This window comes from Halomonas sp. LBP4 (genome assembly GCF_003202205.1).
GTDB classification, from domain to species: domain Bacteria; phylum Pseudomonadota; class Gammaproteobacteria; order Pseudomonadales; family Halomonadaceae; genus Halomonas; species Halomonas flagellata.
The window spans coordinates 267,739-381,112 of the sequence record NZ_PDOG01000001.1 but is presented as its reverse complement, the minus strand read 5'-3'; the positions used below and the strand labels follow the sequence as shown (position 1 = coordinate 381,112).

Genomic DNA, 113,374 nt, shown 5'->3' with positions numbered 1-113,374 from the left:
GCGCTGTTGATCTGGCGGGCCCTGGCGGTGGGGCGTCGCGCCGAGCTGGCCAGGCTGCCCTTCGCCGCCTACCTGAGCTACGGCATCGCCCTGGTGGTCGGTGCCCAGGCCTTCATCAACATCGCGGTGAGCACCGGCATGCTGCCCACCAAGGGGCTGACCCTGCCGCTGCTCAGCTACGGCGGCTCGAGTCTGCTGGTCAGCGCCGTGATGATGGCGCTGCTGTTGAGGGCCGACATCGAGACCCGCCAGGCGGTGCGCCGGGCCAGTCCGACCGCCTCGCGGCAGGGCCCGGGCCGGTCCCGCGAATCCCGTCTCGGCCAGCAAGGAGTCGCCTAGTGAGCAAGCACACGGGGCGTCGCGCCCTGATCATGGCCGGGGGCACCGGTGGTCATGTGATTCCGGCCCTGTCGCTGGCCCGCGGCTTGGCAGCCGAGGGGGTCGAGGTCGAGTGGCTGGGCAGCCCGCGGGGCATCGAGAACCGCCTGGTGCCCGAGGCCGGCATCCCCCTGCACCGCATCTCGGTGGCGGGGCTGCGCGGCAACGGCGCCGTCGGTTGGCTGCTGGCGCCACTCAACCTCACCCGGGCGGTATGGCAGGCCTGGCGCATCATCCGCGCCTATGATCCCCGGCTGGTGGTGGGCCTGGGCGGTTTCGCCAGCGGGCCCGGCGGACTTGCCGCCTGGCTGTCGGGTCGACCGCTGGTGATCCATGAACAGAACGCGGTGGCCGGCCTGACCAACAGGGCCCTGGCGCGGCTGGCCCGGCGGGTCTATGCCGCCTTTCCCCAAGCCTTTCCCGGCCGCGGCGAGGTGATCGGCAACCCGGTGCGGCCCGAGATCGCCAGGCTGGGCGAGCGGCCGAGGCGGGCCGGCGACATGGCGGGACGGCCCCTGCGCCTGCTGGTGGTGGGGGGCTCCCTGGGGGCCCGGGCCCTCAACGACACCCTGCCCGGGGCGCTGGCCGCGTTGCCCGAGGGCCGTCGCCCCGAGGTGCGCCACCAGGCCGGTCGCGACAAGGACACGGCGACCCGCGAGGCCTACCGTGGGCAGGGCGTCACGGCCGAGGTCACCGCCTTTATCGACGATATGGCCGGGGCCTACGACTGGGCCGACCTGGTGGTCTGCCGGGCCGGCGCGCTCACCGTGGCCGAGCTGGCGGCGGCGGCCAAGCCGGCGCTCTTCGTGCCCTTCCCCTATGCGGTGGACGATCACCAGACCGCCAACGCCCGGGCCCTGGTCGAGCGGGGGGCGGCCCGCCTGGTGCCCGAACAGGAGATGAGAGCGGCGTCGCTGGCCGAGGGGCTGACGACGCTGCTGGACCCCGATACTCTCGCCACCATGGCGGCGCAGGCACGCGCCTGTGCACACCTCGACGCCGTCGAGCGCCTGGTGGCCGGCTGCATGGAGACAGGTTTTGAGCGATAGCACACCCGGGCCGGTACCCGGCCCCTGCGTCCCCCCCCGCCATGGCCGGGGCCTGGGAATGCGCCGTATCCGGCACATCCATTTCGTCGGTATCGGCGGGGCCGGCATGTGCGGCATCGCCGAGGTGCTGGCCAACCAGGGCTACCAGGTCAGCGGCAGTGACCTGAAGGCGTCGCCGGTGGTAGCGCGGCTACGCCACTGCGGCATCCGCGTGGCCATCGGCCACGGCGCCGACAATGTCGCCGGCGCCGACGTGGTGGTGGTCTCCACCGCGGTGGACGAGACCAACCCCGAGATCCGCTGGGCCCACGACCACCGGGTGCCGGTGGTCAGGCGCGCCGAGATGCTTGCCGAGCTGATGCGCTTCCGCCACGGCATCGCGGTGGCCGGCACCCACGGCAAGACCACGACGACGAGCCTGACCGCCACCCTGCTCGGCGAGGGGGGGCTCGACCCCACCTTCGTCATCGGCGGTCGGCTGACCAGTGCCGGCACCAATGCGCGGCTCGGCGAGGGCGATTACCTGGTCGCCGAGGCCGACGAATCCGACGCCTCCTTCCTGCATCTGCAGCCGATGGTCTCGATCGTCACCAACATCGACGCCGATCACATGGCCACCTATGGCGGCGATTTCGAGCGGCTCAAGGGCACCTTCATCGAGTTCCTGCACAACCTGCCGTTCTATGGCCTCGCCGTGCTCTGCATCGATGACGCCAACGTGCGCGGCCTGCTCGACCGGGTGAGCCGTCAGTTCGTCACCTACGGCTTCAGTGAGGATGCCGACTACCGCATCGAGGACTTCGTGCAGCAGGCCGGCGAGGTGCGCTTCACCGCCCGCCGCCCCGACGGCCTGGCGCCGCTCGAGATCCGGCTGGCCATGCCCGGCCGCCACAACGCCCTCAATGCCATGGCGGCGATCGTGGTGGCCACCGACGCCGGGGTCGATGACGAAGCGATCCTGGCTGGCCTGGCCGGCTTCGCCGGCGTGGGGCGACGTTTCCAGGTCCATGGCCACTTCCCGGCGCCGCAAGGCGAGGGCGAGGTGATGCTGGTGGACGATTACGGCCATCATCCCCGCGAGGTGGAGATGGTGATCCGGGCTGTGCGTGCCGGTTGGCCCGAGCGGCGCCTGGTGATGGTCTACCAGCCCCATCGTTATTCGCGCACCCGCGACCTCTACGAGGACTTCGTGCGCGTGCTGGCCGAGGTCGACACCCTGCTGCTGCTGGATGTCTACAGCGCCGGCGAGGCGCCGATTCCCGGTGCCGATGGGCGCACCCTGGCCGGGTCGATCCGCCAGCGTGGCGAGATGGACCCGATCTTCGTCCAGGAGAAGGGCGAGTTGCCCGGCTTGCTGGCCAGGGTACTGCGCCCCGGCGATATCCTGATCACCCAGGGGGCAGGCGACGTGGGCGGCATCGCCCTGCGCCTGGCCGAGACAAAGCTGAATTTCGATGAGGTCGAACTATGAGCGCAGGCAGCAGCGATCCGGGACGGGTGGTGGTGCTCTATGGCGGCGACTCCGCCGAGCGCGAGGTGTCGCTCAAGAGCGGCGCCGCCGTACTGGATGCCTTGCGGCGCGCCGGGGTGGATGCCATCGGCTATGATCCCGTCGAGGGCGGGCTGGCCGGCCTGGAAGCCCTGGCACCGGATCGGGTCTTTATCGCCCTGCACGGCCGCGGCGGCGAGGACGGTACCCTGCAGGGCGCGCTCGAGCTGCTCGGCATCCCCTATACCGGCAGTGGCGTGCTGGCCTCGGCCCTGGGCATGGACAAGCAGCGCACCAAGCTGGTGTGGCAGGCGCTGGGTCTGCCCACCCCGGCGTCGGTGATGCTCGGCCCCGATGCCGACTGGGGGGCGGTGGTCGAACGCCTGGGGCTGCCACTGATCGTCAAGCCGGTGCACGAGGGCTCGACACTCGGCATCAGCATCGTCGACGGCCCCGAGTCGCTGGCAGCGGCCTACCGCGAGGCGGCCCGCTTTGATGCCCGGGTAATGGCCGAGCGCTTCGTGCAAGGCGATGAGTACACGGTGTCGCTGCTCGGCGACGAGGTGTTGCCGGCGATCCGGGTCGAGGTCCCCGGCGGCTTCTACGACTACGACGCCAAGTACCTCTCCAACGACACCCTCTATCATCTGCCCTGCGGTCTCTCCCGGGATGAGGAGGGCGAGCTGGCCGGCCTCTGTCGCGACGCCTTCGAGGCGGTCGGTGGCGAAGGCTGGGGGCGGGTGGACGTGATGCGCGATGGCGAAGGGCGCTTCTGGCTGATCGAGGTCAACACCACGCCGGGCATGACCGACCACAGCCTGGTGCCCCAGGCGGCGGCCCATGCCGGCATCGACTTCGAGGCACTGGTGCTGCGCATTCTCGCCAGTGCAGGGTGTGGCCGGGCATGACCCGCCGGGGTGGACTGGTCGGTGTGCTGCTGCTGCTGATGCTGATCGGCGCCGGTGGCCGCGCCCTGTGGCTCTGGCTCGACCGGCCCATCGAGCGCGTCTCGATCCGTGGCGAGCTCCACCATGTCAGTGCCGACTACCTGCGCAGTCGGCTCGCGCCGTTGATCCAGGGCCAGACCTGGCTCTCGGTGAGCCTCGGCGACCTGCGCGACCGTGCGCTGGAGATCGACTGGCTGGCCGAGGTCCGCCTCAGCCGCGAATGGCCCAATGCGCTGACCTTCGAGCTCGTCGAGCAGGTGCCGGTGGCGCGCTGGAACGACGACTATCTGCTCAATCCCGAGGGCGAGCCCTTCGCCTTCGGGCCGGTGTCGCCGCCCGGCGACTTGCCCGATCTGGCCGGGCCGGCGGGCAGCGGTGTCGAGGTGCTCGCCTATCATCGGCGCCTGGCATCGCGCTTCGCCGACCTGGGGCTCGAGATGACACAGCTGCGCCTCGAGCCGCGTGGCGCCTGGCGTTTCCAGCTCGACGACGGCGTCTGGGTGATGCTGGGGCGCAATGATCGCGAGGCGCGTCTGGCACGCTTGGCCGCCGCCTGGCAGCGGCAGCTCGATTCCCAGGCGTCGCATATCCGCTACATCGACCTGCGATATCCCAATGGGGTCGCCGTGGCCTGGCATGGAGAAACCGAGCCCGTCGGGGAGGACGAAGCCGCGGGGAGCTGAGCTCTTTTTTGCCGAAGACGCGCGCGCTGCAGGGGATCGAGATGTTTCTTTTGCAGCAAAATCGCCGTATCGTGAAGTTTGATTTTCGTAATGGGCTGGTGGATCAACCGTAGTTGTTCCTATAATTGCTCCAGGCTTGTTTTTCAGGATTAAACGCCCCCTTATTTGTGGGCCAGGTTCGAGGAGATTTCCCGACTCATGGCAGGTCCATCCAATGCGTCGAATATGGTAGTCGGGCTGGATATCGGAACGTCCAAGGTCGTGGCGATCGTGGGGCAGCCCAACGACGATGGCGGGATCGAGATCGCCGGTATCGGCTCACACCCCTCCCGGGGCATGAAGAAGGGTGTGGTGATCAACATCGAGTCCACGGTGCAATCGATTCAGCGCGCCGTGGAGGAGGCCGAGCTGATGGCCGGCTGCGATATCCACTCCGTCTATGTCGGGGTGGCCGGTAGCCACATCAGTTCGATGAACTCCGACGGGGTGGTGGCGATCAAGGAGCGCGAGGTGACGCCCTCCGACATCGACCGCGTCATCGATTCGGCCCGTGCCCGGGCGATTTCCGAAGGGCAGCGGGTGCTGCATGTGCTGCCCCAGGAGTTCGCCATCGACACCCAGGGCGGCATCCGCGAGCCACTCGGCATGTCCGGCGTACGCCTGGAGGCCAGGGTTCACCTGGTCACGGCGGCGCTCAATGCGGTGCAGAACATCGAGAAGTGCGTGCGGCGCTGCGGCCTCGAGGTCGACGCCATCATCCTCGAGCAGCTGGCCTCGAGCCATGCGGTGCTCACCGAGGACGAGCGTGAACTGGGCGTCTGCATGGTCGATATCGGTGGCGGTACCACGGATATCGCGGTATTTACCGAGGGGGCCATCCGCCACACGGCGGTAATTCCCATCGCCGGCGATCAGGTCACCAACGACATTGCCATGGCGCTGCGTACGCCGACCCAGTATGCCGAGGAAATCAAGGTCAAGTATGCCTGCGCCCTGACCCAACTGGCGGCCAGCGACGAGATGATCAAGGTGCCGAGCGTCGGCGACCGGCCGGCCCGGGACCTCTCCCGCCAGTCCCTGGCCGAGGTGGTCGAGCCGCGCTACGAGGAGCTCTTCACCCTGATTCGCGACGAGCTCCGGCGCAGCGGCTACGAGGACCTGGTGGCGGCCGGCGTGGTGCTTACCGGTGGCACATCGCGCATGGAGGGCGTGGTGGAGCTGGCGGAGGAGATCTTCCACATGCCGGTGCGCATTGCCTGCCCGCAGAACGTGCGGGGGCTCGCCGACGTGGTGCGCAATCCGATTTATTCGACCGGGGTCGGTTTGCTACATTACGCCTTGCGAGAGGCCCGTCAGGGGCTGAGTCGACAGGCACAAGGTGGCGTGATCCCGGTGCAGCCGAGGCGCGAAGACGCCTCCCGACGGGGATTGAGGGAAGGGATTCCGGCGCTGGACAGGCTGAAGGGCTGGTTGAAAGGAAATTTCTGACAGGGCCGCCGATGCGGTCCAGGAGACGGGGCATATGTTCGAACTGGTAGATAGCGCACCCTCAAGCAGTGCGGTCATCAAGGTGATCGGTGTCGGCGGTGGTGGCGGCAATGCCGTGAATCACATGGTCGAGAGCAACATCGAGGGCGTGGAGTTCATCTGCGCCAACACCGACGCCCAGGCCCTGAAACGGGTCGCGGCCAAGACCGTACTCCAGCTCGGCAGCGAGATCACCAAGGGGCTCGGTGCCGGGGCCAACCCCGATGTCGGTCGCCAGGCCGCCATGGAGGACCGCGAACGCATCGCCGAGCTGCTCGGTGGTGCCGACATGGTGTTCATCACCGCCGGGATGGGTGGCGGCACCGGCACCGGGGGGGCTCCGGTGGTGGCTCAGGTGGCCAAGGAGCTGGGCATCCTGACCGTTGCCGTGGTGACCCGCCCCTTCCCCTTCGAGGGCCCCAAGCGCATGCGTGCCGCCGAGGAGGGCATGAGGGAGCTCTCCGAGCATGTCGACTCCCTGATCACCATCCCCAACGAGAAGCTGCTCTCGGTGCTGGGCAAGAGCGCCAGCCTGCTGACCGCCTTCAGCGCCGCCAATGACGTGCTGCTCGGCGCCGTGCAGGGCATCGCCGAGCTGATCACCAGCCCCGGCATCATCAACGTCGACTTCGCCGACGTGCGCACGGTGATGTCCGAGATGGGCATGGCGATGATGGGGACCGGTGGCGCCACCGGCGAGAATCGTGCCCGCGAGGCCGCCGAGAAGGCGATCCGCAGCCCGCTGCTCGAGGATATCGATCTGCACGGTGCCCGCGGTATCCTGGTCAACATCACCGCCGGCCCGGACCTCTCCATCGGCGAGTTCAACGATGTCGGTGCCACCGTCCAGGAGTTCGCCTCCCAGGACGCCACCATCGTGGTCGGTACCTCCATCGACATGGAGATGACCGACGAGCTGCGGGTCACCGTGGTGGCCGCGGGGCTCGATGGCCGGCAGCAGCAGAAGCCGGCCGCCCGCGAGACCGCCAAGCGCAGCGAGGCCGGTGACTACCGCAGGATGCAACAGCAGCCCGCGGTGATGCGCCAGCAGGCCACCGCCAGGGCGGCCGAGCCCGAGGAGGCCGCCAAGCCCCGTCCGGAGAAGCGCAAGTCCCAGGAGCTCGATGATTACCTCGACATCCCGGCCTTCCTGCGCCGTCAGGCCGATTGAGGTGCGCTTTCGGCTGCATGGGCAGGGTTGGGTGATGTTTTTTTGTTGAAACACTCGTTCGGTGTTATAGTGAACGGTGTTTGATAATCAACAACTGCCTGGCCACTGCCCATGATCAGACAACGTACTCTAAAGAACGTCATCCGCGCCACCGGCGTCGGCCTGCATTCCGGCAAGAAGGTCTACCTGACCCTGCGGCCGGCACCGGTCGATACCGGCATCGTCTTCGTGCGCACCGACCTGAATCCCGAGGTGCGGATTCCGGCCCGTGCCGAGAACGTCACCGACACCACCCTGTGTACCGCCCTCTCCGCGGGAGGGGCCAGGGTCGCCACCGTCGAGCACCTGATGTCGGCACTCGCCGGCCTGGGCATCGACAACGCCTACGTCGATGTCAGCGCCCCCGAGGTGCCGATCATGGACGGGAGTGCCGGTCCCTTCGTGTTCCTGATCCAGTCGGCGGGCATCGCCGAGCAGGGGGCGGCCAAGAAGTTCATCCGCATCAAGCGCGAGATCGTGGTGCGCGAGGATGACAAGGAGGCGATCTTCCTGCCCCATCAGGGGTTCAAGGTCTCCTTCTCCATCGACTTCGACCACCCGGTCTTCGAGGACCAGAAGCAGACCGCCATGGTCGACTTCTCCACCACCTCCTTCGTCAAGGAGGTTTCCCGGGCGCGCACCTTCGGCTTCATGCGCGACCTCGAGCACCTGCGTTCCAACAACCTGGCGCTGGGTGGCAGCCTCGACAACGCCATCGTGGTCGATGACTACCGTATCGTGAACGAGGGCGGGCTGCGCTACGACGACGAGTTCGTCAAGCACAAGGTGCTCGATGCCATCGGTGACCTCTACCAGCTCGGCCATAGCCTGATCGGCGAGTTCCGCGGCGTGAAGTCGGGCCACGCCCTCAACAACCAGCTCTGCCGGGCGCTGATGGCGCAACCCGAGGCGTATGAGCTGGTGACCTTCGAGGACGAGGCCGAGATCGCCCCGATCTCCTACGCGGCGCCGGCCATGGCCTGATCCGCGCTCCCCTCTCCGGCAGTCAGGCAAGGCAAGACGCCGCCACCCGATCGGGTGGCGGCGTCTTGCCGACCGGCCTCCCTCCTTGCGGAGCGCCTATCCCGGGAGAAACGCCCATTCGACGCCCGCGGGGCAGGAGCATCGGCCTCTGCCGGGTGGCCTTGTCATGACATATGGCGCGCCCCTTGCATGGCGTTAAGTGTCCCTCCCGCTGGCTCATCCGATGGCCGGCGGTTCGGCTTGAATAGCAAGGAGGATGACATCATGGCCAAGATTCTTCGCTTCCCCATCGAGCGGGTTCGGCGTGGTGCCGCTGCAACGCGTCAGCCGATGCTAGCGCCGCTTGTCTGGTGGCCGGTCGTCGGCCAGCTCTGGTGCTGTTGGGCGGGTGCCTTGTTGGGTTGCCTGGGCGCCGTCGGCGGGGAGCCCGGTCGCAGGGGTTCCCCGGCGCAGCGGCGTCGCGCGCGCAAGCGCAGTCCCTGAGGGCGAGCGGTCGATGCCCTTGGCAGCCTGTCCGGCGAGTCGGCGCTGCGTCAGGGCTTCTCGGCGTGGGAGGCCAGGCGTTCAAGGGCGCGCCTGAGGCGGGGATCCTCCACGTCGGCGGCACAGCTGGAGAGTTCGTCGGCGGCCCCGGCGGGAAGCTGGCGGACCTGGCGAGGCGGCACGGTCGCGGGCCGCACCGGGCGCACCTTGAACTGGAAGCCGGTCACGGCCTCGAAGCCGGGCAGCTGGTGCAGCAGCGACAGCAGGCGGCGCTGCTCGTAGCGGAGCCAGGTCAGCCAGACGGCGCGGTCGGTGATCAGGGTGAGGCGTCCCTCGCGATAGCCGCCCACATGGAGGTGCTCGCGGACCTCCTCGGGGAGGTGGTCGCGCAGATGCTGCTGGGCTCGCTCGATCAGGCGTGCCGTGCGCATCAGCGAGCCGAGCTCGCCACTGCCTTCCAGCAGCCGGGACATGGGCTGTGCTCTGGGACGCTTAACCTTTATACTCATGGGCTTGTTTCTCGGGGCCTTCCCCTGATCTCCGCATCCGGCCACGTCATGGGGCCGGCAACCGGCCAACAGCGAGAGCCTAGCACGCTCGGGAGTTCGTCGACAGCATGCCGACCGTCCAGTCCTCCACCCGCCACGCCGCCCCCCGCGGCCATCGCCCCGCGGTGGTGCGCCGCCCGGCGCGCTGGTGGCTGGCCGGCCTGCTGGTGGGCTGCCTGCTGCCGGCCGGGCTGGGGCAGGTCGAGAGCCTGCGCCACGCCGAGCGGATCGCCCAGATCTGCATCCTGGCCCCGGCCCTGATCCGTGCCAGCTCGCGGTTCCAGGCCCGCCGTCGCGCGCTCACGCGGTGGCCCGCGGGCACCGGCCGCACCCCGCCGGCGCCTCGGTGGAGCCGGCGCCGCCTGTCGCCACTCCGGCGGCGCCTCACCGCCGCCCATGATGTCCTGACACGTCGAGGCCCGCCCGCTGCGTGGGCAAGCTGATAGAACCGCTCGAACGGCCGGCCACTCCGGGGCCGGCACGATGCCACACGCAGATATTGGACCCTTCATGATCAATTCCCTGTTACGCAAGGTCGTCGGCTCGAAGAACGACCGCGAAGTCAAGCGCATGTCCCGGCAGGTCGCACGGATCACCGTGCGGGAAGCGGAACTCGAATCCCTCGACGATGCAACGCTCCAGGCCCGCACCGACGACTTCCGGGCGCGCCTGGAGGCGGGCGAGGGCCTCGACGCCTTGCTGCCCGAAGCCTTCGCCACGGTGCGCGAGGCGAGCAAGCGCGTCATGGGCATGCGCCATTTCGATGTGCAGATGATCGGCGGCATGACCCTGCACGGTGGCCGTATCGCCGAGATGAAGACCGGCGAGGGCAAGACCCTGGTGGCCACCCTGGCCGTCTATCTCAACGCCCTGCCGGGCAGGGGCGTGCACGTGGTCACGGTCAACGATTACCTGGCCCGGCGTGACGCCGAGTGGATGCGTCCGCTCTACGAGTTCCTGGGCCTGTCGGTGGGCACCATCTTCGCCGGCCAGACCGCCGAGGAGAAGCGTGCCGCCTACGCCTGCGACATCACCTACGGCACCAACAACGAGTTCGGCTTCGACTACCTGCGCGACAACATGGCCTTCTCGCTGGAGGACAAGGTGCAGCGGGGGCTCCACTACGCCATCGTCGACGAGGTGGACTCCATCCTGATCGACGAGGCGCGTACGCCGCTGATCATCTCCGGGGCGGTGGACGAGAACACCGAGCTCTACAAGGTGGTCGACCGCCTGGCGGTGAACCTGGTCAAGGGAGAGGCCTCGGAGGATCAGGACGAGCCGGTTAGCGGCGACTTCCTGCTCGACGAGAAGCAGAAGCAGGTGGAAGTCACCGAGGAGGGGCACAACAAGATCGAGGAGCTGATGCGGGCCGAGGGACTGCTCGGCGCCGAGGACTCCCTCTATGCCGCTCAGAACCTCAACCTGCTGCAGCACATGCATTCGGCGCTGAGGGCGCGTCATCTCTACCACCGTGACGTCGACTACATCGTCAAGGACGGCCAGGTGGTGATCGTCGACGAGCACACCGGCCGCACCATGCCGGGCCGGCGCTGGTCCGAGGGCCTGCACCAGGCGGTGGAGGCCAAGGAGGAGGTGGCCGTGCAGCGCGAGAGCCAGACGCTCGCCTCCACCACCTTCCAGAACTACTTTCGCCTCTACGACAAGCTGGCGGGCATGACCGGCACCGCCGATACCGAGGCCTTCGAGTTCCGCCAGATCTACGGCCTGGACGTGGTGGTGATTCCCACCAACCGGCCGCTGGTGCGCGAGGACCTCAACGACCTGGTCTACCTCAGCGCCGAGGAGAAGTTCGAGGCGATCATCGAGGACGTCAGGGTACAGACGGAGGCCGGACGCCCGGTGCTGGTGGGTACCGCCTCGATCGAGACCTCGGAGTACCTGGCCGGCCTGATGAAGCAGGCGGGGCTTGCCTTCAACGTGCTCAACGCCAAGCAGCACCAGAGCGAGGCGGAGATCATCGCCCAGGCCGGTCGCCCCGGGGCCATCACCATCGCCACCAACATGGCCGGCCGCGGTACCGATATCGTGCTGGGCGGCAACTGGGAGGCCGAGGCGGCCAAGCTCGAGAACCCCAGCGAGGCCCAGATCGAGCAGCTCAAGGCCGAGTGGCAGGCCCGCCACGAGGCGGTGCTGGCCGCCGGTGGCCTGCACGTGGTCGGCTCCGAGCGTCACGAGTCGCGGCGCATCGACAACCAGCTGCGGGGCCGGGCCGGCCGCCAGGGCGACCCGGGCTCGACCCGCTTCTTCCTGTCGCTGGAAGACAACCTGATGCGCCTGTTCGGCTCCGACCGGGTGCAACGCATGATGAAGGCCCTGGGGCTGGAGCGCGGCGAGGCGATCGAGCACAAGATGGTCTCCAACGCCGTGGAGCGGGCCCAGAAGAAGGTCGAGAGCCGCAACTTCGATATCCGCAAGCAGTTACTCGAGTACGATGACGTGGCCAACGACCAGCGTCGGGTGATCTACGAGCAGCGCAACGAGATCCTCGCCTCCGACGACGTCTCCGACGCGGTCATGGGCATCCGCGAGGAGGTGCTGGACCTCGCCATCAGCGAGTTCGTGCCGCCCCAGAGCTTGCCCGAGCAGTGGGACCTGCCGGGGCTAGAGGCGCACCTGCGCAGCGAGTTCAATCTCGAGGCCCCGGTGGTCGAGTGGTCCGAGAAGGACGAGCGCTTCCACGAGGAGCAACTGCGCGAGCGCCTCCAGACCATGCACCGCGAGACCTACCAGGCCAAGGTCGAGGAGGCCGGTGCCGAGCTGATGCGCCGCTTCGAGAAGCAGGTCATGCTGCAGGTGCTCGATACCCGCTGGAAGGAACACCTGCAATCGATGGATCACCTGCGGCGGGGTATCCACCTGCGCGGCTATGCCCAGAAGAATCCCAAGCAGGAGTACAAGCGCGAGTCCTTCGAGCTGTTCCAGACCCTGCTGAGCAACATCAAGGCCGACGTGACCCGTATCCTCAGCCATGTGAAGGTGCGTCGTCCCGAGGAGGTCGAGGAGATGGAGCGCCAGCGTCGCGCGGCCCTGGAGCGGGAGAAGGCCACCGCCGACAGCCGTCACGATGCGCCCGAGGTCGCCCAGGGCGAGGCGGGGGCAGCCGCCGCCGTGCCGCCGGGAGCCGATGGTCGCCCGCTGCGCCGGGAAGGGCCAAAGGTCGGTCGCAACGACCCCTGTCCCTGCGGTTCCGGCAAGAAGTACAAGCAGTGCTGCGGCAAGCTGAGCTGACGGGCTGCGGGCTGCGGGCTACGGGCTGCGGGCTGCGGGCCAAGTGTTGCGGGCCTCGAGTCAGAGGACACCATGTTGCTCGAAGCTCGGAGCGGATTCCAGACAGGAGAGAAGACCATGGCAGTGGGTGAAGCACGCTTTCCGGAGATGCCGGTGATCGAGGGCCTGCGCTTGGGGACGACCATGGCGGGCATCAAGAAGCCCGGCCGTCGTGATCTGGTGGTGATCGAGATGCCCGAGGGGGCCTGGGTCGCGGGCACCTTCACCCGCAACGCTTTCTGCGCCGCGCCGGTGAGCGTGGCCAGGGAGCACCTGGCGGCCTGTGTCGCCCGTGGCGAGGGGCCGCGCTACCTGGTGATCAACACCGGCAACGCCAATGCCGGTACCGGCGAGGCCGGCCTGCGCGATGCCTGCATCGCTTGCGCCGAACTGGCGCGACTGGGCGGCGTGGCCGAGGAGCGCGTCTTGCCGTTCTCCACCGGGGTGATCGGCGAACCGCTGCCGATGGAGCGGTTGCTCGGCGGCCTGCCCGGGGCGCTCGAGGCACTCGACGCGGGGAGCGCGGCCTGGCGCGAGGCGGGCGAGGGCATCCTCACCACCGATACCCGCGCCAAGGGGGCCAGCGTGACCCTGGAGCTGGGCGACAGCCGCGTGACCATCAACGGCATCAGCAAGGGCTCGGGCATGATCCGTCCCGACATGGCCACCATGCTGGCCTTCGTGGCCACCGATGCCGCCATCGAGCAGTCACTGCTCGAGGCGTTGCTGCGCGAGACGGTGGATCGCTCCTTCAACTGCATCACGGTGGACAGTGATACCTCCACCAACGATGCCTGCATGTTGATCGCCACCGGCCGGGGGGCCAGCGTGGCCAGCGAGGAGCAGGTCGCGGTGTTCCGCAACGGCCTGCAGCGGGTGATGACCGAGCTGGCCCAGGCGGTCATCCGCGACGGCGAGGGAGCGACCAAGTTCGTCACCCTCCAGGTCGACTCGGCGGCGAGCCGGCGGGAGGCCCTGGACGTGGCCTTCACCGTGGCCCATTCGCCGCTGGTCAAGACCGCCCTCTACGCCTCGGATGCCAACTGGGGGCGGATCCTGGCCGCGGTGGGGCGTGCGCCGGTGAAGGACTTCGACGTGGCGCGGGTGACCATCGACCTGGGCGAGGTGCGGCTGGTGGAGAACGGTGGCCGTGCCGCCGGCTATACCGAGGAGGCGGGCAGCGCCGTGATGGCCCGGGAGGAGATCGCCATCCGCATCGACCTGGGGCGCGGCGCGGAGACCGCCACGGTCTGGACCTCGGACCTCTCCCACGAGTATGTGACCATCAACGCCGACTACCGCAGCTGACCGGCACGATAGTGGCCAACAGCCAGACAGAGATCCCGCGCCGTGCCCTGGCCCGCGCGGACAAGTTGGAAGAGTGAATGAACGCAATGGTGAAGAGAAGGGTGCACGTGGCGGCCGCCGCCATCATCAGTGCCGACGGCCGGGCGGTGCTGCTCGCCCGTCGGCCGTCCAACGTCGATCACGGTGGCCTGTGGGAGTTTCCGGGCGGCAAGCTGGCACCCTACGAGACCGGGCTCGAGGGGCTCAAGCGCGAACTGCATGAGGAGCTGGGGGTGGAGATCCAGCGGGCCCAGCCGCTGATTCGCATCCACCACGAATACGCCGACAAGCACATCCTGCTGGATGTGTGGCAGGTCCATGAGTTCTCCGGCGAGCCCTTCGGCCGGGAGGGGCAGGCGGTACGCTGGGTGCCCATGGCGGAGCTGGTCAACTACCCGTTTCCGGCGGCCAACCTGCCGATCCTGCGGGCGGTGATGCTGCCCACCGAGTACCTGATCACCGCCGAGGAGGAGGACGAGGCGCTCTTCCTCGAGCGTCTGGAGCGGGCGCTGGTCGAGGACGGCGTGCGGCTGGTGCAGCTGCGCGACAAGTCGCTGGACGAGCCGGCCTACCTGGCCCGCGCCGAGCAGGCGCTGGCGCTGTGTCGCCGCTTCGAGGCTCGGCTGCTGCTCAATGGCGAGCCGGGCCTGCTGGAGAAGGTCGATGCCGACGGCATCCATCTGACCAGCGAACGACTGATGTCGCTGGAGCGCCGGCCCATCGCCGAGGGCAAGTGGCTCTCCGCCTCCACCCACGACCGTGCACAGCTGGTCCAGGCCGGCCGCCTCGGCTGCGATTTCGTGACCCTCTCGCCGCTGCGCACCACGCCGTCGCATCCGGAGGTGGCGCCCATGGGCTGGCACGACTTCCAGCAGCTGGTCGAGCGCGCCGCCATGCCGGTCTTTGCGCTGGGCGGCATGACCCGCTTCGACGCCAACCATGCCCGTGCGGTGGGCGCCCAGGGCATCGCCTCGATCAGGGATTTCTGGAAATAGAGCTTCAAGCCGTAAGCTGGAAGCTTGAAGAAAAAACACCCCCGTCGGCCGAGCCGGCGGGGGTGTCTTCACAAGCATTGATGAGAAATCAGCTGATTGGGTCGACTACGTGGCGGGCAGCCAGTGCTGGGAGGCCCTATGGGGTCAGACCCCGGCGGCGTCGAATCCGCTCGCAAGGTGCACTATGACAGGCCAGGTAACTCGGCCGGGGTCTGACCCCATAGGGGCGGCCTCGGCGTCTTTATCGGCGAACGTGCCGCCACTGTCGAGCTACTACTCGTGGGGCCCGACCGCTCAGTCCCGGTAGCGCCGCGTCAGGTCGCCATAGGCATCGATCCGGCGATCGCGGAGGTACGGCCACATGCGTCGTACCTCCTCGCAACGGGTCATGTCCAGGGTCACCAGCAGCCGCTCGGCCTGCACGCCGGCGTGGGCCAGCAGTTCGCCCTGGGGGCCGCAGATGAAGCTGCCCCCCCAGAAGTCGATGCCGGGGCTCACGCCCGAGTGGTCGGGCTCGTGGCCGACCCGGTTGGCGACGACCACCGGGAGCCCGTTGGCCACGCCGTGGCTGCGCTGGATCAGCGTCCAGGCATCCTTCTGGCGGTGCTTCTCGGCGTCGTCGTCGGGGGGATGCCAGCCGATGGCGGTGGGGTAGAGCAGCAGCTCCGCGCCGGCGAGTGCCATCAGGCGGGCCCCCTCCGGGTACCACTGGTCCCAGCACACCAGCAGGCCAAGCCGGCCCACCGAGGTGTCGATGGGCGAGAAGCCCTGGCCCCGGGCCTCGTCGACGTCGCCGGGGGTGAAGTAGAACTTCTCGTAGAAGCCGGGATCGTCCGGGATGTGCATCTTGCGGTAGTGACCCACCCGGCCGAGCTTGCGGTCGTAGACCACGGCGGTGTTGTGGTAGAGCCCCGGGGCGCGGCGTTCGAACAGCGAGCCCACCAGCACGATATCGAGCTCGGCGGCCAGCGCGGCCAGCCGCTGGCCGCTGGGGCCGTCCAGCGGCTCGGCCAGGTCGAAGAGCTCGGCGTCCTCGTACTGGCAGAAGTAGTGGGTGGCGTGGAGTTCCTGCAGCATCACCAGCTCGGCGCCGGCGGTGGCCAGCTCGCGCACGCCGGCCTCGCTCTCGGCCAGGCTGCGCGCCTTGTCGGGCCAGGCGGGCTGCTGGACCAGGCCGACCTTCAGATGACGGGGCATGTTGACTCTCCTCGTAGGTCTATTCTCGAGGCTGATCCGGCGACAGGTCTCCGCGGGGGCGCTGTGAATACTTCCCTGTACGCTACCTTTTCCTTCCCTGGAAAAGGACCCCCGCTCTGACCTGCCCCCGGCGCCTCTCGCTTCAGGTAACCGCCGTATCCTCAACGGCCAGGCTGCCCCGGGGCAGCTGCATGGTCAGGCAGTGCAGGCTGCCGTGCTGGCGGATCACGCTCAGGCAGTCGATGGGCACGATGTCGCGATCGGGGAAGGCGCCGGCCAGGGCGGTCAACGCCCGGGTGTCGGCGGCGTCGCCGTAGACCGGCACCAGCACGGCACCGTTGATGATCAGGAAGTTGGCATAGGTTGCCGGCAGCCGGTGGCCGTCCACCGGGTCGAAGCAGGGGCGCGGCCAGGGCAGCGGGACCAGTCGATAGGGCTCGCCGTCGAGGCGGCGCAGGGCGCGGAGCTCGGCCTCCATGGCGGCCAGCGCCGGGTAGTGGGGGTCGCTCTCGTCGTCGCAGCGCACATAGGCGATGGTGCCGGGGTCACAGAAGCGCACCAGGGTGTCCACATGGCTGTCGGTATCGTCGCCCTCGAGGTGGCCGTTGGCCAGCCACAGCACCCGCGTGATGCCGAGGTCGGCCTGCAGTCGGGCTTCCATCGCCGCGCGGTCGAGGCCCGGGTTGCGGTTGGGGTTGAGCAGACAGGCCTCGGTGGTCAGCAGGGTGCCCTGGCCGTCGGTGTCGAGGGCTCCGCCCTCGAGCACCAGGTCGTGACTGACCACCGGACAGGCGAAGACGCCGGCCTCGGCCAGGCGCCTCGTCAGGGTGTTGTCGCGCTCGGCCGCGTATTTGCCTCCCCAGCCGGTGAAGACGTAGTCGAGCAGCAGCGGTGCCCCGTGGCGCTCCACGGCGATCGGGCCATGGTCCCGGGCCCAGGTGTCGTCGGCGGCGGCCACCAGCAGGTGCAGGCGGGAGGCATCCACGCCCAGCCGGGCGAAGCGCCGCTCGAGATGGGTCCGGGTGGCGGCGTCGGGTACGCCGACCAGCACGGCCTGGTAGCGGGCGATGGCGACCACCATGGCCTCAAGGGTGGCCTCGATGCGCTCGAGCAGCGGGGCCCAGTCGCTGTCGGGACCGGGCCATGTCAGTTGCACGGCATCCTGGGGGTGCCATTCGGGAAGCAGGCGATCGGCCATGGGGCTGAATCTCGTCGAGTGGATCATCGTGGCCGGCGAAATGTAGGGCCAGCACGGCAATGTTGCAAGCATCGGGGAATCCGCTTCGTCGACCGATGCAGTATCGTGCAAAAAACCGTACCATGACCCCCCGCTGACAAGGAACGACACCATGCTCGACCGCCTGCCTTTCCTGATCGGGTTGCGCTATGTGCGCGCCAAGCGCCGCAACCATTTCATCTCCTTCATCTCGCTGACCTCCATGCTGGGGCTGATGCTGGGCGTGGCGGTGCTGATCCTGGTGCTTTCCGTGATGAACGGCTTCGACCACGAGCTGCGCACCCGGATCCTCGGCATGGTGCCGCACACCAAGATCGAGTCGCCCGGGGGGGTCACCGAATGGCGGTCGCTGGCCGAGCGGCTGATGGAACGCGAGCGGGTGATCGGCGCCGCGCCCTATGTGGAGCAGCAGGGCATGTTCTCGGTGGGCGGTCGCAACGAGGGCGCCCTGGTCAACGGCATCGATCCCGAGTGGGAGAGCCGGGTGTCGATCGTCGACGAGCACATGAGCCGGGGCAGCCTCGAGGATCTCGAGCCCGGCGAGTGGAACATCGTGCTCGGCTCGATCCTGGCCCGGCGCCTGGGCGTGGGGGTAGGCGATCGGGTCACCCTGCTGGTGCCCGAGGCCTCGATCACCCCGGCCGGGGTCTTCCCGCGGCTCAAGCGCTTCAACGTGAGCGGCATCTTCAGCGTCGGCGCCGATCTCGATGCCGGCCTGGCCTACGCCAATATCGAGGACATGCAGACCCTGGCCCGGATGGGCGATGCGGTGGGTGGGCTGCGCCTCGAACTGAGTGATCTCTTCCTGGCCGGCAGCGAGACCCGGGCCATCATCGACGAACTCGGCGCGGGCTACCGCGGCCTCGACTGGACCTTCTCCCACGGCAACCTCTTTCAGGCGATCCAGATGGAGAAGCGCATGATCGCGCTGCTGCTCACGGTGATCATCGCCGTGGCGGCCTTCAACATCGTCTCGACCCTGGTGATGGTGGTCACCGACAAGCATGCCGACATCGCTATCCTGCGCACCATCGGCGCCACGCCGCGCTCGATCATGGGCATCTTCATCGTCCAGGGGCTGGCCATCGGCACGATCGGGATTCTCGTCGGGGTGGGACTCGGCGTGCTGCTGGCGCTGACCATTGCGGATCTCATCGGGTGGGTCGAGTCGACGCTGGGCTTCCAGTTCCTCGATGCCGGGGTCTACTTCATCAGCGACCTGCCGTCCCGACTCCACTGGGCCGACGTGCGCGACATCGTCGCCGCCGCCCTGGTCCTGACCTTCCTGTCGACCCTCTATCCCGCCTGGCGCGCGGCGCGGGTCCAGCCGGCCGAGGTGCTGCGTTATGAATGAGTCGAGCCTCCACCCGCGTACCCATCAGGATCCGCACAAGGAGACGCCGATGTCCGCTGCGCCAAGCGCTGCTGCCGCCCAGCCGATGCTGGTGTGCCACGACCTGACCCGGATCTACCGCGAGGGTCCCCAGGACCTCACCGTGCTCGACGGCCTGGAGCTGCGGGTCCACGCCGGGGAGCGAGTGGCTATCGTCGGCAGCTCCGGCTCCGGCAAGACCACGCTGCTCAACCTGCTGGGCGGGCTCGATAGCCCCAGCCGGGGCGAGGTGCATATCGCCGGCGAGTCGCTGCGCAACCTCGGCGACGCCGCCCTGGGGCGCTTTCGCAACCGGCTCATCGGCTTCGTCTACCAGTTCCACCACCTGCTGGCGGAATTCACGGCGCTGGAGAACGCCGCCCTGCCGCTGATCGTGCGGGGGCAGCGCAAGAAGGCCGCCGAGGCCCGGGCGCTGGAGATCCTCGCCAGGGTGGGCATGGCGGAGCGTGCCGACCACAAGCCGGGTGAGCTTTCCGGCGGCGAACGCCAGCGGGTCGCCATCGCCCGGGCCCTGGTCACCGACCCGAGCCTGGTGCTGATGGACGAGCCCACCGGCAACCTGGATCAGACTACGGCGGCGAGCATCCTGGCACTGATGGATGAGCTGGCGCGCACCACCGCCTGCGCCTTCGTGGTGGTGACCCATGACCCGGCACTGGCGGCCCACCAGGATCGCGTGCTCAAGCTCGATGGCGGGCGCCTCGCCGAGCAGCCCCGGGCCTGAGTCGCGTATCGCGACCCGCCAGACACACGGCGACCGGCGCCCTGGCGCCGGTCGCCGCGGTTTCGGCGGCGGGCCCGGACACCTGGCGGGTCAGGGGGCCTGTTCCTGGCGCCGGCGCTTGCGCCGGCGCCGGGCGCGCTGCTTCCAACTGCGTGAGACCTGCCAGCGCCAGATGAGGCGAATCGCCACATTGCCGAGGATCGCGATGACGAGCGCCGAGGCCACCGAGCCCACCGCCAGGGCCGGCAGGATGTCGGCCATCTGCTCGGCAACCCAGCGTGTCGACAGGCGGCTCGGCGCCTGCCGGGCCGGGGCGTCCATCAGCCAGGCGCCGAGCCGGTAGTTGCCGTAGAAGATCAGCGGCATGGTCAGCGGATTGGTGATCCACACCAGCCCCACCGCCAGCGGCAGGTTGCAGCGCACCAGCCAGGCACCGAAGGCGGCCACCATCATCTGGAAGGGGATCGGCAGCATGGCGCTGAACAGTCCCACGGAGAAGGCGTTGGCCACGCTGCGACGCGACAGCACCCAGAGGGAGGGATTACCGATCAGGTGGCCCATGAAGCGCAGCGAGCGCTGGCGCCTGAGGGTGTCGGGGTGGGGCATGTAGCGCTGCAGGAATCGGCGCGGCATGTCGTCGGACTCGCTGCTTCGGGACCCGAGCTATTATCCATACAAGCCACGAGTCTCGCCATGCCAGTCACCCAACGCTTGCCTGGCAGGGCGCTGCCGTCATCCGCTCTCCGGCGGCAGTCGATGCAGGAGCAAGGGAATGCCTTTCGGACTGGCCATCCCCCTGGCGCTCGCCGCCCTCGGTGGCGTGCTGTTGGGGCACCAGGCACCGGCGGGCCTGGCGGAGGCGCTGGGGCTGGCGCTGCTGCTGGCCATGGCCCGTCGCCGCCTGGCAGAGCTGCTGCCGGTGGTGGCGATGACCGGTGTCGCCATCGCCCTGCTGCTGGCGCGGGGCGCCGAGCTGCCGGCCGGCCTGACCCGTGAGGACCTCGCCGTGGACGCCCGGGTGCTGTCGGTGGCCCGGGAGGAGCGGTTGACGCGGCTGGTGGTCGCCGTCGACTCCTGTGCACCTCTCGCCACCAACCGGCTGCCCTGCGACGACCTGCGCCGTCTGCGACTCAGCGCCTTCGACGCCCCGGCGATACAGCCCGGCGAGCGCTGGGCCGTCACGGTACGCCTGCGACCGCCGACGGGCTTCGCCAATCCCCATACTTTCGACTACCGTGCCTGGCTGTGGCGCGAGGGTATCCAGGCCACCGGCTATGTGCGCCGCGAGCCCGCTGCGCGGCGGCTCGAGGCGGCAGGACCCGCGCCGCGTCGCCGGGCGCTGGAGTTTCTCGACGCCCGGGCGCTGGAGCCCCGGGCGTCGCGCTGGCTGGCGGCCCTGACCCTGGGGGCCAGCGAGCGACTGCAGCAGGCCGACTGGGAGCTGCTCAATGCCAGCGGCACCACTCACCTGATGGTGATCTCGGGCCTGCATGTCGGCCTGGTGGCGGCCTTCGTCCTGGGGATGGCCCGCGGTACGGCTCGCCTGGTTGCGCCGGGGAACTGGCGCCTGGCCGTCTGGCCCTGGTGGCTGGCCGGGGCCGCGGCGGTGGGCTATGCCTGGCTGGCCGGTCTCGAGCCGCCGGCCCTGCGGGCCATGGTGATGACCCTGGTGGGGCTCTGGGTGGCCAGTGGCCGCCATGCGCCCGGCCCCTGGCAGGCCTGGTGGCTGGCGCTGGGACTGGTGCTGCTGCTCGATCCCCGCTCCGCCTGGCGCCCGGGGCTGTGGCTGTCGTTCGCCGCCGTGGCGCTGCTCATCCTGATCTGGCAGGGGCGACCCAGGCCCCGGGGCGTGCGTGGCTGGCTCTGGGCGCTGGTGCGCTCCCAGCTGTTGCTGGCGCCGCTGATGGCGGCCGCCGTGTTGCTGGCCTTCGCCCGCCTGGCTCCGGCCGCACCACTGGTCAACCTGGTCGCCGTGCCGCTGGTCAGCAGCCTGCTGGTGCCCCTGGGGCTGCTCGGCTGGCTGCTGGCCTGGCTGCCGCCGCTCTCGCGCCTCTGCTGGTGGCTGTTCGGCGAACTGGCGGAGGGGCTCGCCTGGCTGCTCGACCTGGCGGTGACCTGGCTGCCGCTATGGCTGCCCGACCCGGCACTGGTGACGCCGTTGGGCCTGGCATCGGGCATGGTGGCGCTGCTCTGGGCGCTCCCCGGTCTGGCCCGGTCGCTGCGCCTGGTGGCCAGCCTGTTGCTGGCCCTGGTGCCGCTGACCCTGGCGTCGGAGTCGTCGGCGCCAGGCCAGCTGCGGGCCAGGGTGCACGATGTGGGGCAGGGCCAGCTCGTCGAGCTGAGTACCGCCAACTATCGGCTGCTCTACGATGCCGGGCCGCGCTTCGCCTCGGGCTTTGCCCCGTTGGCCTCGCTGTGGCCGCCGGGCCAGCGTTTCGATGACGTCATCGTCAGCCACGCCGATCTCGACCACGCCGGTGGCGTGCCGCTGCTGGCCGCCGAGCATGAGGTGTCTCGCTTCCTGGCCCCGGCCGGGGAGGCGGTCGGCGTGCCCGCCGTCCCCTGCCGCGCGGGCGAGGCCTGGGAGCGTGACGGGGTGCGCTTCCGTTTCCTCTGGCCGCCGGCCGAGACCGGCGAGCTCTCCAGCAACGACCGCTCCTGCGTGCTCGAGGCCACGGCCGGCGATCATCGCCTGTTGATCACCGGTGACGTGGGGCGCGAGGTGGAGCGGGCCTGGCTGCTCGAGGCCCGCAGGCCGGTGACGGTGCTGGTCGCCGGCCACCACGGCAGCCGCACCAGCTCCGGCCCCCAGCTGGTGCAGACCCTGTCGCCGCGCCACGTCATCTTCAGCGCCGGGCGTGACAACCCCTTCGGTCATCCCGATGACGCGGTGGTCCGGCGCTTTCGCCGCACCGGTAGCTGCCTGTGGAGCACCGCCCACGACGGCGCCGTGACCCTCTGGCTGGGCGAGGCCGCCTTCGGCGACGTGGTGAGCGAGCGCCCCACGGCCTGGCGGCGCAGCGGTGTCGGAGGCGACTGCCTTGCGTTAGAATCGCTCGAATGAAAAGCGTGTGATTCCAGGGCTCTTGAGGGGGACGGCATGGACATGATGGAGGCCCTGATCGCCGGGGGCTGGCTGATGCTGCCGTTGCTCGGCTGCTCCCTGCTGGCCACGGTGATCATCATCGAGCGGTTGTGGACGCTGCGGGCGAGTCGCATCGCGCCGCTGGGGCTGGGGCAGGAGGTCTGCTCGCTGGTGGCCCGGGGCCAGGTCAACCTCTACTGGCTGGAGAGTCACTCGCCGCTGGGCGGGGTCCTGGCCGCGGGGCTGCGCAACGCGCGCCTCGGTCACGAGCAGGTGCGGTCGAGGTTGCAGGAGGCCGCCACCGCGGTGATCCATGACATGGAGCGCTTCCTGAGCCCGCTCGGCACCATCGCCGCCATTACCCCGCTGATCGGCCTGCTGGGTACCGTGGTGGGCATGATCGAAGTGTTCTCGGTGATCGTCGCCGGCGATGGCGCCAGCCGCACCGCCGACCTGGCCGGTGGCATCTCCCGGGCCCTGGTCACCACGGCGGCGGGCCTCACGGTGGCGATTCCGGCGCTGATGTTTCACCGCTACTTCCAGCGCCGGGTCGAGGACATCACCGTGCGCATGGAGGAGCAGGCCGGCCAGGTGGTGGAGTTCCTCGCCCATTACCCCGGCGAACTGACCCTGGCCGAACGCCATGAGGGCGAGCGGGATGGCGAACGCCTGGAAGCCGACGGGCGCATCGCCCCGAGGGTGAAGCCGTCGTGAGGTTTCCGCGCACCCGGCGCGATCCGGTGGAGGTGAATCTCACGCCGCTGATCGACGTGGTCTTCCTGCTGCTGATCTTCTTCATGGTCTCGACGACCTTCGAGACGCGCCAGGCGCTCGAGCTGGAACTGCCCGAGAGCGTCAGCGGCGTGGCGGCCGAGGTTTCGCCGGTAACCCTGGTGGTCACGGCGGCGGGCAGCTATCGCCTCGGCGATCGGGAGCTTGCCGCCTCCGGGCTGGGCGAGGCGCTGGCCGCCGAGGCCGAGCAGGCCCGCCGCCACGGCCTGGTGCTGGAGGCCGATGGCCGGGCCAGCCACTCCGCCGTGGTCCGGGCCCTGGACCAGGCCGGTGCCCTCGGTATCCGCCAGGTGCGCATCGCCACCACCGAGGCTTCATCCACACAAGCGGAGACACCGTGATTCTCTACGGGACCCAACATTCGGGCTGGACCCTCTACAAGCAGCTGCTGGGCTACGTCAGGCCGCACTGGCGCTCCTTCCTTCTGGCGATCGTCGGCTATGTCATCTATGCCGCCTCCAGTACCGCCCTGGCGGAGATGATGAAGCGGCTGATCGACGGCATCCAGGACCCGGATGCCGCCTTCCGGCTGTTCCTGCCGTTGTTCGTGGTGGGCATGTTCGCCGCCCGGGGCCTCGGCACCTTCCTCGGCACCTATTTCATGAGCAACGTGGCGCGCAATATCGTGCATGCGCTGCGCTGCAACGTCTTCAACCACATGCTGCACCTCCCCGGGCGTTTCTTCGACACCCACTCAAGCGGCCACCTGATCTCCCGGGTCACCTACCATGTCGAGCAGGTCACCGGGGCGGCCACCAAGGCGATCACCATCCTGCTGCGCGAAGGGCTCTTCGTCCTCGGGCTGATCGGCTACCTGCTGTGGACCAACTGGATGCTGACCCTGCTGTTCCTGGCGGTGACGCCGCTGATCGGCGGGGTGGTCAGCTACGCCAGCAAGCGCTTCCGGCGCATCTCGAGCCGTATCCAGGCGTCCATGGGTGATGTCACCCATGTCGCCTCCGAAGCGCTCTCGGGTTATCGGGTGGTCCGCACCCACGGCGCCGAAGCCTTCGAGAAGGCGCGCTTCGCCGCGGCCAGCGAATACAACCGCCAGCAGAGCATGAAGGAGGCGCTGACCAAGGCGATCAGCACCCCCGTGATCCAGCTGCTGGTGGCCCTGTCGCTGGCGGTGCTGGTGTGGCTGGCCCTGGCCCCGGGCCTGATGGCCGACATGACCCCCGGCGAGTTCGTCGCCTTCGTCACCGCGGCTTCATTGATGGCCAAGCCGGTGCGCCAGCTCACCGAGATCAACAGCGAGATCCAGAAGGGCATCGCCGCCGCCAGCGAGCTGTTCGGCCTGCTCGAGGAGCCGCCCGAGCGGGACGAGGGCGAGCACGACCCCGGCCGCCTCGCGGGGCACGTGGCCTTCGAGGGCGTGCGTTTCGCCTACGGGGAGGGCCAGCCCGAGGTCCTCAAGGGGATCGATCTCGAGGTGGCGCCGGGCGAGATGGTGGCCATCGTCGGCCGCTCCGGCAGCGGCAAGTCGACGCTGGTCGGCCTGCTGCCGCGTTTCTACTGGCCGACCGCCGGGCGGGTGGTGATCGACGGCATCCCCCTCGACGACTACCGGCTGACGCCGCTGCGTCGCCAGATCGCCCTGGTCTCGCAGCAGGTGACCCTGTTCAACACCAGCATCGCCGATAACATCGCCTACGGGGTGCCCGACGCCGACCCCGCGGCCATCGAGGCCGCCGCCCGGGCCGCCCACGCCCACGAGTTCATCGAGCGCTTGCCCGAGGGCTACGCCACCGTGGTGGGCGACAACGGCGTGATGCTCTCCGGCGGTCAGCGTCAGCGCCTGGCCATCGCCCGGGCGATCTTCAAGGATGCGCCCCTGCTGATCCTCGACGAGGCCACCTCGGCGCTGGATACCGAGTCCGAGCGCCATATCCAGGCGGCGCTGGAGGAAGTGTGCCGCGGGCGCACCACCTTCGTCATCGCGCACCGTCTGTCGACCATCGAACGGGCCGACCGCATCCTGGTGATGGAACAGGGCGAGATCATCGAGCAGGGTAGCCATGCCGAGCTGCTGACCCGGGAGGGGGCCTATGCGGCCCTGCACCGGTTGCAGTTCCAGGAGGCCCTGTAGCGATGAGCCTGGGCGAACGCTGGCTCGAGGCGGCCTACCGGGGCGATGCCTGGCTCTGTGCCCTGCGCCCGCTGGAGGCGCTCTACCGCCGGGTGGTCGCTCGCCGTGCCGCGGCCTACGCCACCGGCGGCAAGCCCGTATGGCGAGCGCCGGTGCCGGTGATCGTGGTCGGCAACATCACCCTGGGCGGCACCGGCAAGTCGCCGCTGGTCGCCTGGCTGGCGCACTTCCTCGTCGAGCGCGGCTGGCGTCCCGGCATCGTCTCCCGGGGCTATGGCGGCAAGGTGGCCGGCTACCCGCTACGGGTGGGAGACACGACTCCGGTGGCCGAGAGCGGCGACGAGCCGCGCATGCTGTTCGACCAGACGGGGCTGCCGCTGGTGGTGGACCCGAACCGGCCACGGGGGGCCGGGCGGCTGCTCGAGGCGGGATGCGATATCCTGATCAGTGACGATGGCCTGCAGCACCTGGCACTGGGGCGCGACCTGGAGCTGGTAGTGGTCGACGGCCGCCGGGGGTTCGGCAATGGCCGCTGCCTGCCGGCGGGACCGCTGCGCGAGCCCCTGTCGCGCCTCCAGGGCGTCGATGGGGTGGTGATCAACGGAGACCCCGCCTTCGTGCCGCCCGAGGGCGCCCATGGCATGGCGTTGGTGCCGGCCGGCTGGCGGTCCCTGGCGGATGGCGAGCACCGCCCGGTGGTGCCCTTGCCCTTCGCCGGGCCGGTGCACGCCGTCGCCGGGATCGGTAATCCGGGCCGCTTCCTCGCCACCCTGGAAGGGCTTGGAGTCGAGGCGATGCTCCATCCCTTCGCCGATCACCATGAGTTCCGTGTCGAGGACCTGGTGTTCGACGACGGTCTCCCGGTGGTGATGACCGCCAAGGATGCGACCAAGTGTCGAGACCTGGCGCCCCCCGGCAGCTGGGTGCTGGAGGTGGAGGCGCGCCCCGATGCCGGCTTCGTGGCCTGGCTCGAGGCGCGGCTGGAGACGTTTCGATCGCCCCGGACGGTATCCCGGGGCGAAGCAGGCTATTGATCCCGGGAGTCACACGACCCGGGGCAATCCAAGTGGGAGGTGCGAGAGATGGACAAGGAACTGCTGGCCATGCTGGTCTGCCCGCTGTGCAAGGGCAAGCTCAAGTATCGCCGGGAGGCCGAGGAGCTGCATTGCCTCTTCGACGGCCTGGCCTACCCGGTGCGTGACGGTATCCCCGTGATGCTGCCCGAGGAGGCGCGGGCCCTGGACGTCGACGAGAAGCTCCATGAGTCACCCGGACGCAAGGGTGAGGCGTGATGGGAATCGGCATGAAGGAGTTCATCGCGGTGATCCCGGCGCGGCATGCCTCGTCGCGGCTGCCGGGCAAGCCGCTGGCGGAGATCAACGGCATGCCCATGGTGGCCCATGTCTGGCAGCGTGCCTGCGAGAGCGCCGCCGGCCGGGTCGTGGTGGCCACCGACGACGAGCGCATCCGCGCGGCCCTGGCACCGTTCGATGCCGAGGTGCTGCTGACGCGTGCCGACCATCCCTCGGGCACCGATCGCCTGGCCGAGGTGGCCGAGCGCCTGGGCCTGGCCGACGACGCGGTGCTGGTCAATGTCCAGGGCGACGAGCCGCTGATTCCGCCGGCGTTGATCGACCAGGTGGCCGCCCGGCTGTTCGACGATCCCGGGGCCACCATCGCCACCCTGGCCGAGCCGATCGCGGAGGTCGAGACGCTGTTCAATCCCAATGTGGTGAAGGTGGTGCGCGCGCTCTCCGGTCGTGCCCTCTACTTCTCCCGGGCGCCCATCCCCTGGGACCGCGAGGCCTTCGCCACGCGTCCCGAGCTGCTCGAGACAGATGCCTGGCTGCGCCATATCGGGATCTACGCCTACCGGGCGGGCTTTCTCGCCGACTACCGTGACTGGCCACCGTCATCGCTCGAGCGGCTCGAACAGCTCGAGCAGTTGCGTGCCCTGCACCACGGCCACGCCATCCAGGTGGCACTGGCGCGGGTGCCCCATCCTGCCGGGGTGGATACCGAGGCGGACCTGACGCGGGTTCGCGCGCTGATGAGTGCCGGTAACGAGAGCGGAGGAGAGGAGTGATGCGGGTGCTGTTCGTCTGTCTGGGCAACATCTGCCGATCGCCCACCGCCGAGGGGGTGTTCCGCCGCCTGCTCGAGGAGCGTGGACTGGCCGGCCGGGTGGAGGTGGACTCCTGCGGCATCGGCCCCTGGCATGTGGGCAAGGCGCCGGACCCGCGGGCCCGGGAGGCGGCGGCGCGGCGCGGCATCGACCTCTCGGCGCTGCGGGCTCGCCAGCTCGCCGACGAGGACTTCGCCCGCTTCGACTACCTGCTGGCCATGGATCACGACAACCTGGCGGCCATCGAAGCCCGGCGCCCCGCCGACTGCGAGGCCCAAGTCGGGCTCTTCCTGGCGTTCGCCGGGCATCACGATCGGGCGGTGCCGGACCCCTACTTCGGCGGCGAGGGTGGCTTCGAGGAGGTGCTGGACCTGATCGAGGCGGCCTCCCGCGGCCTGCTCGAGGAGCTCGAGTCCCGTCTGGAGCGTTCGCCTTGAGCCCGAGACCGTTCGTCGCGCACGACCTCGGCCGGGCCAATACCCTGGGCCTTCCCTGTGTGGCCGAGCGCTTCGCCGCTCCCCGGGACCCGGTGGAGTTGCGCGCCACCCTGGCGCTGGCCGAGCGGGAGGGCTGGCCGTTGACGCTGCTGGGCGGCGGCAGCAACCTGATCCTGCCCGAGCGGCTCCCGGGGCTGGTGGTGCAGCCGGCGATGGCCGCCTGGTGGCTGGAGGAGCAGGGGGACGAGGTCCTGGTGCATGCCGAGGCCGGCGTGGTCTGGCATGAACTGGTAATGGCCCTGGCCGAGCGAGGCCTCTGGGGTACCGAGAACCTGGCGCTGATCCCCGGTCATTGCGGTGCCGCGCCGATCCAGAACATCGGTGCCTACGGCGCGGAGCTTTGCGAGGTGCTCGAGGCCGTGCATCTCGTCCACCTCGACGACGGCCGCGAGGCGGTGTTCACGGCCGCGGACTGCGCCTTCGGCTATCGCGACAGCATCTTCAAGGGCACCCTGGATGGCCGAGTGGCGATCACCCGGCTGGTGTTGCGGTTGTCGCGTACCCCGCGTCCCCGGCTCGGCTACGGTGATCTGGCGGCACGGGTCGGCCCCGAGCCGACGCCGCTGGCGGTGGCCGAGGCGGTCTGTGCGATACGCCGCGAGAAGCTGCCCGATCCCCTGACGCTGGGCAATGCCGGCAGCTTCTTCAAGAATCCGCTGGTGGATGCCGGGACGGCCCGGCGATTACTGGCCGACCACCCTGGGCTGCCGCACTTTCCCCAGCCCGATGGTCGGGTGAAGCTGGCGGCCGGCTGGCTGATCGACCGCTGCGGGCTCAAGGGCTGGTGCCGAGGGCACTTCGGCGTCCATCGGCGCCAGGCGCTGGTGCTGGTGCACTTCGGGGGCGGCAGCGCGGCCGAACTGCTGGCCTTCGCCGATGCCGTGGCCGATCGGGTCGAGGAGCGGTTCGGGGTCGCCCTGGAACGGGAACCACGCCTGGCGGGGGAGAGCAGGGCGACCGCCTGAGCCTCGTCCCGCAGGACGCCAGAACGACGACGCCCGCGCAGATGCGCGGGCGTCGTCGTTGGGGGCGGGCACGGTTCAGCCCTGCTTGCTTTCCCTGGCCTTGGCCTCCTGCTCACGACGGCGGATCTCCCGCGGGTCGTTGTGAGCGCGACGGCGACGGCGGCTGGAGGGCTGCGATGCCTCCGCCTCGGCGGCCTTCTCGGCCGGCTTGGCTTCGGGCTTGGGCGCCTCGGCCTGCTCGGTCGGCTTGGCCTGCGGCTGCTTGGGCGCCTCGGCCTTCGCGGTCGGCCTGGCTTCGGGCTTCGGCGCCTCGGCCGGCTTGGCCTGCGGCTGCTTGGGCGCCTCGGCCCGCTCGGTCGGCTTGGCCTCGGGCTTCGGGGCCTCGGCCGGCTTGGCCTCGGCCTTCGCGGTCGGCTTGGCCTCGGGCTTCGGGGCCTCGGCCTTCTCGGTCGGCTTGGCCTCGGGCTTCGGGGCCCCGGCCTGCTCGGCCTCTGGCTGCTTGGCCTCCGGCTGCTTGGGTGCCTCGGCCTTCTCGGTCGGCTTGGCCTCCGGCTGCTTGGGTGCCTCGGCCTTCTCGGTCGGCTTGGCCTCGGGCTTCGGGGCCCCGGCCTTCTCGGTCGGCTTGGCCTGCGGCTTCGGCGTCTCGGCCTTGGCAGCTTCCGCCTTTACCTCGCCTCGAGGGGGCTGGGCGCCATCCGCGTCGGTCGCTGCCGGCGCTTCGGCGGCCTCGGCCTGCAGGCGCTTCTGCTCGGCTTCGGCCTTGGGGTTGATGGCGTGCTGGCGACTCCGGTTGCGTGGATTGTTGCGGGTGCGCTTGGGCTTGCCGTCGTCCATGGGCTCCGACGGCTTCTCGGCGCTCTTTTCGACGGGCTTCTCGGCCGGTTTTTCGGCGGGCTTGTCGCCACCCTTCTGGCGCCGGGGAGCCTCCTCGCGAGGCTTGGCGGCCTCCTGCTGCGGCCCCCGACCCTGGCGGTCGCTGTCCTGGCGGCCGCGTCCACGGCCGCCGCGTCCGCCACGGCCCTCGGTGGTCTCGGCCTTGCCCTCGACACGCTCACTCTCCTGGCGGGGGGAGCGGCGCTCGTCGCTGCGGCGTTCGTCGCTGCGCGGGCGGCGCTGTCGACCGCCGCGGCCTCCGCGATCGCTGCGCTCCTCGTCGCGCGGGGCGGGCTTGCGGGTACCCTGGCCGGCTCGCTTCTCGTCGCTGTCGCGTGCCGGCGATTTCGCGGCCTCGCCGCCAGGTGCTTCCTCGCTGCCGAGCAGCTTGGCCAGCCCCTTGACCAGGCGACCCAGCACACCGGCCTGGGGCTCGGGGGCGGCGGGAGGAGCCGCCTTGGCGGTAGGAGCCGCCTTGGGGGTAGGAGCCGGGGCGGTGGCCGGTACCTCTTCCTGCTGCAGGGAGGCGGGTGCCGGCTCGTGGTGGATCACGGTCTTGACCGCGGCCTCGGCACGCTGCACCGGCTTGCCGAAGGCGGCGTCCGGCTCCTTGCCCACCTCGGTGTCGGTGGAGAGCTCGAAGCTGGACAGGGTGGCGGTACCCTCCTCGTCCACATGGTCGTCACGCAGGCGCTGGACGTCATAGTGTGGCGTGTCCATCTCGGGGCTGGGCAGCAGCACCACGCGGACGCCCTGGCGACGCTCGATGTCGGCCAGCACGTTACGCTTCTCGTTGAGCAGGTAGGTGGCCACCGGCACCGGCAGGATGGCGCGGATCTGGGCGCTGCGCTCCTTCATCGCCTCTTCCTCGATCAGGCGCATGATCGAGAGGGCCAGGGAGCGCACGTCGCGGATGGTGCCCTGGCCGACGCAGCGCGGGCAGACCACGCCGCTGGTCTCGCCCAGCGAGGGGCGCAGGCGCTGGCGGGACATCTCCATCAGCCCGAAGCGGGAGATGCGGCCGATCTGCACCCGGGCGCGGTCGAGCTTGAGCGCGTCGCGCATGCGGTTCTCGACCTCGCGCTGGTTGCGCGCCGGACTCATGTCGATGAAGTCGATCACCACCAGGCCGCCGATGTCGCGCAGGCGCAGCTGGCGCGCGATCTCGTCGGCCGCCTCCAGGTTGGTCTGCAGGGCGGTCTCCTCGATGTCGCTGCCGCGAGTGGCCCGGGCCGAGTTGATGTCGATGGAGACCAGCGCCTCGGTGTGGTCGATGACGATGGAGCCGCCGGAGGGGAGCTTGACCTCGCGCTCGTAGGCGGTTTCGATCTGCGACTCGATCTGGAAGCGCGAGAACAGCGGCACCTCGTCGACGTAGAGCTTGATCTTCTGCTGGTAGGAGGGCATCACCTGGCGGATGAAGGCCAGGGCATCCTGATGGATCTGCTCGCTGTCGATCAGCACCTCGCCGATGTCCTGGCGCAGGTAGTCGCGCATGGCGCGGATGATGACGTTGGACTCGCGGTAGATCAGGAAGGGGGCAGGGCGCTTGCCGGCCTCGGCGGTGATCGATTCCCAAACCTGTACCAGGTAGTCCAGGTCCCACTGCAGCTCCTCGGGGGAGCGGCCGATGCCGGCGGTACGCACGATCAGGCCCATCTTGTCGGGCACCGTGAGCTGGCCCATGGCGTCCTTGAGCTGGCTGCGCTCTTCGCCCTCGATGCGCCGGGAGATGCCGCCGGCCTTGGGATTGTTGGGCATCAGTACCAGGAAGCGGCCGGCCAGGCTGATGAAGGTGGTGAGTGCCGCCCCCTTGTTGCCGCGCTCCTCCTTGTCGACCTGGACGATGACTTCCTGGCCCTCCTTGAGGACCTCCTTGATGCTGGGGCGGCCGGCAGGCTCCTTGACGAAGTACTCGCGGGAGATCTCCTTCAGCGGCAGGAAGCCATGGCGGTCGGCACCGAAGTCGACGAAGGCGGCTTCGAGGGAGGGTTCGACGCGGGTAATCTTGCCGCGATAGATGTTGGCTTTCTTCTGTTCCCGGGCACCGGACTCGATGTCCAGGTCGTAGAGGCGCTGACCATCGACCAGTGCGACGCGCAGCTCTTCGGGCTGGGTCGCATTGATGAGCATCCGTTTCATAGTGTCTCGCTAGTCTTGGCGCGCCGGATGGCGGTCGTCGACGTAGGCGAACCTCTGGGTGCTGCGTGCTTGTGCTCAGCGCATGTCGCGGATGCGCAGTAGCGCCCGGCCGTGTCGGAACGAGGCGTGTTCAACGCTTCCAGCACGGCATGACCATGTTGAGTACGGGGCGGAGGCAGGACATGTCTCGGTGGGGAATCACCCATCCGGCCCTGCGGTCACCGCCAACACCTGGCATTCATCGATTCGCCAACGCCGGCCTCCGGCACGATGTTGAACGTTTCCCGTGGCCTGCGTCCGCCCCATGACAGCGGGGCAAACGGGGATTCGGGCGTGGCGTGAGTATCGCTTTCTCGTTTCTTGCTTTCGCTGCTCGGCGGCGGGACGTCATGGTAGCGGGCGTCGTCGCGGCCTGATCTTTTCGCTCCGGCCTGCGTGTCTGTCGTGCAGGCGCACAATCGGGCCGATTGGACCCATTGAGGCGAGCCAGCAATATAACAGTAAAGGGGAGGGAGCGGCAATTGGCGCAGGACGACGCCCGGTGCGATAGAATGCGGCTTTTCCGGCAGGTTGGCAGTGGAGACTCGGCATGGCCGAAGGGCGCGACGTGCAGTGGGTGGAAGTGACCGAGGGCCAGGCGGGCCAGCGGGTCGACAATTTCCTGATGACGCGCATCAAGGGCGTGCCACGGGCGCTCATCTATCGCATCGTCCGCAAGGGCGAGGTGCGGGTGAACAAGAAACGCGTCAAGGCCGACACCCGCCTGGCGCCGGGCGACATGGTGCGCATTCCGCCGCTCAAGCTGACCCCGCGCGAGGCGGTGCGCGAGGTCAGCGACAACCTGCGCAACCTGCTCGCCGGCAGCGTCCTGGTGGAGGGGCGCGACTGGCTGGTGATCAACAAGCCGGCGGGGCTCGCCGTGCACGGCGGCAGCGGGGTGAAGATCGGCCTGATCGAGGCACTGCGCCAGGTGCGCGAGGACCTCGACTTCCTCGAGCTGGTCCACCGCCTGGATCGCGACACCTCGGGCTGCCTGTTGCTGGCCAAGTCGCGCCCGGCGCTGCTCGCCCTCAACGAGTCGCTCAAGCAGCACCGGATGGACAAGCAGTACCTCGCGCTGGTGGCCGGCCGCTGGCCGGCACGGCGTGACTTCGTCGCGGCCCGCCTGGAGCGTTTCGAACTGGGCAACGGCGAGCGCCGGGTGCGTGTCGATCCCGCCGGCAAGGTGGCCCGCACCCGCTTCGCGGTGCGCGAGGCCTTCGAGAAGGCCACTCTGGTCGAGGCCGAGCCGGTCACCGGGCGGACCCACCAGATTCGTGTGCATGCCGCCCACGCCGGCCACCCGCTGCTGGGTGACGACAAGTACGGCTCGCGCGAGGGCGAGCGGCACGCCGCCGGCCTCGGCCTGTCACGGCTGTTCCTGCATGCCGCCACCCTGACCTTCCCCGAGCCCACCAGTGGGCGTCCGGTGCAGATCAGGGCCCCCTTGCCCGACGAGCTCGAGGCGGTGCTCGCCCGGGCCCGCCGAGCGTCCTGACCGGGAGACCTCATGCGTTATCGACTGGCGATCTTCGACTGGGACGGCACCCTGATGGATTCCGCCGCCCGTATCGTCTCCTGCATGCAGGCGGCGGCCCGGGATGCCGGCTGGGGCGAGCTGAGTCCCGAGAGCGTTCGCAACATCATTGGCCTGGGGCTGCCCGAGGCGATCGCCACCCTCTGCCCCGGCATCGATGCCGGGCGCGCCGAGCTGCTGCGGAGCCGCTACGCCTTCCATTTCGTCGAGGGCGACACCACGCCCATGCGCTTCTTTCCCGGCGTGGAGGCGGGGCTGGCCCGGCTGTACGGCACCACCGGTCAGCGCCTGGCGGTGGCCACCGGCAAGAGCCGCCGGGGGCTCGACCGGGTGTTCCGCGAGAGCGGTAGCGGGCGCTGGTTCCATGCCAGTCGTACCGCCGACGAGACGCGCTCCAAGCCCCATCCGCGGATGCTCGAGGAACTCCTCGCCGAGCTCGGCGTCGATGTCGGCGAGGCGGTGATGATCGGCGATACCGAGTACGATCTGGAGATGGCCCGGACCCTGGGCATGGACCGGGTGGCGGTGACCTATGGCGTCCATTCCCCGGCGCGCTTGGCCGCCAGCCGCCCGGTGTTTACCGCCGAGGCGGCTCCCGAGCTCTTCGACTGGCTTCTCGGCTAGCGTTTCCAGCACTTCAAGGACAGGGTGATCATGAGCGACGACAAGCGAAACGACCGCTGGACCCATGGGCCCGAGCTGAATCCAGACGAGGCCCGAGAGGTGCGACAGCAGCGCGAGGCGCCGCCTGCGCCGCCGGCCGAGGATGCCGAGACGCTGCGCGAGCGCCAGCGCCTGGCCCAGTTGGAGATGATGGACCGCTGGATCGGCGGGGTGCTGGTGGAGCAGCGCCGCTCCCGGCGCTGGAAGCTGTTCTTCCGCTTCTTCTTCGCGCTGCTGATCCTGGCATCGCTGGCCGCCACCCTCTACGGGATCTTCGGGGCCCCGAGCCCCGGGGCGCCGGCGGGGCCGCACCTCGGCGTGGTCAAGGTGAAGGGGGCGATCGACAGCGAGTCACCGGCCAGTGCCGAGCGCATCATCGAGGGGCTGAACCGTGCCTGGGATGCCAAAGGTGCCGCCGTCGTGGTGCTGCACATCGACAGTCCCGGCGGTAGCCCGGTGCAGTCCCAGCGCATCTTCGATGAGGTGATGCGTCTGCGCGACGAGGGCGACAAGCCGATCGTCGCGGTGATCGAGGATATCGGGGCCAGCGGCGCCTATTACATCGCCGCGGCGGCGGACGAGGTGATCGCCGCGCCCGCCAGCCTGGTCGGCTCGATCGGCGTGATCTCCGCCAGTTTCGGCTTCGAGGAGGCCATCGAGCGGCTGGGCATCGAGCGCCGGGTCTATGCCGCCGGGGAGAACAAGGCCTTCCTCGACCCCTTCTCGTCGGTGGCGCCGGAGCAGCGTGCCTTCTGGCAGTCGGTGCTGGAGACCACCCATCGCCAGTTCATCGACGACGTGCGCCAGGGGCGCGGCGACCGCCTGGCCGATGACGAGCGGCTCTTCAGCGGCCTGATATGGAGTGGCGAGCAGGCCCTCGAACTGGGGTTGGTCGATACCATCGGCAGCCTCGACGGCCTGGCCCGGGAGCGACTGCCCGAGCCGCGGGTCCGCGACTACACGCCGCGCCTGGACCCCTTCGAGCGTATCTCGCGGCGGTTCGGCCGGGTCGCCATGGAATGGCTGGGCGAGCCCACTGGCCAGTCGCCGCTGCGCTATCAGCTGCCCTGAAGCACCGAGCGCCTGGGGCCTGGAGTCGCGGCTTTCCCGGCGACAGGCCTGCGCGGAGGCGCTGTGAACCCCTCCCTGGGCACTACCTTTCCCATCCCTGGAAAAGGACCTCCGCTTCGGCCTGTCCCCGGCGCCGCTCACTTGGTTGGCACTACCTCAGCGGATCCAGCCCCGCCTCGCGCAGCAGGGCGCAGAGGCGGATCAGCGGCAGGCCGATCAGGGTGTTGGGGTCGTCCCCCTCGAGCTTCTCGAAGAGGGCGATGCCCAGCCCCTCCATGCGGAAGCTGCCGGCGCTGTCCAGGGGGCGTTCCCGCTCCACATAGCGGGCGATCTCGCCCTCGCTCAGTGCGCGGAACACCACCTCGTAGCGCTCGTGGCAGACCCGGTGCCGGCCACGGCCGGTATCGACCAGCGCCAGGCCGGTGACAAAGCGTACCCGCTTGCCCGAGAAGCGCGTCAGGTTGGCCCGAGCCGTGGCCTCGTCGCCCGGCTTGCCGAGGATCTCGCCCTCGAAGACCGCCACCTGGTCGGAGCCGATGATCAGGTGGTCCGGCCAGTCGTCGGCCAGGCGGCTGGCCTTGGCCAGGGCCAGCCGGTGCACCAGTGCCTCGGGCGACTCGCCCGGCTGTGGGGTCTCGTCGATGTCGGGGCTGGCCCAGGCGTAGGGGATTTCCAGGCGGTCGAGCAGCTGGCGACGCCAGCGGGAACCTGAGGCGAGAACGAGGCGGGGCATGGCCGTACTCCCGGGCAGTGGAGGAATGATGGTGACCCATTGTAATGCCTGGTGACGGTAGCTTTGACAGGGGCTGGGCGAGTGCCTATCATTGCGCGCCTATGTTGACCACACGACTTCCCAGCAGGGTCGAGCCCTACAAGCTCGCCGCCCGCGCCGAGCACCTCGAGGGGCTGATGGCCCTCGATGGCTTCGCACGCCTCACCGACGAGGTCGGGGCCCAGGCCGGCGACTGCCGCGTCTGGCTCGACTTCGGCATCGACGCCCAGGGGCGGCGGGTGATCCGTGGTCGCCTCGAGGCCGAGCTGCGGTTGCCGTGCCGACGCTGCCTCTCGCCCCTGGCGCAGCGCGTCGAGAGCGAGTTCCTGCTGGGCATGGTCACAAGCGACGCCCTGGCGGCCGAGCTGCCGAGCACCCACGAGCCGGTGCTGGTGGAAAACGAACAGCTGAACCTGCTGACGGTGGTCGAGGATGAACTGATCCTCAGCCTGCCTCAGGTGGTTTACCACGACGAGGCCGACTGTGAGGTCTCTCGCGACCAGCTGACCAGCGGGGCGGATGCCGAGGCGGCACGCGAGCCCGCTGCGAGTCCGTTCGAGGTGCTCAAGCGCCTCAAGGGCAAACACTGATTCATCATCGATTGCACTCTGGAGTGACATCCCATGGCAGTTCAACAGAACCGCAAGACCCGTTCCAAGCGCGGCATGCGTCGCAGCCACGACGCCCTCAGTGCCCCGGCCCTGGCCCAGGACAAGGAAACCGGCACCACCCACCTGCGCCACCACGTGACGCCGGACGGTTTCTACCGGGGGCGCAAGGTCGTCGACGCCTGAGGCGACGACGACTCCCTCGGTGACAGCTGGCCGCTGACGTGCTGATTGCCATCGACGCGATGGGCGGTGACCTCGGTCCCCGTGCCACCGTGCAGGGGGCGGCCAGTGCTGCCATCCAGGACCCTCGCCTCGAGATCCGGCTGTTCGGCCCCCGCCGGCAGTTGCAAGACGAGATCTCTCGCCTGCCGCGGCAGCTCGCCGCGGCGGGTTCGCGTCTGGACGTCGCAGATGCCGACTCGGTCATCGGCCAGGCCCAGCGGCCATCCGATGCCCTGCGCCATGGTCGCGATACCAGCATGGCGAGGATGCTCGACTGCGTCGCCAGCGGCGAGGCCTTGGCCGGGGTCAGCGCCGGCAATACCGGGGCGCTGATGGCCCTGGCCCGGCGCGCCCTGGGCACGGTGGCGGGAATCCCGCGGCCGGCCATCAGTACCGCCATCCCCACCCGTGACGAGGGGCGTTGCTACCTGCTCGACCTGGGGGCCAATGTCGAGGCCTCCGCCGAGCGGTTGGTGGATTTCGCCCTGATGGGTGAGGTGATGTCGCGCCACGTGGATGGCGTGGTTGCCCCCCGGGTGGCACTGCTCAACGTCGGGGTCGAGGGCACCAAGGGCACCGCCAGCGTGCGCGAGGCCGACGCCCGGCTGCGGCGGATGCCGGCCATCGCCTACTGCGGTTTCGTGGAGGGCGACGGCGTCTTCAGCGGTGGCGCCGATGTGGTAGTGTGCGACGGCTTCGTCGGCAATGCGGTGCTCAAGGCCAGCGAGGGGCTGGCGCGGATGCTGGTCGAGCGGGTGCAGGTCGCCTTCGACGCCCACTGGAGCAGTCGCCTGGTGGGTGCCCTGGCGCGACCGACGCTCCGGCGCCTGAAGAACGAGCTGGACCCGGTACGCTACAACGGCGCCAGCCTGCTCGGCCTGGCCGGCATCGTGGTCAAGAGCCACGGCAGTGTCGATGCCGCCGGCTTCCACTATGCGGTGGCCAGGGCGGTGCAGGAGGTGAATCGCGACCTGCCCACTCGACTCGCGGCCGAGCTCGGCCAGCGACGGTCTGCTTTCGCGTCGATCGGCGGTGCCGGTCGAGCCGACAGTCGATCCATGACCTTCGCACCGGACGAGCCGGGCTCGGCCGGTGGCGATGAAAGCCAACAAGAGCAAAGGTGAAAGACATGACTCAACCCCTTGCCCTCGTGTTCCCCGGGCAGGGTTCCCAGCAGATCGGCATGCTGCAGGAGCTGGCGGAACGCTACAGCGTGGTGCGGACCACCTTCGAAGAAGCCGCTGACGCCCTGGGTTACGACCTCTGGCAGGTGGTTCAGGAGGGGCCGGAGGAGGCTCTCAATGCCACCGCCTGCACCCAGCCGGCGTTGCTCAGCGCCAGCGTGGCGATCTGGCGGGTCTGGCAGGAGCTGGAGGGGCCGCGCCCCGGCGCCATGGCCGGCCACAGCCTGGGCGAGTACAGCGCCATGGTCTGTGCCGGCGCCTTGCCCTTCGCCCAGGGGGTGCGCCTGGTCAAGCTGCGCGGCGAGGCGATGCAGCAGGCAGTGCCGGTGGGAGAGGGTGCCATGGCGGCGATCCTCGGCCTCGACGATGCCGTGGTGGAGCAGGCCTGTGCCGACGCCGCCCAGGGTGATGTGGTCTCGGCGGTCAACTACAATGCCCCGGGGCAGGTGGTGATCGCCGGTGCGAAGGCGGCCGTGGAGCGGGCCATCGCGGCGTGCCAGGAGGCCGGGGCCAAGCGCGCCATGCCGCTGCCGGTCTCGGTCCCGTCCCACTGTGCCCTGATGCGTCCGGCCGCCGAGCGCCTGGCCGCGGCCATGGACGAGATCGAGCTGCGCGCGCCGCGCTACACGGTGATCCAGAATGTCGATGCCCAGGCCCATGCCGATGTGGACACCCTGCGCACACGGCTGCTCGAGCAGCTCTATCGGCCGGTGCGCTGGACCGCCTGCGTCGAGGCCATGGCCGAGCGCGGCGCCCAGGTGTTCATCGAGTGCGGGCCGGGCAAGGTGCTGACCGGCCTCGGCAAGCGGATTGCACGGGGCAGCAAGGGGCTGGCGGTCAACGATCCCGACAGCCTGGACGCTGCCCTGGAGCTGGCCCGGGGCGTGGCCGGCCAGTCGCCGTCAGCCGATGGCTGACGCCACCTCAATTCAGGACGAAGGCGGAATCACCATGACAAGCGAGCGTAGAGTTGCCCTGGTCACCGGCGCGAGCCGCGGTATCGGCCGGGCCATCGCCCACGAGCTGGGCCGCCAGGGCCGCATCGTGATCGGCACCGCGACCAGCGATGCCGGTGCCGAGCGCATCGATGCCGACCTCAAGGCCCAGGGCATCGAGGGAGCCGGTCGCAAGCTGGACGTCACCGACCAGGCCAGCGTCGATGCGCTGGTCAAGGCGATCGGTGAGGAGTTCGGGGTGCCGACCATCCTGGTCAACAATGCCGGCATCACCCGTGACAATCTGCTGATGCGCATGAAGGAAGACGAGTGGGACTCGGTGATCGACACCAACCTCAAGTCGGTCTATCGCGTCAGCAAGGCATGCCTGCGTGGCATGACCCGGGCCCGCTTCGGGCGCATCGTCTGCATCAGCTCGGTGGTGGCCACCATGGGCAACCTCGGGCAGACCAACTATGCTGCGGCCAAGGCCGGCATGGAGGGCTTCACCCGGGCGCTGGCCCGCGAAGTGGCGTCACGCGCCATTACCGTCAATTCGGTGGCACCGGGCTTCATCGCCACCGACATGACCGAGGCGCTGCCCGAGGCGCAGCACGAGATGCTGCTGAAACAGATTCCGCTTTCCCGGCTGGGCCAGCCGGAGGAGATCGCCGCGGCGGTGGGCTTCCTCACCGGCGAGACGGCGGGCTATATCACCGGCGAGACCCTGCACGTGAATGGCGGCATGAACATGCGTTGACGACCGCGGGGTTCGGCGGTTGCGCCGGCCCGAGGGCGTCTATAAACTACCCCGCAGCTTTTGGCTTGCGGTTTTGAAGCGGCTGGTTATCAGAACGGCTAACGTGAACGACTGGAGTACGTCATAATGAGCACCATTGAAGAGCGCGTGAAGAAGGTTGTGGCCGAGCGCCTGAACGTCAAGGAAGAAGATATTCAGAACTCCTCTTCCTTCACCGAGGATCTGGGGGCCGATTCCCTGGATACCGTCGAGCTGGTCATGGCGCTCGAAGAGGAGTTCGACACCGAAATTCCCGACGAGGAAGCCGAGAAGATTACCACCGTCCAGGAAGCCATCGACTACGTCAACGCCCACCAGTAAGACGGTGGCGGTCGACACCGCTTGCTGACGCGCCGGAGGCACGGCCTCCCACGAAAGCCGCCCTGGTCAGGGCGGCTTTCGCGTATCCGTATTTCGCGCCTCTTTGAAGTCTTGTCACGGCGGCACAGGGCAGGGAGACTCGGGTATAATGCGTGCAATGTCGGCCCCCGGTTATCGGGGTCGTGTCACCAAGTTTGTCTGGAGGAAAGCTGATGGCTCGTAGAAGGGTTGTAGTGACCGGGCTCGGTCTGGTCACGCCGGTGGGGAATTCCGTGGCGGAGAGCTGGACCAGCATCCTGGCCGGCAAGAGCGGCATCGCCCCCATCGAGCACTTCGATGTCAACGGCTTCAATACGCGCTTCGGCGGTTCGGTGAAGGGCTTCGACATCAGCCCCTACCTCAATCCCAAGGACGCCCGCAAGATGGACCTGTTCATCCAGTACGGCGTGGCGGCTGGAGCCCAGGCGATCGCGGATTCCGGGATCGAGTGCACCGAGGAGAATGCCGGTCGCATCGGGGTGGCGATCGGCTCCGGCATCGGTGGGCTGCCGATGATCGAGCACAACCATAATGCCCTGCTCAAGAGCGGGGCGCGGCGCATCTCGCCGTTCTTCGTGCCGGGTTCGATCATCAACATGATCTCGGGCAACCTGGCGATCCAGCACGGCTTCCGCGGCCCCAATATCGCCATCACCACCGCCTGTACCACCGGTACCCACAACATCGGCTACAGCGCGCGGACCATCGCCTATGGCGATGCCGACGTGATGGTCTGCGGTGGCGCCGAGATGGCCACCACGCCGCTGGGCCTCGGTGGCTTCTCAGCGGCCCGGGCGCTCTCCACGCGCAACGATGACCCGGCCGCGGCCAGCCGCCCCTGGGATCGCGATCGTGACGGCTTCGTGCTCTCCGACGGGGCCGGTGTCATGGTGCTGGAAGCCTACGAGCACGCCAAGGCCCGTGGTGCGACCATCTATGCCGAGTTGGTCGGTTTCGGCATGAGCGACGACGCCTATCACATGACGCTGCCGCCCGAGGACGGCGGCGGTGCGGCCATGGCCATGAGCCATGCCATTCACGATGCCGGTCTCGATCCGGCGGTGGTCGACTACATCAACGCCCATGGCACCTCGACGCCGGCCGGCGACCTGGCCGAGAGTCGTGCCGTGGAGCGGGTGATGGGCGAGGCCGCCAGGTCCGTGGCGGTCAGCTCCACCAAATCGATGATCGGCCACCTGCTCGGTGCCGCCGGGGCGGTGGAGGCGGTGTTCAGCGTGCTGGCGATCCGCGACCAGGTGGCGCCGCCGACGATCAACCTGGACAACCCCCAGGAGGGCTGTAACCTCGACTATGTGCCGCACGCCGCTCGCGAGATGAAGATCGAGGTGGCGCTGTCCAACTCCTTCGGCTTCGGCGGCACCAATGGGACCCTGGTCTTTTCGAAGGTGTGATGGACGCTTCCGGGACCCCGAGCGGCTGGCCGCTGGATGACCGTGGTCCGGCCTATGGCGACGGGCTGTTCGAGACCGTGCTGCTGCGCGACGGCGAGCCTCGGCTCTGGGCCGAGCACCTGGCCCGGCTCGCGCGCGGTTGTCGGGTCCTCGGTATTCCCCTGCCGGCCCGGGGCGAGCTGGAGCGCCCGCTGGCCGATGCCGGACAGGGGCTGGCGGTGCTCAAGTTGATCCTGACCCGGGGCAGTGGCGGCCGGGGGTATCTGCCGCCGGCGGAGCCCGAGCCGCGGTTGCGCTGGCAGGTCCTCCCCTTCGCCCCGGCCGCCGGGCGCTGGGAGAAGGGCGTGCGGGTGCGTCACTGTCGCCTGAGGCTCGGCATCCAGCCGGCCCTCGCCGGCCTCAAGCATCTCAATCGCCTGGAGAACGTCCTGGCCCGGGCCGAGTGGTCGGATGCCGATACCGCGGAGGGGCTGCTCTGCGACAGCGAAGGGCAGCTGGTGGAGGCCACCTGCATGAACCTCTTCTGGCAACGCGAGGGGCGGCTGGAAACCCCGCGACTCGATCGCTGTGGCGTGGCGGGGACCCTGCGCGAGGCGTTGCTGGCCCGGCTGCCGGTCCAGGAGGTCGGGATGGGCCCCGAGGTGCTGGACGATGTCGAGGCGCTGTGGCTCGGCAATTCGGTGCAGGGGCTGTGGCCGGTGACCCGGCTCGATGACGCCCGTGGCAGGGCGCTGCGGCACTGGGCCATCACGCCCGATCACCGGGCGCTGCAGGCCGAGGCCCACGCCCTGCTGGGGTATTCCCTCCCCGCATGAGCGCAAGCCTGTGCAGCGGGAGCCTGACAGAACGAGGAAGCGCATGCTGCGTGTAGTGAAGATCCTGCTGATACTGGCCATCCTGGCCGGGGTGGCCCTGCTTGCCGGCCACCGCTACTGGGAGTCGCGCCTGGCCGCGCCGATCGCCGTGGACGAGCCGACCCTCTACGAGGTGCCGCGCGGTGCCGGCTACAACCGGGTGGTGGCCGACCTGGCCGGCCGCGGTGTCATCACCGACGACTGGGCCTTCCGGCTGCTCACCCGGCTCGAGCCCGAGTCGGTGCCGAGTCTGCGTGCCGGCGAGTACATGCTCGAGCCGGGGATGAGTGGCCGCGAGATGATCGACCTGCTCGGCAGCGACCGGGTGGTCACCTACCCGTTGACCATTCCCGAGGGCTGGACCTTCCGCCAGATGCGCGAGCGGCTCGCCGAGGCCGAGAAGCTCGAGCACCGCACCGCCGAGCTCTCCGACGCCGAGCTGATGGCCGAGCTGGGCCGCGAGGGCGACTACCCCGAGGGCTGGTTCTTCCCCGACACCTATCGCTACCACAAGGGCATGAGCGACCTGGAGATCCTGCGCCAGGCGCTGACCCGCATGGAGGAGACCCTCGAGGCGATCTGGGCCGAGCGCGACGAGGACCTGCCGCTGGACTCGCCCTACGAGGCGCTGATCATGGCCTCGCTGATCGAGCGCGAGACCGGCGCCGGCGAGGAGCGCCGCGAGATCGCCGGGGTGTTCAAGCGCCGCCTGGAGCGGGGCATGCGCCTGCAGACCGACCCCACGGTGATCTACGGCATGGGCGAGCGCTATGAGGGCAACATCACTCGCGCCGACCTGGTCGAGGCCACCGCCTACAACACCTACGTCATCGACGGCCTGCCGCCGACGCCCATCGCCCTGCCGGGGCGCGCCGCCCTGGAGGCCGCAGTACGGCCCGCCGAGGGTGACACCCTCTATTTCGTCTCCCGTGGCGACGGCACCCATCACTTCTCGCGGACCCTGCGCGAGCACAACAATGCGGTGAACCGCTACATCCGCAATCGTTGATCCATCCACCCGCCCAACCGGGAGTCGTTATGTCGAGGCGCGGACGCTTTATCACCCTGGAAGGGGGAGAAGGGGTCGGGAAGTCCACCAACCTGGCCCTGGTGGCCGACTGGCTCGAGGCGCGCGGCCTCGAGGTGGTCCGCACCCGCGAACCCGGCGGCACCTCACGTGCCGAGGCGATCCGGGCGCTGCTGCTCGACCCCGACGGCGAGGAGCCACTCGACCATGACGCCGAGCTGCTACTGGTGTTCGCCGCCCGCGCCCAGCACCTGGCACGCAAGATCCGGCCGGCGCTGGCGCGCGGGGCCTGGGTGGTCTGCGACCGCTTCACCGACGCCACCTTCGCCTACCAGGGCGGTGGCCGCGGCATCGAAGTGTCCCGCATCGCCGAGCTGGAGGCCTTCGTCCAGCGCGGCCTCGAGCCCGACCTGACCCTGCTGCTGGACATGCCCATGGAGGCCGCCCAGCAGCGCCTGGAGGGCCGGCTCGACCGGGACGGTGGCGAGCGTGACCGCTTCGAGCGCGAGCGCGCGAGTTTCTTCGAGACGGTACGCCAGGCCTACCTGGCACGGGCGGCCGCGGCCCCCGGGCGCATAGTGGTGATCGATGCCTCGGCCGATCTGCCGACGGTGCAGGCGCGCCTGCTGAGTGAGCTCGAGACCCGGGTGGCGTCATGGGGATGAGCGAGACGCTGCGGCCGTTGCCCTGGCTGGCGCCGCGCTTCCGCGCGCTGACCGACCAGGCCCGGGCCGGCCGGCTGCCCCACGCCCTGCTGCTCTCCGGCCCCCGGGGCGTCGGCAAGCAGTCGCTGGCCGAGGCGCTGATCGGTTGGGTGCTGTGCGCCGATCCCGGCGAGACCGCCTGCGGTCGCTGCCACGGCTGTCGCATGCTGGCCGCCGGCTATCACCCGGACCTGCTGCGGGTCGGCCCGGAGGAGGGCAAGCGGCAGATCCGCATCGGCCCGATCCGCGAGGTCAACGACTTCGTCGGCCAGACCGCCCAGCAGGGAGGCTACCGGGTGATCGTGATCTCGCCGGCGGAGGCGATGAACGTGGCCGCCGCCAACGCCCTGCTCAAGAGCCTGGAGGAACCGGGCGACCGTACCCTCTTCCTGCTGCTCTCCGATATCCCCTCGCGGATGCTGCCGACCATCCGCTCGCGCTGCCAGCACTGGCCCCTGGCGCCGCCGCCCGAAGCCGACTGCACGGCCTGGCTGGCCGAGCGCCTGGGCAGCGAGGAGGAGGCCCGCTTCTGGTGGCGGGTGGCCGGTGGCCTGCCGCTGGAAGCCCTGGCCCAGGCCGAACCGGACGCCCGTGCCCTGCGCCAGCAGCTCGTCGAGACCTTCGAGGCGCTGGTGCGCGGCGCTGAGCCGGTGGCCGAGGCGCTACGGCTGGAGCGACAGTCGACCGAGGCGATCCTGTGGTACGGTATCGCCTGGCTGGAGGACCTGATCCGCCTGGGGCTCTCCGGAGAGGGGCGCGAGCTGCGCAACCCCGACCTGCTGCCGCTCTATCGCCAGGCGGTCAAGAATGGCCGAGTGCAGGACTGGTTTCGCCTGCTCGACTACGCTCGCGAGCAGCGCCGCCTGCTCGCCGCAGGGGGCAACCCCAATCCCCAGCTGGTGCTGGAAGCTTGGCTGGTGCGCTGGTCTGCGCTGCTGCGTTCCTGAACACTCCATGACGGATCACTCCACGAGGTGTCGCCCATGGCCGCTCAGAAAGCCCTCTCCCTGACCATCCAGGATGTGCCGACCCTGCTCTCCGCCTACATGCCGTCGCTGGAGCGAGGGGGTATCTTCGTGCCCACCCGCGAACGCTACGAACTGGGCCAGGAGGTCTTCCTGCTGCTGATGCTGCCCGGCGAGAGCGAGCGTGTCCCGGTCACCGGCCAGGTGGTCTGGGTCTCCCCGGAGGGGGTCGCCGGCCGCCGCGTGCCCGGGATCGGCATCCACTTCAGCGCCGAGGACCAGGCGGTCCGCGCCCGCATGGAGAGCCTGCTGGCCGGGCAGCTGGACAAGGGCACGCCCACCTATACGCTCTGACGGGCTTCGGGCTTAATTCATTCATCTGGTATGTCATTCAATGTTTGTCGATTCCCACTGCCATCTCGATCGCCTCGACCCCCGCACCCATGACGGCGACCTGGCGGCGACCCTCGCCGCCGCCCGTGCGCGTGACGTGCGCCAGTTCCTGGCCATTGCCGTGACCCTGGAGGACGTGGCCCCCCTCGCCGCCCTGGCCCGCGAGCATGACGACGTGGTGATCTCCGCCGGGGTCCATCCCCTGCATCGGGTGCCCGAGGAGCCGACCGTGGAGGCGATCAAGGAGGTGGCCGAGCGCTGCGAGGCGGTGGCCATCGGCGAGACCGGGCTCGACTACCACTATCTCGACGGCTCACGTATCGAGGGCGCGGAGGCGGTGCCCTCGCGCGATGTGCAGCTCGAGCGCTTTCGGCGCCAGCTGATCGCCGCCAGCGAGCTGGAACTGCCGGTGATCGTCCACACCCGCGAGGCACGCGAGGACACCCTGGCGTTGATCCGCGAGCACACCGACCCTGGGGTGGGCGGCGTGCTGCACTGCTTCACCGAGGACCTGGACATGGCCCGGGAGGCGGTGCGCCACGGCTTCTACATCTCGCTCTCCGGCATCGTCACCTTCCGCAACGCCGCTTCGATCCGCGAGCTGGCCCGGCGCATTCCCCTGGACCGCCTGCTGATCGAGACCGACAGCCCCTACCTGGCGCCGGTGCCGCACCGCGGCAAGCCCAACGAGCCGGCCTGGGTGGTGGAGGTTGCCGAATGTATCGCCGCCGAGCGCGGTATCAGCGTCGATGAGGTGGCCATGCAGACCACCGCCAACTTCTACCAGCTGTTCCGCGCCGCGGCACCCCGGGCCTCCGCGTCGGTGCGCGACGACCTGGCTCGGGCAGGGCTGATCTAAGCTATGGAGGGAAACCGTCAGGAGAGCGCCGCCATGACCCTCGATCCGCTGCTGGCCCATATCGACCCGGAAGGCGAGATCCCGCCGGTGGCGTCCTGGCACCCCGAGCACCAGGGCGAGATGGACCTGCTGATCGCCGCCGACGGCCGCTGGATACACGAGGGCGTGGCCATCGCCCGGCCGCGGCTGGTGCGGCTGCTCTCGACGATCCTCCGGCGCGAGACCGACGGCGCCTATTACCTGGTGACCCCGGCGGAGAAACAGCGCATCCGGGTCGAGGATCGCCCCTTCCTGGTCGTCGATGCCGAGCCCGACGAGGGCGGTGGCTGGTGGCTCACCACCAATGTCGGCGATCGCCTGCTGCTGAGCGCGCAGCATCGGTTGAGCCTGAGCGAGACGCCCCGTGGCGAGGTGGTGCCCGAGGTGCCGGTGCGCTTCGGTCTCGCCGCCCGGCTGGGCCGCAATCTCTACTATCGCCTGGTGGAGCTGGCCGAGACCCGTGACCTGCCTGGCGGCGGCCAGGAGCTGGGGCTGGTGAGCGGCGGCGTCTGGCAGCCCCTCGGTCGGCTGGAGGAGAACGGGCCTCTCGACGGCGGTTCGGCATGCAGCTGACCGCCGAACAGCGGGCCGTGGTCGAGCATGACCGTGGCCACGCCCGGGTCGCCGCGGTGGCCGGTTCCGGCAAGACCACCACCATGGTGGCCCGCGTGCTCCACCTGCTCGATCGGGGGGTACCGCCGTCGCGGATCCTGGTGCTGATGTTCAACCGCTCGGCCCGCGAGGATTTCCAGGCCCGCCTGGTGGCCATGGCACCGCCCGGGCAGCCGCTGCCGGATGTGCGCACCTTTCACTCCCTCGGTCACCGGCTCACCCTCAGCCTGACCCGCTGGGGCGCGCTGGCACCGCGGGAACTGCTCACCGCCGACTGGCAGCTGGAGCGGCTGCTGCGCCAGGCTACCCTGGAGGCGCTGGCCGACGAGCCCGAGGCCCGGGAGGCGGCGCTGGACGGCGAACGCCTCGAGGCCCTGGCGCACTTCTGCTCGCTGGTGAAGGCCGAGATGGTCGGTCCCGCCGAGCTCTTCGACCGGCTCGACTTCGGCGAGCAGACCGACCACTTCCCGGCGGCCTTCGTCCACGCCGAGCGGCTTCTCGCCGACCAGGGACTGATGAGCTATGCGGACCTGCTCTACCGCCCCCTCGAGGTGCTGGAGGCCGACGCCGGCCTGTGCCGTCGGGTCCAGGGCTTCCTCGACCACGTGATCATCGACGAGTATCAGGACATCAACGTGGCCCAGCAGCGCCTGCTGGCGCTGCTCGCCGGCCGCGACGCCGCGGTGATGGCGGTGGGCGATGCCAACCAGTGCATCTACGAGTGGCGCGGCGCTCACCCCGACACCATGCTCGAGCGTTTCACCGCCACCTTCGGCGAGGCCCGTGACTATCCGCTCTCCACCACCTTCCGCCATGGCCATGCCCTGGCGCTGGCCGCCAACCATGCCATCGCGGCCAACCGCCGGCGCCCCGACCAGCTCTGCCTGGCGGCACCGGGCAACCCGCCGACCCGTCTGGCGGTCGGGCAGGGCGGACGGGCGCTGCTCGAGGAGCTCGAGGCCTGGCAGCAGGAGGGACGACGGCTGGACGAAGCCTGCCTGATGGTGCGCAGCTGGGCGCTGTCGGTGCCGCTGCAACTGGCGCTGCTCAAGGCCGGCCTGCCGTTCCGGCTCGCCCGGGAGGACCGCTTCGTCTTCCGCCTGCCGCTGGTGCAGGCGCTGGCCGGCTACTTGATGCTGGCCCGGGCGCCGGGCCTCCTGCAGGACCCGGGCCACCTGCAGCTGCTGCTGGCCCAGCCGACCCCCTTCGTGGCCCGGGAGCGCCTGTCTGCCCTGGCCGTGCGCCTGGCCGAGACCCAGCGCTGGCCGGAACGCCACGACCCCCTGCTCGAGGGACTCAAGCCGCACCAGCGGCGCACCCTCAAGCGGCGCTGGGCACTGCTCTGCGAACTGCCGAGACTGGGCAACTGGCCACCGGCCCGGCTGCTCGAGCACGTGGTCGAGAGCGTCGAGGCCGAGAAGGTACTCAAGCGAGCCGCCGCACGGCGCGACAAGGGCGAGGAGGACGTGCGGCTGCTCGACGTGCTGATCGAGCAGGCCGCAGAGCTGGGCGGCGACACCGAGGCGTTCGTCGAACTGCTGCGCCGGCCGGTGGCGAACCGCGACGATGGGGTGCTGATCACCACCGTGCACGGCGCCAAGGGGCTGGAGTGGCCGCTGGTGCTGCTCGGCGGCACCAACGAGGAGGACTTCCCCCACTACAGCCGTGACAACCCGCTCTCGCCCCGGCGCCTCGAGGAGGAGCGGCGGCTCTTCTACGTGGCCATCACCCGGGCCAGGGAGCGGTTGCTGGTCGTCCACGACGGCGGCGATCACCGTTCCAGCCGTTTCATCGCCGAGACCGCCTGGCAGGACTGCCGGCGGGTCACCGAGCGGCTTGCCGCAGGGGAGGACGTCGAGTATCCGATACCGCTGACGGTGTCGTCTCCCGAGCTGGTCGGGCGTTATCTGGCGGCACTCGGCCGGTCCCTGCCGTTGACCGCGGCCACGCCCGAGGCGGCCGGCATCGCCGAGCCACCGCCCGGTGGCGTCGAGTTCAGCGTCGGCCGACGGCTGCGGCACGCGGTCTTCGGCGAGGGCGAGATCGCCGTGGTGGAGGGCGATCCGGACAACCCGGTGATCGAGGTGCGTTTCCGGCAGGCCGGTCGGCGACGGCTGATCGCGCGCCGGGCGCCCATCGAACTGCTCGAAGGAGTCCAGGCATGACACGCGCCTTGATCACGGCCACCGAGCTGGCCGAGGCCCTCAACGGGGCCCACCCGCCGAGGATTCTCGACTGCCGCGCCCGGCTGGGCGACGCCACCGCCGGCGAGCGACTCTGGCGCGAGGGGCACCTGCCCGGCAGCCTGCACCTCGATCTCGATCGCGACCTGGCCGCACCGGCCGGAGAGGGGGGCCGGCACCCGCTGCCCACACCCGAGGCATTCACGGCGACGGTGCAGCGCCTCGGCATCGCTCCCGGACAGTCGGTGGTGGTCTACGATGACATGGGCGGCCAGCTGGCCGCGGCAAGGGCCTGGTGGATGCTTGCCTGCTGGGCCGGTCATCCCGATGTGCGCGTGCTCGACGGCGGGCTGCGCGCCTGGCAGGACCAGGGCGGTGAGCTGCCCCTGGGGCGCGAGGCGACTCCCGCGCCGAGTGGCTGGACCCCGCGCTTCCAGGAGGCGGTGCTGGTCGATGCCGACCAGGTCTTCTCCGGTCGTGCGCTGAAGGTCGATGCGCGCAGCCACGAGCGTTTCCGCGGCGAGGTCGAACCCATCGACCCGGTCGCCGGCCATATTCCCGGGGCGGTCTGTCACCCCAGCGCCGACAATCTCACCGCCGAGGGTCGCTTCAAGTCGCCCGAGGCACTGGATGCGGAACTGCCCGACGCCGAGGCGGTGATCGCCTACTGTGGCTCCGGGGTCACCGCCTGTCACAACATCCTCGCCTATGCGGTCGCCGGGCGCCCGCTGCCGAAGCTCTATGCCGGCTCCTGGAGCGAGTGGATCCGCGACCCGAGACGGCCCATCGCCTAGCACGCCTCTACCGTGTGGCCCCAGATACTGCAGTTATTCTATGGATTCAGGCTTGAAGGAGACGCCAGTGGGAAGCATGAACTTTGCGTTGATCGGTGCGGCCGGCTATATCGCCCCCCGCCATATGCAGGCTATCAAGGAGACTGGCCATTCTCTGATCTCCGCCTATGACATCAACGACTCGGTGGGCATCATCGACTCGATGGCGCCGGGCTGTGCCTTCTTCACCGAATTCGAGTGCTTTCTCGAACATGCCTGGCGGCTGCGTCGCATGGGCGAGTCACCCATCGACTACCTGGTGGTCTGCTCACCCAACCACCTGCACGGGGCGCACATCACCGCCGGCCTGCAGCTGGGCTGTGACGTGATCTGCGAGAAGCCGCTGGTGCCCACCCCGGCTCAGCTGGACGAGCTGCGGCTCGTCGAGGAGGAGACCGATCGGCGCGTCTACAGCATCATGCAGCTGCGCCACCACCCGGCGATCCATGAGCTGCGCGACAAGGTGGCCGCCGAAAACCGGGATACCCCCTACGAGGTGGAGCTGACCTATATCACGGCGCGCGGTCCCTGGTACCTGGCCAGCTGGAAAGGCGACTCGCGCAAGTCCTTCGGCGTGGTCGCCGAAATCGGTATCCACTTCTTCGACATGCTGTATCTGATCTTCGGCGAGCTCAAGCAAGAGGTCCTGCACTATCGTGACGATCACAAGGCCGCCGGCTATCTGGAGTACGAGAAGGCGCGGGTACGCTGGTTCCTCTCCATCGATGCCGAGGACCTGCCGGAGAGCGTGCGCGGGCGGCAGTCCACCTATCGCAGCATCACCTGCGACGGCGAGCTGTTCGAGTTCTCCAGCGGCTTCGACGATCTGCATACCGTCAGCTACCGCGAGATCCTCGCCGGGCGCGGCTTCGGCATCGATGCCGTGCGCCACTGCCTGGAAACCGTGCACAGCCTGCGCCTGGCACAACCCGAGCCGCCTCGGGAGGGAGAGGCGCATCCCCAGCTGAGCAGGCTCTCTCCGCGCCGCTACAGCGCCAACGTCGGGCACAACTGAGGAAAAGGCATGGACTTCATCGATCTCGCTACCCAGCAGGCACGCATCAAGCCGCGGCTCGATGCCGCCATTCAGGCCGTGCTGGCCCATGGACGCTTCGTGCTCGGCCCCGAGGTGGACGAGCTGGAGCAACGCCTGGCGGCGCGTGTCGGGGTGGCGCACTGCATCGGCTGCGCCAACGGCACCGATGCACTGCAGATCGCCCAGATGGCGCTGGGTATCGGGCCGGGCGACGAGGTCATCGTGCCCGGCTTCACCTTCGTCGCTTCGGCGGAGAGCGTGGTGCTGCTGGGTGCCCGGCCGGTCTACGTGGACATCGACCCGCACACCTACCTGCTCGATGCCAACCAGCTGGAGGCGGCCATCACGCCTCGCACCCGGGCCATCATGGCGGTATCGATGTTCGGCCAGTGCGCCGACATGACAGCGATCGGCGAGGTGGCCAAACGCCATGGCCTGGCGGTGATCGAGGATGCCGCCCAGAGCTTCGGCGCCACCCAGCACGGCCGGCGCTCCGGCGCGCTGAGCCGGGTGGCCTGCACCAGCTTCTTTCCCAGCAAGCCCTTGGGCGCCTACGGCGACGGCGGCGCGTTGTTCACCGACGACGCCGAGCTGGCCGCAGCGATCCGCCTGGTGGCCCGTCATGGCGAGGCGCGACGCTACCACCATTCGCGGCTGGGCATGAACAGCCGCCTGGACACATTGCAGGCCGCCGTGCTGCTGGCCAAGCTAGAGATCTTCGACGAGGAGGTGGTACTGCGTCAGGCGGTGGCGGAACGCTACGACCGCTGGTTGCAGCAGGCGGGCATCACCACCACGCCTCGGGTCGCGGACGGCAACACCAGCGTCTATGCCCAGTACAGCATTCGCGTGCCGCGCCGCGAGGAGGTGCAGGCGCGCCTGACCGAAGCCGGGGTGCCGTCCGCCGTTCACTACCCGCTGCCGCTCAACCGTCAGCCGGCGCTGGCGGACCCCGACTGTCACCTGCCGGTCACCGAGGCGGTATGCGAAGAGATCCTCAGCCTGCCGATGCATCCCTACCTCGAGGCCGAGCAGCAGGAGCGGGTGGTGGAGGCGCTACGCCAGGCTTTGCCTGGAGTTTGAAGAGCGGCGCTTCGCGCCTGGAAGCTTGAAGCTGGAAGAATGCCCGACCCGGCTACGCCGGGAGCCGTAAGCCAAAAAGATGCCACTGGCCCAGCCAGTGGCGACGGTTTTTCTTATAGCTTATGGCTTCGAGCTCCCGGCGAAGCCGGGTTACATATTGGGATAGTTGGGCCCGCCGCCGCCCTCCGGCGCCACCCAGGTGATGTTCTGGGCCGGGTCCTTGATGTCACAGGTCTTGCAGTGCACGCAGTTCTGGAAGTTGATCTGGAACCTCGGCTTGCCGTCATCGCCCTCCACTACCTCGTAGACCCCCGCCGGGCAGTAGCGCTGGGCCGGCTCGGCGTAGCGGGGCAGGTTGTCGCGGATCGGCAGCTCCGGGTCCTCGAGCTTCAGGTGGCAGGGTTGATCCTCCTCGTGGTTGGTGTTCGACAGGAACACCGAGGAGAGCTTGTCGAAGGAGAGCTTGCCGTCCGGCTTGGGGTAGTCGATCTTCTCGCACTCGCTGGCGGGCTTGAGCGTCGCATGGTCCGGCGTGGTGTCGTGGATGTTGGGCAGCTTGCCGCCGAGCAGCTGGTCGAGGAAGTTGTAGGCGCCGCCGCCGACGGTGCCGTACTTGTGGATCGCCGGCCCGAAGCTGGCGCTCTCCTTGAGCTCGGCATAGGCCCAGCTCTGCTCCCACTGCACGGTAAAGGCGGTCAGCTCATTGCCGCCTTCATCGCCCTGGGCGATCGCCTCGAACACCGCCTCGGCGGCCACCAGGCCCGACTTCATGGCGGTGTGCAGGCCCTTGATCTTGGCGAAGTTCAGGGTGCCGGCGTCGCAGCCGATCAGCAGGCCCCCGGGGAAGGTCATCTTCGGCAGGCAGTTGAGCCCGCCCTTGGTGATGGCCCGGGCGCCGTAGGAGACCCGCTTGCCGTCCTCCAGGTACTGCTTGAGCACCGGGTGGTGCTTCATGCGCTGGAATTCGTCGAACGGCGACAGCCAGGGATTTTGGTAGGAGAGGTCCATGATCAGGCCGACGACGACCTGCGCCTTCTCGGCGTGGTAGAGGAACCAGCCGCCGTGGGTGTGCTTGTCCAGCGGCCAGCCGGAGCCGTGCAGCACCAGGCCGGGTTCGTGCTTGTCGGCGGGAATGTCCCACAGCTCCTTGAGGCCGATGCCGTAGTGCTGCGGGTCCTTGCCCGCGTCGAGCCCGAAGCGCTCGATCAGCCGCTTGCCCAGGTGCCCGTGGCAGCCCTCGGCGAACAGGGTGTACTTGGCGCGCAGCTCCATGCCCGGCATATGGCTGTCCTTGGGCTGGCCATCGGCGCCGATGCCCATATCGCCGATCAGGATGCCCTTGACCACGCCATCCTCGATGATCGTCTCCTGGGCGGCGAAGCCAGGGAAGATCTCCACCCCGAGCCCCTCGGCCTGCTCGGCGAGCCAGCGGCAGAGGTTGCCGGCGCTGATCACGTAGCGGGTGAGATCGCCGCCGGTGTTGTGCATCGACTTCGGCACCAGGGCATTGGGCAGTTTCTGGGCCTTCTCGCCGTTCTTGAGCAGGTAGAGTTCGTCGCGAATCACCGGCGTGGTCAGGGGGGCGCCGCGCGCCTCCCAGTCGGGGAACAGCTCCTGCAGGGCGCGGGGCTCGAAGACCGCCCCGGAGAGAATATGGGCCCCCACCTCGGAGCCCTTTTCCACCACGCACACGGTCAGTTCCTGCTCGGCCTCGTTCGCCTGCTGCATCAGGCGGCACGCCGCCGACAGGCCCGAGGGGCCGGCGCCGACGATGACCACGTCGAAGTCCATGGATTCACGTTCTACTTGTTCCACCTGCACTCTCCTCCCTCACCGCCGACGCGGGGATCCTGCGAATAGCACCAACGCCGAAAGGTTTTGAAACGGTCGTTTGCTTCTCGATATTCTCCATGATAGGCATAATAAACGACTCAGGTCACCCCTACGATGGCCAATGTGCGGTCGCGCCGCCTCTGGCCCGCCATGCGGGGCAACCGCAGATAGCAGCATGGCTCGGGGCTGATCCGCCGGCAGGCCTGCGAGGAGGCGCTGTAAACCCCTCCATGGGCGTACGACGCCCTGCTTCGCTCTCGCGTCCGCTTCGCTTGCAGGACCGGTGCTGGCCATCCGTGGCCAGCCCGTTCGGAGCAGTGCTCCTCACCCCTGGCGCAGGACCTCCTCTTCGGCCTGCCCCCGGCGCCCCTCGCGACAGTCAACTGCGATAGCCCTGGGCCCGCCATGGGGGGATTGTTGCCATGGTCCCGGCTATGGCACATTGGGTGGGTTTTTTTGGTGCGGCGTCTATCAAACGCTTGCATGAAACGTATAAGGGCGTGTCAACCGGTTCTAAGGACACGCTGATGCGCCCGCTGCCGAGCCGGCATGGTCGGTATGTTCCTAACCAGACGGTTCGTTAGAGTGAACCAAGCGAGGACACCATGAAAGTACTCGTCGCGGTCAAACGCGTCATCGATTACAACGTCAAGATCCGGGTCAAGCCGGACCACTCCGACGTCGACCTCACCAACGTCAAGATGGCCATGAATCCCTTCTGCGAGATCGCCGTGGAAGAGGCGGTGCGCCTGAAGGAGCGCGGGGTGGCCACTGAAGTGGTTGCCGTCACCGTCGGGCCCAAGGCCGCCCAGGAGCAGCTGCGCACCGCCCTGGCGCTGGGTGCCGATCGCGCCGTGCACGTCCAGACCGATGAGCGTGTCGAGTCGCTGGCGGTGGCCAAGCTGCTGGCCAAGGTGGTCGAGGAGGAGCAGCCGGGCCTCACGATCCTCGGCAAGCAGGCCATCGACACCGACAACAACCAGACCGGCCAGATGCTCGCCGCGCTGACCGGCCTGCCCCAGGGCACCTTCGCCTCCGAAGTGGTCATCGAGAACGACAAGGCCCAGGTGACCCGCGAGATCGACGGCGGCCTGCAGACCGTCGAACTGACCCTGCCGGCCATCGTCACCACCGACCTGCGCCTCAACGAGCCGCGCTACGCCAAGCTGCCCGACATCATGAAGGCCAAGAAGAAGCCGCTGGCCGTCAAGACGCCGGACGAGCTGGGCGTCGAGGTGGCCTCCAGGGTCACGCTGCTCAAGGTCGAGCCGCCCCCCGAACGCCAGGGCGGCATCAAGGTGGGCTCGGTGGACGAGCTGGTCGAGAAACTCAAGAACGAAGCGAAGGTGATTTCATGAGCATCCTGGTCCTGGCCGAACATCACGACGGCGTCCTGGTCGGCGCCACCGCCCAGGTGGTCGCGGCGGCGCAGCAGATCGGTGGTGACATCGATATCCTGGTCGCCGGCGAGAATGTCGGCGCGGTGGCCGAAGCCGCCACCAGGCTCGACGGCGTCAACAAGGTCCGCGTCGCCGACCATGCCGCCTACGCCCACCAGCTCGCCGAGCCGCTGAGCGCGCTGCTTGCGGACCTTGCCGGCGACTACACTCATGTGCTGGCGGTGGCCTCCACCACCGGCAAGAACGTGCTGCCGCGCGTCGCCGCCCTCAAGGAGGTGTCGCAGCTCTCCGAGATCATCGCCGTGGAGAGCGCCGACACCTTCCAGCGGCCGATCTACGCCGGCAATGCCATCGCCACGGTCAGAAGCGACGACCCGCTCAAGGTGATCACCGTGCGCGCCACCGCCTTCGATGCCGTGGCCGAAACGGGCAGCGCCAGCGTGGAGGCGGTGGAGACGGTGGTGGAGAACACCCAGTCCACCTTCGTCAAGGAAGAACTCGCCCAGAGCGACCGCCCCGAGCTGGGTGCCGCCCGCGTGGTGATCTCCGGTGGCCGCGGCATGGGCAGCGGCGAGAACTTCAAGTTGCTCGACGGCATCGCCGACAAGCTCGGCGCGGCGATCGGCGCATCAAGAGCCGCGGTGGACGCCGGCTTCGTGCCCAACGACATGCAGGTGGGCCAGACCGGCAAGATCGTCGCCCCGGAGCTGTATATCGCCGTGGGCATCTCGGGCGCGATCCAGCACCTGGCGGGGATGAAGGACTCCAGGGTGATCGTCGCCATCAACAAGGACGAGGAGGCGCCGATCTTCCAGGTGGCCGATTACGGTCTGGTCGGCGACCTGTTCGAGGTGCTGCCGGAACTCGAGCAGAAACTGTGACGAAGATCGGGATCTTCCAGGTGGCGCTCTCGACGGTCACCGGGTTAGTGGCGGATCTCTTCGAGGCCCTGCCGGAACTGGAAAGCAAGCTGTAACGACGAGCGTGATCCCGCAGCTCGCGTCACGACGCCGGCCCACGATGGGGCCGGCGTCGTCGTGTCGGGAGGCTCCATAACCTCTGTCTATATGAGCGATAACGGGAATTATTAGCGTCCAGGGCGGGTGTCTGCCATCCTTTGTAGTTGAGGTCACGAGGCATTTGCCTCGCTCAGTTCATTCACGGAGGAGTCACTATGCCGCATACATTACCCGAGCTGCCCTATGGCTATGATGCCCTGGAGCCGCACATCGATGCTATGACCATGGAGATTCACCACACCCGGCACCACCAGACCTACATCAACAACCTCAACGGGGCCCTGGAAGGCACCGGCCTCGAGGAAGTGCCGGTGGACGAGCTGCTCGCCAGCCTCGACCGGGTGCCCGAGGAGAAGCGCCAGGCCGTCATCAACAATGGCGGTGGCCACTCCAACCACTCGATGTTCTGGCTGATGATGTCGCCCAACGGCGGTGGTGCCCCCAAGGGCAAGGTCGCGGCTGCCATCGACAGCGAACTGGGTGGCTTCGATGCCTTCAAGGAAGCCTTCACCAAGGCGGCACTGGGTCGCTTCGGCAGCGGTTGGGCCTGGCTGAGTGTGTCGCCGGACGGGAAGCTGGTGGTCGAGAATACCCTGAACCAGGACAGCCCGATCTCGCACGGCAACACGCCGGTCCTGGGGCTGGATGTCTGGGAGCACGCCTACTACCTGAAGTACCAGAACAAGCGTCCGGACTATGTCGCCGCCTTCTTCAACGTGATCGACTGGGACGAGGTCGAGCGGCGCTACCAGCAGGCCACTGGCTGATTCGCCGACATTGCATGGTTGCAAGGGTGGCGTCTCGTCGGGAGTCATCCACGGTGCGAAGGGCCCCGCTCAAGGCGGGGTTCTTCGCGTGGTGTGGGTATCTCAAAGCCTCCTCAAGCCCCACATGAAGTAGGCGCCGCCCAGCAGCGAGGCGACCAGGCCGGCGGGGATCTCCTGCGGGAAGAGCCACTGGCGACCGAGCCAGTCGGCGAGCACCATCAGCAGGGCCCCGACCGAGCAGGTGCGTGCGTGCCCGGCTGAAGCCCAGCAGTCGGCGAATGATAAGCCTTATCAATACGGGGACGTTGCCGGCTCCAACTGCGCGATGCCGATGACGTCCCAGACTCGCCCGGGTTTAGGCGTGTCGGCATCGAGATCGGCGCAGGTATCGAAACGTTCGAGAGTGCGCTGGACACAAGTGATGGCCAGGCGGCCATGGGCGTCGGTGGTTTGCCACTCGGCGATCAGCCGACAGGACGCCGCCTCGGGATCGGATGGCTCGGCCACCTCGACCTCGGCCTGGAGATGCCTCGCGGCGAGCCATTCCAGGGCGGCGACCTGGGCGCACTGCGCCAACGGGGTGAGCCGTGAGTCTCCCCGGTAGCAGGGCAGGTAGGGGCGATTCGCGGCCTCGCTCTCGAGCAGCGGTACGACATCCGCGTCGGTGATGCGGCCGTACTTGCGCAGGGCGGGGAAGACCACGGCGCTGGCCGCGAGACGGCAGCCCCCCAGGTGGGTGCTTTCCCACACCTCGAAGGGCAGGGCCTGGTCGCGGATGGCCTCGGCGATGGCCTTGTAGGTGGCGAAGCCGAACTTGGCGCAGCACTTGTCCTTCTTGCCATGGGTGCAGCACAGGATCAGGGAAGGCTCGACGGTACCCCGGTGCCAGCGCGACGGAGCCTCGCCCCGGGAGAGGGCCGCGAGGAAGTCGTCGAGTTCCTCGCGGGGCACGCGGTATTCGCGACGCTCCGGCATCAGGAAGACACGATGAAGGCTGGCGTCCTCGCCCCGGCGATGGATCAGGTTGACGCGGCGGCCCGATTCGGCGATGGCCTCGAGGCGTGCCTTCACCGGCGCGGCCATGTCGCTGGCCTGGCGCAGGCTGCGCTGCCACTTGGCACGGGGCCAACTGATCAGCAGGTTGCGTTCGGCATGGGCGGCGGTGCCGGCCAGAGGGTCGCCCAGGGCGAGGCTTTCCCGGGCGCAGAAGTGCTGGACCGCGCTCATGCCGAGACCTCCGGGTGGGTCCGGGCGGGGCCGACGGCGGCCCCGCTGACGCCCCCCATGGCTGGCACACAGATCGGCCGGCCGGTGCTCGGGGCGCGCATCACCTCGGCATCGAGATCGAAGACCCGCTTGAGGTTGGCGGCGGTGAACACCGTCTCCGGCGGCCCGCAGTGCACGATACGGCCCTCATGCATCATCACCAGGACGTCGGCGTAGGCCGCGGCCAGGTTGAGGTCGTGCAGTACCACCAGCAGGGTACGACCGCGCTCGTGGGCCAGCTTGACCAGCAGCTCCAGCAGATCGACCTGGACCTTGAGGTCGAGGAAGGTGGTGGGCTCGTCGAGCAGGATCAGGTCCGTCTCCTGGGCCAACACCATGGCGATCCAGCAACGCTGCCGCTGACCACCGGAGAGCGCGTCGACACTGCGATCGGCAAAGTCCGTGACATCGGCATAGGCCATTGCCTCGCGGATGGCACGGGCATCCCGCTCGGCATCCTGTCGCCACAGCCGCTGGTGAGGAAAGCGTCCCATGCCGACCAGTTGCCTGACCGTGAGCCCCTCCGGTGCGGAAGGCCCCTGCGGCAGGATGCCAAGGCGCTGTGCCACCTCCCGCGTATTGCTGCGGTGGATATCCTTGCCATCGAGACAGACCCGGCCGGCACTGGGTGTCAGGGTTCGCGCCAGCGTCTTCAGCAGCGTCGACTTCCCGCTGCCGTTCGGGCCGAGCAGCACCGTCAGCTTGCCCTCGGCCACCGCCAGATCGACGCCATCCAGTACGCGTCGGGACTCGTACCCGGCACGCAGGGCTTCGCCTGTCAGTCGAGGCGGCTTGGCAGGTGTCGAGGGCATGGGGTTGGCTCGTCGGTGTGGTTCCTGGATCGGAGCACCGTAAGGCAAAACATTCTCATTTTCAACGTCTAGAAGCACGTCTGCCTGGCCTTCTCGGCACAATGGGTTGTCAGGACATAGCGAACGGATCGTTCGATCATCATGGACAGCTCATATTTTAACGATTAGAATAATCATTCTCATTCGCATTGTGGTCTTGGCATCCCTCCCAAGCAAAGCACGGCGTGGGCTGCCACGCGGGCTTCAGATCGCTTCAGGTGTGATGCCACGACATGCTGGGACAGAGAGCCTCCGCCAGGAGTCGGTTGCTCTCACCCTCTCGATCGACACAACAAGCACAACCATCCAGTACAACTTCGCAAAGTGACTAGCTAGGGACGCACGGATTCACCTGCCAACAGGTGCCAGAGGCCAGCGGCGCAAGTCCATCGACGAAGACAGGAGCCTTTCGCTGACGGCACGGCAGGCCACAAGGCAGGTGGGGCTTTAAAGGACGGCATTTTTGCGGAGGCCACATGAGCTACGCACGTTTCTCTCGTTCACCTGGCGAGACAAGCCGACATGCATCCACGCATGCATTGCTGAATTGCATTATCAAGGAAGTGGCAATACCCCATGACACGATGTCCTATCGATGGCCAGCCCAGCGGGAAGGCCTGCCGGAGCATCTGCATGGCATGCCTCTGCTGATCGAATGGTCGGCATCGCTTTCGCTGTTCATGATGGTGGACCGGCGCTCGGTGATAGGGAGCCACTTCTACCTCTCCGACGTCTATATCCGGGACGCGGGGGCCACGGGCTGGCATGTCCCCGAGGTGGCGGAGTTGATCGCCGCGCTGCTGGACCACTGCCGGTGGCATGACGGCTCGCTCAACCAGGAGTTGTGCGACCAGGTCGTGCAGAGCCAGGACGTCATGGCGACGATCGTCGCGCATGCCGTCGCAAGACCCAGGCTCCATCCGTTGACGGATTATCGTCGCAGTGAGCAGGGGTTGTGGTTCGGCCATCCCAATCATCCCACGCCCAAGGCCAGGCAATGGCCGCCCCATCTGCTGCAGGACAAGCCCGCCTACGCGCCGGAATTCTGCACCACCACGGCCCTGCACCAGTTTTCCTTTCCCGCGGCCGGATTGAGTGTCCAGGCCAATCGGTTGAGTGCCCTGGACGTGCTGCCGCATGTGGCAGACCAGAGCAGGGCCGAGGATGGCGGCCGCGTGGTGCTCAGCATGCATCCGGTGCAGGCCGATCTGTTCCGGCAGGATGCCCGGGTGGCGGAGATGATCGGGGAAGGCGTCATCGGCGATCTCGGGCAGAGTGGCTGGCGGGCCGCCCCCACCGCTTCCATGCGCACCTGGTACCTCGAGGGACATCCCTGGTTCATCAAGGGATCGCTCAATGTGCGCATCACCAATTGTGTGCGCAAGAACGCCTGGTACGAGCTGGAAAGCACGCTGGTCATCGACCGCATCATGCATCGGCTCGTCCGATCGAAGGACGCGGCGCTGGAGGCGCTTTGCGTGGCCCAGGAGCCGGCAACGGTGCACTGGGCACCGACCGAGGGCGATGACGCCGTAAAGCGCTGGTTCCGCGAGCAGACTGGCGTGATCCTGCGGGAAAACTTCTGTCAGCGGTTCTCGCCCGAACGCTGCCTGCTCAGCGCGACGCTGTTTGCCCGTGATGCCCAACTGGCTCCCATGGTGCTGTCCTTCATCGAAGGTGCGACGCCTGCCGATGGAGATCACGCACTTCCGTCGGAACGCCGGGTCCGGCAGTGGTTCCAGGCCTACCTGCGCACACTGGTGGCACCGGTCATGGGGCTGTTCTTCCGCCATGGCATCGTCATGGAGCCCCATCTGCAGAATTGCGTGCTGATTCATGACGAGGGCATGCCCCGGCAGATGCTGCTGCGTGACTTCGAAGGGGTCAAGCTGACCAGCGACAAGGGCGTGGACTGGCTCGCGGGGGAGTCACTGCATCCCCGCGTCAGGGAGTCGATGACCTACCGGCGCGAGCAGGGGTGGAACCGCATTGCCTATTGCCTGCTCGTCAATCATGTCGCCGAGGCGATCCTGGCGCTGAGCTGGCAGCGCCCCGACCTAGGCGATGCGCTGTGGCAGGACACCTTGGAAGAGCTGCGTCGCGTTCGACAGACCCTGGGCATGCCAGTCCCCGAGCTGGATGCGCTGCTGGAGGGAGGCGACCTGCCCTGCAAGACCAACTTCAAGCTACGGCTCATGGCCCGGGCAGACCGGCAGGCCCAGTACGTGGCGCTGCCCAACCCCTGGCAGGTCACCCAGGCCATGGACAGGGAGGTGGCCTATGGCTGAGCATTTCAGGATCCCCGAGCACATCCTCGATGCCATCGCGGCGCATCGGCAGGCGTGCCGCGACCCCATGGCGGCGTTCTTCTATGACCTTCCGGTGCTCGCGGCGCAGGGAGGCGCCATGAAGGCGGCATTGCCGCCGGGCGTCGAGCTTTACTATGCGATCAAGGCCAACAGCGAGGCGGCCATCATCGATACGCTGGCGCCCGTGGTGGATGGGCTGGAGCTGTCGTCCGGTGGCGAGATCGCGCGTGCCTGCGCCTGTTCGACGCCGCGCCCCTGGGTGCTCTCCGGACCGGGCAAGCTAGACGCCGACATGCACGAGGCCATGACCCGAGGTGTCGAGGCCTTTCATGTCGAAAGCCTCGGGGAAGTGACCCGCCTGCAGGCGATAGCGGCCTCGCTGGATCTCGTGCAGCCCGTGCTCGTGCGTATCAACCCCTCGCTGCCCGCGGATCTCTCCAGTCGCCTGAGAATGGCCGGCACCGCCACGCCGTTCGGTATCGATGAGGCACAGCTGGCCGATGCCGTGCGGGCGGTGGATGACGCCCCGAACCTGACGCTCGTTGGCTTCCATGTGCATGCCATGTCGCACCAGACATGCGGGCAGCGACACCAGCGGCTCCTGTCGTCCTATCTGGAGCGCTGGCCCCGGTGGCGAGCGCTGGCGCGCCACCCCGAGCAGGTGATCCAGCTCAACGTGGGGGGCGGTATCGGCGTGAATTATCTCCGGCCGTACGAGCAGTTCGACTGGCCCGGCCTGTGCCAGGCCCTGGGACGGCGTCTGGCGGCCATGCACGAGCCCCCGCTGGTGCGCTTCGAGATCGGCCGTTTCCTCTCGGCCTTCTGTGGCTACTACGTGATCGAGGTGCTCGATACCAAGGTCAGCCATGGGGAAGGCTTTCTGGTCTGTCGGGGTGGCACGCACCAGTTCCGCTTGCCTGCGGCCCAGGGGCACAATCACCCGGTCATTCACCTGCCGCGCGCGCCCCAGCGGGCGCGTGAGGGCGAGTGCCGGCCCTGGACCGTGGTGGGGCAGCTCTGTACCCCCAAGGATGTGCTGAGCCGCCAGCAGCAACTGCAGGGAGTGGCGGTGGGAGACCTGCTGGTGCTGCCGTTGGCCGGTGCCTATGGCTACAACATCTCTCACGCGGACTTCCTGTGCCACCCACGTCCCGATCAGGTCTTCGTCCGCGACGGCCGCGAGGGCAGCGCCCCCGAGACGAGAAGCCATCGGCGTGCCGAGCCGGTGCGCTGACCGAGGGGCTTCGCTGGTCCATTTTCCAGGTTTTGAAGGTACATCATGTCATCACATGAACGTGTTCTGCCGCAGGCCGCGGCAATGGAGGGCGCCCCCGACGCCCTGGTGTCCGTCTCCACGCCTTTCGCCTCCTCGGGGCACTGGCGGCATCACGCCCGCATCGAGCAGCGAGTCGTCGGCCAGCTGTTGCAGACCCTGCTCTACGAGGACGTGCTGTCCTATGAGGCCATCGCCGAGCCGGCGGCCGGTGTCTCCGGTGCCACGTCGTTCTCCCTGACCCTGGGCGAGCGTCGCTATCGGGTGAGCGGCCGGCGGTGCCACAGCTTTCAGCTGATCCGCCTCGAGCATGCCACCCTCGCGGTCGAGGGGGCAGAGGGCACCCCGGAGCCGGTGAGTCTGCAGCGTTTCATCGAGGATCTCGAGGCGGCGCTGGGGGATGTCGCGATTCAGCCCGGCTTCGTCAACGAACTGACGCAGACCCTGATCAAGGACGTGCAGTCATCCGCCTGGCCGGTGCCCTTTCAAGAGACACCGCAGACGTTGGATGCCGATGCCCTGGAGCAGTATTTCACCGACGCGCACAGCTATCACCCCTGCTACAAGTCACGGCTCGGCTTCTCCTTGCGGGACAATCAGCATTATGGGCCGGAGTTCGCCCAGCCGCTTCGGGTATGGTGGCTCGCCGTGCCGGCACGCCTGGCGCATCAGGGGGCCGTCGGCGGGGTGGCGCTGGCCGACCGGGTCGCGGAGGACGCCGGTCCGCGAGTGCTGGCGAGTCTGGATGACTACCTCGCGCGGCGGCGACTGGCGCGAGACGACGTCGTGCTGATGCCGGTGCATCCCTGGCAGTGGGAAAACGCGCTGGTTCCGGTGCTCTACCCGGAGCTTGCCAGCGGCGAGATCGCCCTGCTGGGCGAGGGGGAGACGACCTATACCGCCCAGCAGTCGATTCGTACCCTGGCCCCACGGAATACGGACAAGCCGTATCTCAAGCTGGCGATGAGCATCACCAATACGTCCAGCACGCGCATCCTGGCGCGCCACACCGTGACCAACGCCCCCGTCATTACCCAGTGGCTTCAGCGACTCATCGACACGGACGCGACCGCCAGGGCGGCGGGTTTCGTGATTCTGGGCGAGGTGGCCGGCGTGGCGCTGGACGAGCGTGCCTTTCCCGACGCCCGTTACAACGACGTCTATGGCAAGGTCGGTGCCATCTGGCGGCAGAACATCGGCGAGTTCCTGCAGGACGGCGAGCGGGCCGTGCCCTTCAATGGGCTGAGCCAGTTCACGCGAGACGCCGGGGGGGAGCCCGCCACTCCCTTCATCGCGCCCTGGGTGGAACGCCATGGGGTGGAAGCCTGGACCCGACAGCTCGTGCAGGTCGCCACCTTGCCGATCATCCACCTGCTGTTCGCGGAGGGCGTGGGGATGGAGTCCCATGGCCAGAACATCGTGGTCATTCATCGTGACGGCTGGCCGCTCAGGGTGGCCTTGAAAGACTTCCATGACGGCGTGCGCTTCAGTACGTCGCATCTGGCACGGCCCGAGCTGGCCCCCGCCCTGGAGCCCGTGCCCGAGCGTCATGCCGCCCTCAACCGCAACTCCTTCATCGTCACCGATGACCTGGAAGCGGTGCGTGACTACTCCTGTGATGCCTTCTTCTTCATCGCCCTGGCGGAGATGGCCGTCTTCCTGCACCGGCATTTCGGACTGGAGGAGTCACGGTTCTGGGCCATGACGGCGGACGTGATCAAGGCCTATCAGCGTGCTCATCCGCAGCATGCCGAGCGCTACCGCTGCTTCGATGTCTTCGCTCCCCGATGGGAGGTGGAAGCCCTGACCCGTCGTCGTCTCTTCGGCGATGACGCCCCCCAGGTCAAGCTCGTCCCCAACCCGCTGGCGGCCTACGCGCCAGGCGAGGAGGCGTCATGCTGAGAGCCAATCGACTGAAGCGGGCGCTGGCCGACGGGAAGGAGGTCCACGGGGTCATGGCCTCCCTGCCCACGGCCGCCTCCATCGAGCTGATCGCGGAGGCGGGCTTCGACTTCGTGGTGATCGATACCGAACACGTGCTGATCAATCCGGAAACCGTCGAGCACATGATCCGTACCGCCGAGAGCTACCGGCTGACCCCTCTGGTACGGGTGGCGGACGCCGACCCCAAGACGCTGCTGCGTCTGCTCGACGGCGGCGCCCAGGGGATCGTGCTGCCCAACGTGGAAGACCCCGAGACCCTCGAGCGTGCCGTGGCCGCGTGCAAGTACGCGCCGGAAGGCGAGCGCAGTCTCAATGCCGGGCGTCCCGGATCCTTCGGTAAATCCTCCCTGGCGGAATACGTCGTGCAGGCGAATCGGGAGATCATGGTGGTCGCCATGATCGAGAGCCGCCAGGGGGTGGCGCGAATCGAGGCGATCTGCGCGGTGCCGGGTCTCGACATGGTGCTGGAGGGGGCGGCGGACCTGTCCCAGTCCCTGGGCGTGACCTGGCAGACCGGACACCCCGACGTCGTTCGGGCCCTGGAGGAGGTTCAGCGCACGGCGAGCGAGCATCACCTTCCCTACTGCGCCTTCCTGCGCCACCCGGAGGCCAAGGCCAGGTGGCAGGCGCGTGGCGTCGGCGCCTTCATGTTGGGCGACGAGCGAGGCATCGCCTTTCGCGCCTTGCGGAAGGCGCTCGGCGAGGCCAGGGCGCCGGGACAGCAGGAGGCCTCCCGTTCATGAGTTCACCGATGACGCATCTTCCCGTTTCTTCTCGTCAGGCGAGCGATGTCCCCTCGCTCGACCGTCCCGACACCGCTACGGAGTTCACGACCATGAAACCCCTCAACGCCCAGCGCCATGCCCAGGCGCAGATCATGCAGTCGCTGGTGGATGGCCTGCTGGTCGAGGGCCTGCTGGACGACCTCGGCGCGGCCTGGCGGGTCGCCACCGAGGCCGAAGACTGGCTCACCCGCCTGCCGGTGTTCCAGGCCCACGGCGGCCATCCCTCGCAGCGGTTCTGGCACTGGCCGCAGGATCGGCACCACAGCGTGACCATGCTGTTGCAGCCCGGCATCGTCCAGGCGTGGGAAAAGGTGCCTCGGACCCCGGTGATCCTGATGGATCACGAGAGCCGGGAGTGGGAGTCACTCGACCCCGTCACCTTCATGCGCCGTGTCTTCGGGGCCGTGACGGAAGACGACGAGCAGGTCCTGGGGCAGGGACAGCGAGTGTTTCTCAAGGCGCTCTCCGACAGCCTCTGGCAGGCGGCCAGCTCGGTGGCGCATCGGGTGGAGACACGCGACCTGCTGGGTCGCGACACGGCCGAGCACTTCGCGATCATGGAACAGTGGGCGTCGTTGCTCGACCGGCCCTATCACCCCACGGCGAAGGCCAAGCAGGGGCTCAGCGAGTCCGAGTACCGTGCCTACATGGCCGAGTTCAACGCCCCCGTCACGCTGCGCTGGGTCGCGATGGCCCGTGACCAGGTGATGACCGGCGCCGGCGTCGACGAGGAGTGCCCCGTGCCGGGGCAGTGGCTCGCCGGTGACGAAGGCCGCCAGGCGCTCGAGCAGGAGATGACGTCGCGGGGGCTGGCCCGGACCCACGTCGCCATTCCCGTGCATCCCTGGCAGCACGAGCATGCGCTTCCCCACTGGCTGCAGGCGGCCTTCGCGTCGGGCGACTGCGTCTCGCTGGAGACGGTCACGGAGCCCTGGCTCGCAACCTCCTCGCTGCGCTCGCTGGCCCCCACCACGGCGAGCCCGCATTTCCTGAAACTGCCGATGGCCATCCATTCGCTGGGCGCCTCTCGCTATCTGCCGGCGGTCAAGATGTTCAATGGCGATCTCAGCGCCCGCTTGCTGCACCAGGCCAGGGAGAAGGATGCCCGGCTTGCCGAGGGGCTCTACCTGTGCGACGAGGGCAAGTGGTGGGCCTACATGCCGGAGGGGGCGACGCTGTTCGACGAAGCCCCACGGCATCTGTCCGCCATGGTGCGCAGCTATCCCCGCGCCCTGCTGGACGACCCGAGCGTGCGCCTGGTGCCCATGGCCACGCTGGGGACGCCGCTGCCGGGAGGCGAGCACCATGTGTTCGACGACTGGCTGGCACAACGCGGCATGACGGCCAGCCCCGCCTCGGTGCAGGCGCTGTTCGGCGAGCTCTGCGATGGCTTCTTCGATATCAACCTGCGCATGTTCCGGCTCGGCATGCTGGCGGAGGTGCATGGCCAGAACGCCGTCCTGGTCCTCAAGGAGGGCCAGTGCCACGGGCTGCTGCTGCGCGACCATGACTCCCTGAGGATCAGCGTCGCGCGCCTGGAGCGGCACGGCATGCAGGACCCGTGCTATTGCATCAAGCCCGGCCACGCCAACACCCTCTATCACGACAGTCTCGAGGCCCTGCTGTTCTGGCTGCAGACCCTGGCGATACAGGTCAACCTGCGGGCGATCATCGGCACCCTGGCGGATCACTACGGGCTGTCGTCCCATGACCTCTGGCGGGAGATGGCGGCTCGCCTCGAGGCCCGGATCGACGCGATACCCTTCGACGGTCGCGATCGCGGGATGCTCAAGGAGCAGCTCTTCGAGAGAGAGCAATGGCCCTACAAGCGTCTCATCGCACCGATCATCGAACGTGCCGGCGGGCCGGGCAGCATGCCCTTCGGCACCAGCTCGACCTGTAATCCCTTCGTTCGGGTTGGCCTGCCAGCCGACGACAGGGTCGCCGAGGCACTGACCGAAGCCTGATACGCACACCGCCCGACATGTCGTCGGGCGGTTTGTTCATGCGGGCGGCGTTTTCAGCAAAACCACTCGGGGAACTCTGCCTCGAGGGCGCTTCGCTTTTCCTCCTCCTGGGCCTGCTTGGTCTGCGCGGCGTCGGCCAGGGCGTCGGCGCGATGCGGCGGGATGACGAAGAGCCCATCGTCGTCGCCCACCACCAGGTCTCCCGGGTTGATCGTGACGCCGTCGATGGCGACCGGAGTGTTGATCTCGCCTTCCAGCTCCAGCGCCCTGGTGGTCAGGGGGCTGGTCGTCCGGGCGTAGGTGGGCAGGTTCAGCCGGGACAGGGCGTCCCAGTCGGTGATGGCGCCGTTGGTGACAACGCCCGCGAGTTGCTTGCGCAGCGCGGCATAGGCTCTGAACTCGCCCCAGCAGGCTCGGCGGTGGTCGCCGGACACATCGATCACCAGCACGTCGCCCGGGCAGGCCATCTTCAGCGCCTCGCGGATGATGCTGCCGTCGACGTGGGGAATCCTGACCGTCAAGGCCGTGCCGAGAAGGCGGATGGGACGCCGGATCGGCGAGAGGGAGGTGATGGCGCCGAAGTCGGTGAAATGCCCCAGGGTGGAGGTGGCAAGGCATCGATAGCGTTGCCGTTGCTGCGCCGTGAAAGTGTCCTGACGTGGGGCAATATGGAACATGTGCCTTCCCTGCTCTTGCCATGGGGTGAGTAATGAGGGGCGAGTGGTGATGATCGGACCGATTCAGTAACTGCGGTAGCGGGTCCGATGCAGCAGATAGACGAAGAAGGGCGCGCCCACTCCCGAGACAAAGATGCCGGCGGGCAAATCCTTGGGCAGGAACGCCACTCGGCCCAGTAGATCGGCGTAGAGCACGATCAAGGCCCCAATCAAGGCGGAGGCGGGCACCAGCCTGGCAAAGCCCCGTCCCACCAGGCGGGCCGCGATATGGGGCGCGATCAAGCCCACGAAGCTGAGCCCCCCGGCAAAGGCCACGGCCGCGCCCGCCAGCGCCACGCTGCAGGCCATCAGCACCAGCCGGCTGCGCAAGACGTGTACGCCCAGCCCCTGGGCCACGTGGTCACCCAGCGCCATGGCATCCATGTGCCGTGCATAGGTCAGGCACAGGGGAACGGCCGCCAGCAGCCAGGGCAGCATGCCGAGCACGTCCTGCCACTGTGCGGCGTAGAGGCTGCCCGTCAGCCACACATAGGCGTACATGGCGGCGGCATCATCGCTGACCACGATCAGTAGGGTGGTCACGGCACCCATCGCGGCGGAGAGCCCGATGCCGACCAACACCAGGCGCGAGGGCGTAATGCCACGCTTCCAGGCCAGGAAGAACACCAGCATGGCGGAAAGCAGTGCGCCGGTCAGCGCGGAGACCGGCAACCAATGGATACTCAGGCTGGTGCTGAAAAGCGCCAGGAAGGTCACGGCGGCCATGGCGGCGCCACTGGTGATGCCAATCACGTCCGGAGAGGCCAGCGGATTGCGCACGATGCCCTGAAGGATGGCGCCGGCCACGGCCAGGGCCGCTCCCACCATCACGGCAAGCACGATGCGCGGCAAGCGCAGTTCCCAGACGATGAAGGCGATGTCGCTGTCCCGGGGAGTGGCCAGCGCGTTCAACACATGGCTGAACGGGGTGGGGAAGCTGCCGAGGCTCAGCGACAGGCCCATGCTGGCGAGCAACACCAGCACGAGTAGGGCCGTGATGCCCAGATAGCGAGACTGGTGTGCATCGACGGTGCCGTCGCCCGGCTGTTTGAGGGGAATGGATAACGTCATGGTCAGGCCTGCTTCCTGCGCGCCAGATAGATGAAGAAGGGCGTGCCGATCAGGGCGGTCATCACTCCCACCGGGACATCCTGAGGGGGCATCAGAAAGCGCGATGCCACATCGGCCAGCAGCAACAGGCTAGCTCCCAGCAGGGCACAGGCCGGCAGCAGCCAGCGGTGGTCGACGCCGAAGAGCCCCCGCGCCATGTGCGGCACGATAAGGCCGACGAAACCGATCATGCCGGCGAGCGCGACCGAACTCCCGGCGAGCAGAATCACCACCAGGCCGAGCAACAGCTTGATGGTGCCGGCGCGCATGCCGAGGCCCTTGACCATGTCATCGCCCAGCATCAGGGCATTGGCGTGCCTGACGAGCAGGGCACACAGCAGCATGGCGCCGCCGAAGAGGGGCAGCAGCGGCACCACCAGGGACAGCTCCCGCCCGGAGACGGAACCGGCCAGCCAGTACAGCACGCTCTCGAAGCTCTGCCGGTCGATGATCAGCAGGCCCTGGCTGAAGGAGACGAACATGGCCGTGACGGCCACGCCCGCCAGGACGACCCGCAGCGGCGACAGCTCCCCCTGGCGACCGCGGCTCAGCACTACCACCAGACAAGCCGCGACCAGGGCCCCCAACAGCGCCGCCCAGACGTACTCGGCCGGGGAGTGGAGGGGCAGCAGCGATACCGCGATCACCACGAAGAACATGGCCCCCGCGTTGATCCCCAGGATACCCGGCGAGGCGAGCGGGTTGCGTGTCATGGTCTGCATCAGGGCGCCGGCGATGGCCAGGCTCGCGCCGACCAGGGCGGCGATGACGGCCCGTGGCAGGCGCTCCGTTCGAATGATGATATGCGCGACCCGAGTGGGGTCGTAATGCACCAACGCCTGGGGGAAGGTGGGCAGGGCAATCTCCGTGGTGCCCAGCATGACACTCGCCACGAAGGCCGTCGCGACCAGCAGCATGCCCAGCAGCAGGCCCGCGATCCGTGAAACACGGCAACTCAGCATGCGGCTGGCCCCTCGTCTCGAGCGTGGGACACCGCGGCGGTATCGCCGGCGCAGGAAGCGGCAGACGTCGCGTGGGATGATGTCGTCCCGGCTTGTGTTTCTGGCATAGGAGCCGTGTGCCCGCGGTGAGGAGCAAGTCCGTAATGAGCGTAGAGGTCATCCAGCATGGCATTGGCGGCCAGGATGCCGCCGCCCATGATCCAGTTCACCGCATCCACTTCGAAGACGCGCTCGTTCTGCACGGCGTCCAATCGTTGCCAGAGGGGGTGCGAGGTCCAGTGCCGGTAGTTCTGCGCGATGGCGGGATCGTCCGGCTCCAGGAGCACGAAGATCACATCGGCATTCATGACCGGGATGTTCTCTTCGCTGGTCAGCTTCATGCCCCAGCCCTGGTCGTGCACGGAATCCGGCTGTTCGAATCCCAGCTCATTCAGGATGGAGCCGGCGAATCCCGTGGAGTAGATACGCACATGGTCGCTCTTGAAGCGGACCACGGCGGCCTTCTGTGGCCAGCCGTCGCCCAGCTGGTCCGCGATTCCGTGGCGAAAGTCCGCCATGCGATCGTTCCAGTCCTGCAGCAGCTCACGGGCGCGGGACTCCCGGCCCGTGGCCTCGGCCATCAGCGCCAGGGTGGCCTTGAAGTCGAAGACGGTGCCGGTGGCGACCGTCGGCGCAATCTTCTCCAGCAGCGGCCTGACCCTCTCATGACGAAATCGCGTGGCAACGATCAGGTCGGGGTCCAGCCAGGCCACCTTCTCCAGGTTGGGCTGGGTTTCCAGACCGACGTGCTCCACGCCGGCGAGCGCGTCACGCAAGTAGCGATACATGGGCTTTTCCAGCCAGGAGTCGACGACGCCGACAGGCGTGATGCCGAGCGCCACCGCGCTGTCCGTCGCGCCCTGGTAAAGGGTGACGATTCGCTGCGGAGTGGCGGGGATGACCGTGTCGCCGAACTCGCTGGGGACGATGCGCATGCCGTCGGTGTCGTTGGCGGCGAGGGGGATAGACCCCAACGGCATGAGGGACACTAGCAGCACCGTCAGCCACCGGCGCCGGGTCGGGGCGCGAGTCTTCATTTCGGCCTCCTGGCGGTTGCTGTCTTCAAAGAGGGCTCGGGGGCTTGAGGGAGCGATGACGCCTCACTTGGCGAGGCGGGACCTTGCCGTGTCACGGCGTGACCGAGCCGCCATGCCAGCGGCAGGCAGAATACGGCGATCGCCGCCAGCGCCAGGAAGGCATGGTGGAGGGCGGAGGCGCTCGCCTCGGTATAGGGGATACCCCGCTGCAGCGCGTCATTCACGGCCGTGTCGTAGTAGAGGGAGAGCGCGACGATGCCGAGCGAGGATATCAGGCGTCGAGCCATGTTGTTCATGGCCGAGGCCTGGGCGACGCTCTGTTCGGGAAGGTCCTTCATGCCCACGGTGGAGGAAGGCAGGTAGGCACAACCGAGGCCAAGGCCGCGCAGGCCCATCCAGGCACCGATCATCCAGACCGGCGTGGCCTCCGTCAGGGTGCCGAGCCCCAACAGGCTGATCATGGTGATCATCAGCCCGACACCGATACACCACTGTGGCGGGTAACGGTCGATCAGACGGCCCGCCACAGGAGAGCAGGAGGAGGCGGCAAGGGCGGTGGCCAGAAACACCAGGCCCGTGGTCAACGGGCCGAAGCCCAACGCATTCTGCATCCATAGCGGCACCAGCAGGATACAGCCGAACAGGATGATCGATTGCAGGCAGGCCAGCATGACGCTGAGGCGATACCCCTGGTGGGAAAACAGCGAAAGGTCGAGCAGGGGCGTGTTGGCGCGTCGCTCGACGCGCACGAAGAGTGCAAGCGCCAGGAGACCGGCCGTGAGCGGGAGAAGGGCCTGGAAGCCCAGGAGGTTCGTCAGCGTTTCCACCCGGCTGAGAGAGAACAGCACCGCGCCCATGCCCAGGGTGATCAGCGCAAAGCCAGGCAGATCGAACCGACGTTGATGATTGGAGGGGTCAGCCGAAAGATAGCGATAGCCACACAGCAGTCCCAGCAGCGCAAACGGTATGTTCATCAGAAACAGCGCCCGCCAGTGGCTGATTTCGAGCAACAGCCCACCGACACTCGGGCCGATGGCCGGTGCGATCATCACGGCGAAGCCCCACACCCCGCTGGCCCGGCCTCTCTGGTCGCTGGGATAGGCAGAGAAGATCAGTGACAGGGACAGGGGAATCATCAGCCCCGCCGCCACGCCCTGCAGCCCACGCGCGAGGATGATGCCGGCGAGCCCCTGGGCCATGGCGCCGAGTGCGGAGCCTGCCAGAAATCCCCACAGGCCCAGCAGATAGATGCGCTTGCGGCCAAAGCGGTCGGCCAGGTACCCGGTGAGTGGCATGATCATGCCCATGGTGATCATGAACAGGGTCACCACCCAGCTGACATCCGTGGCGCTGGCATCGAAGGTTGCCATCAATTCGGCCACGGCAAGGTTCAAGGCGCTGTTATTGAGGCTGACGGTAAAGGTACCCAGCAGCACACTGATCAGCACCTTTCCGCCATGCGCGGAAGCATTCGGCATGGACACTTACTCAGCGGGGGCACAGAAGGCGTTGGCCTGGCATAACGCCACTGCGAAACGCGTCATGGGGACAGGATGATGACATGGTGCAAAGCCAAATGCAAAACGTTATCAATTGCGGGCGGGTCAGGACGAGGGTGGCTCGCGATGCCCCATCTCTGGAACATCGGTGCCGTCTCCCGGTCAAGTGCGATGCGCCGAAAAAGCGGCGCCCGGAGGGCGCCGCCAAGCAGCAAGGCTAATCGATGTAAGGGCGCGTCAGAAGTCGAGCTGGTAGCCCAGGGTCAGGGTGCGGCCGCGGCCGGCGAAGAAGCGGTCGTCACCATCCCGGCCGACCTGTGAACGGTAGGTGATGTAGTCCTCGTCCAGCAGGTTCTCGATACCGAGGCTCGCCTTGCCCACCGGCAGCCGGTAGGCCAGGGAGGCGTCCACCAGGGTGTAGCCGTCGAAGCGCTTCAGGTTATCGTTGGTCTGCTCATCGAAGGTCCTGTCGAAGAAGTAGCTGCCCTGGAGGTGGCTCGACAGCTTGTCGTTCCAGTGGGCGCTCCAGCCCAGGGTCAGGCGCTCGGGGGCAATATTGGCGCCGGACAGCTCGGTGTCGACCTTGCCGTCGCCGTCGGTGTCGGACTCGCCCTCGCTGTAGGCGTAGGTGAAGTCCAGCCCATGAGCGTCGGTCACTTGCAGCTCGCCGGTGAGATCGACCCCGCGGATCTCCGTCTTCTCGCGGTTGCCGACGAAGACGCCGTTCTCCTCGGACAGCCGCTCGCCGAGATCGGAGTTGGACTCGTAGTAGCTCAGCTCGAAGTTCAGGCGGTTCCAGCCGAAGCGGGTGCCGAACTCGTAGTTCTCGGTGATGATGGGTTGTAGCTGCAGCAGGCTGTCGACGTCCTGGCCGGGCGTTTTGATGCCGCGCAGGGCGCGGCCCACGTCCGGCATGCCGAAGCCTTCCGAATAGTTGGCGAAGAACTGCAGCCAGTCGGTGGTCTGGTAGACGACGCCGGCGTTGAACAGGGTCTCGTCGAAGCTCGGCTTGCCGCCGTCGACCGTGACCTGGTCCTGGGTGACGTTACTGCGATCGATGGTGTTGAAGGTGTCGACATCGAGTTCGGCGTACTCGTAGCGCGCTCCGGCGTGCAGGGTCAGGCTCTCCAGCACCTTCAGGTCGCCCTGCAGGAAGGGGGCGTAGTTGCGAAACTGAGATTCGGGCACGTAAACGCGGCCGGTCTGCGCCAGCACCTGCGTGGTCTCGTCCTCGATCAGGTCGATACCGGTGGCCAGGCCCAGGCGGTCGTTGAGCAGGCCGTCCCGGCGCAGGGTGAACTTGGCGCCCAGTTTGTCGGATTCGGCCCGGGTCTGGTCGAGGCGGTCGTTGCCCTCGTCATCCACGAAGGGGAAGGCGAAGGGGTGAGTGCCGAACTGGGCGCGGAAACGCTGATGATAGAGCTGGGCGTCGAGCTCGTTGCCCAGCCAGTCGGCGTGGGCATAGGACAGGCTGAGAGTGGTGGACTCGTTGAATGGCACTTCGCCCGGCGGCGTGCCCTTGCGGGCCGTGGCGGGAATGCCCCTGTCGCGGTCGCCCTCGACGAGGACGTAGTCGGCGTGGTCTTCCAACTCGAAGCGGTTGGCAGAGAACTCGAGGTTCTGGTTGTCATCGATCCAGTAGCCCAGCTTGGCAAAGAGGTCGTAGCTGGTGGAGTCCTGGATCTCGCCCTGAATGGTCTCGACGCCGATGGGGCGATCCGCGCCGTCGAAGAAGACGCCGCGTTCCTGCCAGGTGGCCCCGGCCAGGTAGTCCCAGTCGCCGCGCTGGCCATTGACCTGGTAGTCCAACTTGTAGCCGGTGCCATCGGAATGGAAGTCATCATCGCTGGTGACGTTGACGGCGGCATGCTGGTTCACCGTGCCGCTCTCGGCGCGCTTGGTGACGTAGTTGATGATGCCGCCGGTGGCACCCAGGCCGTGCTCGGCGCTGGCGCCGTGGATCACCTCGATGCGCTCGACCATGGACAGGTCGATGGTGTAGCTGTCTCGTTGGGTGTCGCGCAGCGGGTTGGATTGCGGCACCCCGTCGATCAGGAACAAGGGCTCGCGGCCGCGGAAGGTCTCGCCGGAGTTGGTCAGCTTCTGGTGGCTGGCCGAGTAGGAGGGGATCAGGTTGCTGAGGATCTGGCCGCGGTCGCTGGTGATGGCCAGCTGCTGTTCGATCTGCTCGCGGGTGATGATGGTGACCTTCTGGGGGGTCTGGCCGGCGATGCTCTTGTTGCGGGTCGCGGTCACGACCACGGGTGATAACTCGTTGGCGGTGACTTGCTCGGTGGCCGATTGCGCGAGTGCCGTGGCGGGCAGGGCGGAGCAAAGAACGACGGGTAGCAGCCGCCTGACGTGGGGCTGTCTGGCATATGACATCTTGATGGGTGTCCCTTTGTCTGATCCGTGGTGCGTCGATGTTTTTCGATGACACTGCAATGCCTGGCGGTCATCGGGTGTTCGCTAATGATAATGTTTTGCATTTGCAGGTTCAAGATCAAATGCAAATACCAACCATTCATTGTCATGATTGACGAAGCGATTGCAGGGCTGGTCGAACTGGACCCGGTCCTCGAAGTCGATATGGAACAGCGTCGCCGAGGTGGTGAGTGCTGGGGTTGCATCGACGCGCGCGACCAGGATGACGGTGTGGATGCCCTGGCGCACGGTCAGGCGCGGCTCGGCTGATCGGGGTGGGGGTGCGTGCCCCCACCACGACCATGGTATTCTGCAAGTTCTGGCGCCTGGAGGGCCATGGTGGCCGATTCGTGGGCCGGGATGCCGGCCTCCCGACGGGAGTGTCGCTTCACCACGATTGATAATTGTTTTTATTGGTGGCATCGTTTTGCCGCTTGCCGTACCGGCCAGCCATTCGTCCAATCAACGTATTGTCGTGAACATCAAGGGAGTCCGGTCGTGGTGACGTTTCGACATCCACTCTTGCGTGGTGCCGCCCTCCTCTGGTGGCTCGTGGTCGCCCCGGTGGCGTCCGCAGAGACGCTGCTGGAGGAGGCCAGTCAGGCACAGCGTACCCAGGCCGAGCTGCAGGCGCGCATCGATGCCGCCGATGACGAGGTGCGTGAGCGGCTCGAGGAGCTGCGCCGCCTGGAGCGCGAGACGCGCCGGCTCGACGCCGAGAACGACCTGCTGGCCCCGCGCCTGGCGCGCCAGGCCGAGACCCTGAGCCGCCGTGAGACGGCCCTCGCCACCCTGACCGAGACCCGCGAGGCACTGCCGGCCCTGGAGCGGGGCCTGGTGGAGCGTCTCGCCAGCTGGGTGGAGCAGGACCTGCCGTTCCTGGCGGAGGAGCGCCGGGCGCGCGTCGCCAGCCTGGAAAGCGACCTGGCCGATCCCGAGGCGTCGGCCGGCGAGCGCCTGGAGCGCATCCTGGCCGCCTGGCGTACCGAGCTCGACTACGGCCGTGAATTCGATGCCTGGCGAGGCTATCTGACCCGAGGCGAGGTCCGGCGCAAAGTGGAATTCCTGCGCTTCGGCCGGGTGGGCTACTACTACCTGACGTCAGATGGTCGCCAAGGTGGCGTCTGGCTCGCCGAGGAGAGTCGCTGGCTCCCCCTCGACGATGACGAACGCAGCGAGGTGCGCATGGGACTGCGTATCGCCCGCGATCAGCGGGCGCCGAAGCTGCTCGAGCTACCGGTGTCGCAGCCGTTGATATCGGGCGGAACGCAGGAGGAGCGCTCATGAGCATGAGACGATTGGCCGGCGGGCTGCTGCTCGGCGTGACGCTGTGTCTGGCGCCCCTGGCCCTGGCCCAGTCCGAGGCGTTGACCACGCTGCGCGCCGAGCGTGAGGCCGCCGAGGCGCGCGATCAGGCCCGTCTGGTCGCGCTGATCGAGGACCGGGGCGCCCTGGAGGCCGCCCTGGACGAGGCACGCGAGGCACGCGATGCGGCCCGGCAGCGGCACCGCGAGCTGGAAGCCCGGCAGGCCGAGCAGGAGGCGTGGCGGGCCGAGCTCGACAGCCGCCAGCAGGAACAGGGGAGTGATCTGGAGGGCGTCCTGGCGGCGCTGGCCAGGCACAGCGGCGGGCTGCGCGATGACCTGGCCGAGAGCTGGGTGACGGTGGGCGGCGCCGAGCTACCGCCCCGCCTCGACAACGTCGAGGTGCTCGAGCGCGATCACCTCGAAGGGGTCGCCGACGCCCTGATGGCACTGACCGCCGAAACCGGCCGGGTGGTGAGCTTCGAAGCGCTGGTAGCCGACGGAAGCGGCGATATCGCCACGCGTGAGGTGGTACGTGTGGGCGATCTGGCCGCCTTCAGCGACGGCGAACTGTTGCGCCGCGGCGCCGACGAGGGCGTGCTGTCGACGATGGCGCGGACCCCGCGGGAGGTGTCGCAGGCCCTGGCCGCCTTCCAGGCCGGCGAGAGCCGTACCCTGGCGCTGGACCCGACCCGGGGGGGGCAGGTGATCGCCGCGCTGGCCCAGCGGCCCAGCCTGGTGGAGCGCTTCCACCAGGGCGGGGTCGTGGGCTATGTGGTGGTGGGCCTGGGGCTTCTGGGCCTGCTGGTGGCCCTGGCCCAGTACGGCTACCTGCTGCGGGTCAGCTGGGTGATGCGCCGTCAGCTGCGCGACCTCACCCAGCTGCGCGAGGACAACCCCCTGGGGCGGGTCCTGAGGCGCTTCCAGACCCTCGACGATCCAGTGCCGGAGGCGCTCGAGGCGCGCCTCGACGAGTCGGTGCTGGCCGAGCTGCCCAGGCTCGAGCGCGGCCAGTCGCTGGTCAAGTTGCTGGCGGCGCTGGCGCCGCTGTTGGGGCTGCTCGGCACCGTCACCGGCATGATCGTCACCTTCCAGGCGATCACCGTCTTCGGTACCGGCGATCCGCAACTGATGGCCGGCGGTATCAGTCAGGCGCTGGTCACCACCGTGCTGGGGCTGATCACCGCCGTACCGCTGCTCTTCGCCTATACCGCCCTGGTTGGGCGGAGTCGCCAGCTGGCTTGCACGTTGGAAGGGCAGGCCTGCGAGGCCCTGGCCGAACGGCTCGAGCGGCGTGCGCCCCACATCGGAACGCAGAAAGGGAGTGGCGGCCATGCTACCGCTCTGGCTTGAGCCCCTGGCGTGGTTGGTCGATGCCGGCGGCGTCATCCTGGTGGTGATCGCCCTGGTGGCGACCCTGCTGTTCAGCCTGGCCCTGGAGCGGGGGCTGTTCTTCCACATTACCTACCAGCGCGCCCGTCGGCGGCTGATCGCGCGCTGGGTGGCGCGTACCGAGCACCTCAGCTGGAGTGCCCGGACCCTGCGCGAGGTCTGGACCCGGGAGCTGATCGCCAGGCTGCGTCGCCCGCTGCCCTGGCTCAGGCTGTTGGTGGCGTGCTGTCCGCTACTGGGGCTGCTCGGTACCGTGACCGGCATGATCACGGTCTTCGACAGCCTGGCACTGAGCGATACCAGCCAGGCCCGTGCCATGGCCGACGGCGTTGCCCGGGCGACCCTGCCGACCCTGACCGGCATGGCCGTGGCGGTGATCGGCCTGCTCTTTACCAGCCGACTCGAACAGGTCATTCGGCGCGAGGAGCAGTGGCTGCACGACCTCCTGGCCGAAGCCGTGGAGGACACTCATGCGTAGACGCCGTAGTCTCGATGTCGACAATGGCGACGCCGGCGAGGTCAACCTGACCCCGATGCTGGATGTGGTCTTCATCATGCTGATCTTCTTCATAGTCACCACCAGCTTCATCAAGGAGAGCGGGATCGAGATCCAGCGGCCGGAGTCCAGCGCGGCGAGTCCCCAGCCGGACGCCCAGGTGATGGTGGCGATTACCCCCGAAGGGGCCGTCTGGGTGGGTGGTCAGCCGGTGGATGCCCATCGGGTGGGCGAGGAGGTGGCCGCCCTGGTCAGCGGCGAGGGTGGTGCGGTGATCCAGGCCGACCGCGAGGCCACCACCGGCCTGCTGATCGAGGTGATGGACCGCATCCGCCAGGCCGGCGTCGAACAGGTCGCCGTGGCCACCACCCGGAGGGCACCATGATCCGGGGGCCCGTTTCGGCCCTGGCCGGTATGCTCATGGCGCTGGTGCTGTTCTGGCTGCTGGCCCTGGTGGTTTTGCCACCCGAGGAGGAGTTCGAGGAGCTCGAGGAGCCCATAACGCTGAGAAGCGTCGAGATGCCCGAGGTGCAGGAGGAGGTCGCCGAGCCGCCACCCCAGGCCGCCCCGCCGCCGCCCGAGGTGGCGCCACCGCCGCCCCTGCCGGAACCGGCGCCGCCCATGGAGAGTCCCATCGCACTGCCCGAGCCGGAGGTGGTGGAGCCGCTGGAGGTCGAGACCACGCTGCCGGAACTGAGTGAGGCGGTGCCGGAGCCGGTGCCCACGCCTGAGCCGCGCCCCGAACCGGCACCCCCACGTGAACCATCGCCGCAGCCGTCCCCGGCCACCGAGGCCTCGTCGGCCGCCTCCGCCGAGACGAGTGCCGAGACCGTCGCCCGGACACCGGTGGAGGTGGGCCAGGTCACGCCGACCAGCCAGGTGCCGCCAGAGTATCCGAGGCCGGCCGTGCTCCGTGGTCAGGAAGGCTATGTGGAGCTGGAGTTCGTGATTCGCACCGACGGCAGCGTCGACCCCTCGAGCATTCGCGTGACCTCCGCTCATCCGAGCAATGTCTTCGACGATGCCGCCCGGAAGGCGGTGGCGCGCTGGCGATTCTCACCCGCCGAGCGGCTGCGTCGTGCCCGCCAGCGCCTGGAGTTCGAGCTGAGGTAAGCGTCATGTTGGTAAAGCGACTCGCTTCCCTGTGTGCCGCCGGATGGCTGCTGAGCGCCGCGACGGCCGGGGCCGCGCCGGCGCTGCGGGGCGACTTCATCGCCGACCTCGAGGCCCTGCAGCAGCGTCTGCAGCAGGGCGAGACCGAGGTGGTGAGTGAACGGGCCCTGTCCCAGGCCCGGCGCCTGGCCGGTGGCAATGCTGCCGACCGCTGGGCCCGGGCCCTCTATCTACAGCTGGCGGCCGGCGCCGCGGCCCGGGCAGGCCGGCCCGAGGAGGCGGCAGAGTGGCTGCGCGAGGCCCGCGAGACGCCGGGCGTCGAAGCCGAGCATCGGGATCGCTGGCAGCACCAGGAGGCCGGACTACGCCTGGTTGCCGGCCAGACCGATGCCGGTGCCGAGCTGCTGGCCGACTGGCTGGCTCGCCATTCGGGAGCACCGCGCGACCACTGGCGCCTGGTCCGGGCCCTGGCCGAACTGGAGCGCTGGGAGGCGGCCGCCGACCGGCTGACGCCTGCCTTGGACGCCACGCCCCGGCTCGAGGCCGCCCAGCAGGCGCTGGCCACGACGGTCTATCGGCGTGCGGGGCGGGGTGGCGAGGCCCTGGCGCTGATCGAGGCCGGTCTCGAGGCGTCGGACGATCCGGGGGACTGGCGTCAGGCCGCGGCCCTGGCCCAGCGGCTCGAGGGGCCCGGCCGTGCCGCGGCGATCTGGGAGGCCGGCTGGCGCCGGGGGATCCTGTCGGGGCGTGACGACCTGCGCCAGCTGGTACGCCTGCACCTGGCCGGTGGCACCCCGGCCCGGGCCGCCGAGCACCTGGAAGCAGGGCTCGCCGAGGAGCTCCTGGAAGACGACGGCGAGAACCGTCGGCTGCTTGCCCAGGCCTGGGAAGCGGCCCGGGATCGCGAGCGGGCGCTGGCCGCCTGGGAGGCGGTGGCCGAGCGCAGCGACGCCGGCGATGACTGGCTGCGCCTGGGCCAGCTCGCCCATGCCTGGGGGCAAGAGGAATTGGCCATCCGGGCGTTGCGGGCGGCCCGCACCCGGGGCCGGGAGGAGGTCGACGCCTGGCTCGAGGCCCTGGTGGCTGACGCCGCCGCGCGGGAGCCCGCTAGAGACTGAACTCGGTCCACACAGGAGCGTGATCCGAGGGCTTCTCCATGCCGCGCAGGTCGTAATCGATGCCGGCGTCGACCACCCGGTCGGCGAGCGGGGCGGTGACCAGGATATGGTCGATGCGCAGCCCGCGCCTGGGGTCGCGTTCGAAGCCGCGGGAGCGGTAGTCGAACCAGCTGAAGCGGTCGTCGACCTCGGGATAGCGGACCCGGTAGCTGTCGACCAGCCCCCAGGCCTTGATGCCCTCGAGCCACTCGCGCTCCACCGGCTGGAAGCTGGTCTTGCCCTCGCGCAGCCAGCGCTTGCGGTTGGCCTCGCCGATGCCGATGTCGATGTCCTCGGGCGAGATGTTGAAGTCGCCCATCACTGCCAGGCGCTCGTCGGGGCGGTGTCCACCCTCCAGCAGCCGCCGGAGCTGGGCATAGAACTCGCGCTTGTGAGGAAACTTGGTGGGGTGGTCGACGTTCTCGCCCTGGGGGAAGTAGCCGTTCCATACCGTCAGGGGTTCGCCGCCGACCGGGCGCAGGCGTGCGCCGATCATGCGCCGCTGGGCCTCGTCGCCGTCGTCGGGGAAGCCGAAGTGCACCGCTTCCGGCTCGCCGCACTGGGTCGTGTCGACCATCAGCGCCACGCCGTAGTGTCCCTTCTGGCCGTGGAAGTCGACCCGGTACCCCATCGCCTCCACCGCCTCGCGGGGAAACTCGCTGTCCTGGACCTTGGTCTCCTGCAGGCCGATCACCGCCGGCCGGTGGGCCGCGATCAGTGCCTCGAGCTGGTGCAGGCGCGCGCGGATGCCGTTGATGTTGAACGAGACCAGGCGCATCAGTCGTTGCTCTCCTCACCGCTGGTGCCGCCGTGCTTCTCGTCGGGATGGATGGCGATGGGCTCGGCGGCCTCCTGGCGGGCGAGCTTGCGGGCCGCCTGCAGCTTGCGCTGCTGGCGCTTCTTCTGGGTGAAGCGGGTCGACGAGGTCACCTGGTCGGGATTCTCGTGGCGCCACTTCTTGAAATCCTTGCGCTTGCCGGTGCGAATCTGCACCTTGTCGGCCAGCGAACGTGTCTTCTTGCGGCGTGTCATGACGCATGACTCCTAGCGTATCCGGGGGGCATTCTACCAGCCGGGCCAGGTGCTTCGACAGCGATCCTTGCGCGGCGCCTGTGCGGGGCGGGCCCTCGGCGGCGTAGACTGGTACAATGCCCGTTTGTGTCATGCACCCTATCCACTGAAACGGACTAGACAGCAAGCCTATGAGCGAGTCGGAACAGATCACATCACCGGCACCGGCCCAGGATCGCAAGCCCAAGCGTCGTCGTCGCAAGCCGCGGCGCCGTCAGTCGTCGAGCTGGGACCTGCGCCAGTTCCAGGTGCCGGCCGTGGCAGGCAAGTGGCGTTTCCACGACTTCGACCTGCCGCTGCCGCTGATGCGCGCCATCCACGCCCTGGGCTTCGAGTACTGCACGCCGATTCAGGCCGAGGCCCTGGCCCACACCCTGCTGGGTGGCGACGTGGTCGGCAAGGCCCAGACCGGGACCGGCAAGACCGCCGCCTTCCTGATCTCGATACTGGCCTACTTCCTCGAGGAGGAGGTCCCCAACGGCCAGAAGCCGGGCGCGCCGCGCGCCCTGATCGTGGCCCCGACCCGTGAGCTGGCCCTGCAGATCGAGAAGGACGCCAAGGCGCTGGCGCGCTTCACCGACCTCAACGTGGCCAGCGTCGTCGGTGGCATGGACTACCAGAAGCAGCGCGAGGGGCTGGGCAAGAAGCTCGACATCCTGGTGGCCACCCCCGGGCGCCTGCTCGACTTCCACCAGAAGCGCGATGTCGACCTGACCCAGGTCGAGGTGCTGGTGCTCGACGAGGCGGACCGCATGCTGTCGATGGGCTTCATTCCCGACGTCAAGCGCATCATTCGCCATACGCCGAAGAAGGAGGAGCGGCAGACCTTCCTGTTCTCGGCCACCTTCACCGAGGACATCCTCAACCTGGCCAGCCAGTGGACCCATGAGCCGGCCCACGTGGAGATCGAGGTCACGGTGGAGAATGCCGCCGACATCGACCAGCGCGTCTACATGGTCAGCGACGAGGACAAGCAGCGGCTGCTCATCAACCTGCTGCAGCAGGAGAGCTTCGACCGGGTGATGGTGTTCGGCAATCGCCGCGACCTGGTGCGCCGGCTCGACGACCTGCTGCGCAAGGCCGGCATCAATGCCGCCATGCTCTCCGGTGACGTGCCGCAGAACCAGCGCATCCGCACCCTCGAGCAGTTCCGCGAGGGCGAGATCCAGGTGCTGGTGGCCACCGACGTGGCGGGTCGCGGCATCCACATCGAGGATGTCAGCCACGTGGTCAACTACACCCTGCCGGAGGATCCGGAGGACTATGTGCACCGCATCGGCCGTACCGGCCGGGCCGGGGCCAAGGGGGTGTCGATCAGCTTCGTGGGCGAGGAGGACGCCTTCTCGCTGCCCGAGATCGAGCGCTTCATCGACGCCAAGCTGCCCTGCGAGCATCCGCCGGAAGGGCTGCTGTAAGAGGTAAGAGCGGCGCTTCGCGCCTGGAAGCTGGAAGACGCGGAAAGCCGCGTTTCTCTCGTGGTCCCCCTAATGATACAGGCGCCAGCATGCTCGATGAGGTCCTGAAGGGCGAGATCCAGGCCGCCTACCGCCGGGTGCTAGAGGGGCTCGACCTCACGCCGCGCTACGGCCAGCGGCTGATGATCGCCGAGATCGCCCGTACCCTGGCGGGCATCGAGAGCGACGAGGCCGGCCGGCGCACCAGCGACGAGCATGTCTGCGTGCTCGAGGCCGGCACCGGGACCGGCAAGACCCTCGCCTACCTGCTCGCCTCACTGCCGGTGGCCAAGGCCCGCGGCAAGCGGCTGGTGATCGCCACCGCCACCGTGGCCCTGCAGGAGCAGGTGCTCCATCAGGACCTGCCGGCTCTCAAGGCGCACAGCGGCCTCGATTTCGACTTCGCCCTGGCCAAGGGGCGGGGGCGCTACATCTGCGTGGCGCGTCTCGATCAGGCCCTCGATGGCGGCGAGGAGAACCCGACCCTGTCGCTCTTCGAGCAGTCGCTCGCCAGCGGCGGCGACGCCTTCCAGGCCCTGGCGCAGTCGCTGGGCGAGGCCTACGGCAACGGCCGCTGGGCCGGTGACCGCGACAGCTGGCCCGAGGCCATCGACGACAGCCACTGGCGGCGCCTCACCGTCGACCATCGCCAGTGCACCAACCGGCGCTGCGGCCACTACGGTGCCTGTGCCTTCTTCCGTGCCCGCCGGCACCTCGACAGTGCCGACGTCATCGTCGCCAACCACGACCTGGTGCTGGCCGACCTGGCCCTGGGCGGCGGGGTGGTGCTGCCGGCCCCCGGTGACTGCATCTATGTGTTCGACGAGGGGCACCACCTGCCCGACAAGGCGCTGCAGCACTTCACCCACCGCTTCGCCGTGGGCGGGGCGTTGCGCTGGCTGCGGACCCTGAAGAAGTCGCTCACCGAGCTGAACACCGCCCTGGCGGTGCAGCCGACCCTGGCGCGGCTACTGGCCGGACTGCCCCAGGCCCTCGACGCCCTCGAGCCGAGGCTGGGGGAGGCCTTCGCCCTGGGCCACCAACTGGCCGAGCGTCCCCAGGGGCTCGCCGACGGCGAGGAGAGCCGCCACCACCGTTTCGAGATGGGCCGGGCGCCGGAGGCGTTGCGCGAACTGGCCGCCGCCCTGGTGGTGATCTTCGCCGAGCTCTCGCGCACCCTGGAGAGCATGAGCGACATCCTGCGCGAGAGCCTCGATCCGGACAAGCATACCGGGCTGCCCCGCGAGCAGGCCGAGGCCTGGCTGCCGCTGGTGGCACTGCTGCACGGCCGTGCGCTGGAGGCCCACGCCCTGTGGCTGGCCTTCGGCGAGCAGGACGAGCCGGGGGAGCCGCCCCGGGCGCGCTGGCTGACCCTCGAGCGTTTCGGTGGCGAACCCGAGCTGACCTTCTCGGCGAGCCCGGTCTCCGCCGCCCACACCCTGGCCAGGACGCTCTGGGGCAGCAGCTTCGGTGCCGTGGTGACCTCGGCGACGCTGACCGCGCTCGGGCGCTTCGAGCGCCTGCAGGAGCGGGCCGGGCTCGCCAACCGCTACCGCTACCAGCGCCTGCCGAGCCCCTTCGACTACTCCCGGGCGGTGCTCAGCGTGCCCCGGGAGGCGGTCGACCCGGCCGACCGCGAGGGCCACGAGCGCGCCATCGTCGACTTCGTCGAGGCCCTGGGCGAGCAGGAGGCGGTACTGATGCTGTTCTCGTCGCGGGCCCAGTTGCGCGGCGTGGAGAAGGCGCTCTCGAAGGCCCGCCGCGAGCGGGTGCTGGCCCAGGATCGGCTGCCCAAGCGCGAGCTGATCGCCCGGCATCGGGCGCGGGTCGATGCCGGGGAGGGCAGCATCATCTTCGGCCTGGCGAGCTTCGCCGAGGGGATCGACCTGCCCGGCGACTACCTGACCCATGTGGTGATCACCCGGCTGCCGTTCTCGGTGCCCGACGATCCGGTGGGCGCGACCCTGGCCGAGTGGATCGAGAGCCGCGGTGGCAATCCCTTCATGCGCATCAGCGTGCCGGATGCCTCGATCAAGCTGGTCCAGGCCTGTGGCCGGTTGATCCGCAAGGAGGCCGATGCAGGGCGCATCACCCTGCTCGACCGCCGGGTACTGACCCGCCGCTACGGCCGGGCGCTGCTCGATGCGCTGCCGCCCTTCGTGCGCGAGATCGACGGGGTCCGTGAGGTGTGAGAGGGCAGAGGTAAGGCGTGAGGGAAGGGCGCCCGGACCGGCCACGCGGTGCGTCCCGCAACGAACGGACCCGCCTTGAGGCGGGTCCGTGGCCGTGCGGTTCGCGAGAGACGGGGGTCAGGCGGCCTGGCGGCGCTCGGCCAGCACCGGTGCCAGCTTCTGGTTCATGCGCTTGAAGGACTCGACGGTGGTGTCCCAGTCGATGCAGGCGTCGGTGATGGAGACCCCGTACTGGAGCTGGCTGCGGTCCTCGGGGATCTTCTGGTTGCCCCAGCCGATGTTGGATTCCACCATCAGGCCGATGATCGAGCGGTTGCCCTCGAGGATCTGGTTGGTGACGTTCTCCAGTACCAGCGGCTGCAGAGCCGGGTCCTTGTTGGAGTTGGCGTGGGAGCAGTCGATCATGATGTTGGGCATGACCCCGGCCTTCTTGAGTTCCTGCTCGGCCAGCGCCACGCTGACGCTGTCGTAGTTGGGCTTGCCGTTGCCGCCGCGCAGCACCACATGGCCGTAGGCGTTGCCGCGGGTGCGGATGATCGCCACCTGGCCGGCCTGGTCGATGCCGAGGAAGTTGTGCGGGTGCGCCACCGACTGCAGGGCGTTGACGGCCACGTCGAGGCTGCCGTCGGTGCCGTTCTTGAAGCCCACCGGACAGGAGAGGCCCGAGGCCATCTCGCGGTGGGTCTGGGACTCGGTGGTACGGGCGCCGATCGCCGACCAGCTGATGCAGTCCTGCAGGTACTGGGGCGAGATCGGGTCCAGCGCCTCGGTGGCCAGCGGCAGGCCCATCTCGGCCAGCTCCACCAGCAGCCGGCGGGCGATATGCAGGCCTTCCTCGATCTCGAAGGAGTCATTGAGATGCGGGTCGTTGATCAGCCCCTTCCAGCCCACGGTGGTGCGCGGTTTCTCGAAGTAGACGCGCATCACGATATAGAGGCTATCCTTCACCTCATCGGCCAGTCGACGCAAGCGACGGGCATAATCCAGGGCGGCATCGACGTCGTGGATGGAGCAAGGGCCCACCACCACCAGCAGGCGGGGATCGTGGCCCTCGAGGATGCGCTGGATCGTCTCGCGACCCTCGATCACCGTGCGTTCGGCGGTCTCGGTGAGCGGAATCTCGTTCTTCAGGGCCTCGGGGGAGATCAGGACGTCCTGGGCCAGGACGTTGAGGTTGTTGACCTGCTGCTCGGACATTGTGCTACCTGTGTCGTGTCTGCGCTGATGGCGAATAACAATAGTGGGTCCTACTATCGCCCGTGAGCATGGCAAAAATCAATCGCGCCGGGGAACCGTCGGGGCGCCGGCGTGTCCCAGCGCGGGCATCGCCGGCATGGTATTCGGCTTGATGCACGCGCCAGAAACGGGAACACTTATGCCACTTCGGCTCCGGCCTTCAACTCCCAGCTGCCCCAGGGCTTCAGGTTGACACTATGCATGCTTTACCAGTCCGTTCGCGGCGACTCATCGGCATCCCGTCATGCTTCCCTCGGCCGGGGAGGGCGTGAATGGGCACCCGGGAGACCGATCAACAACTCGTCGAGCGCGCCCAGCAGGGTGACACCCGTGCCTTCGACCTGCTGGTGAGGAAGTACCAGCATAAGATCATCGGGTTGATCGGCCGCTACGTGCACGACCACGCCGAGGTCCAGGACGTGGCCCAGGAGGCCTTCATCAAGGCCTATCGGGCGCTGGGCAAGTTCCGCGCCGAAAGCGCCTTCTACACCTGGATGTACCGGATCGCCATCAACACCGCCAAGAACTACCTGGTCTCCAAGGGGCGTCGTCCCCCGGGCAGCGATCTCGATATCGTCGACGCCGAGATCGTCGACCACAGCGGTCGCCTGGCCGACATCGAGTCGCCGGAGGCGGCGATCGCCCGGGACCAGCTCGAGGCCGCGGTCTTCGAGGCGATCGAGAATCTGCCCGACGACCTGCGCACCGCCATCACCCTGCGTGAACTCGATGGCCTCTCCTACGAGGACATCGCCCAGATCATGCAGTGTCCGGTGGGTACGGTGCGCTCGCGGATCTTCCGTGCCCGGGAGGCGGTGGATCAGCACATCCAGCCGCTGGTGACCACGTCGCGCAACCGCGAGCCGATCCCGGAATGAGGTGGTCGACAAGGTTTTTGACATTTTGCTGAACTGTCCGGCGCTTGCGGCGTCAGAAGCAGTGACCGACCCGCCACCAGCGGGTTCTAACATGTCGGCATCGCCGGGCCGTGGCCTCGAATGCCGACCTTCCAGGCTGTCAATGGATGCGAGGCAGGGTGCCTTGCGAGTGCGAGGGTGTGAAGAATGAGTCAGAACGCACGGGAATCGCTTTCTGCCCTGATGGACAACGAAGGTGATGAGCTCGAGTTGCGCCGGGTGCTGAAGTCGTTGGATGACTCCCCTGATGCCGCCGACGCCTGGCGACGCTACCACCTTATGCGCAGCCTGATGCGACGTGAGCCGGGCGTCGATCTCGCCACCGATCTTTCCGCCGGCGTCATGGCGCGACTCCAGGACGAGCGGGCGCCACACCTCGAGCCCGAGGTGCCGTCGACCCGCCGCTCACTACCGTTTGCTCGCAGTGCCGGCATCGCCGCTGCCGTGTCGCTGATGGTGATCAGCGGCGTGCAGTTCTACCAGGGCGGTGGTGGCGGCAGCGAACCTGGCCTGGCGTCGGGCCCCGACAGTCAGCCGGCACCGGCGTCGCTGGCCACGACCGAAGGCGGCGCCGGCAATTCGGCCCGTCCGTCGCTGGTCGACCTGCCACTGTTCCAGGCGCCCATGGGGGCTTCCGGCGGTGGCCAGGGGCTGATGACCGTCGGGACCGGGGGCCAGTCGCCCATGTTCATGGCGCCCAGTCCCCGCCAGTCGTTGAGGTCCGACGAGGAGCAGGCACGCCTGCTGCAGTCCTATCTCGACCGCCACGCCGAAGGCTCCGCCTATCGCAGCGGTGACGCCTGGATGCCGCTGCTGCGCGCCTCGGGCAGCGAGTCGCTGGGAACGCGCTGATGCCGGGACGGTGCTGATGCGAGCTGGCTCTCTACTCGTTCGCAAGTGGGCGACGCGCCGGTGGCTGGCAGCGGCGCTGCTCGCCGGGGGCGGGTTGGTGATGACCGTCGATGCCCCGGCCCTGGCGGCCGACAGCGAGGCCGGCGAACGCTTCGATTGTCGTGAGCTGGCCGACCGGGCACCTCCCGAATCTGCTCTCGACTGGTTCGAGCGCAGCCTGTGGGCCAGTCACTGCTACGTCTTCCAGGCGCGTGCCGTACGGATCGGTTATGACGGCATCAGGACCCTGGCCCTTTCCCATCACGTCGAGGACGGAGTCGAGCGCGAGGCGGCCAGCTTCCTCGATGGCCCGCCGGTGGTCTTCGAGCGTCGGGGGCGAATCGGACGCCTGAGCTGGGCCGAAAAGGGCGGGGAGGTGCCGGCCTCGCCGGCCGGGATCGCCGCCCACCTCGACGGTTACTATCGTCTGCAACTGGGCGGCGAGGGGCGCATCGCCAGCCGTCGCACCGTGCGCCTGGATATCGAACCCCTCGACAGCCTGCGCTTCGGTCATCGTCTCTGGCTCGACGCGGCCACGGCCCTGCCGCTCAAGCAGATGCTGCTGGACGAGGCGGGGCGAGTGATCGAGACCTTCCAGTTCACCGAGCTCGACCGGCCACGCCTCCATGAGGGACATGTCGTCCTCGATCGATACCGCGAGGCGCCGGACGACCCCTGGGTCATCGGTTGGCTGCCCGAGGGCTTCGTGCCCCAACCGGTGGATACCCGCAGCTCGCAGCACGGCGACGCGGTCAAGCATCGACTCTACAGTGACGGCCTCTCTACCCTCAGCCTTTTCGTCGAACCCATCGAGGGGGCCGATCTGCTGGCCCCGGGCATGCACCGCCTCGGTGTCTCCCATGCTGCCGTGCGTCATCGCGAGCTGGGTGGGCGCCCGATGCAGGTGGTGGTGATGGGCGAGCTGCCACCTCGCGTGCTGCTACGCGTGGCCGATACCCTGGAGTGGCGTGACGAGGACGCCGCCGTGTCGTCGGTGATCCACGACGGTGACGCCGCGGAGGGCGGGCCATGACCCTGCCCCCCCCCTGGCAGATCCCATCGGTCGCGGCGAGTCGGGGCGACCCGTTGCCCGGCGGGTACCGGGGCTTGGTTTCGCGCCGAGGCGCCGCCATCTTCGACGATACGACGACCCCTGTCGTCCGCGACGGCCGGTCGGGTTCGCAGCGTCGGCCTGAGTCGGCAGTCGCCGAACCCACGAGCATTTCCCCTTGATCGTTCGCAGGAGCATTCCATGAAGCGCATGACTCGACACCTTTCCCTGTGGATGCTGCTGGCCGCGACCCTGCTGGCCTGGCAGTCGGCCATGGCACGCGAACTGCCGGACTTCACCGAGCTGGTGGAGCAGGCGGCCCCGGGGGTGGTCAACATCTCCACCTCCCGGGTAGAGCGGAGCCGTGACGACCCCTTCGGGGGGTTCGGTGGCCAGGAGATACCGGAGATCTTTCGTCACTTCTTCGGTGATCGCTTCCCGATGCCGCCGGGAGGCGGCGGCCAGGGGCGCCCCCAGGAGCGTCAGTCGCTGGGCTCCGGCTTTGTCATCAGCGAGGATGGTTACATCCTGACCAATGCCCATGTGGTCCAGGGGGCCGACGAGATCCTGGTGCGCCTCAACGACCGTCGGGAGCTTGCCGCCGAGCTGATCGGGGCCGATGAGCGCACCGACGTGGCGCTGCTCAAGGTGGATGCCGACGACCTGTCGACCCTGGCCCTGGGCGATTCCGATGGCCTCAGGGTCGGTGAATGGGTGGCCGCGATCGGTTCGCCCTTCGGCTTCGATCACTCGGTCACGGCCGGTATCATCAGCGCCATCAACCGAACCCTCCCGCGGGACGCCTATGTGCCCTTCATCCAGACCGATGTGGCGATCAACCCGGGCAACTCCGGTGGTCCGCTGTTCAACCTCGATGGTGAAGTGGTGGGGATCAACTCCCAGATCTTCACCCGCAGCGGCGGTTTCATGGGGCTCTCCTTCGCCATCCCCATCAACGTGGCCATGGACGTGGCCGACCAGCTGCGCGACGACGGCCGCGTCAGCCGTGGTTGGCTCGGGGTGATGATCCAGCCGGTCTCCCGCGATCTGGCCGAGTCCTTCGGCATGGATGGCCCCAGCGGGGCGCTGATCGCCGACCTGGACCCGGAAGGCCCCGCGGCCCGCGGCGGCCTGCGGGCCGGCGATGTCATCCTCGAGGTGGACGGCGACGAGGTCGACCGCTCCAGCACCCTGCCGCGGCTGATCGGCCGGACGAGCCCCGGCAGCGAGGTGGAGCTGGTGCTGCTGCGTGACGGCGAGCGGCGTCGCGAGACGGTGACCGTGGGCGACTGGCCGGATGCCGAGGGCCGCGAGATGGCCAGGGCCGAGCAGAGCGGCCGTCAGGCCCGGCTGGGCCTGGCCGTCAGCGAACTCGACGCCGACCAGCGTGAGCGGCTCGGTATCGAGGGTGGCGTGCTGGTTCGTGATCTCGACCCGAGAGGCGCCGCCGCCGCCGCCGGCATCCGGCCGGGGGACGTGCTGGTCAGCATCGACCACCAGGCCGTGGAGAGCGCCGACCAGCTGGTCGAGGTGGTGGCCTCGCTGCCCTCCGACCGTGCCGTGCCGGTGCGCCTCTATCGCGACGGGCGTTCGCTGTTCGTCGCCCTGCGCCTCGCCGATGACTGATACCCCCGTCGGCAGGCTCTCCTGAAACGGCAACCCGACGGCACAGACCGTCGGGTTGCTGTTCCTGTCAGTCGCATCCCGCTACAATAGCGCCCACTCTCTTGCCCGCATGCCAGCGTCACGACGCCCGGCCGTGGCCCGAACCAACCAGGCAGAAGCGACTCGATGTCTCACGACACCCCCTCCGATCAGCTCAAGCATATTCGCAACTTCTCGATCATCGCCCATATCGACCACGGCAAGTCGACCCTGGCCGACCGCCTGATCCAGACCTGCGGTGGCCTGAGCGAGCGCGAGCTCAAGGAGCAGGTGCTCGACTCCATGGACCTCGAGCGCGAGCGCGGCATCACCATCAAGGCCCAGTCGGTGACGCTGGACTATCACGCGCAGGACGGCAACACCTACCAGCTCAACTTCATCGACACCCCCGGGCATGTCGACTTCTCCTACGAGGTCTCCCGTTCGCTCTATGCCTGCGAAGGGGCACTGCTGGTGGTGGATGCCGGCCAGGGCGTCGAGGCGCAGTCGGTGGCCAACTGCTACACCGCCATCGAGCAGGGGCTCGAGGTGCTGCCGGTGCTCAACAAGATGGACCTGCCCCAGGCCGACCCGGACAAGGTTGCCCACGAGATCGAGGAGATCATCGGCCTCGATGCCACCGATGCCTGCCGGGTCTCGGCCAAGAGCGGCCTGGGCATCGACGCGCTGCTCGAGCGCCTGGTGCGCGACATCCCGCCGCCCAAGGGCGATCCGGGCGCTCCCTTGCAGGCGTTGATCATCGACTCCTGGTTCGACAACTACCTGGGGGTAGTGTCGCTGGTCCGGCTGTTCGACGGCACCCTGAAGAAGGGCGAGAAGATCCGCCTCAAGTCCACCGGGCGGGATTGGCTGGCCAACGAGGTGGGTATCTTCACCCCGTTGCGCCGCGAGACCGGCATCCTGCGGGCCGGCGAGGTGGGCTTCATCGTCGCCGGCATCAAGGACATCCAGGGCGCCCCGGTGGGCGATACCATCACCCATGCCAAGACGCCGGACGTGGCGCGCCTGCCCGGCTTCCAGAAGGTCAAGCCGCAGGTCTACGCCGGCATGTTCCCGGTCAGTGCCGACGACTACGAGGACTTCCGCGACGCCCTGGAGAAGCTGGCGCTCAACGACGCCTCGCTGGCCTACGAGCCGGAGAACTCCGACGCCCTGGGCTTCGGCTTCCGGGTCGGCTTCCTCGGTACCCTGCACATGGAGATCGTCCAGGAGCGCCTCGAGCGCGAGTACGACCTGGACCTGCTCACCACCGCGCCCACCGTAGTCTACGAACTGGCCATGAAGAACGACGAGGTGAGGTACGTCGCCAACCCCTCCAAGCTGCCGGACATGGCCGACGTCGAGGAGATGCGCGAGCCCATCGTGCGGGCCAGCATCCTGGTGCCCCAGGACTTCGTCGGCAATGTCATCACCGAGTGCGAGCAGCGCCGTGGCACCCAGCTCGACATGCAGTTCCTCGGCAGCCAGATCCAGCTTACCTACGAACTGCCGATGAGCGAGGTGGTGATGGACTTCTTCGACCGCCTGAAGTCCATCTCCAAGGGCTACGCCTCCCTGGAGTACAACTTCGAGCGTTTCCAGGCGGCCAAGCTGGTACGCCTGGACGTGCTGATCAACGGCGACAAGGTCGATGCCCTGGCGGTGATCATCCACCGCGATCATGCCCATGGCCGCGGGCGGCTGCTGGTCGAGAAGATGAAGGAGCTGATTCCGCGTCAGATGTTCGATGTGGCCATCCAGGCCGCCATCGGCGGTCAGGTGGTGGCCCGCTCCACCGTCAAGGCGCTGCGCAAGAACGTGACGGCCAAGTGCTACGGCGGCGACGTCACCCGCAAGAAGAAGCTGCTCGAGAAACAGAAGGCGGGCAAGAAACGCATGAAGCAGGTCGGCCGGGTCGAGATTCCCCAGGATGCCTTCCTCGCCGTGCTCAAGGTAAATGACTAGGAACGGATGACCGCATGGACTTCTCTCTACTGCTGGTGGTGGCGGTTGCCGTCACCGGCCTGATCTGGCTGCTGGATCTGGTCTGGTGGCGGCCGGCGCGCCGGCAGCGACTGGTGAACGCCGAGGCGGGTACCACCGAGGGGCTCGGCGAGCGTGCCCGCGAGAAGGCGCTCAAGGAGCCGTGGCCGGTCGACTACTCCCGGTCGTTCTTTCCGGTGCTGCTGGTGGTGCTGCTGCTGCGCAGCTTCGTGGTGGAACCCTTCCAGATCCCCTCGGGCTCCATGCGCCCGACCCTGGAGGTGGGGGATTTCATCCTGGTCAACAAGTTTACCTATGGCTTGCGGCTGCCGGTGACCCATACCCGCATTCTCGAACTCGACGAGCCCGAGCGCGGCGACGTCATGGTGTTCCGCTTCCCCGACGAACCCTCGGTGAACTTCATCAAGCGGGTGGTGGGGCTGCCGGGTGACCGGGTGCGCTACGAAGGCAAGCAGCTCTATGTCAATGGCGAGCCGGTCTCCAAGCGGCTGCTGGCGGAGGCGGGGACCGAGGCGCCCGGCGAGCTGCTGCTCGAGGAGCGGCTGGGCGAGCTGGCCCACCGTATCTACAATAACCCTCGAGATCCGGGCCCGCAGATGCGCGAGCTGGTGGTCCCCGAGGGCCACTACTTCACCATGGGCGACAATCGCGACCACTCCAACGACAGCCGCTACTGGGGCTTCGTGCCGGAGGAGAACATCGTCGGCCGCGCCTTCGCCGTGTGGATGCACTGGGACGGTGGTCTGCCCAGCTTCACCAGCGTTCGCCGCATCCGCTAGACCTGGCCTGAGCACGGTGTTCCTTCGTGCCGGGCCCGGCCCGTTTCCCGAACCTTTCAGCCCCGACATCGATCATTCAGGAGCTTCGTGAGCAACTCCCTCAACGCCTTCAGCCGACGCCTCGGTCACTCCTTCGGCGATGCCGCCCTGCTGGAGCTGGCCATGACGCACCGCAGCTTCGGCGGCCAGAACAACGAACGTCTCGAGTTTCTCGGCGATTCGATCGTCAACTTCGTGATCGCCGAGGCGCTCTTCCAGCGCTTTCCCGAGGCCCGCGAGGGCCAGCTGTCGCGGCTGCGCGCCCGGCTGGTCAAGGGCCAGACCCTGGCCGAGCTGGCCCGGGAGATGGGCTTCGGCGAGCACCTGCGCCTGGGGTCCGGCGAGATGAAGAGCGGCGGCCACCGTCGCGAGTCGATCCTCGCCGACGCGGTCGAGGCGGTGATCGGCGCCATCTACCTGGACGCCGGCATGGACGTCGCTCGAGCCAGGGTGCTCTCCTGGTACGCCGAGCGGCTCGAGGCCATCAGCCTGCAGGACACCCAGAAGGATCCCAAGACCCGGTTGCAGGAGTTTCTCCAGTCGCGACAGTCGCCGCTGCCGCGCTACGAGGTGGTCTCGGTGGAGGGCGAGGCCCATGCCCAGACCTTCACCGTGGAGTGCCATATCGAGGTGCTCGACGAGCACACCACGGGGGTCGGCGCCAGCCGTCGCCATGCCGAACAGCAGGCCGCCGAGAAGGCCCTGGAACGGCTCGAGCCCAGAGGAGTCCGCTCATGACCCAGACCTGCGGCTTCGTGGCCATCGTCGGTCGCCCCAATGTCGGCAAGTCCACGCTGATGAACCGCATCCTCGGCCAGAAGATCTCGATCACCTCGCGGCGTCCCCAGACCACCCGTCATCAGGTGATGGGCATCAAGACCGAGGGCGAGGCCCAGTTCATCTACGTCGACACCCCGGGCATCCACATCATGGCGAAGGATCGCAACAAGGCGATCAATCGCTTCATGAACCAGGCGGCGACCCAGGCCCTGCGCGACGTCGATTGCGTGGTGTTCATCATCGACCGCACCCGCTGGTCCGATGAGGATCAGGTCGTGCTCCAGCGCCTCGAGCACGTCGAGGCTCCGGTGATCCTGGCGGTCAACAAGGTCGACCGGTTGCAGGACAAGACCAGCCTGCTGCCCTGGCTGGAAGAGGTCGGTGCCCGGCGCGAGTTCGCCGCGATCGTGCCGATCTCGGCCAAGCACGGCACCAACGTGCCGGAGCTGGAGCTCGAGGTCGCCGGGCATCTGCCCGAGAGCATCCACTACTTCCCCGAGGACCAGGTCACCGACAGGAGCCAGCGCTTCCTGGTCGCCGAGCTGGTGCGCGAGAAGGTGATGCGCCAGCTCGGCGACGAGCTGCCCTACCAGATGACCGTGGAGATCGAGGAGTTCCGTGACGAGGGCAGGGTGGTGCATATCAGCGCCCTGATTCTGGTCGAGCGGCCCGGGCAGAAGAAGATCCTCATCGGCGAGAACGGCGAGCGTATCAAGAGCATCGGTCGCGAGGCGCGCCTCGACATGGAGCGTGCCCTCGGCGCCAAGGTGATGCTCAATCTCTGGGTCAAGGTCAAGCGCGGCTGGTCCGACGATGAACGGGCGCTGAAGAGCCTGGGCTACAACCTGGACTGACGTTGTCGGTTGGCCCTGAAGAGCGTGCAGCGGTAAAGTCGTCGAGACCGCTCCTTTGGGGTCAGACCCCGGCAAAGTTGCCAGGCCTGTCATAGGGCACTCGACGAGCCGATTCGATACCGCCGGGGTCTGACCCCAAAGGGCCTCCCGGCGTCGGTAACCAACCTGCGGGCTATCCCCGACCGGCTGATTCATCGGCCATGTCCCCGGGACGCATTGAGTCTGACCCCCTGGATGGACCTCTACCGCCATGAATCCCCAGCCGGCCTTCCTTCTGCACAAGCGCCCCTACCGCGAGACCAGTGCCCTGGTCGAGCTGCTGACCCTCGAGCACGGCCGGGTGCGGGCGGTGGCCCAGGGGGTGCAGCGTCCGGGAAGCCGGTCGCGCTCGCGGCTGCAGCCCTTCGCCCCGCTGCACGTCACCTGGGTCGGCGAGGGCGAACTCAAGCGCTTGCGCCTGATGGAGAGCCACGGCGCGGCGGCCCTGCTGGCCGGCGAGGGGCTGCTCTGCGGCCTCTACGCCAACGAGCTGCTGGCCCGGGTGCTGCCGGTGGAGTTTCCGGTAGCCGAGGTGTTCGCCTTCTATACCGCCCTGCTCGAGGCGCTGCCACGCCCGGAAGGACGTGCGGCGGCGCTGCGTCGGCTGGAGCTCTCGCTGCTCGAGGCGCTGGACGCCGCCCCGCGGTTCGCCGAACCCGATGGCCGCGGCCTGGACCCCCAGCGCCGTTACCGCTTCGATATCGCCTCGCGAGCCTTCGTCCCCGGCGAACCGGGCATCGATGGCCGTACCCTGCGCCTGCTGGCCGCCGGCGACTGGGGCGAGCCGGGGCTCGCCGGCCCGGCCAAGGCGGTGACCCGGGCGGCACTAGCGCCACTGCTCGGTGCCCGCCCGCTGCGCTCACGGGAACTGATGCGCCAGCTTGCCGAAAAGCGCCGGGCTCGTCAGGACTCCGTCCGGGAGCTTTAAGCTCGCCCGGCTACGCAGGGAGCTTTAAGCTGTAAGCTATAAGAAAAACCCTTGCTATTAGCGAGCTGGATGGCAGCATCGTGGCTTACGGCTTACCCAAGGAGAGTCTCATGCATCCCCCACGCATTCTGCTCGGCGTCAACATCGACCATATCGCCACCCTGCGCCAGGCGCGGGGCACCCGCTATCCGGACCCGGTCCAGGCCGCGCTGCTCGCCGAGGAGGCGGGCGCCGACGGCATCACCGTCCACCTGCGCGAGGACCGTCGCCATATCCAGGAGCGCGACGTGCGCCTGCTGGCGGAGGTGCTCAATACGCGCATGAACCTGGAGATGGCGGTCACCGACGAGATGCTTCGCCTTGCCGAGGCGGTGCGCCCGGCGCATGTCTGCCTGGTGCCGGAGAAGCGCGAGGAGCTGACCACCGAGGGGGGGCTCGACGTGGTCGGCGGCTTCGACGGTGTTGCCGCCGCCTGCCGGCGCCTCGCCGACGCCGGCTGCGAGGTGTCGCTATTCATCGATCCGGAACCGGAGCAGATCGAGGCCGCCGCCAAGGCCGGTGCGCCGGTGATCGAGCTGCATACCGGGGCCTATGCCGAGGCCTCGGGGGAGCGCGCCCGCGGCGAGCATGCACGGCTCTCGGCGGCCGCGGAAATGGCCGGCGAGCTGGGGCTGGTCGTCAACGCCGGTCATGGCCTGCACTACCACAATGTCGAGGCCATCGCGGCGATCCCCGGCATTCACGAGCTCAATATCGGCCATGCCATCATCGCCCGGGCTCTGTTCGTCGGCCTCAAGGAGGCGGTGGGGGAGATGAAGCGGCTGATGATCGCCGGCCAGGAAGCCGGCCTGCTGGCGGCGCTTGACGAGCATGATCACGGGGATGGCGAGGCGGGTGGCTGCTGCCGATGATCATCGGGATCGGCACCGATATCGCGCGAATCGAGCGCTTCGATCGGGCGATGGTCCGCCTCGGCCCGCGCTTCGCCCAGCGCCTGCTGGGGGAGGAGGAACTGGAGCGTTTCCACGGCCACGGCCTGCCGGCGGCCTTCCTGGCCAAGCGGTTCGCCGCCAAGGAGGCCTTCGTCAAGGCGCTGGGCACCGGGCTGCGGCGTGGCATGCGCTGGACCGAGATCCAGGTGGTCAACGACGCCCTGGGGCGGCCCTCACTGGTCCTGGACGGCAAGGCGCACGAGCTGGCCGGGGTCGCCGGCGTGCGCTCCATTCACCTGTCATTGACCGATGAAGCGGAACTGGCGGTGGCCTTCGTCGTGCTCGAGGGCTGAGCCGTCTGCCAGTCGCGCAGCCCCGCCATGGCGGCGAAGAGGTCATCGAGCAAGGGGGTGACGCCCTCGCGCCCGCGTGAGCGAAGGCGTGTCTCCAGGGTCTCGGCGATCAGGGCCAGACGCGGCGCCCCGCAGTAGCGGCAGGCGCCGTTGAGGGCGTGAATGGCGTCGAGCAGGGCTTCGTCGTCCTCCCGTTCGAGCGCCTCGCGAATTGCCGTCTTGCTCTCCGGCAGCGAGTCTGCCAGGCGTGCCAGCAGCTCCCTGGCGAGGGGCTCGCGTCCCCCGGCGAGGCGCGTGCCGAGGGTCAGGTCGACGACCGCCAGCTCCCCGTCTTCTTCCGCCCGCTCGACGGGCATGTCGCCGGTTTCCAGGGGCGGCAGGGTGGGCAAGTCCAGATGGTGCTGCAGCAGTTCCGTCAGGCCGTGGGTATCCAGCGGCTTGATCAGGACATCATCGAGGCCGCTGGCCAGCAGCCGCTGGCGCTCGTCCTCCAGCACATGGGCGGTGACCGCGATGATGGGCCGATGGCTCCAGGCCCCCTGTAGCCGGCGCAGCGCCCGGGTGGTCTCGATGCCGTCCATGCCCGGCATGCGGATGTCCATCAATACCAGGGCGTAGTGCCGTTCCTGGGCCATGGCCAGGGCCTCTTCGCCACTCGCTGCCAGGTCCACCTCGAGCCCCGGGCGCCGGATCAGTTCCCGCAGCAGCAGCCGGTTGGACTCGGTGTCATCCACGACCAGCAGGCGCAGCGGCCCCGCCTCGCTCTCGTCCTCGGGGGTGGGCAGCGTGGCCGGCTGCTGCCCGCCGAGCTGGCGTTGTACCGCCTCCACCAGGGCGACCCGGGAGAGCGGCTTGCTCAGCACCTCGCCGCCCTGGGGCGGTGCCAGCAGCGGCAGATCCAGAGGGCTGGTGTTGACCAGCAGCAGGGCGGGACAGGTGATGGCGTCGAGCCGGCGCTGCCAGGTCGCGATCCCGGTGGCGTCGAGGGCCTGGTCGGGAATGCCCGCCACCAGCAGCGCGGGCGAGCTCGCCGGGGCCGGCCGCTGCCCGGCATCGACCACCCTGGCTCCCCAGCGGGTGAGCAGGTGATGCAGCGCCCGCCGGGTGGCGGGGTGCGGCTCGTCGAGCAGCACGGTCTCGCCGGCCAGCTGCAGCTCTGGAGGGCGCTCGCGCTCCTCGTCACCTTCCAGCGGCAGAGTGAAGGCGAAGGTCGAGCCCTTGCCGGGGGCACTCTCCACGCCGATCTCGCCACCCATCTGCTCCACCAGCTGCCGACAGATGGTCAACCCCAGGCCGGTGCCGCCGAACTCCCGGGAGTGGCTCGGATCGGCCTGGCGGAAGGCCTGGAAGAGCCGCTGGCAGTTCTCGGGGGAGAGGCCGATACCGGTATCGCTGACGCTGACCCTGAGGGTCACCCGGCCGGTCTCGGCCTGTTCCACCATCACTCGCACGGTGATCTCGCCCCGTTCGGTGAACTTGATGGCGTTGTTGACCAGGTTGGTCAGCACCTGGCGAATGCGTAGCGGGTCGCCGGTCAGGGCGACGGGCACATCGTCGTAGACCAGCCCGAGCAGTTGCAGGTCCTTCAGATGGGCCTGGGGGGCCTGCAGCGCGAGTACCTCGTCCACCAGCGTCACCATGTCCAGCGGGACATGCTCGAGTTCGAGCCGGCCCGCCTCGATCTTGGAGAAGTCGAGCACATCGTTGACCAGCATCAGCAGGTTGTCGCAGGCACGATGGACATGGTCGAGCCACTCGCGCTGGCGCGGCTCGAGCCGCGAGCGCCCGAGCAAGCGGCAGAAGCCGATGATGCCGTTGAGCGGGGTGCGGATCTCGTGGCTCATGTTGGCGAGGAACTCCGACTTGATGCGGTTCGCCTCCAGCGCCCGGCGGTGGGCCATGTCGAGCTCGATGTTCTGGACCTCGATGGTCTCCATCGACTCCTGCAGCTCGGCGGTGGTCTGCTCGATCTGGCGCTGGACCTCATCCCGGGCGTGGTCGAGGTGGGCGGAGAGGGCATTGACGCGCGCTGCCAGTCCGGCCAGCTCCGGGGGGGAGGAGAAGGTGAGGGGCGGCGGGTTGTCGCCGCTGGCCAGGCGTGCCAGGGCCTGGTCCGCGGCCTGCACCGGGGCGATCAGGCGGCGACTGGTGGTATAGGCGATCAGCCACAGCAACAGCCCGGTCACCAGCAGGCCCAGCCCGGCACTGGCCAGGCGCCGGTAATGGTTCAGCACCAGGGGCATGGCATCGATATCGAGCTCCAGCCAGGCCGGGGCGGGGTGATCCGCCGCTCCCGCGGAGAGCGGGGCCTGCAGACGCCACAGGCGGCCGTCGGTATCCAGGCGGACGCCTCCCTCGCCGGTGGGAAGGGAGGCCTCGCGCAGCCGTCCGAGCTCGAGCCGTGGTGTTCCCGTGGCATCCCGGATGCCCACCGCGCGGATCTCCTCCAGATCGAGCAGGCGCCCGGCGAGGGCCTCCAGGGCCGGGCGATCCCCCGTGGACAGGGCGCTGCTCAGCTCCGGAGCGAGCAGGTCGACGGCAGTGGTGATACGCTCGTGCAGGACCTGCCGGTAGTGCTCGGACTCCAGGTGGAGGGCGATGCCGGCGAGGCCGGCGAGGAGCAGCAGCGGCAGGCCCAGCAACAGCACGAACAGTCGGTTCTTGAGCGTCATCGGTGGGCTCTTCGGCATTGATTCCAGAACAGTATGACACAGGGGACGAGGATGCCTGTCCACTCCGGGGCGGCCCGGATATAATGCCGAAAAGACGTTTCCACAAGGAAGGTTGCATGCATTTTCCTACCATCGAGGATGTCGTCGGTGCTACGCCGCTGGTCCGCCTCAAGCGCATCACCGCCGGCCGCAACAATACCCTGCTGGCCAAGCTCGAGGGCAACAATCCGGCCGGCTCGGTGAAGGACCGGCCGGCGCTCTCCATGCTCGAGCAGGCCGAGGCGCGCGGCGAGATCGCCCCCGGTGACACCCTCGTCGAAGCCACGTCCGGCAACACGGGCATCGCCCTGGCCATGGCTGCCGCCATCAAGGGCTACCGGATGGTGCTGATCATGCCCGAGAGTGCCTCCAGCGAGCGCAAGCAGGCCATGGCGGCGTTCGGCGCGACGCTGATCTCCGTCAGCAAGGAGGGGGGCATGGAGGCGGCCCGCGACCTCGCCGAGACCATGATCGCCCGGGGCGATGGCAAGCCGCTGAACCAGTTCGCCAACCCCGACAACCCCCTGGCGCACTATCGCGGCACGGGCCCGGAGCTCTGGGAGCAGACCGGCGGCACCATCAGCCACTTCGTCAGTTCCATGGGCACCACCGGCACCATCATGGGCGTGTCGAAGTATCTCAAGGAGCAGAGCCGAGAGGTGCAGATCGTCGGCCTGCAGCCCGAGGATGGCGCCAGTATCGCCGGCATCCGCCGCTGGCCGGCGGAGTATCTGCCGAGTATCTTCGACGCCAGCCGGGTCGATCGGGTGCTCGACATCGGCCAGTACGAAGCCGAGGAGCACATGCGTCGCCTGGCCCGGGAGGAGGGCATTCTCGCCGGCGTCTCGTCGGGTGGCGCCCTGGCCGGTGCCCTGCGAATCGCCGCGGAGGTCGAGAATGCCGTGATCGTGTTCATCGTCTGCGACCGGGGAGACCGCTACCTCTCCACCGGCCTGTTCGCCCCGGAGCTCTGAGATGGCGAGACTGGGCAAGCGACGCCCGGCGCGGGCGCGCTCCGGCGTTTCCGGCCTGCAGGGACGCCAGGCGCCACCGGCTGCCCCCACCGTGCCGCGTGCGGTCGGTGACGAGGCGGTGATCATCGAGCGGCTGGCTCATGATGGCCGGGGCGTGGCGCATACCGCGGTCGGCAAGACGCTTTTCGTCGACGGGGCGCTGCCCGGCGAGCGGCTCGAGGTGGCCGTGCATCGCGCCCGCAAGCGGTTCGACGAGGGGCACGTGCGATCCCTGATCGAGGCCTCGCCCGAACGGGTGACGCCGCCCTGTGCCCATTTCGCCCGCTGCGGCGGTTGCGACCTCCAGCACCTGGCCCTCGACGCCCAGCGTCGCCACAAGGTGGCGGTGCTGCTGGAGCTGCTCGCTCGCCAGGGCATCGAGCCGTCACCGGCACCGCAGCTGCTCGCCGGGGCCGGCGAGGGGTACCGCCGGCGCGCGCGACTGGGGGTCAAGGTCGATGCCGAAGGGGGCGTGCACCTCGGCTTCCGTGCCCGCCACAGCCACAGGCTGGTGGACATCGGTGACTGCACCGTCCTGGTGCCGTCGCTCAGCGCCCTGCTGCCCCCGCTGCACGCTCTGGTGGCAAGCCTCGAGGCGCCGCGACAGGTGGGGCACCTGGAGTTGCTCGAGAGCGACCAGGGGGTGACCCTGGTGGTACGGCAGTTGCGCGACCACGCTGGGGACAGGCAGCGTTGGCTGACCTTCGCCGGGCAGCACGGGCTGCATCTGGCGCGCCGCCTGGGGCGGGAGTCGCCGGCCCTCGACTGGCTCACCCCGGCGCCGACGCTGACCTGCCGGGTACCGGGGGCCGAGGGCGAGCTCGTCCTGGGCTTCGCCCCCGGGGATTTCCTCCAGGCCAATGCCAGGGTCAACCGGCAGATGATCGAGACCGCCCTGGCCTGGCTCGGCGATGTCGAGGGCCTGGCACTGTTGGATCTCTTCGCCGGGGTCGGCAACTTCAGCCTGCCGCTGGCGGCCGCCGGGGCCCGGGTCACCGCGGTGGAGGGCAATCCGGCAATGGTCGAGCGGCTGGCCGGGAACGCCCGGCACAACGCCCTCGAGGTGGAGGTCCGCCAGGCCGACCTGGGCCGGGTGGGGGCCGTCGCCGACCTGCTGGCCCGGGGCCTGCCCAAGGTGGCGGTGCTGGACCCGCCCCGGGACGGGGCCGAGGTCGCCTGCCGCGCGCTCGTCGAACAGCCGGTACCGCGCCTTCTGTATGTCTCCTGCGATCCGGCGACGCTGGCGCGGGATGCGGCACGCCTCGTGCATGGAGGTTTCCGGCTCACCCGCCTTGCGGTGGCCGACATGTTTGCCCATACCTCACACCTGGAATCCATGCTGCTGTTCGAGCACCCGCGGACAGGACGGCAGCCGCTAGGAGCTACACCCGATGGTTAAAGTCCGTGAAGACCAGCCCCTGAGCGCCACCGGACGGGTCGACGTCGACCAGTGGGTCGAGCGCCTGCAGGAGGACGTCAAGCTGCGTGACGCGGCGGAGATGCGCGAGGCCTGCCTGCTCGCCCAGCAACTGGAGGCGGAGTCCGACCGGCCCCACCGCACCTGGCTGGCCAACGGCTCGAGCTTTCGCATGGGCCTGGAGATGGCCGATATCCTCGGCGAGCTCCGGCTCGACCAGGCCGCCCTGGAGGCGGCGGTGCTCTACCGCGCCGTGCGCGAGGGGCTGATCGACCTCGAGGCGATCGGCAAGCGCTTCGGCGAGGAGGTCGCCGCACTGATCGATGGCGTGCTGCAGATGGCGGCCATCAGCACGTCCCAGCTGCCCAGTCACGGCATGAGCCAGCACGATCAGCAGGACAACCTGCGCAAGATGCTGGTCACCATGATCGACGACGTGCGCGTGGCCCTGATCAAGATCGCCGAGCGCACCTGCGCGCTGCGCCAGGTCAAGGATGCCCCCCGGGAGAAGTGCCAGCAGGTCGCCCGGGAGGTGTTCGACATCTACGCTCCCCTGGCCCATCGCCTCGGCATCGGCCAGCTCAAGTGGGAACTGGAGGATCTCTCCTTCCGCTACCTGCACGAGGACGACTACAAGGCCATCGCCCGGCAGTTGGCCGAGAAGCGCCTCGACCGCGACCGCTACATCCATGACGTGGTGGAAACCCTCAAGGGCATGCTCGACGCCCAGGGCATCGCGCGCTACGACGTCGACGGCCGGGCCAAGCACATCTATTCGATCTGGCGCAAGATGAAGCGCAAGCGCATCGACTTCTCCCAGGTCAACGACATCCGCGCGGTGCGCATCCTGGTGCCCGAGGTGGCCGACTGCTACACCGTGCTCGGGTTGGTGCATTCGCGCTGGCACCACGTGCCCAACGAGTTCGACGACTACATCGCCAACCCCAAGAAGAACGGCTACCAGTCGCTGCACACCGCGGTGATGGGCCCCGAGAACAAGGTCCTGGAGATCCAGATCCGCACCTTCGCCATGCACGACGAGGCCGAGCTCGGCGTCTGTGCCCACTGGCGCTACAAGGGCCACGATACCGGGGGCAAGAGCTCGAGCTACGAGGAGAAGATCGCCTGGCTGCGCCAGGTACTCGAGTGGCAGGAGGAGGTCGGCGACTTCGGCAACATCCGCGAGGGGCTCTCCAGCGACGTGGCCCCGGACCGCATCTACGTCTTCACGCCGGATGGCCATGTCATCGACCTGCCACGTATCGCCACGCCCATCGACTTCGCCTACCGGGTGCATACCGAGGTGGGCCATCGCTGCCGCGGGGCCAAGGTCAACGGCCGCATCGTGCCGCTCACCTACAAGCTCAAGACCGGCCAGCAGGTGGAGATCCTCACCGCCAGCAAGGGCGGGCCGAGCCGCGACTGGCTCAACCCCAGCCTCGGCTATGTGCGCACTTCCCGGGCGCGGGCCAAGATCCAGGCCTGGTTCAAGCATCAGGCCCGCGACCAGAACCTCGAGGAGGGCCGGGCACTCTTCGAGCGTGAGATGAAGCGGCTCGACGTCGAGGGCATGGACCTCGAGACCCTGGCGCGCAAGGTCAACTACACCACGCCGGACGACATGTACGCGGCTCTCGGGGCCGGTGACCTGCGTATCGGCCAGGTGCTGCACCAGGCCCAGCAGTTGTTCGGCGAGAGCGACGACCAGGAGCAACTCGACCGGCTGCTGGCCAAGCCGCGCAAGGCCGCCGGCAAGGGGGCTGGCTCCGACATCACCGTGCTCGGCGTGGGGAACCTCAAGACCAGCATGGCCAACTGCTGCCATCCGGTGCCGGGCGAGGCCATCGTCGGCTTCATCACCCAGGGACGCGGCGTCACCGTGCACCGCCAGGATTGCCCCAACATCCTGCAGCTGCGCATGGACGAGCCCCAGCGCATCATCGAGGTGGAGTGGGGCGAGCGAGCCCGGACCCAGTATCCGGTGGAGATCGAGATTCAGGCCTGGGACCGCTCGGGCCTGCTGCGTGACGTGACCGGCGTGCTCAGTCATGACAAGGTCAATGTGCTCTCGGTCAACACCCGGACCGACACCGACGACGGCATCGCCCGCATGACGATCACCGTCGAGGTCGACGGCCTCGAGACCCTGGGGCGGCTCTTCTCGCGCATCCAGCAACTGCCCAACGTCATCGAGGTGCGGCGGCTGCGCAGCGGTGGCACGCCGGGCAGGCGCAAGGGGAAATCGGCATGAGCGGGACCCGTTTCGACCTCGATGACCTGCTGACGCTGGTGGCGGTGCTGCGCGACCCCGGCGACGGTTGCCCCTGGGACCTCAAGCAGGACTGGGACTCCATCGTGCCCCATACCCTGGAGGAGGCCTACGAGGTGGCCGACGCCATCGAGCGACGCGCCTACGGCGAGTTGCCCGCCGAACTCGGCGACCTGCTGTTCCAGGTGGTCTACTACGCCCAGTTCGGCGCCGAGGAGGGGCGCTTCGACTTCCACGACGTGGTGCATGCCCTGACCGCCAAGATGCTGCGTCGCCACCCCCATGTCTTTCCCGACGGCACCCTGGCCTCGCGACGCGAGGGTGTGAGTGCCGCCGAGGTGGAGACGCAGCAGGTGCACTCCCGCTGGGAGTCGCTCAAGGCCGAGGAGCGTGCCGAGCGCGCACGCTCGACGGATGGGCGTCATTCGGTGCGAGACAGCACCGCGGCTTCGGTATTGGATGATATTCCGCGTACCCTCCCGGCGCTGTCCCGGGCCGCCAAGCTCTCCCGGCGCGCCGCGCGGGTCGGCTTCGACTGGCCGGATGCCCGCGGCGTGCTGGCCAAGATCCGCGAGGAGCTCGACGAGGTCGAGCAGGCGCTGGCCGAGGGCGACCGCGACCACGCCGTCGAGGAAGTCGGCGACCTGCTGTTTGCCGTGACCAACCTGGCCCGCACCCTCAAGGCCGATCCCGAGCAGTGCCTGCGAGCCACCAATGCCAAGTTCGAGCGGCGCTTCCGCCAGGTGGAAACCGCCCTGGCCGCCGAGGGAGTGGCGCTGCCGGACGCCGGCCTCGAGGCCATGGAGTACCACTGGCAGGCCGCCAAGAGAGGCGAGGCCCCCCGCACCGCTCGAGCACAACGCAACGACAACCCCGGAGACCGCCGGTCATGAGCCACGACCTGCACGAATCACTGCGTGACAATGTTCGCATCCTGGGCGACAGCCTGGGCCGTACCATCGCCGACGACCTCGGCACGGGGTTCGTCGACAAGATCGAGACCATCCGAGGCTTCGCCAAGCATGGCCGCCAGGGGGACCAGCAGAGTCGTCACGAACTGATCGAGTACCTGCGCCGCCTGCCCGACCGCGACCTGCTGCCGGTGACCCGGGCCTTCAACCAGTTCCTCAACCTGGCCAATATCGCCGAGCAGCACTACCGGGCGCGCTTCCGCCGGGTCGAGGACTACAAGCCCGGCTCCCAGCCGGTGCTCTCCGAGCTGCTCGAGCGCGCCCGCCAGTCCGGCCACTCGCCGCGCAAGCTGGTCGAGAGCCTCGCCGGCATGCGCGTCGAGCTGGTGCTCACTGCCCACCCCACCGAGGTCATCCGGCGCACCCTGATACAGAAGTACGACGCCATCGACGACTGCCTCACCGCCATCGAGTCCTCCACCGACTATCCGGAGCGCGGCGTGCGCGCCCAGGGGCGGCTCGAGGAGCTGATCAGCCAGGCCTGGCACACCGACGAGATTCGCCACGAACGGCCGACCCCGGTGGACGAGGCCAAATGGGGCTTCGCGGTGATCGAGAACTCCCTGTGGCAGGCGGTGCCGGATTTCCACCGCGACCTCGACAACCTGCTGCTCGAGGCCGCCGGCGAGCGGCTGCCGCTGGATGCGGCGCCGATCCGTTTCGCCTCCTGGATGGGCGGCGATCGTGACGGCAACCCCAATGTCACCGCCCGGGTCACCCGGGAGGTGCTGCTGCTGGGCCGCTGGATGGCCGCCGACCTCTTCCTGCGCGACCTCGAGCAGCTCAAGGCCGAACTCTCCATGTGGAAGGCCAACAGTGCGCTCAAGGCCGAGGTGGGTGAGGTGACGGAGCCCTACCGCGAGCTGCTCCGGCGCCTGGTGAGCCGCGTCGAGGCGACCCGCGACTGGGCCAAGGCCGAGCTCGACGGGCGCAGTTTCGAGGGCGGCCCGATCATCGAGAACCGCGACCAGCTCTATGCGCCACTGCTGACCTGCTACCGTTCGCTGTGCGACGTGGGACTCGACACCATCGCCAACGGGGCGTTGCTCGACACCCTGCGCCGGGTCGCCGTGTTCGGCGTGACCCTGACCAAGCTCGACCTGCGTCAGGAGGCGAGCCGCCATGCCCAGGTGATGGAGGAGCTCACCGACTGCCTGGGCCTCGGTCACTACCGGGAGTGGAGCGAGCAGCAGCGCCAGGACTTCCTGCTCGAGGAACTCGCCTCCCGTCGGCCGCTGATCCCCCGTCGCTGGGACTGCTCCACCGAATCCCGGGAGGTGATCGACACCTTCCGGGTCGTGGCCACCGAGCAGCCCGAGGCGCTGGGCACCTACATCATCTCCATGGCGGCCCAGCCGTCGGACGTCCTCACCGTGGCGCTGCTGATGAAGGAGGTGGGCGGCGACGTGCGCCTGCCCATCGCGCCGCTGTTCGAGACCCTCGACGACCTCAACCATGCCGGCGAAGTGATCGACCGGCTGCTGGCGCTGCCCGGCTATCGCGCGCTGGTCGGCGACGGCCAGGAGGTGATGATCGGCTACTCCGACTCCGCCAAGGATGCCGGCCAGCTCGCGGCGGCCTGGGCCCAGTACCGCGCCCAGGAGACCCTGGTGGAGGTGTGTCGCCGCCACGGCGTCGACCTGACGCTGTTCCATGGCCGGGGCGGTACCGTGGGACGCGGCGGCGGTCCCGCCCATGCGGCCATCCTCTCCCAGCCGCCCGGTTCGGTGAACGGCAGCCTGAGGGTGACCGAGCAGGGCGAGATGATCCGCTTCAAGTTCGGCCAGCCGGACATCGCCCTGCGCTCCATGGAGATCTATGCCTGTGCGGTGCTCGAGGCGACCCTGCTACCGCCGCCGGCGCCGCGCACCGAGTGGCGCGAGGAGATGGATCGCCTGGCCGCGGTCGCCCATGGCGCCTATGTGGGGGTGGTGCGCGAGGATCCCGACTTCGTGCCCTATTTCCGTGCGGTGACCCCGGAAGGGGCGCTCGGGCGTCTGCCGCTTGGATCACGGCCCACCAAGCGGCGCCAGGATGGCGGCGTGGAGACCCTGCGGGCGATCCCCTGGATCTTCGCCTGGACCCAGACCCGCCTGATGCTGCCGGCCTGGCTCGGCAGTGGCGAGGCATTCGCCCGTCGCCTGGAGGACGAGGGAGGGCTGGAAGTGCTCCAGGAGATGCGCGACCAGTGGCCTTTCTTCGGCACCTACCTGGACATGCTCGAGATGCTGCTGGCCAAGGCCGACGTGGGGATCGCCGCCTACTACGAGAATCGCCTGGTCGACGAACCCGCCCTCAAGGCGCTGGGCGAGAAGCTGCGCAGCCGTTTCACCCGGCTGTACGAGGTGCTGCTCCGGGTCCTCGACCAGCAGGAGTTGCTCGAGAAGACCCCGCTGATTCGCCAGGCCATCGAGGTACGCAACCCCTACATCGACCCCCTCCACGGGCTGCAGGCCGAGTTGCTGCAGCGCAACCGGGATGCCGACGGGGCGATCAGCGCGGATCTCTCCCGGGCGCTGATGGTGACCATGGCCGGGATCGCCGCCGGGCTGCGCAATACCGGCTGAGGCTCGGCGCTTTCCCGGTGGCCGAAGCGGCGCACCCCGGCCGGTAGCCGGGGTGCGCCGCTCGCTCACGAGAGGAGGAGCCGCCGGTCGAGCGGATGGCCGTCAGGAGGGCTGCTTGACCGTGCGCAGGTAGGGTTTCAGCGTGGTGAAACCCTCGGGGTACTTCTTGCGGGCCTCCTCGTCGCTGACCGACGGCGGGATGATGAGGTCCTCACCCGGCCGCCAGTTCACCGGGGTGGCCAGGGTGTGCTTGGCCGTCAGCTGCACGGAATCCAGCAGGCGCAACACCTCGTTGAAGTCCCGCCCGGTGGTCATCGGGTAGACGAGCATCGCCTTGACCTTCTTGTCGGGCCCGATGATGAACACCGAACGCACGGTGGCGTTGTCGGCGGGCGTGCGTCCCTCGGCCGTGCCCTCGAGCTCGGCCGGCAGCATGTCGTAGAGCTTGGCGACCTCCAGCTTTTCGTCGCCGATCATGGGGTAGTTGGGTGCCGCCCCCTGGGTCTCCTCGATATCCTTCGACCAGGCGGTGTGGTTGTCGACCGGGTCCACCGACAGCCCGACGATCTTGGTATTGCGCTTGTCGAACTCGGGCTTCAGCTTCGCCATGTAGCCCAGTTCGGTGGTGCAGACCGGGGTGAAGTCCTTGGGGTGGGAGAAGAGGATGCACCAGCTGTCACCGATCCATTCATGAAAGTTCAGGGTGCCTTGAGTGGTTTGCGCCGTGAAGTCCGGCGCGGTATCACCGATTCTGAGGCTCATCGTAGTGACTCCTGTCAAGTGGTGGATGCAGGCATGAGACAAGGCCTTGGCGTGGAAGGCTCGCCAGGCCGGCTATTGACTATATAGCATGGACCCGCTAGCCGCCTACCGGTCAAGAGGAGGAACGCCAGGGGGCTAGAAGGGATAGTGGAACGAGGCGGTGATCAGGTTGAGGTGCGCCATGCTCGGCGCGTCGATCTCCTCGACCTCCAGCCGGCTGACCAGGCGATCGAACTGCAGGCGGGCACCGAAGCCCTGCACGCGGGTGGTGCCGGCGGTGGCGTAGGAGTCGGGGCGACCACCCACCGGGTCGCCCTCCCATCCGGCGAAGCCGGACTTGGCATAGAGTCCCACCTGGCCGAGGCGCACGCCGGCGACCAGGCTGCCGCCCAGGCTGGTGGTGTTGAGGATCAGCGGCTGGTTGTCGAGCCGGGTCGGCACCTCGTCGCTCTCGCGATAGGTGAATTCGGCGCCGAGATCGAGTCGCGGCAGGGCGAGCGGCGAGAAACCGGCCGTGAAGCGAAATCCCGAGGTGTAGCCGTCCGGCGTCTCGAGGTCGCGCCCCTCGAGGATCACGCCGTTGTCGAGGTGCATCAGGCCGGTGGCCTTGTCGGCGTAGGCGGGCGTCTCGTCATCCGCCAGCAGCGACGACGAGGACAATGCCAGACTGGTTGCCAGGGCGATGGCAAGTGGGAAGCCCGGTTTCATGATCCCTGACCCTGAGCGCGTGGCTCGTGGAGTCCGCTTGCTCGTTATATGGACCATCTCAGACTAGCAGGAGAGCCATCGGCCTGCCAGGCGACGGCTCAATGTCGGTCGTCGGGTCCGGTGCGCTCGAGTTCGGCCAGGCGGGGGGCCTCGATGCCATGCCGCCGCGCCGCCGTCAGCAGCGGCCCGAGGATCGCTTCGCGCTCGGTGGGCCGGCCGGCCAGCACGTCCTGCAGCATGGAGGCGCGGTTGGCGGCGGTGCCCGCCACCACCTGCCAGACCAGGGTGCGCCAGCCGGCGATTCCCTCACCCTCGGGTGGGGCGATGCCCTCGGCCGCCATGATCGTGGCGACCTCCTCGATGACCGCCTCGACCATGGGCCGGAAGGGCCGGTCGCGCAACTGGCCGTTGCGGATGCGAAAGCGTGCCACCAAGGGGTTGATGGCGGCGTTCACGGCGAGCTTCTGCCACAGGCGGGTGCGGATGTCGGGCTCCGCCTCGGTGGCCAGGCCGGCCGCCGTGAGGGTGGCCGCCAGTGAGCGGGCCAGTGGGAGGTGGCGATTGGCCAGGTCGCCGAGGCGGGTGGCCCCGTGGCCGGCGTGCACCACGCGGTCATCGCCGGCCAGCCAGGCCCCCTCGGTGGTGGTGGCGCACAGCACCGGGCCGTCGTGGCGCTCGCTCAGCCGCGATTGGCAGCCGAAGCCGTTCTGCCACAGCACCAGGGGGGTCCCGGGAGCGAGCCGCGTGGCAATGGCCGCATGCGCCGCCTCGGCGGCGTAGGCCTTGGTGGTCAGGTGCACGACATCGGGGGCCAGCGGTGGCAGCCGGTCCAGGGTGAGGGTCGGCACGGACAGCGTCAGCGCCTCTCCCGCCGGGGTGATCAGCGTCTGCTCGGTGGGCAGCGGGCGCCGGCCGACCAGCGTCACCCGGCCAGCCTTCGCCAGGCTGAGGCCCACCAGGCGACCCAGTGCGCCGGGGCCGACGATCAGGTGGGCGCTCATGAGCGGGAGCCTTTTCCGCGTGCCGGGGAGCGGCGGCGTCCCTTGGCGGGGGCGCTGCGCCGGCGGCTTGCGGGCTTGCCGCGGCCGGGTGATGGCGCCTCCTCGCCGCGGGCCTGGGCCAGGGCCCGGTGCAGTCGCCCGGCATCGGCGGCGGCGAGCAGGCCGTGCAGGTCCTCGACCAGTGCGTCGACGAAGGGGGCCGGGTCGTCGCCCGCCTCGGCAATGGCGCCCAGGCGCTGCTCCCACAGGGCGGTGCGCTCCGGGCGACCCACCGCCTCGGGCAGCGAGGCGATCAGCGCGCTGCCGAGCCGGGTGGCGCGCAGCGCCTTGGCCTGGCGTACCAGGTAGCCGCGTTCCAGCAGGGTCTCGATGATGCCGGCGCGGGTGGCCTCGGTACCCAGGCCGTCGTGTTCGCGCAGGGTGCGCCTGACCGCCGGGTCCTCGACGTAGCGGCCAATGTTCATCATCGCCTTGATCAGGCTGGCGTCGGTGAAGGGCTCCGGCGGGCGGGTCTCGCGATCCTCCACCCCCGCCTCCGTCACCCGGCATGCCTCGCCCTCGCTGAGCGGCGGCAGCGGTGGCGCCTCGTCGCGGGTGGTGAACAGCGGCTTCCAGCCGGGTTCCAGCACCTCCTGGCCGCGGGCGCGAAAGCATTCGCCGAGGAGGGTGAACTCGGCCTTCACCTCGCGGGTGGCCAGCGCCGGGTAGAACTGGGCGAGCACGTTGCGGGCGATCAACCGGAAGACGTCGCCCTCGGCCTTCTCCAGGCGCGAGAGGTCGGCGCACTTGCCGGTGGGCGCCAGGGCATGGTGGGCGCCGACCCGCTTGTCGTTCCAGGCCTTCGAGCGTCGCGAGAAGTCGGCGCCGGCCAACCAGCCGCGCAGGGTCGCATCGGTGCCGCAGGCCCCCTCCAGGGTGGCCCGGGCGGCGGCCCAATGCTCCTCGGGCAGGTAGCGGCAGTCCGAGCGCGGGTAGGTGATCAGCTTGTGGCGCTCGTAGAGGCGCTGGCAGATGTCCAGTACCGCCTTGGCCGAGAGCCCGAAGCGGCGGGCGGCATCGACCTGCAGCGCCGACAGCGAGTAGGGCAGGGGGGCGGCCTGGCGCTTGTCGCGGGTCTCCAGCGCGGCGAGGCGACCCTCGGCGCCGGGCAGGCGTGCGGCCAGGGCCGCCGCGGGCTCGCGGGCCAGCAGCCGGCCCTGGTCGTCCAGGGGGTGCGCCTCGCCGGGCACCCACCAGGCGCGGAGCCGGCCCCGGGCCACGGCAAGCTCGGCCCAGAGCACGAAGAAGGGCCTGGGCTCGAAGTCGCGGATCTCGGCGTCACGACGCACCACCAGCCCCAGCACCGGGGTCTGCACCCGGCCCACCGAGAGCACCCCGTCGTGACCGGCCTGGCGACCGGTCAGGGTCCAGGCCCGGGTCAGGTTGATCCCGTAGAGCCAGTCGGCCCGGGCACGGGACTGCGCCGCCCGGTAAAGCGGCTGGTAGCGGGCGTTGTCCTCGATGCGCGCCAGGGCCCGCTGCACCGCCGGCCGGTTGAGGTCGCTGACCAGCAGCCGCGACACCGGGCCCTGCCAGCCCAGGTGCTCGATCACCTCCTGCACCAGCAGCTGACCCTCGCGGTCCGGGTCGCCGGCGTGGACGACCTCGCTGGCGCCCTTCAGCAGCCGGCGGATCACCGCCAGCTGGCTCCGTGCCTTGGGCCGCGGGGTATGCTTCCAATGCCCGGGCAGGATCGGCAGGTGGTCGAGCCGCCATGCCTTGAAGGCCGGGTCGTAGGCATCCGGCGGGGCCTGCTCCAGCAGGTGGCCCAGGCACCAGGTGACCGTCGTGTCGCCGGCGACGATGGCACCCTCCGCGCGACCCTGGCGTCCGGGCAGGGCCTCGG

At 68.6% G+C, this 113,374-nt stretch carries 100 protein-coding genes and 1 pseudogene (2 of these 101 running past the window's edge); 77 read left to right on the top strand and 24 right to left on the bottom strand.

The window, feature by feature from the left end; genetic code table 11:
* The 8 genes from ftsW to lpxC all read left to right on the top strand — a co-directional run.
* Positions 1-339, top strand: the end of a protein-coding gene (ftsW, locus tag CR157_RS01790; RefSeq protein WP_110281827.1) for a putative lipid II flippase FtsW. 885 nt of this gene lie to the left of the window's left edge; only the last 339 of its 1,224 coding nucleotides appear in the window; its start codon lies beyond the left edge, outside the window; its stop codon occupies positions 337-339.
* A 32-nt stretch (positions 340-371) separates the two neighbouring features.
* The gene (gene murG, locus CR157_RS01785; protein WP_110282787.1) at positions 372-1,427 is read left to right on the top strand and encodes an undecaprenyldiphospho-muramoylpentapeptide beta-N-acetylglucosaminyltransferase; all 1,056 of its coding nucleotides are present in this window, start codon (positions 372-374) and stop codon (positions 1,425-1,427) included.
* A 58-nt stretch (positions 1,428-1,485) separates the two neighbouring features.
* Positions 1,486-2,898: a UDP-N-acetylmuramate--L-alanine ligase gene (gene murC / locus CR157_RS01780; protein WP_110281826.1), complete on the top strand. Its 1,413-nt coding sequence runs from the start codon at positions 1,486-1,488 to the stop codon at positions 2,896-2,898.
* Positions 2,895-3,824 carry a D-alanine--D-alanine ligase gene (locus tag CR157_RS01775; RefSeq protein ID WP_110281825.1) on the top strand — a complete coding sequence of 310 codons (930 nt, stop codon included), beginning with the start codon at positions 2,895-2,897 and terminating at the stop codon, positions 3,822-3,824. The genes murC and CR157_RS01775 overlap by 4 nt, the downstream gene beginning before the upstream one ends.
* Positions 3,821-4,546: a cell division protein FtsQ/DivIB gene (locus CR157_RS01770; protein ID WP_110281824.1), complete on the top strand. Its 726-nt coding sequence runs from the start codon at positions 3,821-3,823 to the stop codon at positions 4,544-4,546. Before CR157_RS01775 ends, CR157_RS01770 begins: the two co-directional genes overlap by 4 nt.
* Before the next feature lie 198 nt (positions 4,547-4,744).
* On the top strand, positions 4,745-6,034 hold the full coding sequence (ftsA, locus tag CR157_RS01765) for a cell division protein FtsA (RefSeq protein ID WP_110281823.1): 1,290 nt from the start codon (positions 4,745-4,747) through the stop codon (positions 6,032-6,034).
* A 34-nt stretch (positions 6,035-6,068) separates the two neighbouring features.
* Positions 6,069-7,244 (top strand): cell division protein FtsZ, encoded by a 1,176-nt coding sequence (ftsZ, locus tag CR157_RS01760; RefSeq protein ID WP_110281822.1) that lies wholly within the window; start codon positions 6,069-6,071, stop codon positions 7,242-7,244.
* Between the two features lie 111 nt (positions 7,245-7,355).
* Entirely contained in the window at positions 7,356-8,267 is a 912-nt protein-coding gene (lpxC, locus tag CR157_RS01755) for a UDP-3-O-acyl-N-acetylglucosamine deacetylase (RefSeq protein WP_110281821.1), read from the top strand.
* Between the two features lie 533 nt (positions 8,268-8,800).
* On the opposite strand, the gene CR157_RS01750 is transcribed toward lpxC, so the two are convergent.
* Positions 8,801-9,259, bottom strand: coding sequence for a DUF721 domain-containing protein (locus tag CR157_RS01750; RefSeq protein WP_181421934.1), 459 nt, complete (start codon positions 9,257-9,259; stop codon positions 8,801-8,803).
* Between the two features lie 107 nt (positions 9,260-9,366).
* Here CR157_RS01750 and CR157_RS01745 point away from each other — a divergent pair, with 107 nt between their 5' ends.
* From CR157_RS01745 to CR157_RS01730, 4 genes are all read left to right on the top strand, one after another.
* Positions 9,367-9,741 (top strand): hypothetical protein, encoded by a 375-nt coding sequence (locus tag CR157_RS01745; RefSeq protein ID WP_110281819.1) that lies wholly within the window; start codon positions 9,367-9,369, stop codon positions 9,739-9,741.
* A 67-nt stretch (positions 9,742-9,808) separates the two neighbouring features.
* Positions 9,809-12,550, top strand: coding sequence for a preprotein translocase subunit SecA (secA, locus tag CR157_RS01740; protein WP_110281818.1), 2,742 nt, complete (start codon positions 9,809-9,811; stop codon positions 12,548-12,550).
* 117 nt (positions 12,551-12,667) lie between these two features.
* Positions 12,668-13,897: a bifunctional glutamate N-acetyltransferase/amino-acid acetyltransferase ArgJ gene (gene argJ / locus CR157_RS01735; protein WP_110281817.1), complete on the top strand. Its 1,230-nt coding sequence runs from the start codon at positions 12,668-12,670 to the stop codon at positions 13,895-13,897.
* Positions 13,898-13,983: 86 nt separating this feature from the next.
* On the top strand, positions 13,984-14,931 hold the full coding sequence (locus CR157_RS01730; protein ID WP_110281816.1) for a Nudix family hydrolase: 948 nt from the start codon (positions 13,984-13,986) through the stop codon (positions 14,929-14,931).
* Positions 14,932-15,225: 294 nt separating this feature from the next.
* On the opposite strand, the gene CR157_RS01725 is transcribed toward CR157_RS01730, so the two are convergent.
* On the bottom strand, positions 15,226-16,128 hold the full coding sequence (locus CR157_RS01725; protein WP_110281815.1) for a carbon-nitrogen hydrolase: 903 nt from the start codon (positions 16,126-16,128) through the stop codon (positions 15,226-15,228).
* A 142-nt stretch (positions 16,129-16,270) separates the two neighbouring features.
* Positions 16,271-17,326: an agmatine deiminase family protein gene (locus tag CR157_RS01720; RefSeq protein WP_110281814.1), complete on the bottom strand. Its 1,056-nt coding sequence runs from the start codon at positions 17,324-17,326 to the stop codon at positions 16,271-16,273.
* A gap of 151 nt (positions 17,327-17,477) precedes the next feature.
* On the opposite strand from CR157_RS01720, the gene CR157_RS01715 reads away from it, so the two are divergent.
* Positions 17,478-18,719, top strand: a complete 1,242-nt coding sequence (locus CR157_RS01715) for a lipoprotein-releasing ABC transporter permease subunit (protein WP_110281813.1) — start codon at positions 17,478-17,480, stop codon at positions 18,717-18,719.
* 49 nt (positions 18,720-18,768) lie between these two features.
* Entirely contained in the window at positions 18,769-19,482 is a 714-nt protein-coding gene (locus tag CR157_RS01710) for an ABC transporter ATP-binding protein (RefSeq protein ID WP_110281812.1), read from the top strand.
* Positions 19,483-19,572: 90 nt separating this feature from the next.
* Here CR157_RS01710 and CR157_RS01705 read toward each other — a convergent pair whose 3' ends face one another.
* Positions 19,573-20,115, bottom strand: coding sequence for a DUF2062 domain-containing protein (locus tag CR157_RS01705; RefSeq protein WP_110281811.1), 543 nt, complete (start codon positions 20,113-20,115; stop codon positions 19,573-19,575).
* A gap of 139 nt (positions 20,116-20,254) precedes the next feature.
* Here CR157_RS01705 and CR157_RS01700 point away from each other — a divergent pair, with 139 nt between their 5' ends.
* The 9 genes from CR157_RS01700 to murB are packed head-to-tail and all read left to right on the top strand — an operon-like array spanning position 20,255 to position 29,035.
* Positions 20,255-22,546, top strand: coding sequence for a DNA internalization-related competence protein ComEC/Rec2 (locus CR157_RS01700; RefSeq protein WP_110281810.1), 2,292 nt, complete (start codon positions 20,255-20,257; stop codon positions 22,544-22,546).
* Positions 22,547-22,582: 36 nt separating this feature from the next.
* Complete coding sequence (locus CR157_RS01695) at positions 22,583-23,281, top strand: MotA/TolQ/ExbB proton channel family protein (RefSeq protein ID WP_181421933.1); 699 nt, start codon at positions 22,583-22,585, stop codon at positions 23,279-23,281.
* Positions 23,278-23,700 (top strand): ExbD/TolR family protein, encoded by a 423-nt coding sequence (locus tag CR157_RS01690; protein ID WP_110281809.1) that lies wholly within the window; start codon positions 23,278-23,280, stop codon positions 23,698-23,700. The genes CR157_RS01695 and CR157_RS01690 overlap by 4 nt, the downstream gene beginning before the upstream one ends.
* Positions 23,697-25,448: a lipid A export permease/ATP-binding protein MsbA gene (gene msbA / locus CR157_RS01685; RefSeq protein WP_258364038.1), complete on the top strand. Its 1,752-nt coding sequence runs from the start codon at positions 23,697-23,699 to the stop codon at positions 25,446-25,448. The genes CR157_RS01690 and msbA overlap by 4 nt, the downstream gene beginning before the upstream one ends.
* A 2-nt stretch (positions 25,449-25,450) precedes the next feature.
* Entirely contained in the window at positions 25,451-26,482 is a 1,032-nt protein-coding gene (lpxK, locus tag CR157_RS01680; protein ID WP_110281808.1) for a tetraacyldisaccharide 4'-kinase, read from the top strand.
* A gap of 48 nt (positions 26,483-26,530) precedes the next feature.
* A complete protein-coding gene (locus CR157_RS01675) occupies positions 26,531-26,740 on the top strand; it encodes a Trm112 family protein (RefSeq protein ID WP_110281807.1) in 210 nt (69 codons plus the stop codon).
* Between the two features lie 11 nt (positions 26,741-26,751).
* On the top strand, positions 26,752-27,534 hold the full coding sequence (kdsB, locus tag CR157_RS01670) for a 3-deoxy-manno-octulosonate cytidylyltransferase (protein ID WP_110282785.1): 783 nt from the start codon (positions 26,752-26,754) through the stop codon (positions 27,532-27,534).
* Positions 27,534-28,010 (top strand): low molecular weight protein-tyrosine-phosphatase, encoded by a 477-nt coding sequence (locus CR157_RS01665; RefSeq protein WP_110281806.1) that lies wholly within the window; start codon positions 27,534-27,536, stop codon positions 28,008-28,010. The genes kdsB and CR157_RS01665 overlap by 1 nt, the downstream gene beginning before the upstream one ends.
* Complete coding sequence (gene murB / locus CR157_RS01660; RefSeq protein WP_110281805.1) at positions 28,007-29,035, top strand: UDP-N-acetylmuramate dehydrogenase; 1,029 nt, start codon at positions 28,007-28,009, stop codon at positions 29,033-29,035. Before CR157_RS01665 ends, murB begins: the two co-directional genes overlap by 4 nt.
* Positions 29,036-29,110: 75 nt before the next feature.
* Here the strand turns inward: murB and rne are convergent, their stop codons facing one another.
* Positions 29,111-32,050: a ribonuclease E gene (gene rne, locus CR157_RS01655; protein ID WP_181421932.1), complete on the bottom strand. Its 2,940-nt coding sequence runs from the start codon at positions 32,048-32,050 to the stop codon at positions 29,111-29,113.
* A gap of 589 nt (positions 32,051-32,639) precedes the next feature.
* Here rne and CR157_RS01650 point away from each other — a divergent pair.
* The 3 genes from CR157_RS01650 to sppA are packed head-to-tail and all read left to right on the top strand — an operon-like array spanning position 32,640 to position 35,360.
* Complete coding sequence (locus CR157_RS01650) at positions 32,640-33,587, top strand: RluA family pseudouridine synthase (RefSeq protein WP_110281804.1); 948 nt, start codon at positions 32,640-32,642, stop codon at positions 33,585-33,587.
* A gap of 12 nt (positions 33,588-33,599) precedes the next feature.
* Positions 33,600-34,250 carry an HAD-IA family hydrolase gene (locus tag CR157_RS01645; RefSeq protein ID WP_110281803.1) on the top strand — a complete coding sequence of 217 codons (651 nt, stop codon included), beginning with the start codon at positions 33,600-33,602 and terminating at the stop codon, positions 34,248-34,250.
* Positions 34,251-34,280: 30 nt separating this feature from the next.
* Positions 34,281-35,360 carry a signal peptide peptidase SppA gene (gene sppA, locus CR157_RS01640; protein WP_110281802.1) on the top strand — a complete coding sequence of 360 codons (1,080 nt, stop codon included), beginning with the start codon at positions 34,281-34,283 and terminating at the stop codon, positions 35,358-35,360.
* A 151-nt stretch (positions 35,361-35,511) separates the two neighbouring features.
* On the opposite strand, the gene CR157_RS01635 is transcribed toward sppA, so the two are convergent.
* Positions 35,512-36,093 (bottom strand): Maf family protein, encoded by a 582-nt coding sequence (locus tag CR157_RS01635; protein WP_110281801.1) that lies wholly within the window; start codon positions 36,091-36,093, stop codon positions 35,512-35,514.
* Between the two features lie 101 nt (positions 36,094-36,194).
* Between CR157_RS01635 and CR157_RS01630 the strand changes: the two genes are divergently transcribed.
* The 18 genes from CR157_RS01630 (at position 36,195) to CR157_RS01545 (ending at position 52,243) form a co-directional block, all read left to right on the top strand.
* Positions 36,195-36,722, top strand: coding sequence for a YceD family protein (locus CR157_RS01630; protein ID WP_110281800.1), 528 nt, complete (start codon positions 36,195-36,197; stop codon positions 36,720-36,722).
* A 33-nt stretch (positions 36,723-36,755) separates the two neighbouring features.
* Complete coding sequence (gene rpmF, locus CR157_RS01625) at positions 36,756-36,926, top strand: 50S ribosomal protein L32 (protein WP_110281799.1); 171 nt, start codon at positions 36,756-36,758, stop codon at positions 36,924-36,926.
* A 38-nt stretch (positions 36,927-36,964) separates the two neighbouring features.
* Positions 36,965-38,089: a phosphate acyltransferase PlsX gene (gene plsX / locus CR157_RS01620; protein WP_110281798.1), complete on the top strand. Its 1,125-nt coding sequence runs from the start codon at positions 36,965-36,967 to the stop codon at positions 38,087-38,089.
* A 5-nt stretch (positions 38,090-38,094) separates the two neighbouring features.
* Positions 38,095-39,066 (top strand): ACP S-malonyltransferase, encoded by a 972-nt coding sequence (gene fabD / locus CR157_RS01615; protein WP_110281797.1) that lies wholly within the window; start codon positions 38,095-38,097, stop codon positions 39,064-39,066.
* A 34-nt stretch (positions 39,067-39,100) separates the two neighbouring features.
* Positions 39,101-39,844: a 3-oxoacyl-ACP reductase FabG gene (gene fabG / locus CR157_RS01610; protein ID WP_110281796.1), complete on the top strand. Its 744-nt coding sequence runs from the start codon at positions 39,101-39,103 to the stop codon at positions 39,842-39,844.
* Positions 39,845-39,970: 126 nt separating this feature from the next.
* Complete coding sequence (gene acpP / locus CR157_RS01605; RefSeq protein ID WP_008956801.1) at positions 39,971-40,204, top strand: acyl carrier protein; 234 nt, start codon at positions 39,971-39,973, stop codon at positions 40,202-40,204.
* A gap of 212 nt (positions 40,205-40,416) precedes the next feature.
* Positions 40,417-41,655 carry a beta-ketoacyl-ACP synthase II gene (fabF, locus tag CR157_RS01600; protein ID WP_110281795.1) on the top strand — a complete coding sequence of 413 codons (1,239 nt, stop codon included), beginning with the start codon at positions 40,417-40,419 and terminating at the stop codon, positions 41,653-41,655.
* Positions 41,655-42,470, top strand: coding sequence for an aminodeoxychorismate lyase (gene pabC, locus CR157_RS01595; protein ID WP_110281794.1), 816 nt, complete (start codon positions 41,655-41,657; stop codon positions 42,468-42,470). Before fabF ends, pabC begins: the two co-directional genes overlap by 1 nt.
* A gap of 43 nt (positions 42,471-42,513) precedes the next feature.
* Positions 42,514-43,518 (top strand): endolytic transglycosylase MltG, encoded by a 1,005-nt coding sequence (mltG, locus tag CR157_RS01590; RefSeq protein WP_110281793.1) that lies wholly within the window; start codon positions 42,514-42,516, stop codon positions 43,516-43,518.
* A 29-nt stretch (positions 43,519-43,547) separates the two neighbouring features.
* The gene (gene tmk, locus CR157_RS01585) at positions 43,548-44,201 is read left to right on the top strand and encodes a dTMP kinase (protein ID WP_110281792.1); all 654 of its coding nucleotides are present in this window, start codon (positions 43,548-43,550) and stop codon (positions 44,199-44,201) included.
* Positions 44,198-45,187: a DNA polymerase III subunit delta' gene (locus tag CR157_RS01580; protein WP_110281791.1), complete on the top strand. Its 990-nt coding sequence runs from the start codon at positions 44,198-44,200 to the stop codon at positions 45,185-45,187. Before tmk ends, CR157_RS01580 begins: the two co-directional genes overlap by 4 nt.
* 36 nt (positions 45,188-45,223) lie before the next feature.
* The gene (locus CR157_RS01575) at positions 45,224-45,559 is read left to right on the top strand and encodes a PilZ domain-containing protein (protein WP_102629181.1); all 336 of its coding nucleotides are present in this window, start codon (positions 45,224-45,226) and stop codon (positions 45,557-45,559) included.
* Positions 45,560-45,599: 40 nt separating this feature from the next.
* On the top strand, positions 45,600-46,457 hold the full coding sequence (locus CR157_RS01570; protein WP_110281790.1) for a TatD family hydrolase: 858 nt from the start codon (positions 45,600-45,602) through the stop codon (positions 46,455-46,457).
* A gap of 33 nt (positions 46,458-46,490) precedes the next feature.
* Complete coding sequence (locus CR157_RS01565) at positions 46,491-47,069, top strand: DUF1285 domain-containing protein (protein WP_110281789.1); 579 nt, start codon at positions 46,491-46,493, stop codon at positions 47,067-47,069.
* Entirely contained in the window at positions 47,060-49,273 is a 2,214-nt protein-coding gene (locus CR157_RS01560) for an ATP-dependent helicase (RefSeq protein WP_110281788.1), read from the top strand. The genes CR157_RS01565 and CR157_RS01560 overlap by 10 nt, the downstream gene beginning before the upstream one ends.
* Complete coding sequence (locus CR157_RS01555; protein WP_110281787.1) at positions 49,270-50,085, top strand: sulfurtransferase; 816 nt, start codon at positions 49,270-49,272, stop codon at positions 50,083-50,085. The genes CR157_RS01560 and CR157_RS01555 overlap by 4 nt, the downstream gene beginning before the upstream one ends.
* Before the next feature lie 76 nt (positions 50,086-50,161).
* Positions 50,162-51,139, top strand: a complete 978-nt coding sequence (locus tag CR157_RS01550; protein WP_110281786.1) for a Gfo/Idh/MocA family oxidoreductase — start codon at positions 50,162-50,164, stop codon at positions 51,137-51,139.
* A gap of 9 nt (positions 51,140-51,148) precedes the next feature.
* Positions 51,149-52,243 carry a DegT/DnrJ/EryC1/StrS family aminotransferase gene (locus CR157_RS01545; RefSeq protein WP_110281785.1) on the top strand — a complete coding sequence of 365 codons (1,095 nt, stop codon included), beginning with the start codon at positions 51,149-51,151 and terminating at the stop codon, positions 52,241-52,243.
* A 150-nt stretch (positions 52,244-52,393) separates the two neighbouring features.
* Here CR157_RS01545 and CR157_RS01540 read toward each other — a convergent pair whose 3' ends face one another.
* Positions 52,394-54,058 (bottom strand): electron transfer flavoprotein-ubiquinone oxidoreductase, encoded by a 1,665-nt coding sequence (locus CR157_RS01540; protein ID WP_110281784.1) that lies wholly within the window; start codon positions 54,056-54,058, stop codon positions 52,394-52,396.
* Between the two features lie 623 nt (positions 54,059-54,681).
* On the opposite strand from CR157_RS01540, the gene CR157_RS01535 reads away from it, so the two are divergent.
* The 3 genes from CR157_RS01535 (at position 54,682) to CR157_RS01525 (ending at position 57,262) form a co-directional block, all read left to right on the top strand.
* Positions 54,682-55,434: an electron transfer flavoprotein subunit beta/FixA family protein gene (locus tag CR157_RS01535; protein ID WP_110281783.1), complete on the top strand. Its 753-nt coding sequence runs from the start codon at positions 54,682-54,684 to the stop codon at positions 55,432-55,434.
* Positions 55,431-56,357 carry an electron transfer flavoprotein subunit alpha/FixB family protein gene (locus CR157_RS01530; RefSeq protein ID WP_110281782.1) on the top strand — a complete coding sequence of 309 codons (927 nt, stop codon included), beginning with the start codon at positions 55,431-55,433 and terminating at the stop codon, positions 56,355-56,357. Before CR157_RS01535 ends, CR157_RS01530 begins: the two co-directional genes overlap by 4 nt.
* Before the next feature lie 293 nt (positions 56,358-56,650).
* Positions 56,651-57,262 (top strand): superoxide dismutase, encoded by a 612-nt coding sequence (locus CR157_RS01525; protein WP_110281781.1) that lies wholly within the window; start codon positions 56,651-56,653, stop codon positions 57,260-57,262.
* 102 nt (positions 57,263-57,364) lie between these two features.
* On the opposite strand, the pseudogene CR157_RS01520 reads toward CR157_RS01525, so the two are convergent.
* The 3 genes and pseudogenes from CR157_RS01520 to CR157_RS01510 all read right to left on the bottom strand — a co-directional run.
* Positions 57,365-57,536, bottom strand: a pseudogene (locus CR157_RS01520) (iron chelate uptake ABC transporter family permease subunit); the annotation flags it as partial.
* Positions 57,537-57,553: 17 nt separating this feature from the next.
* Positions 57,554-58,489, bottom strand: a complete 936-nt coding sequence (locus CR157_RS01515; protein ID WP_110281780.1) for a sucrase ferredoxin — start codon at positions 58,487-58,489, stop codon at positions 57,554-57,556.
* On the bottom strand, positions 58,486-59,340 hold the full coding sequence (locus CR157_RS01510; RefSeq protein WP_110281779.1) for an ABC transporter ATP-binding protein: 855 nt from the start codon (positions 59,338-59,340) through the stop codon (positions 58,486-58,488). The genes CR157_RS01515 and CR157_RS01510 overlap by 4 nt, the downstream gene beginning before the upstream one ends.
* A gap of 677 nt (positions 59,341-60,017) precedes the next feature.
* Between CR157_RS01510 and CR157_RS01505 the strand changes: the two genes are divergently transcribed.
* From CR157_RS01505 to CR157_RS01485, 5 genes are all read left to right on the top strand, one after another.
* Positions 60,018-61,667, top strand: coding sequence for an IucA/IucC family protein (locus tag CR157_RS01505; RefSeq protein WP_258364037.1), 1,650 nt, complete (start codon positions 60,018-60,020; stop codon positions 61,665-61,667).
* The gene (locus tag CR157_RS01500; protein WP_110281777.1) at positions 61,660-62,922 is read left to right on the top strand and encodes a type III PLP-dependent enzyme; all 1,263 of its coding nucleotides are present in this window, start codon (positions 61,660-61,662) and stop codon (positions 62,920-62,922) included. The genes CR157_RS01505 and CR157_RS01500 overlap by 8 nt, the downstream gene beginning before the upstream one ends.
* A gap of 45 nt (positions 62,923-62,967) precedes the next feature.
* Positions 62,968-64,863 (top strand): IucA/IucC family protein, encoded by a 1,896-nt coding sequence (locus CR157_RS01495; protein WP_110281776.1) that lies wholly within the window; start codon positions 62,968-62,970, stop codon positions 64,861-64,863.
* Positions 64,857-65,648, top strand: a complete 792-nt coding sequence (locus CR157_RS01490; RefSeq protein ID WP_110281775.1) for an HpcH/HpaI aldolase family protein — start codon at positions 64,857-64,859, stop codon at positions 65,646-65,648. Before CR157_RS01495 ends, CR157_RS01490 begins: the two co-directional genes overlap by 7 nt.
* 92 nt (positions 65,649-65,740) lie before the next feature.
* Positions 65,741-67,657 carry an IucA/IucC family protein gene (locus CR157_RS01485; protein WP_258364036.1) on the top strand — a complete coding sequence of 639 codons (1,917 nt, stop codon included), beginning with the start codon at positions 65,741-65,743 and terminating at the stop codon, positions 67,655-67,657.
* A 53-nt stretch (positions 67,658-67,710) separates the two neighbouring features.
* Here the strand turns inward: CR157_RS01485 and CR157_RS01480 are convergent, their stop codons facing one another.
* The 6 genes from CR157_RS01480 to CR157_RS01455 all read right to left on the bottom strand — a co-directional run bounded on the left by CR157_RS01480 (position 67,711) and on the right by CR157_RS01455 (position 75,405).
* A complete protein-coding gene (locus tag CR157_RS01480; RefSeq protein ID WP_110281773.1) occupies positions 67,711-68,334 on the bottom strand; it encodes an RraA family protein in 624 nt (207 codons plus the stop codon).
* Between the two features lie 63 nt (positions 68,335-68,397).
* Positions 68,398-69,444 (bottom strand): FecCD family ABC transporter permease, encoded by a 1,047-nt coding sequence (locus CR157_RS01475; protein ID WP_110281772.1) that lies wholly within the window; start codon positions 69,442-69,444, stop codon positions 68,398-68,400.
* 2 nt (positions 69,445-69,446) lie between these two features.
* Positions 69,447-70,445, bottom strand: a complete 999-nt coding sequence (locus CR157_RS01470; RefSeq protein WP_110281771.1) for a FecCD family ABC transporter permease — start codon at positions 70,443-70,445, stop codon at positions 69,447-69,449.
* Positions 70,439-71,521 (bottom strand): ABC transporter substrate-binding protein, encoded by a 1,083-nt coding sequence (locus tag CR157_RS01465; protein ID WP_110281770.1) that lies wholly within the window; start codon positions 71,519-71,521, stop codon positions 70,439-70,441. Before CR157_RS01465 ends, CR157_RS01470 begins: the two co-directional genes overlap by 7 nt.
* On the bottom strand, positions 71,518-72,999 hold the full coding sequence (locus CR157_RS01460) for an MDR family MFS transporter (protein WP_110281769.1): 1,482 nt from the start codon (positions 72,997-72,999) through the stop codon (positions 71,518-71,520). The genes CR157_RS01465 and CR157_RS01460 overlap by 4 nt, the downstream gene beginning before the upstream one ends.
* 258 nt (positions 73,000-73,257) lie before the next feature.
* Entirely contained in the window at positions 73,258-75,405 is a 2,148-nt protein-coding gene (locus CR157_RS01455) for a TonB-dependent receptor (protein ID WP_110281768.1), read from the bottom strand.
* A 48-nt stretch (positions 75,406-75,453) separates the two neighbouring features.
* Between CR157_RS01455 and CR157_RS22460 the strand changes: the two genes are divergently transcribed.
* From CR157_RS22460 to CR157_RS01420, 7 genes are all read left to right on the top strand, one after another.
* Entirely contained in the window at positions 75,454-75,714 is a 261-nt protein-coding gene (locus CR157_RS22460; protein WP_110281767.1) for a hypothetical protein, read from the top strand.
* 228 nt (positions 75,715-75,942) lie between these two features.
* On the top strand, positions 75,943-76,731 hold the full coding sequence (locus tag CR157_RS01445) for a DUF3450 domain-containing protein (RefSeq protein ID WP_306766758.1): 789 nt from the start codon (positions 75,943-75,945) through the stop codon (positions 76,729-76,731).
* On the top strand, positions 76,728-78,101 hold the full coding sequence (locus tag CR157_RS01440) for a MotA/TolQ/ExbB proton channel family protein (protein ID WP_110281766.1): 1,374 nt from the start codon (positions 76,728-76,730) through the stop codon (positions 78,099-78,101). Before CR157_RS01445 ends, CR157_RS01440 begins: the two co-directional genes overlap by 4 nt.
* Positions 78,082-78,618, top strand: a complete 537-nt coding sequence (locus CR157_RS01435; RefSeq protein WP_110281765.1) for a MotA/TolQ/ExbB proton channel family protein — start codon at positions 78,082-78,084, stop codon at positions 78,616-78,618. Before CR157_RS01440 ends, CR157_RS01435 begins: the two co-directional genes overlap by 20 nt.
* Positions 78,611-79,021, top strand: a complete 411-nt coding sequence (locus CR157_RS01430) for an ExbD/TolR family protein (RefSeq protein ID WP_110281764.1) — start codon at positions 78,611-78,613, stop codon at positions 79,019-79,021. Before CR157_RS01435 ends, CR157_RS01430 begins: the two co-directional genes overlap by 8 nt.
* Positions 79,018-79,749 carry an energy transducer TonB gene (locus CR157_RS01425; RefSeq protein ID WP_110281763.1) on the top strand — a complete coding sequence of 244 codons (732 nt, stop codon included), beginning with the start codon at positions 79,018-79,020 and terminating at the stop codon, positions 79,747-79,749. The genes CR157_RS01430 and CR157_RS01425 overlap by 4 nt, the downstream gene beginning before the upstream one ends.
* 5 nt (positions 79,750-79,754) lie before the next feature.
* Positions 79,755-80,867 (top strand): hypothetical protein, encoded by a 1,113-nt coding sequence (locus CR157_RS01420; RefSeq protein WP_110281762.1) that lies wholly within the window; start codon positions 79,755-79,757, stop codon positions 80,865-80,867.
* On the opposite strand, the gene xthA is transcribed toward CR157_RS01420, so the two are convergent.
* Together xthA and CR157_RS01410 are read right to left on the bottom strand one after the other, a co-directional pair.
* Entirely contained in the window at positions 80,857-81,684 is an 828-nt protein-coding gene (gene xthA, locus CR157_RS01415) for an exodeoxyribonuclease III (protein ID WP_110281761.1), read from the bottom strand. The two genes, CR157_RS01420 and xthA, sit on opposite strands and share 11 nt — an antisense overlap.
* Entirely contained in the window at positions 81,684-81,938 is a 255-nt protein-coding gene (locus tag CR157_RS01410; RefSeq protein WP_110281760.1) for a hypothetical protein, read from the bottom strand. Before CR157_RS01410 ends, xthA begins: the two co-directional genes overlap by 1 nt.
* Positions 81,939-82,108: 170 nt before the next feature.
* Here CR157_RS01410 and rhlB point away from each other — a divergent pair, with 170 nt between their 5' ends.
* Both rhlB and dinG read left to right on the top strand, forming a co-directional pair.
* On the top strand, positions 82,109-83,392 hold the full coding sequence (gene rhlB, locus CR157_RS01405) for an ATP-dependent RNA helicase RhlB (RefSeq protein WP_110281759.1): 1,284 nt from the start codon (positions 82,109-82,111) through the stop codon (positions 83,390-83,392).
* Between the two features lie 89 nt (positions 83,393-83,481).
* Positions 83,482-85,623 (top strand): ATP-dependent DNA helicase DinG, encoded by a 2,142-nt coding sequence (gene dinG / locus CR157_RS01400; protein ID WP_110281758.1) that lies wholly within the window; start codon positions 83,482-83,484, stop codon positions 85,621-85,623.
* Between the two features lie 117 nt (positions 85,624-85,740).
* On the opposite strand, the gene CR157_RS01395 is transcribed toward dinG, so the two are convergent.
* Entirely contained in the window at positions 85,741-86,820 is a 1,080-nt protein-coding gene (locus CR157_RS01395) for a 3-deoxy-7-phosphoheptulonate synthase (RefSeq protein WP_110281757.1), read from the bottom strand.
* A 311-nt stretch (positions 86,821-87,131) separates the two neighbouring features.
* On the opposite strand from CR157_RS01395, the gene rpoE reads away from it, so the two are divergent.
* The 11 genes from rpoE (at position 87,132) to CR157_RS01340 (ending at position 98,070) form a co-directional block, all read left to right on the top strand.
* Positions 87,132-87,737 (top strand): RNA polymerase sigma factor RpoE, encoded by a 606-nt coding sequence (rpoE, locus tag CR157_RS01390; RefSeq protein WP_110281756.1) that lies wholly within the window; start codon positions 87,132-87,134, stop codon positions 87,735-87,737.
* Between the two features lie 186 nt (positions 87,738-87,923).
* The gene (locus CR157_RS01385) at positions 87,924-88,628 is read left to right on the top strand and encodes a sigma-E factor negative regulatory protein (RefSeq protein ID WP_110281755.1); all 705 of its coding nucleotides are present in this window, start codon (positions 87,924-87,926) and stop codon (positions 88,626-88,628) included.
* 16 nt (positions 88,629-88,644) lie between these two features.
* The gene (locus tag CR157_RS01380) at positions 88,645-89,700 is read left to right on the top strand and encodes a MucB/RseB C-terminal domain-containing protein (protein WP_240566686.1); all 1,056 of its coding nucleotides are present in this window, start codon (positions 88,645-88,647) and stop codon (positions 89,698-89,700) included.
* Between the two features lie 219 nt (positions 89,701-89,919).
* The gene (locus CR157_RS01375) at positions 89,920-91,344 is read left to right on the top strand and encodes a DegQ family serine endoprotease (RefSeq protein ID WP_110281753.1); all 1,425 of its coding nucleotides are present in this window, start codon (positions 89,920-89,922) and stop codon (positions 91,342-91,344) included.
* Between the two features lie 165 nt (positions 91,345-91,509).
* A complete protein-coding gene (lepA, locus tag CR157_RS01370) occupies positions 91,510-93,327 on the top strand; it encodes a translation elongation factor 4 (protein WP_110281752.1) in 1,818 nt (605 codons plus the stop codon).
* Positions 93,328-93,341: 14 nt separating this feature from the next.
* A complete protein-coding gene (gene lepB, locus CR157_RS01365; protein ID WP_110281751.1) occupies positions 93,342-94,145 on the top strand; it encodes a signal peptidase I in 804 nt (267 codons plus the stop codon).
* An 87-nt stretch (positions 94,146-94,232) separates the two neighbouring features.
* Entirely contained in the window at positions 94,233-94,922 is a 690-nt protein-coding gene (gene rnc, locus CR157_RS01360) for a ribonuclease III (protein WP_110281750.1), read from the top strand.
* Positions 94,919-95,818: a GTPase Era gene (era, locus tag CR157_RS01355; RefSeq protein WP_110281749.1), complete on the top strand. Its 900-nt coding sequence runs from the start codon at positions 94,919-94,921 to the stop codon at positions 95,816-95,818. The genes rnc and era overlap by 4 nt, the downstream gene beginning before the upstream one ends.
* Before the next feature lie 250 nt (positions 95,819-96,068).
* Positions 96,069-96,785 (top strand): DNA repair protein RecO, encoded by a 717-nt coding sequence (gene recO, locus CR157_RS01350; protein WP_110281748.1) that lies wholly within the window; start codon positions 96,069-96,071, stop codon positions 96,783-96,785.
* Positions 96,786-96,895: 110 nt separating this feature from the next.
* Entirely contained in the window at positions 96,896-97,696 is an 801-nt protein-coding gene (gene pdxJ, locus CR157_RS01345; protein ID WP_110281747.1) for a pyridoxine 5'-phosphate synthase, read from the top strand.
* Positions 97,693-98,070, top strand: coding sequence for a holo-ACP synthase (locus CR157_RS01340; RefSeq protein WP_110281746.1), 378 nt, complete (start codon positions 97,693-97,695; stop codon positions 98,068-98,070). The genes pdxJ and CR157_RS01340 overlap by 4 nt, the downstream gene beginning before the upstream one ends.
* On the opposite strand, the gene CR157_RS01335 is transcribed toward CR157_RS01340, so the two are convergent.
* The gene (locus CR157_RS01335) at positions 98,010-100,742 is read right to left on the bottom strand and encodes an ATP-binding protein (protein WP_110281745.1); all 2,733 of its coding nucleotides are present in this window, start codon (positions 100,740-100,742) and stop codon (positions 98,010-98,012) included. The genes CR157_RS01340 and CR157_RS01335 overlap by 61 nt on opposite strands.
* A gap of 116 nt (positions 100,743-100,858) precedes the next feature.
* Here CR157_RS01335 and cysM point away from each other — a divergent pair, with 116 nt between their 5' ends.
* Genes cysM through ppc form a run of 5 tightly spaced genes read left to right on the top strand, consistent with a single transcriptional unit; the run spans position 100,859 to position 109,018 of the window.
* Positions 100,859-101,755 (top strand): cysteine synthase CysM, encoded by an 897-nt coding sequence (gene cysM, locus CR157_RS01330; RefSeq protein ID WP_110281744.1) that lies wholly within the window; start codon positions 100,859-100,861, stop codon positions 101,753-101,755.
* Between the two features lies 1 nt (position 101,756).
* On the top strand, positions 101,757-103,193 hold the full coding sequence (locus tag CR157_RS01325) for a TRAM domain-containing protein (protein ID WP_110281743.1): 1,437 nt from the start codon (positions 101,757-101,759) through the stop codon (positions 103,191-103,193).
* Positions 103,186-105,462, top strand: coding sequence for a GTP diphosphokinase (gene relA / locus CR157_RS01320; protein ID WP_110281742.1), 2,277 nt, complete (start codon positions 103,186-103,188; stop codon positions 105,460-105,462). The genes CR157_RS01325 and relA overlap by 8 nt, the downstream gene beginning before the upstream one ends.
* A complete protein-coding gene (mazG, locus tag CR157_RS01315; protein ID WP_110281741.1) occupies positions 105,459-106,373 on the top strand; it encodes a nucleoside triphosphate pyrophosphohydrolase in 915 nt (304 codons plus the stop codon). Before relA ends, mazG begins: the two co-directional genes overlap by 4 nt.
* A complete protein-coding gene (ppc, locus tag CR157_RS01310) occupies positions 106,370-109,018 on the top strand; it encodes a phosphoenolpyruvate carboxylase (protein ID WP_110281740.1) in 2,649 nt (882 codons plus the stop codon). Before mazG ends, ppc begins: the two co-directional genes overlap by 4 nt.
* 102 nt (positions 109,019-109,120) lie before the next feature.
* Here the strand turns inward: ppc and CR157_RS01305 are convergent, their stop codons facing one another.
* The 4 genes from CR157_RS01305 to CR157_RS01290 form a co-directional block, all read right to left on the bottom strand.
* Positions 109,121-109,780, bottom strand: coding sequence for a peroxiredoxin (locus CR157_RS01305; protein WP_110281739.1), 660 nt, complete (start codon positions 109,778-109,780; stop codon positions 109,121-109,123).
* Positions 109,781-109,915: 135 nt separating this feature from the next.
* Positions 109,916-110,488: a hypothetical protein gene (locus CR157_RS01300; protein ID WP_110281738.1), complete on the bottom strand. Its 573-nt coding sequence runs from the start codon at positions 110,486-110,488 to the stop codon at positions 109,916-109,918.
* 98 nt (positions 110,489-110,586) lie between these two features.
* Positions 110,587-111,489, bottom strand: a complete 903-nt coding sequence (locus tag CR157_RS01295) for a ketopantoate reductase family protein (RefSeq protein ID WP_110281737.1) — start codon at positions 111,487-111,489, stop codon at positions 110,587-110,589.
* A protein-coding gene (locus CR157_RS01290) for a DNA topoisomerase III (protein WP_110281736.1) crosses the window boundary here: on the bottom strand, positions 111,486-113,374 show its 3' portion. 46 nt of this gene lie beyond the right edge of the window; the window shows 1,889 of its 1,935 coding nt (coding positions 47-1,935); its start codon lies off the right edge, out of view; the stop codon is at positions 111,486-111,488. Before CR157_RS01290 ends, CR157_RS01295 begins: the two co-directional genes overlap by 4 nt.

Bases quoted from the DNA above. Each gene is read 5' to 3' on its own strand.
- murG (WP_110282787.1), top strand. From the start codon at position 372: ATGGCCGGGGGCACCGGTGGTCATGTGATTCCGGCCCTGTCGCTGGCC.
- murC (WP_110281826.1), top strand. From the start codon at position 1,486: ATGCGCCGTATCCGGCACATCCATTTCGTCGGTATCGGCGGGGCCGGC.
- CR157_RS01775 (WP_110281825.1), top strand. From the start codon at position 2,895: ATGAGCGCAGGCAGCAGCGATCCGGGACGGGTGGTGGTGCTCTATGGC.
- CR157_RS01770 (WP_110281824.1), top strand. From the start codon at position 3,821: ATGACCCGCCGGGGTGGACTGGTCGGTGTGCTGCTGCTGCTGATGCTG.
- ftsA (WP_110281823.1), top strand. From the start codon at position 4,745: ATGGCAGGTCCATCCAATGCGTCGAATATGGTAGTCGGGCTGGATATC.
- ftsZ (WP_110281822.1), top strand. From the start codon at position 6,069: ATGTTCGAACTGGTAGATAGCGCACCCTCAAGCAGTGCGGTCATCAAG.
- lpxC (WP_110281821.1), top strand. From the start codon at position 7,356: ATGATCAGACAACGTACTCTAAAGAACGTCATCCGCGCCACCGGCGTC.
- CR157_RS01750 (WP_181421934.1), bottom strand. From the start codon at position 9,259: ATGAGTATAAAGGTTAAGCGTCCCAGAGCACAGCCCATGTCCCGGCTG.
- CR157_RS01745 (WP_110281819.1), top strand. From the start codon at position 9,367: ATGCCGACCGTCCAGTCCTCCACCCGCCACGCCGCCCCCCGCGGCCAT.
- secA (WP_110281818.1), top strand. From the start codon at position 9,809: ATGATCAATTCCCTGTTACGCAAGGTCGTCGGCTCGAAGAACGACCGC.
- argJ (WP_110281817.1), top strand. From the start codon at position 12,668: ATGGCAGTGGGTGAAGCACGCTTTCCGGAGATGCCGGTGATCGAGGGC.
- CR157_RS01730 (WP_110281816.1), top strand. From the start codon at position 13,984: ATGGTGAAGAGAAGGGTGCACGTGGCGGCCGCCGCCATCATCAGTGCC.
- CR157_RS01725 (WP_110281815.1), bottom strand. From the start codon at position 16,128: ATGCCCCGTCATCTGAAGGTCGGCCTGGTCCAGCAGCCCGCCTGGCCC.
- CR157_RS01720 (WP_110281814.1), bottom strand. From the start codon at position 17,326: ATGGCCGATCGCCTGCTTCCCGAATGGCACCCCCAGGATGCCGTGCAA.
- CR157_RS01715 (WP_110281813.1), top strand. From the start codon at position 17,478: ATGCTCGACCGCCTGCCTTTCCTGATCGGGTTGCGCTATGTGCGCGCC.
- CR157_RS01710 (WP_110281812.1), top strand. From the start codon at position 18,769: ATGTCCGCTGCGCCAAGCGCTGCTGCCGCCCAGCCGATGCTGGTGTGC.
- CR157_RS01705 (WP_110281811.1), bottom strand. From the start codon at position 20,115: ATGCCGCGCCGATTCCTGCAGCGCTACATGCCCCACCCCGACACCCTC.
- CR157_RS01700 (WP_110281810.1), top strand. From the start codon at position 20,255: ATGCCTTTCGGACTGGCCATCCCCCTGGCGCTCGCCGCCCTCGGTGGC.
- CR157_RS01695 (WP_181421933.1), top strand. From the start codon at position 22,583: ATGGACATGATGGAGGCCCTGATCGCCGGGGGCTGGCTGATGCTGCCG.
- lpxK (WP_110281808.1), top strand. From the start codon at position 25,451: ATGAGCCTGGGCGAACGCTGGCTCGAGGCGGCCTACCGGGGCGATGCC.
- CR157_RS01675 (WP_110281807.1), top strand. From the start codon at position 26,531: ATGGACAAGGAACTGCTGGCCATGCTGGTCTGCCCGCTGTGCAAGGGC.
- kdsB (WP_110282785.1), top strand. From the start codon at position 26,752: ATGAAGGAGTTCATCGCGGTGATCCCGGCGCGGCATGCCTCGTCGCGG.
- CR157_RS01665 (WP_110281806.1), top strand. From the start codon at position 27,534: ATGCGGGTGCTGTTCGTCTGTCTGGGCAACATCTGCCGATCGCCCACC.
- rne (WP_181421932.1), bottom strand. From the start codon at position 32,050: ATGAAACGGATGCTCATCAATGCGACCCAGCCCGAAGAGCTGCGCGTC.
- CR157_RS01650 (WP_110281804.1), top strand. From the start codon at position 32,640: ATGGCCGAAGGGCGCGACGTGCAGTGGGTGGAAGTGACCGAGGGCCAG.
- CR157_RS01645 (WP_110281803.1), top strand. From the start codon at position 33,600: ATGCGTTATCGACTGGCGATCTTCGACTGGGACGGCACCCTGATGGAT.
- sppA (WP_110281802.1), top strand. From the start codon at position 34,281: ATGAGCGACGACAAGCGAAACGACCGCTGGACCCATGGGCCCGAGCTG.
- CR157_RS01635 (WP_110281801.1), bottom strand. From the start codon at position 36,093: ATGCCCCGCCTCGTTCTCGCCTCAGGTTCCCGCTGGCGTCGCCAGCTG.
- CR157_RS01630 (WP_110281800.1), top strand. From the start codon at position 36,195: ATGTTGACCACACGACTTCCCAGCAGGGTCGAGCCCTACAAGCTCGCC.
- rpmF (WP_110281799.1), top strand. From the start codon at position 36,756: ATGGCAGTTCAACAGAACCGCAAGACCCGTTCCAAGCGCGGCATGCGT.
- fabD (WP_110281797.1), top strand. From the start codon at position 38,095: ATGACTCAACCCCTTGCCCTCGTGTTCCCCGGGCAGGGTTCCCAGCAG.
- fabG (WP_110281796.1), top strand. From the start codon at position 39,101: ATGACAAGCGAGCGTAGAGTTGCCCTGGTCACCGGCGCGAGCCGCGGT.
- acpP (WP_008956801.1), top strand. From the start codon at position 39,971: ATGAGCACCATTGAAGAGCGCGTGAAGAAGGTTGTGGCCGAGCGCCTG.
- fabF (WP_110281795.1), top strand. From the start codon at position 40,417: ATGGCTCGTAGAAGGGTTGTAGTGACCGGGCTCGGTCTGGTCACGCCG.
- pabC (WP_110281794.1), top strand. From the start codon at position 41,655: ATGGACGCTTCCGGGACCCCGAGCGGCTGGCCGCTGGATGACCGTGGT.
- mltG (WP_110281793.1), top strand. From the start codon at position 42,514: ATGCTGCGTGTAGTGAAGATCCTGCTGATACTGGCCATCCTGGCCGGG.
- tmk (WP_110281792.1), top strand. From the start codon at position 43,548: ATGTCGAGGCGCGGACGCTTTATCACCCTGGAAGGGGGAGAAGGGGTC.
- CR157_RS01580 (WP_110281791.1), top strand. From the start codon at position 44,198: ATGAGCGAGACGCTGCGGCCGTTGCCCTGGCTGGCGCCGCGCTTCCGC.
- CR157_RS01575 (WP_102629181.1), top strand. From the start codon at position 45,224: ATGGCCGCTCAGAAAGCCCTCTCCCTGACCATCCAGGATGTGCCGACC.
- CR157_RS01570 (WP_110281790.1), top strand. From the start codon at position 45,600: ATGTTTGTCGATTCCCACTGCCATCTCGATCGCCTCGACCCCCGCACC.
- CR157_RS01565 (WP_110281789.1), top strand. From the start codon at position 46,491: ATGACCCTCGATCCGCTGCTGGCCCATATCGACCCGGAAGGCGAGATC.
- CR157_RS01560 (WP_110281788.1), top strand. From the start codon at position 47,060: ATGCAGCTGACCGCCGAACAGCGGGCCGTGGTCGAGCATGACCGTGGC.
- CR157_RS01555 (WP_110281787.1), top strand. From the start codon at position 49,270: ATGACACGCGCCTTGATCACGGCCACCGAGCTGGCCGAGGCCCTCAAC.
- CR157_RS01550 (WP_110281786.1), top strand. From the start codon at position 50,162: ATGAACTTTGCGTTGATCGGTGCGGCCGGCTATATCGCCCCCCGCCAT.
- CR157_RS01545 (WP_110281785.1), top strand. From the start codon at position 51,149: ATGGACTTCATCGATCTCGCTACCCAGCAGGCACGCATCAAGCCGCGG.
- CR157_RS01535 (WP_110281783.1), top strand. From the start codon at position 54,682: ATGAAAGTACTCGTCGCGGTCAAACGCGTCATCGATTACAACGTCAAG.
- CR157_RS01530 (WP_110281782.1), top strand. From the start codon at position 55,431: ATGAGCATCCTGGTCCTGGCCGAACATCACGACGGCGTCCTGGTCGGC.
- CR157_RS01525 (WP_110281781.1), top strand. From the start codon at position 56,651: ATGCCGCATACATTACCCGAGCTGCCCTATGGCTATGATGCCCTGGAG.
- CR157_RS01515 (WP_110281780.1), bottom strand. From the start codon at position 58,489: ATGAGCGCGGTCCAGCACTTCTGCGCCCGGGAAAGCCTCGCCCTGGGC.
- CR157_RS01510 (WP_110281779.1), bottom strand. From the start codon at position 59,340: ATGCCCTCGACACCTGCCAAGCCGCCTCGACTGACAGGCGAAGCCCTG.
- CR157_RS01505 (WP_258364037.1), top strand. From the start codon at position 60,018: ATGCCTCTGCTGATCGAATGGTCGGCATCGCTTTCGCTGTTCATGATG.
- CR157_RS01500 (WP_110281777.1), top strand. From the start codon at position 61,660: ATGGCTGAGCATTTCAGGATCCCCGAGCACATCCTCGATGCCATCGCG.
- CR157_RS01495 (WP_110281776.1), top strand. From the start codon at position 62,968: ATGTCATCACATGAACGTGTTCTGCCGCAGGCCGCGGCAATGGAGGGC.
- CR157_RS01490 (WP_110281775.1), top strand. From the start codon at position 64,857: ATGCTGAGAGCCAATCGACTGAAGCGGGCGCTGGCCGACGGGAAGGAG.
- CR157_RS01485 (WP_258364036.1), top strand. From the start codon at position 65,741: ATGAAACCCCTCAACGCCCAGCGCCATGCCCAGGCGCAGATCATGCAG.
- CR157_RS01480 (WP_110281773.1), bottom strand. From the start codon at position 68,334: ATGTTCCATATTGCCCCACGTCAGGACACTTTCACGGCGCAGCAACGG.
- CR157_RS01475 (WP_110281772.1), bottom strand. From the start codon at position 69,444: ATGACGTTATCCATTCCCCTCAAACAGCCGGGCGACGGCACCGTCGAT.
- CR157_RS01470 (WP_110281771.1), bottom strand. From the start codon at position 70,445: ATGCTGAGTTGCCGTGTTTCACGGATCGCGGGCCTGCTGCTGGGCATG.
- CR157_RS01465 (WP_110281770.1), bottom strand. From the start codon at position 71,521: ATGAAGACTCGCGCCCCGACCCGGCGCCGGTGGCTGACGGTGCTGCTA.
- CR157_RS01460 (WP_110281769.1), bottom strand. From the start codon at position 72,999: ATGCCGAATGCTTCCGCGCATGGCGGAAAGGTGCTGATCAGTGTGCTG.
- CR157_RS01455 (WP_110281768.1), bottom strand. From the start codon at position 75,405: ATGTCATATGCCAGACAGCCCCACGTCAGGCGGCTGCTACCCGTCGTT.
- CR157_RS22460 (WP_110281767.1), top strand. From the start codon at position 75,454: ATGACACTGCAATGCCTGGCGGTCATCGGGTGTTCGCTAATGATAATG.
- CR157_RS01440 (WP_110281766.1), top strand. From the start codon at position 76,728: ATGAGCATGAGACGATTGGCCGGCGGGCTGCTGCTCGGCGTGACGCTG.
- CR157_RS01435 (WP_110281765.1), top strand. From the start codon at position 78,082: ATGCTACCGCTCTGGCTTGAGCCCCTGGCGTGGTTGGTCGATGCCGGC.
- CR157_RS01430 (WP_110281764.1), top strand. From the start codon at position 78,611: ATGCGTAGACGCCGTAGTCTCGATGTCGACAATGGCGACGCCGGCGAG.
- CR157_RS01425 (WP_110281763.1), top strand. From the start codon at position 79,018: ATGATCCGGGGGCCCGTTTCGGCCCTGGCCGGTATGCTCATGGCGCTG.
- CR157_RS01420 (WP_110281762.1), top strand. From the start codon at position 79,755: ATGTTGGTAAAGCGACTCGCTTCCCTGTGTGCCGCCGGATGGCTGCTG.
- xthA (WP_110281761.1), bottom strand. From the start codon at position 81,684: ATGCGCCTGGTCTCGTTCAACATCAACGGCATCCGCGCGCGCCTGCAC.
- CR157_RS01410 (WP_110281760.1), bottom strand. From the start codon at position 81,938: ATGACACGCCGCAAGAAGACACGTTCGCTGGCCGACAAGGTGCAGATT.
- rhlB (WP_110281759.1), top strand. From the start codon at position 82,109: ATGAGCGAGTCGGAACAGATCACATCACCGGCACCGGCCCAGGATCGC.
- dinG (WP_110281758.1), top strand. From the start codon at position 83,482: ATGCTCGATGAGGTCCTGAAGGGCGAGATCCAGGCCGCCTACCGCCGG.
- CR157_RS01395 (WP_110281757.1), bottom strand. From the start codon at position 86,820: ATGTCCGAGCAGCAGGTCAACAACCTCAACGTCCTGGCCCAGGACGTC.
- rpoE (WP_110281756.1), top strand. From the start codon at position 87,132: ATGGGCACCCGGGAGACCGATCAACAACTCGTCGAGCGCGCCCAGCAG.
- CR157_RS01385 (WP_110281755.1), top strand. From the start codon at position 87,924: ATGAGTCAGAACGCACGGGAATCGCTTTCTGCCCTGATGGACAACGAA.
- CR157_RS01380 (WP_240566686.1), top strand. From the start codon at position 88,645: ATGCGAGCTGGCTCTCTACTCGTTCGCAAGTGGGCGACGCGCCGGTGG.
- CR157_RS01375 (WP_110281753.1), top strand. From the start codon at position 89,920: ATGAAGCGCATGACTCGACACCTTTCCCTGTGGATGCTGCTGGCCGCG.
- lepA (WP_110281752.1), top strand. From the start codon at position 91,510: ATGTCTCACGACACCCCCTCCGATCAGCTCAAGCATATTCGCAACTTC.
- lepB (WP_110281751.1), top strand. From the start codon at position 93,342: ATGGACTTCTCTCTACTGCTGGTGGTGGCGGTTGCCGTCACCGGCCTG.
- era (WP_110281749.1), top strand. From the start codon at position 94,919: ATGACCCAGACCTGCGGCTTCGTGGCCATCGTCGGTCGCCCCAATGTC.
- recO (WP_110281748.1), top strand. From the start codon at position 96,069: ATGAATCCCCAGCCGGCCTTCCTTCTGCACAAGCGCCCCTACCGCGAG.
- pdxJ (WP_110281747.1), top strand. From the start codon at position 96,896: ATGCATCCCCCACGCATTCTGCTCGGCGTCAACATCGACCATATCGCC.
- CR157_RS01340 (WP_110281746.1), top strand. From the start codon at position 97,693: ATGATCATCGGGATCGGCACCGATATCGCGCGAATCGAGCGCTTCGAT.
- CR157_RS01335 (WP_110281745.1), bottom strand. From the start codon at position 100,742: ATGACGCTCAAGAACCGACTGTTCGTGCTGTTGCTGGGCCTGCCGCTG.
- cysM (WP_110281744.1), top strand. From the start codon at position 100,859: ATGCATTTTCCTACCATCGAGGATGTCGTCGGTGCTACGCCGCTGGTC.
- CR157_RS01325 (WP_110281743.1), top strand. From the start codon at position 101,757: ATGGCGAGACTGGGCAAGCGACGCCCGGCGCGGGCGCGCTCCGGCGTT.
- relA (WP_110281742.1), top strand. From the start codon at position 103,186: ATGGTTAAAGTCCGTGAAGACCAGCCCCTGAGCGCCACCGGACGGGTC.
- mazG (WP_110281741.1), top strand. From the start codon at position 105,459: ATGAGCGGGACCCGTTTCGACCTCGATGACCTGCTGACGCTGGTGGCG.
- ppc (WP_110281740.1), top strand. From the start codon at position 106,370: ATGAGCCACGACCTGCACGAATCACTGCGTGACAATGTTCGCATCCTG.
- CR157_RS01305 (WP_110281739.1), bottom strand. From the start codon at position 109,780: ATGAGCCTCAGAATCGGTGATACCGCGCCGGACTTCACGGCGCAAACC.
- CR157_RS01300 (WP_110281738.1), bottom strand. From the start codon at position 110,488: ATGAAACCGGGCTTCCCACTTGCCATCGCCCTGGCAACCAGTCTGGCA.
- CR157_RS01295 (WP_110281737.1), bottom strand. From the start codon at position 111,489: ATGAGCGCCCACCTGATCGTCGGCCCCGGCGCACTGGGTCGCCTGGTG.